Annotated in this window: 121 protein-coding genes, 2 tRNA genes and 1 pseudogene (1 of these 124 only partly in view); 65 read left to right on the top strand and 59 right to left on the bottom strand. The window is 64.8% G+C overall.

What is annotated here, in order from left to right; genetic code table 11:
* Positions 1-797, top strand: the 3' portion of a protein-coding gene (locus tag DRB17_RS06010; RefSeq protein ID WP_114581289.1) for an MHYT domain-containing protein. 772 nt of this gene lie to the left of the window's left edge; the window shows 797 of its 1,569 coding nt (coding positions 773-1,569); its start codon lies off the left edge, out of view; it ends in the stop codon at positions 795-797.
* Here DRB17_RS06010 and DRB17_RS06005 read toward each other — a convergent pair.
* Together DRB17_RS06005 and DRB17_RS06000 are read right to left on the bottom strand one after the other, a co-directional pair.
* Complete coding sequence (locus tag DRB17_RS06005) at positions 772-1,062, bottom strand: hypothetical protein (protein ID WP_114581288.1); 291 nt, start codon at positions 1,060-1,062, stop codon at positions 772-774. The two genes, DRB17_RS06010 and DRB17_RS06005, sit on opposite strands and share 26 nt — an antisense overlap.
* A gap of 126 nt (positions 1,063-1,188) precedes the next feature.
* On the bottom strand, positions 1,189-2,397 hold the full coding sequence (locus tag DRB17_RS06000; RefSeq protein WP_114581287.1) for an ABC transporter substrate-binding protein: 1,209 nt from the start codon (positions 2,395-2,397) through the stop codon (positions 1,189-1,191).
* A gap of 151 nt (positions 2,398-2,548) precedes the next feature.
* Here DRB17_RS06000 and DRB17_RS05995 point away from each other — a divergent pair, with 151 nt between their 5' ends.
* The 3 genes from DRB17_RS05995 (at position 2,549) to DRB17_RS05985 (ending at position 6,980) form a co-directional block, all read left to right on the top strand.
* Entirely contained in the window at positions 2,549-3,880 is a 1,332-nt protein-coding gene (locus DRB17_RS05995) for an FAD-dependent oxidoreductase (RefSeq protein WP_114581286.1), read from the top strand.
* Between the two features lie 191 nt (positions 3,881-4,071).
* Positions 4,072-5,937, top strand: coding sequence for a 2-oxoacid:acceptor oxidoreductase subunit alpha (locus tag DRB17_RS05990; RefSeq protein ID WP_114581285.1), 1,866 nt, complete (start codon positions 4,072-4,074; stop codon positions 5,935-5,937).
* Positions 5,938-5,939: 2 nt separating this feature from the next.
* Positions 5,940-6,980, top strand: a complete 1,041-nt coding sequence (locus DRB17_RS05985) for a 2-oxoacid:ferredoxin oxidoreductase subunit beta (protein WP_114581284.1) — start codon at positions 5,940-5,942, stop codon at positions 6,978-6,980.
* Positions 6,981-7,079: 99 nt separating this feature from the next.
* On the opposite strand, the gene DRB17_RS05980 is transcribed toward DRB17_RS05985, so the two are convergent.
* From DRB17_RS05980 to serB, 4 genes are all read right to left on the bottom strand, one after another.
* Positions 7,080-7,499, bottom strand: a complete 420-nt coding sequence (locus DRB17_RS05980) for a cupin domain-containing protein (RefSeq protein WP_114581283.1) — start codon at positions 7,497-7,499, stop codon at positions 7,080-7,082.
* A 113-nt stretch (positions 7,500-7,612) separates the two neighbouring features.
* Positions 7,613-8,197, bottom strand: a complete 585-nt coding sequence (locus DRB17_RS05975) for a carboxymuconolactone decarboxylase family protein (RefSeq protein ID WP_114581282.1) — start codon at positions 8,195-8,197, stop codon at positions 7,613-7,615.
* Between the two features lie 75 nt (positions 8,198-8,272).
* On the bottom strand, positions 8,273-8,644 hold the full coding sequence (locus tag DRB17_RS05970) for a helix-turn-helix domain-containing protein (protein ID WP_114581281.1): 372 nt from the start codon (positions 8,642-8,644) through the stop codon (positions 8,273-8,275).
* A gap of 85 nt (positions 8,645-8,729) precedes the next feature.
* Complete coding sequence (gene serB, locus DRB17_RS05965) at positions 8,730-9,641, bottom strand: phosphoserine phosphatase SerB (protein ID WP_241503752.1); 912 nt, start codon at positions 9,639-9,641, stop codon at positions 8,730-8,732.
* A 53-nt stretch (positions 9,642-9,694) separates the two neighbouring features.
* Here serB and miaA point away from each other — a divergent pair, with 53 nt between their 5' ends.
* From miaA to rho, 5 genes are all read left to right on the top strand, one after another.
* A complete protein-coding gene (gene miaA / locus DRB17_RS05960) occupies positions 9,695-10,672 on the top strand; it encodes a tRNA (adenosine(37)-N6)-dimethylallyltransferase MiaA (RefSeq protein WP_114581280.1) in 978 nt (325 codons plus the stop codon).
* Positions 10,673-10,849: 177 nt separating this feature from the next.
* Positions 10,850-12,613 carry an acetolactate synthase 3 large subunit gene (locus DRB17_RS05955; RefSeq protein WP_114581279.1) on the top strand — a complete coding sequence of 588 codons (1,764 nt, stop codon included), beginning with the start codon at positions 10,850-10,852 and terminating at the stop codon, positions 12,611-12,613.
* 147 nt (positions 12,614-12,760) lie between these two features.
* The gene (ilvN, locus tag DRB17_RS05950; RefSeq protein WP_114581278.1) at positions 12,761-13,294 is read left to right on the top strand and encodes an acetolactate synthase small subunit; all 534 of its coding nucleotides are present in this window, start codon (positions 12,761-12,763) and stop codon (positions 13,292-13,294) included.
* Positions 13,295-13,372: 78 nt separating this feature from the next.
* A complete protein-coding gene (ilvC, locus tag DRB17_RS05945) occupies positions 13,373-14,392 on the top strand; it encodes a ketol-acid reductoisomerase (protein WP_114581277.1) in 1,020 nt (339 codons plus the stop codon).
* A 357-nt stretch (positions 14,393-14,749) separates the two neighbouring features.
* The gene (rho, locus tag DRB17_RS05940) at positions 14,750-16,000 is read left to right on the top strand and encodes a transcription termination factor Rho (protein ID WP_114581276.1); all 1,251 of its coding nucleotides are present in this window, start codon (positions 14,750-14,752) and stop codon (positions 15,998-16,000) included.
* A gap of 33 nt (positions 16,001-16,033) precedes the next feature.
* Here the strand turns inward: rho and DRB17_RS05935 are convergent, their stop codons facing one another.
* Positions 16,034-16,402: an Hsp20/alpha crystallin family protein gene (locus DRB17_RS05935; RefSeq protein WP_114581275.1), complete on the bottom strand. Its 369-nt coding sequence runs from the start codon at positions 16,400-16,402 to the stop codon at positions 16,034-16,036.
* 430 nt (positions 16,403-16,832) lie between these two features.
* Between DRB17_RS05935 and DRB17_RS05930 the strand changes: the two genes are divergently transcribed.
* The gene (locus DRB17_RS05930) at positions 16,833-17,057 is read left to right on the top strand and encodes a hypothetical protein (protein WP_114581274.1); all 225 of its coding nucleotides are present in this window, start codon (positions 16,833-16,835) and stop codon (positions 17,055-17,057) included.
* Between the two features lie 34 nt (positions 17,058-17,091).
* Here the strand turns inward: DRB17_RS05930 and DRB17_RS05925 are convergent, their stop codons facing one another.
* The 3 genes from DRB17_RS05925 to DRB17_RS05915 form a co-directional block, all read right to left on the bottom strand.
* Positions 17,092-18,210 carry a CapA family protein gene (locus DRB17_RS05925; protein ID WP_114581273.1) on the bottom strand — a complete coding sequence of 373 codons (1,119 nt, stop codon included), beginning with the start codon at positions 18,208-18,210 and terminating at the stop codon, positions 17,092-17,094.
* Between the two features lie 672 nt (positions 18,211-18,882).
* The gene (locus DRB17_RS05920) at positions 18,883-19,692 is read right to left on the bottom strand and encodes a universal stress protein (protein ID WP_114581272.1); all 810 of its coding nucleotides are present in this window, start codon (positions 19,690-19,692) and stop codon (positions 18,883-18,885) included.
* A 16-nt stretch (positions 19,693-19,708) separates the two neighbouring features.
* Positions 19,709-22,150 carry a Lon protease family protein gene (locus tag DRB17_RS05915; protein ID WP_114581271.1) on the bottom strand — a complete coding sequence of 814 codons (2,442 nt, stop codon included), beginning with the start codon at positions 22,148-22,150 and terminating at the stop codon, positions 19,709-19,711.
* A 107-nt stretch (positions 22,151-22,257) separates the two neighbouring features.
* Between DRB17_RS05915 and DRB17_RS05910 the strand changes: the two genes are divergently transcribed.
* Positions 22,258-23,346 carry a TRM11 family SAM-dependent methyltransferase gene (locus tag DRB17_RS05910; protein ID WP_114581270.1) on the top strand — a complete coding sequence of 363 codons (1,089 nt, stop codon included), beginning with the start codon at positions 22,258-22,260 and terminating at the stop codon, positions 23,344-23,346.
* Positions 23,347-23,355: 9 nt separating this feature from the next.
* Here the strand turns inward: DRB17_RS05910 and DRB17_RS05905 are convergent, their stop codons facing one another.
* The 13 genes from DRB17_RS05905 to DRB17_RS05845 form a co-directional block, all read right to left on the bottom strand.
* Positions 23,356-24,315 carry a type II secretion system F family protein gene (locus tag DRB17_RS05905; protein WP_114581269.1) on the bottom strand — a complete coding sequence of 320 codons (960 nt, stop codon included), beginning with the start codon at positions 24,313-24,315 and terminating at the stop codon, positions 23,356-23,358.
* Complete coding sequence (locus DRB17_RS05900; RefSeq protein ID WP_114581268.1) at positions 24,312-25,298, bottom strand: type II secretion system F family protein; 987 nt, start codon at positions 25,296-25,298, stop codon at positions 24,312-24,314. Before DRB17_RS05900 ends, DRB17_RS05905 begins: the two co-directional genes overlap by 4 nt.
* Entirely contained in the window at positions 25,289-27,025 is a 1,737-nt protein-coding gene (locus DRB17_RS05895; protein WP_338322689.1) for a TadA family conjugal transfer-associated ATPase, read from the bottom strand. Before DRB17_RS05895 ends, DRB17_RS05900 begins: the two co-directional genes overlap by 10 nt.
* A gap of 12 nt (positions 27,026-27,037) precedes the next feature.
* Complete coding sequence (locus DRB17_RS05890) at positions 27,038-28,273, bottom strand: CpaE/TadZ family protein (RefSeq protein WP_114581267.1); 1,236 nt, start codon at positions 28,271-28,273, stop codon at positions 27,038-27,040.
* A gap of 6 nt (positions 28,274-28,279) precedes the next feature.
* Positions 28,280-28,960, bottom strand: coding sequence for a CpaD family pilus assembly lipoprotein (locus DRB17_RS05885; RefSeq protein ID WP_114581266.1), 681 nt, complete (start codon positions 28,958-28,960; stop codon positions 28,280-28,282).
* A 15-nt stretch (positions 28,961-28,975) separates the two neighbouring features.
* Entirely contained in the window at positions 28,976-30,349 is a 1,374-nt protein-coding gene (locus tag DRB17_RS05880; RefSeq protein ID WP_114581265.1) for a type II and III secretion system protein family protein, read from the bottom strand.
* Between the two features lie 9 nt (positions 30,350-30,358).
* Positions 30,359-31,201, bottom strand: a complete 843-nt coding sequence (cpaB, locus tag DRB17_RS05875; protein WP_114581264.1) for a Flp pilus assembly protein CpaB — start codon at positions 31,199-31,201, stop codon at positions 30,359-30,361.
* Positions 31,202-31,225: 24 nt separating this feature from the next.
* Complete coding sequence (locus tag DRB17_RS05870; protein WP_114581263.1) at positions 31,226-31,705, bottom strand: A24 family peptidase; 480 nt, start codon at positions 31,703-31,705, stop codon at positions 31,226-31,228.
* A 125-nt stretch (positions 31,706-31,830) separates the two neighbouring features.
* Entirely contained in the window at positions 31,831-32,019 is a 189-nt protein-coding gene (locus tag DRB17_RS05865) for a Flp family type IVb pilin (RefSeq protein ID WP_114581262.1), read from the bottom strand.
* 383 nt (positions 32,020-32,402) lie between these two features.
* A complete protein-coding gene (locus tag DRB17_RS05860; protein ID WP_114581261.1) occupies positions 32,403-32,834 on the bottom strand; it encodes a GAF domain-containing protein in 432 nt (143 codons plus the stop codon).
* Positions 32,831-34,216 (bottom strand): alkaline phosphatase family protein, encoded by a 1,386-nt coding sequence (locus DRB17_RS05855; RefSeq protein ID WP_114581260.1) that lies wholly within the window; start codon positions 34,214-34,216, stop codon positions 32,831-32,833. The genes DRB17_RS05860 and DRB17_RS05855 overlap by 4 nt, the downstream gene beginning before the upstream one ends.
* Before the next feature lie 10 nt (positions 34,217-34,226).
* The gene (locus DRB17_RS05850) at positions 34,227-34,682 is read right to left on the bottom strand and encodes a c-type cytochrome (protein WP_114581259.1); all 456 of its coding nucleotides are present in this window, start codon (positions 34,680-34,682) and stop codon (positions 34,227-34,229) included.
* A gap of 163 nt (positions 34,683-34,845) precedes the next feature.
* Positions 34,846-36,258, bottom strand: a complete 1,413-nt coding sequence (locus DRB17_RS05845) for a PQQ-dependent sugar dehydrogenase (protein ID WP_114581471.1) — start codon at positions 36,256-36,258, stop codon at positions 34,846-34,848.
* Positions 36,259-36,467: 209 nt separating this feature from the next.
* Here DRB17_RS05845 and DRB17_RS05840 point away from each other — a divergent pair, with 209 nt between their 5' ends.
* From DRB17_RS05840 to DRB17_RS05830, 3 genes are all read left to right on the top strand, one after another.
* On the top strand, positions 36,468-37,115 hold the full coding sequence (locus DRB17_RS05840; RefSeq protein ID WP_114581258.1) for a tetratricopeptide repeat protein: 648 nt from the start codon (positions 36,468-36,470) through the stop codon (positions 37,113-37,115).
* Between the two features lie 222 nt (positions 37,116-37,337).
* Positions 37,338-38,552 (top strand): hypothetical protein, encoded by a 1,215-nt coding sequence (locus tag DRB17_RS05835; RefSeq protein WP_114581257.1) that lies wholly within the window; start codon positions 37,338-37,340, stop codon positions 38,550-38,552.
* Positions 38,553-38,570: 18 nt separating this feature from the next.
* Positions 38,571-40,481, top strand: coding sequence for a hypothetical protein (locus DRB17_RS05830; RefSeq protein WP_114581256.1), 1,911 nt, complete (start codon positions 38,571-38,573; stop codon positions 40,479-40,481).
* Here DRB17_RS05830 and DRB17_RS05825 read toward each other — a convergent pair.
* Complete coding sequence (locus DRB17_RS05825; RefSeq protein ID WP_161958720.1) at positions 40,478-41,158, bottom strand: TVP38/TMEM64 family protein; 681 nt, start codon at positions 41,156-41,158, stop codon at positions 40,478-40,480. The genes DRB17_RS05830 and DRB17_RS05825 overlap by 4 nt on opposite strands.
* A 143-nt stretch (positions 41,159-41,301) precedes the next feature.
* Here DRB17_RS05825 and DRB17_RS05820 point away from each other — a divergent pair, with 143 nt between their 5' ends.
* A complete protein-coding gene (locus DRB17_RS05820; RefSeq protein ID WP_114581254.1) occupies positions 41,302-41,997 on the top strand; it encodes a DUF6134 family protein in 696 nt (231 codons plus the stop codon).
* An 8-nt stretch (positions 41,998-42,005) separates the two neighbouring features.
* Complete coding sequence (locus DRB17_RS05815) at positions 42,006-43,361, top strand: MFS transporter (protein ID WP_114581253.1); 1,356 nt, start codon at positions 42,006-42,008, stop codon at positions 43,359-43,361.
* 42 nt (positions 43,362-43,403) lie between these two features.
* Here DRB17_RS05815 and DRB17_RS05810 read toward each other — a convergent pair whose 3' ends face one another.
* Both DRB17_RS05810 and DRB17_RS05805 read right to left on the bottom strand, forming a co-directional pair.
* Positions 43,404-44,126: a Crp/Fnr family transcriptional regulator gene (locus DRB17_RS05810; RefSeq protein WP_161958719.1), complete on the bottom strand. Its 723-nt coding sequence runs from the start codon at positions 44,124-44,126 to the stop codon at positions 43,404-43,406.
* A 204-nt stretch (positions 44,127-44,330) separates the two neighbouring features.
* On the bottom strand, positions 44,331-44,687 hold the full coding sequence (locus DRB17_RS05805; RefSeq protein ID WP_147274826.1) for a hypothetical protein: 357 nt from the start codon (positions 44,685-44,687) through the stop codon (positions 44,331-44,333).
* A gap of 296 nt (positions 44,688-44,983) precedes the next feature.
* Here DRB17_RS05805 and DRB17_RS05800 point away from each other — a divergent pair, with 296 nt between their 5' ends.
* Entirely contained in the window at positions 44,984-45,700 is a 717-nt protein-coding gene (locus DRB17_RS05800; RefSeq protein WP_161958718.1) for a Crp/Fnr family transcriptional regulator, read from the top strand.
* A 72-nt stretch (positions 45,701-45,772) separates the two neighbouring features.
* Here DRB17_RS05800 and DRB17_RS05795 read toward each other — a convergent pair whose 3' ends face one another.
* From DRB17_RS05795 to DRB17_RS05755, 10 genes are all read right to left on the bottom strand, one after another.
* Positions 45,773-46,267, bottom strand: coding sequence for an RNA polymerase sigma factor (locus DRB17_RS05795; protein ID WP_114581249.1), 495 nt, complete (start codon positions 46,265-46,267; stop codon positions 45,773-45,775).
* 73 nt (positions 46,268-46,340) lie between these two features.
* Positions 46,341-46,541: a hypothetical protein gene (locus DRB17_RS19875; RefSeq protein WP_147274825.1), complete on the bottom strand. Its 201-nt coding sequence runs from the start codon at positions 46,539-46,541 to the stop codon at positions 46,341-46,343.
* Positions 46,542-46,845: 304 nt separating this feature from the next.
* On the bottom strand, positions 46,846-47,799 hold the full coding sequence (locus DRB17_RS05790; protein ID WP_206607797.1) for a TatD family hydrolase: 954 nt from the start codon (positions 47,797-47,799) through the stop codon (positions 46,846-46,848).
* A gap of 55 nt (positions 47,800-47,854) precedes the next feature.
* The gene (locus tag DRB17_RS05785) at positions 47,855-48,724 is read right to left on the bottom strand and encodes an EboA domain-containing protein (RefSeq protein WP_114581248.1); all 870 of its coding nucleotides are present in this window, start codon (positions 48,722-48,724) and stop codon (positions 47,855-47,857) included.
* A gap of 28 nt (positions 48,725-48,752) precedes the next feature.
* Entirely contained in the window at positions 48,753-49,634 is an 882-nt protein-coding gene (locus tag DRB17_RS05780) for a UbiA family prenyltransferase (protein WP_206607796.1), read from the bottom strand.
* Positions 49,607-50,803 (bottom strand): metabolite traffic protein EboE, encoded by a 1,197-nt coding sequence (gene eboE / locus DRB17_RS05775; RefSeq protein WP_114581246.1) that lies wholly within the window; start codon positions 50,801-50,803, stop codon positions 49,607-49,609. Before eboE ends, DRB17_RS05780 begins: the two co-directional genes overlap by 28 nt.
* Positions 50,794-52,008: a 3-dehydroquinate synthase gene (locus DRB17_RS05770; protein WP_114581245.1), complete on the bottom strand. Its 1,215-nt coding sequence runs from the start codon at positions 52,006-52,008 to the stop codon at positions 50,794-50,796. The genes eboE and DRB17_RS05770 overlap by 10 nt, the downstream gene beginning before the upstream one ends.
* A gap of 243 nt (positions 52,009-52,251) precedes the next feature.
* Positions 52,252-53,628, bottom strand: a complete 1,377-nt coding sequence (locus DRB17_RS05765; RefSeq protein ID WP_114581244.1) for an OmpP1/FadL family transporter — start codon at positions 53,626-53,628, stop codon at positions 52,252-52,254.
* A 212-nt stretch (positions 53,629-53,840) separates the two neighbouring features.
* Positions 53,841-54,428 (bottom strand): hypothetical protein, encoded by a 588-nt coding sequence (locus DRB17_RS05760; protein WP_147274824.1) that lies wholly within the window; start codon positions 54,426-54,428, stop codon positions 53,841-53,843.
* A gap of 612 nt (positions 54,429-55,040) precedes the next feature.
* Positions 55,041-55,313 (bottom strand): hypothetical protein, encoded by a 273-nt coding sequence (locus tag DRB17_RS05755; protein ID WP_114581242.1) that lies wholly within the window; start codon positions 55,311-55,313, stop codon positions 55,041-55,043.
* 313 nt (positions 55,314-55,626) lie between these two features.
* Here DRB17_RS05755 and DRB17_RS05750 point away from each other — a divergent pair, with 313 nt between their 5' ends.
* The 9 genes from DRB17_RS05750 (at position 55,627) to DRB17_RS05710 (ending at position 63,608) form a co-directional block, all read left to right on the top strand.
* Complete coding sequence (locus DRB17_RS05750) at positions 55,627-56,352, top strand: Crp/Fnr family transcriptional regulator (RefSeq protein WP_161958717.1); 726 nt, start codon at positions 55,627-55,629, stop codon at positions 56,350-56,352.
* Between the two features lie 229 nt (positions 56,353-56,581).
* Complete coding sequence (locus DRB17_RS05745) at positions 56,582-57,457, top strand: hypothetical protein (RefSeq protein WP_147274823.1); 876 nt, start codon at positions 56,582-56,584, stop codon at positions 57,455-57,457.
* 41 nt (positions 57,458-57,498) lie between these two features.
* Positions 57,499-58,401: a hypothetical protein gene (locus DRB17_RS05740; RefSeq protein WP_114581239.1), complete on the top strand. Its 903-nt coding sequence runs from the start codon at positions 57,499-57,501 to the stop codon at positions 58,399-58,401.
* A 52-nt stretch (positions 58,402-58,453) separates the two neighbouring features.
* The gene (locus DRB17_RS05735) at positions 58,454-59,314 is read left to right on the top strand and encodes a hypothetical protein (RefSeq protein ID WP_114581238.1); all 861 of its coding nucleotides are present in this window, start codon (positions 58,454-58,456) and stop codon (positions 59,312-59,314) included.
* A 41-nt stretch (positions 59,315-59,355) separates the two neighbouring features.
* Positions 59,356-60,261 (top strand): hypothetical protein, encoded by a 906-nt coding sequence (locus DRB17_RS05730; RefSeq protein ID WP_114581237.1) that lies wholly within the window; start codon positions 59,356-59,358, stop codon positions 60,259-60,261.
* Positions 60,262-60,435: 174 nt separating this feature from the next.
* A complete protein-coding gene (locus DRB17_RS05725; RefSeq protein ID WP_114581236.1) occupies positions 60,436-61,233 on the top strand; it encodes a hypothetical protein in 798 nt (265 codons plus the stop codon).
* Positions 61,234-61,264: 31 nt separating this feature from the next.
* Positions 61,265-61,966 (top strand): C39 family peptidase, encoded by a 702-nt coding sequence (locus DRB17_RS05720; protein ID WP_161958716.1) that lies wholly within the window; start codon positions 61,265-61,267, stop codon positions 61,964-61,966.
* A 47-nt stretch (positions 61,967-62,013) separates the two neighbouring features.
* Positions 62,014-62,436, top strand: a complete 423-nt coding sequence (locus DRB17_RS05715; protein WP_114581234.1) for a hypothetical protein — start codon at positions 62,014-62,016, stop codon at positions 62,434-62,436.
* 152 nt (positions 62,437-62,588) lie between these two features.
* The gene (locus tag DRB17_RS05710; protein ID WP_114581233.1) at positions 62,589-63,608 is read left to right on the top strand and encodes an ABC transporter substrate-binding protein; all 1,020 of its coding nucleotides are present in this window, start codon (positions 62,589-62,591) and stop codon (positions 63,606-63,608) included.
* A gap of 114 nt (positions 63,609-63,722) precedes the next feature.
* Here DRB17_RS05710 and DRB17_RS05705 read toward each other — a convergent pair whose 3' ends face one another.
* Positions 63,723-64,970, bottom strand: coding sequence for a transporter family protein (locus DRB17_RS05705; RefSeq protein ID WP_114581232.1), 1,248 nt, complete (start codon positions 64,968-64,970; stop codon positions 63,723-63,725).
* 487 nt (positions 64,971-65,457) lie between these two features.
* On the opposite strand from DRB17_RS05705, the gene DRB17_RS05700 reads away from it, so the two are divergent.
* Entirely contained in the window at positions 65,458-65,955 is a 498-nt protein-coding gene (locus DRB17_RS05700; RefSeq protein WP_241503751.1) for a fasciclin domain-containing protein, read from the top strand.
* A gap of 87 nt (positions 65,956-66,042) precedes the next feature.
* Here DRB17_RS05700 and DRB17_RS05695 read toward each other — a convergent pair whose 3' ends face one another.
* Positions 66,043-66,432: an accessory factor UbiK family protein gene (locus DRB17_RS05695; RefSeq protein WP_114581230.1), complete on the bottom strand. Its 390-nt coding sequence runs from the start codon at positions 66,430-66,432 to the stop codon at positions 66,043-66,045.
* 243 nt (positions 66,433-66,675) lie between these two features.
* Between DRB17_RS05695 and rfaD the strand changes: the two genes are divergently transcribed.
* The 12 genes from rfaD (at position 66,676) to DRB17_RS05635 (ending at position 78,828) form a co-directional block, all read left to right on the top strand.
* Positions 66,676-67,659, top strand: coding sequence for an ADP-glyceromanno-heptose 6-epimerase (gene rfaD / locus DRB17_RS05690; RefSeq protein ID WP_114581229.1), 984 nt, complete (start codon positions 66,676-66,678; stop codon positions 67,657-67,659).
* Between the two features lie 19 nt (positions 67,660-67,678).
* Complete coding sequence (lgt, locus tag DRB17_RS05685) at positions 67,679-68,488, top strand: prolipoprotein diacylglyceryl transferase (RefSeq protein ID WP_114581228.1); 810 nt, start codon at positions 67,679-67,681, stop codon at positions 68,486-68,488.
* Positions 68,485-69,585: a class I SAM-dependent methyltransferase gene (locus DRB17_RS05680; protein WP_114581227.1), complete on the top strand. Its 1,101-nt coding sequence runs from the start codon at positions 68,485-68,487 to the stop codon at positions 69,583-69,585. The genes lgt and DRB17_RS05680 overlap by 4 nt, the downstream gene beginning before the upstream one ends.
* Before the next feature lie 32 nt (positions 69,586-69,617).
* On the top strand, positions 69,618-70,406 hold the full coding sequence (gene pgeF / locus DRB17_RS05675; RefSeq protein ID WP_338322688.1) for a peptidoglycan editing factor PgeF: 789 nt from the start codon (positions 69,618-69,620) through the stop codon (positions 70,404-70,406).
* Positions 70,407-70,409: 3 nt separating this feature from the next.
* Entirely contained in the window at positions 70,410-71,564 is a 1,155-nt protein-coding gene (locus DRB17_RS05670) for a M24 family metallopeptidase (protein ID WP_114581225.1), read from the top strand.
* A gap of 119 nt (positions 71,565-71,683) precedes the next feature.
* Complete coding sequence (locus DRB17_RS05665) at positions 71,684-72,532, top strand: hypothetical protein (protein ID WP_114581224.1); 849 nt, start codon at positions 71,684-71,686, stop codon at positions 72,530-72,532.
* Positions 72,533-72,675: 143 nt separating this feature from the next.
* Positions 72,676-73,617 (top strand): ribose-phosphate pyrophosphokinase, encoded by a 942-nt coding sequence (locus DRB17_RS05660; RefSeq protein ID WP_114581223.1) that lies wholly within the window; start codon positions 72,676-72,678, stop codon positions 73,615-73,617.
* Positions 73,618-73,724: 107 nt separating this feature from the next.
* Positions 73,725-74,444, top strand: a complete 720-nt coding sequence (locus tag DRB17_RS05655; protein ID WP_114581222.1) for a 50S ribosomal protein L25/general stress protein Ctc — start codon at positions 73,725-73,727, stop codon at positions 74,442-74,444.
* A gap of 51 nt (positions 74,445-74,495) precedes the next feature.
* Positions 74,496-75,080 (top strand): aminoacyl-tRNA hydrolase, encoded by a 585-nt coding sequence (pth, locus tag DRB17_RS05650; protein ID WP_114581221.1) that lies wholly within the window; start codon positions 74,496-74,498, stop codon positions 75,078-75,080.
* Between the two features lie 19 nt (positions 75,081-75,099).
* On the top strand, positions 75,100-76,197 hold the full coding sequence (gene ychF / locus DRB17_RS05645) for a redox-regulated ATPase YchF (RefSeq protein WP_114581220.1): 1,098 nt from the start codon (positions 75,100-75,102) through the stop codon (positions 76,195-76,197).
* A 58-nt stretch (positions 76,198-76,255) separates the two neighbouring features.
* Positions 76,256-76,933 (top strand): dienelactone hydrolase family protein, encoded by a 678-nt coding sequence (locus tag DRB17_RS05640; protein WP_114581219.1) that lies wholly within the window; start codon positions 76,256-76,258, stop codon positions 76,931-76,933.
* Positions 76,934-77,031: 98 nt separating this feature from the next.
* On the top strand, positions 77,032-78,828 hold the full coding sequence (locus DRB17_RS05635) for an acyl-CoA dehydrogenase (protein WP_114581218.1): 1,797 nt from the start codon (positions 77,032-77,034) through the stop codon (positions 78,826-78,828).
* 109 nt (positions 78,829-78,937) lie between these two features.
* Here DRB17_RS05635 and DRB17_RS05630 read toward each other — a convergent pair whose 3' ends face one another.
* From DRB17_RS05630 to DRB17_RS05620, 3 genes are all read right to left on the bottom strand, one after another.
* Entirely contained in the window at positions 78,938-79,465 is a 528-nt protein-coding gene (locus tag DRB17_RS05630) for an Hsp20/alpha crystallin family protein (protein WP_114581217.1), read from the bottom strand.
* Positions 79,466-79,684: 219 nt separating this feature from the next.
* Entirely contained in the window at positions 79,685-80,287 is a 603-nt protein-coding gene (locus DRB17_RS05625) for an SCO family protein (protein WP_114581216.1), read from the bottom strand.
* 136 nt (positions 80,288-80,423) lie between these two features.
* Entirely contained in the window at positions 80,424-81,044 is a 621-nt protein-coding gene (locus DRB17_RS05620; protein WP_161958715.1) for a LysE family translocator, read from the bottom strand.
* Between the two features lie 149 nt (positions 81,045-81,193).
* Between DRB17_RS05620 and DRB17_RS05615 the strand changes: the two genes are divergently transcribed.
* On the top strand, positions 81,194-81,565 hold the full coding sequence (locus DRB17_RS05615) for a hypothetical protein (protein WP_114581214.1): 372 nt from the start codon (positions 81,194-81,196) through the stop codon (positions 81,563-81,565).
* Positions 81,566-81,719: 154 nt separating this feature from the next.
* Here DRB17_RS05615 and DRB17_RS05610 read toward each other — a convergent pair whose 3' ends face one another.
* On the bottom strand, positions 81,720-82,061 hold the full coding sequence (locus DRB17_RS05610) for a DUF5335 family protein (protein WP_114581213.1): 342 nt from the start codon (positions 82,059-82,061) through the stop codon (positions 81,720-81,722).
* A gap of 169 nt (positions 82,062-82,230) precedes the next feature.
* Here DRB17_RS05610 and DRB17_RS05600 point away from each other — a divergent pair, with 169 nt between their 5' ends.
* The 22 genes from DRB17_RS05600 (at position 82,231) to DRB17_RS19865 (ending at position 97,383) form a co-directional block, all read left to right on the top strand.
* Positions 82,231-82,728: a PAS domain-containing protein gene (locus tag DRB17_RS05600; RefSeq protein ID WP_114581212.1), complete on the top strand. Its 498-nt coding sequence runs from the start codon at positions 82,231-82,233 to the stop codon at positions 82,726-82,728.
* Positions 82,729-82,856: 128 nt separating this feature from the next.
* Positions 82,857-83,378, top strand: a complete 522-nt coding sequence (locus tag DRB17_RS05595) for a CIA30 family protein (RefSeq protein WP_114581211.1) — start codon at positions 82,857-82,859, stop codon at positions 83,376-83,378.
* A 698-nt stretch (positions 83,379-84,076) separates the two neighbouring features.
* The gene (locus tag DRB17_RS05585) at positions 84,077-85,318 is read left to right on the top strand and encodes a tyrosine-type recombinase/integrase (RefSeq protein ID WP_161958713.1); all 1,242 of its coding nucleotides are present in this window, start codon (positions 84,077-84,079) and stop codon (positions 85,316-85,318) included.
* On the top strand, positions 85,318-85,749 hold the full coding sequence (locus tag DRB17_RS05580; RefSeq protein ID WP_114581208.1) for a hypothetical protein: 432 nt from the start codon (positions 85,318-85,320) through the stop codon (positions 85,747-85,749). Before DRB17_RS05585 ends, DRB17_RS05580 begins: the two co-directional genes overlap by 1 nt.
* A gap of 92 nt (positions 85,750-85,841) precedes the next feature.
* Complete coding sequence (locus tag DRB17_RS05575) at positions 85,842-86,039, top strand: helix-turn-helix transcriptional regulator (RefSeq protein ID WP_161958712.1); 198 nt, start codon at positions 85,842-85,844, stop codon at positions 86,037-86,039.
* 3 nt (positions 86,040-86,042) lie between these two features.
* Positions 86,043-86,351, top strand: coding sequence for a hypothetical protein (locus tag DRB17_RS05570; RefSeq protein WP_114581206.1), 309 nt, complete (start codon positions 86,043-86,045; stop codon positions 86,349-86,351).
* Positions 86,351-87,241 (top strand): DUF7146 domain-containing protein, encoded by an 891-nt coding sequence (locus tag DRB17_RS05565; RefSeq protein WP_114581205.1) that lies wholly within the window; start codon positions 86,351-86,353, stop codon positions 87,239-87,241. The genes DRB17_RS05570 and DRB17_RS05565 overlap by 1 nt, the downstream gene beginning before the upstream one ends.
* A complete protein-coding gene (locus tag DRB17_RS05560) occupies positions 87,238-88,251 on the top strand; it encodes an AAA family ATPase (protein ID WP_114581204.1) in 1,014 nt (337 codons plus the stop codon). Before DRB17_RS05565 ends, DRB17_RS05560 begins: the two co-directional genes overlap by 4 nt.
* Positions 88,252-88,778: 527 nt before the next feature.
* Entirely contained in the window at positions 88,779-89,492 is a 714-nt protein-coding gene (locus DRB17_RS05555) for a hypothetical protein (RefSeq protein ID WP_147274822.1), read from the top strand.
* 9 nt (positions 89,493-89,501) lie between these two features.
* A complete protein-coding gene (locus DRB17_RS19870; RefSeq protein WP_147274821.1) occupies positions 89,502-89,855 on the top strand; it encodes a hypothetical protein in 354 nt (117 codons plus the stop codon).
* Positions 89,852-90,328, top strand: a complete 477-nt coding sequence (locus DRB17_RS05545) for a hypothetical protein (protein WP_147274820.1) — start codon at positions 89,852-89,854, stop codon at positions 90,326-90,328. The genes DRB17_RS19870 and DRB17_RS05545 overlap by 4 nt, the downstream gene beginning before the upstream one ends.
* Entirely contained in the window at positions 90,303-92,159 is a 1,857-nt protein-coding gene (locus DRB17_RS05540) for a tape measure protein (RefSeq protein WP_114581200.1), read from the top strand. Before DRB17_RS05545 ends, DRB17_RS05540 begins: the two co-directional genes overlap by 26 nt.
* A complete protein-coding gene (locus DRB17_RS05535) occupies positions 92,160-92,927 on the top strand; it encodes a hypothetical protein (protein ID WP_114581199.1) in 768 nt (255 codons plus the stop codon). It abuts the gene before it with no gap.
* A 1-nt stretch (position 92,928) separates the two neighbouring features.
* On the top strand, positions 92,929-93,522 hold the full coding sequence (locus DRB17_RS05530) for a hypothetical protein (RefSeq protein WP_114581198.1): 594 nt from the start codon (positions 92,929-92,931) through the stop codon (positions 93,520-93,522).
* Positions 93,509-94,255 (top strand): terminase large subunit domain-containing protein, encoded by a 747-nt coding sequence (locus DRB17_RS05525; RefSeq protein ID WP_114581197.1) that lies wholly within the window; start codon positions 93,509-93,511, stop codon positions 94,253-94,255. The genes DRB17_RS05530 and DRB17_RS05525 overlap by 14 nt, the downstream gene beginning before the upstream one ends.
* Complete coding sequence (locus DRB17_RS05520; RefSeq protein ID WP_206607795.1) at positions 94,243-94,953, top strand: hypothetical protein; 711 nt, start codon at positions 94,243-94,245, stop codon at positions 94,951-94,953. The genes DRB17_RS05525 and DRB17_RS05520 overlap by 13 nt, the downstream gene beginning before the upstream one ends.
* A complete protein-coding gene (locus tag DRB17_RS20160) occupies positions 94,953-95,129 on the top strand; it encodes a hypothetical protein (RefSeq protein ID WP_153242360.1) in 177 nt (58 codons plus the stop codon). Before DRB17_RS05520 ends, DRB17_RS20160 begins: the two co-directional genes overlap by 1 nt.
* A gap of 161 nt (positions 95,130-95,290) precedes the next feature.
* The gene (locus DRB17_RS05515; protein ID WP_114581196.1) at positions 95,291-95,569 is read left to right on the top strand and encodes a hypothetical protein; all 279 of its coding nucleotides are present in this window, start codon (positions 95,291-95,293) and stop codon (positions 95,567-95,569) included.
* A gap of 94 nt (positions 95,570-95,663) precedes the next feature.
* Positions 95,664-96,857: a LamG-like jellyroll fold domain-containing protein gene (locus DRB17_RS05510; protein WP_114581195.1), complete on the top strand. Its 1,194-nt coding sequence runs from the start codon at positions 95,664-95,666 to the stop codon at positions 96,855-96,857.
* Positions 96,854-97,024, top strand: a complete 171-nt coding sequence (locus tag DRB17_RS20155) for a hypothetical protein (RefSeq protein WP_153242359.1) — start codon at positions 96,854-96,856, stop codon at positions 97,022-97,024. The genes DRB17_RS05510 and DRB17_RS20155 overlap by 4 nt, the downstream gene beginning before the upstream one ends.
* Entirely contained in the window at positions 97,014-97,223 is a 210-nt protein-coding gene (locus tag DRB17_RS05505) for a hypothetical protein (protein ID WP_114581194.1), read from the top strand. Before DRB17_RS20155 ends, DRB17_RS05505 begins: the two co-directional genes overlap by 11 nt.
* Positions 97,192-97,383 carry a hypothetical protein gene (locus DRB17_RS19865; RefSeq protein WP_147274819.1) on the top strand — a complete coding sequence of 64 codons (192 nt, stop codon included), beginning with the start codon at positions 97,192-97,194 and terminating at the stop codon, positions 97,381-97,383. The genes DRB17_RS05505 and DRB17_RS19865 overlap by 32 nt, the downstream gene beginning before the upstream one ends.
* A 287-nt stretch (positions 97,384-97,670) precedes the next feature.
* Here the strand turns inward: DRB17_RS19865 and DRB17_RS05500 are convergent, their stop codons facing one another.
* The 16 genes from DRB17_RS05500 to DRB17_RS05425 form a co-directional block, all read right to left on the bottom strand.
* Positions 97,671-97,925: a hypothetical protein gene (locus DRB17_RS05500; protein WP_114581193.1), complete on the bottom strand. Its 255-nt coding sequence runs from the start codon at positions 97,923-97,925 to the stop codon at positions 97,671-97,673.
* Between the two features lie 2 nt (positions 97,926-97,927).
* Positions 97,928-98,212 (bottom strand): hypothetical protein, encoded by a 285-nt coding sequence (locus DRB17_RS05495; RefSeq protein ID WP_114581192.1) that lies wholly within the window; start codon positions 98,210-98,212, stop codon positions 97,928-97,930.
* Positions 98,213-98,214: 2 nt separating this feature from the next.
* Complete coding sequence (locus DRB17_RS05490) at positions 98,215-98,865, bottom strand: hypothetical protein (protein WP_114581191.1); 651 nt, start codon at positions 98,863-98,865, stop codon at positions 98,215-98,217.
* Between the two features lie 331 nt (positions 98,866-99,196).
* Positions 99,197-99,272, bottom strand: a tRNA-Phe gene (locus tag DRB17_RS05485).
* A gap of 148 nt (positions 99,273-99,420) precedes the next feature.
* Positions 99,421-99,642 carry a DNA gyrase inhibitor YacG gene (locus tag DRB17_RS05480; RefSeq protein WP_114581190.1) on the bottom strand — a complete coding sequence of 74 codons (222 nt, stop codon included), beginning with the start codon at positions 99,640-99,642 and terminating at the stop codon, positions 99,421-99,423.
* 7 nt (positions 99,643-99,649) lie between these two features.
* Positions 99,650-100,807, bottom strand: coding sequence for a ribonuclease E/G (locus tag DRB17_RS05475; RefSeq protein WP_114581189.1), 1,158 nt, complete (start codon positions 100,805-100,807; stop codon positions 99,650-99,652).
* Complete coding sequence (locus DRB17_RS05470; RefSeq protein WP_114581188.1) at positions 100,804-101,409, bottom strand: Maf family protein; 606 nt, start codon at positions 101,407-101,409, stop codon at positions 100,804-100,806. The genes DRB17_RS05475 and DRB17_RS05470 overlap by 4 nt, the downstream gene beginning before the upstream one ends.
* Positions 101,410-101,422: 13 nt before the next feature.
* Positions 101,423-101,641 carry a translation initiation factor IF-1 gene (infA, locus tag DRB17_RS05465; RefSeq protein WP_114581187.1) on the bottom strand — a complete coding sequence of 73 codons (219 nt, stop codon included), beginning with the start codon at positions 101,639-101,641 and terminating at the stop codon, positions 101,423-101,425.
* A gap of 144 nt (positions 101,642-101,785) precedes the next feature.
* Positions 101,786-102,229: an arsenate reductase ArsC gene (locus tag DRB17_RS05460; protein ID WP_114581186.1), complete on the bottom strand. Its 444-nt coding sequence runs from the start codon at positions 102,227-102,229 to the stop codon at positions 101,786-101,788.
* A 14-nt stretch (positions 102,230-102,243) separates the two neighbouring features.
* Complete coding sequence (locus tag DRB17_RS05455) at positions 102,244-102,744, bottom strand: UPF0262 family protein (protein WP_114581185.1); 501 nt, start codon at positions 102,742-102,744, stop codon at positions 102,244-102,246.
* A 25-nt stretch (positions 102,745-102,769) separates the two neighbouring features.
* Positions 102,770-104,074 carry a histidinol dehydrogenase gene (gene hisD / locus DRB17_RS05450; RefSeq protein WP_114581184.1) on the bottom strand — a complete coding sequence of 435 codons (1,305 nt, stop codon included), beginning with the start codon at positions 104,072-104,074 and terminating at the stop codon, positions 102,770-102,772.
* The gene (hisG, locus tag DRB17_RS05445; RefSeq protein WP_114581183.1) at positions 104,064-104,726 is read right to left on the bottom strand and encodes an ATP phosphoribosyltransferase; all 663 of its coding nucleotides are present in this window, start codon (positions 104,724-104,726) and stop codon (positions 104,064-104,066) included. Before hisG ends, hisD begins: the two co-directional genes overlap by 11 nt.
* Entirely contained in the window at positions 104,723-105,286 is a 564-nt protein-coding gene (locus DRB17_RS05440) for a DUF2948 family protein (protein WP_114581182.1), read from the bottom strand. Before DRB17_RS05440 ends, hisG begins: the two co-directional genes overlap by 4 nt.
* An 8-nt stretch (positions 105,287-105,294) precedes the next feature.
* Entirely contained in the window at positions 105,295-106,581 is a 1,287-nt protein-coding gene (gene murA / locus DRB17_RS05435) for a UDP-N-acetylglucosamine 1-carboxyvinyltransferase (protein ID WP_114581181.1), read from the bottom strand.
* A gap of 85 nt (positions 106,582-106,666) precedes the next feature.
* Positions 106,667-107,221: a dCTP deaminase gene (gene dcd / locus DRB17_RS05430; RefSeq protein WP_114581180.1), complete on the bottom strand. Its 555-nt coding sequence runs from the start codon at positions 107,219-107,221 to the stop codon at positions 106,667-106,669.
* A 207-nt stretch (positions 107,222-107,428) separates the two neighbouring features.
* Entirely contained in the window at positions 107,429-107,629 is a 201-nt protein-coding gene (locus DRB17_RS05425; protein WP_114581179.1) for a hypothetical protein, read from the bottom strand.
* Positions 107,630-107,828: 199 nt separating this feature from the next.
* On the opposite strand from DRB17_RS05425, the gene DRB17_RS05420 reads away from it, so the two are divergent.
* Positions 107,829-107,903 (top strand) — tRNA-Thr (locus DRB17_RS05420).
* Between the two features lie 244 nt (positions 107,904-108,147).
* Entirely contained in the window at positions 108,148-108,759 is a 612-nt protein-coding gene (locus DRB17_RS19860) for a hypothetical protein (protein WP_147274818.1), read from the top strand.
* Positions 108,760-108,975: 216 nt separating this feature from the next.
* Here DRB17_RS19860 and DRB17_RS05415 read toward each other — a convergent pair whose 3' ends face one another.
* The gene (locus tag DRB17_RS05415; protein ID WP_114581178.1) at positions 108,976-109,872 is read right to left on the bottom strand and encodes a homocysteine S-methyltransferase family protein; all 897 of its coding nucleotides are present in this window, start codon (positions 109,870-109,872) and stop codon (positions 108,976-108,978) included.
* Between the two features lie 219 nt (positions 109,873-110,091).
* Between DRB17_RS05415 and DRB17_RS05410 the strand changes: the two are divergent.
* Positions 110,092-110,199: pseudogene (locus DRB17_RS05410) on the top strand (transposase); the annotation flags it as partial.

Here is a 110,199-nt window from a genome sequence, read left to right as displayed (position 1 = left end):
ACGCGGAGTCCGCCAACCGCACCAAGGACTTCTTCATGGCGGCAACGAGCCACGAGCTGCGCACGCCGCTGAACGCGATCATCGGCTTTTCCGAGCTGATCAAGGACCGCCGGCTCGGCGACGACCTGGACCGCTACGTCGCCTACGCCAACGACATCCATACCAGCGGCCAGCACCTGCTGGCGCTTATCGAGGACGTGCTGGACATTACTCGGCTGGAAACCGGCGGCCTGCGACTGAGCGAAGCCGTGTTCGATCTTGGCGAGCTGGCGCACGCCTGCCGGGAGGAGGTCGTTGAGAAAGCGGAAGCAGCCGGCGTCACGGTCGGGATCGAATTGCCATCGCAGCCCGTGCAGGTCGACGCCGACAGGCGTCGCCTGCGTCAGATACTCTTGAACCTGCTGGATAACGCCGTGAAGTTCACGCCGCGCGGCGGCCGCGCAACAGTGACTATCAAGGTAGGCAAGGATTCAGGCGTCACGCTCAGCGTCAGCGATACCGGCCCCGGAATTCCGCAAGAAGAGCGCACCCGCATCTTCCACGCTTTTGTCCAGGGCGACCCGCGGTTGGAGCGACGCCACGAGGGATTGGGGCTCGGGCTGCCGCTGGCGCGTGCCTTCGCCGAACTGCACGACGGTCACCTCGAAGTGGAGAGCACGCCGGGCGAAGGCAGCATCTTCTCGCTGTGGCTGCCGCCGAAACGCCTGCACACGCCGAGGAACCTCCGAACAGCCGCGGAGGATCCCGGCGCGGCGGAGGAGAGCGGTCCGCTTAGCTCTCTTCGCGCGTCAGCTTGAAGACGGCGTCCGTCGCCTGCGGCTCGTGCGCCTGCAGCGCGGTACGGTTCTCGTCCGTCCAGCTTGCCACCTGCACCGCGGTCGCGTGCGTCTGCTGATCGTCGTCCGCGGCCGTTTCGAGGACATAGAGGCCACGGTCGTCGACGTAGAAGGTGTGCTCGCCGAAGTTTTGCTTGAGCTGTGCCATCGCCGGATTGTCCTCCGGGATCGGTTGCAAGCCAGTATGCTCCTCGACAGCCTTCACCTGTTCGTCGTTCAGCTTCATAAGACGCTCCGGTCGTTCAACGTGATTTGAACCGCCGTATCGACGATACGCGGTTAGAGGCCACATGAACATGAATGGCCGGTAACGCAACCGTGCAGGGCAGAAAAAATTACCAATCCGGGTGAATCACCCTTCCGGCCGCCAGGACTCCACCTCATCCTCCGGCGGCAGGTATTCGGCGCCGTCGCGGTAGGACCAGTTTTCGATAGCACCGTGGCCGTCGCGGAACGTCGTCTCGCCGACGAAAGTCCCCATCGTCGATTGCTGGTCGGCCGCGCGGAAACGGATCTCGCCGAAAGGCGTGGCCAGCTCCATCCCTCGAAGCGCCGCGGCCACGGCGTCGGTCTCGGTGCTGCCCGCCGCCTCCATCGCCTTCGCCAGGGCATGGAGCGAGGTGTAGCCGACGACCGAGCCCATGCGCGGATGCTCATCGAAGCGCGCCGTGTAGGCCTCGCGGAACGCTGCATGTTCCGGCGTATCCAATGTGTCCCAGGGATAGCCGGTAACGATCCAGCCGTCCGGGACCTCGTCGCCAAGGGGGTTCATCCATTCCGGCTCGCCCGTAAGCACCGAGACCACGTCCCGTCCCTCGAACAGGCCGCGAAGCTGCCCCTCGCGCACGAACTTCACGAGATCGGTGCCGAATGTCACGTTGAAGATCGCCTCCGGTTCGGCCGCGTCCAGCGCCTGGGAAACCGCGCCGGCGTCGATCTTGAACAACGGTGGCCATTGCTCGGCAACGAAAGTGACATCGGGCCGCCGCGCCTTGAGCAGCTTCTTGAAAGCCTCCACCGCGGACTGGCCGTACTCATAGTTCGGCGCCACGATGGCCCAACGTGTGGCGTCCAGTTTCGCCGCCCGCTCCGCCAGCATTGCCGCCTGAACGTAGGTGCCCGGGCGCAGACGGAAGGTGTAGCGGTTGCCCTTCGACCAGGCGAGCGCGTCGGTCAGCGGCTCGGAGGCAAGGAACAGCGTCTCGCGCTGGGCGGCATAATCCGAGACGGCGAGGCCGACATGGCTCAGCAGCGTGCCCATCAGCATCGAGACGCCTTCCCGACGCACAAGCTCGTTCGCGACGGTGATGGCATCGCCCGGATTGCCGCCGTCGTCGCGGCTGATGACCTCAAGCTTGCGGCCCAGCACGCCACCATCCGCGTTGATCTCGTCCAGCGCCAGCTTCCAGCCCTGTCGATAGGGCACGGTGAAGGCCGGCAGCGAGGTGTAGCTGTTCAGGTCGCCGATCCGGATCGGCTCTTCCGCCAGCGTGTTCCGGGGCATGGCCACGGCGGCGATACCCAGGGCGGCCAGGGCGAGGAAAGTTCTGCGGGCGATCATTGCACTCCTCCGACACGAACTCGAACTTGCGCGGGATTCGCGCCCGCATCCTGCCGGCACGACCGTTCGGCGCGCCAAGAGGGCCACCGTAGCGCCGTGGCGTCAAGCCGCTTGCCACACACCATGGGAACGCTACACTCTGTTCCCAGTCATGACCCTGTCCGTCGCCATCGTCGGATCCGGCCCCGCCGGATTCTACGCCGCCGAATCCCTCCTCAAGTCCGGCCTGGACGTCCGCATCGACCTTATCGAGCGTCTGCCCACGCCATTCGGCCTGGTGCGCAGTGGCGTCGCACCGGATCACCAGCACACGAAGCGCGTGGAGCGTGCTTACGCACGCACGGCCGAGCATGCGGACGTACGCTTCTACGGGCATGTGGAGCTTGGCGGCGATCTGACGCTCAATGAGCTGTGCGGACTGTATGACGCCGTCGTCCTGGCGACGGGCGCGCCGTTGGACCGGCGCCTGGGCATTCCCGGCGAGGACAAGGCGAATGTCTTCGGCTCCGGCGCATTCGTCGGCTGGTACAACGGCCACCCGGACTATGGCGACCTCGCCCCGGATCTGGACGTGAAGGCGGCGGCGGTCGTCGGCAACGGCAATGTCGCGCTGGATATCGCCCGCGTCCTGGTGAAAACGCGCGAGGAGATGCAGCACGGCGACATGCCCGTCCACGCCGCCCGCGCCATCGAGGCTTCACCGTTGACCGATGTCCATGTTCTCGGCCGCCGGGGTCCTGCGCACGCGAAGTTCTCCAACGCCGAGCTGTCGGAGATGGGTAAGCTGACTGATGCCCTGCCGATCCTGGAGCCGCCGCACCTTCCCGACCACGCTCCGGCCGGACTGGACGAACGGACGCGGCGCGTGGTGGAGAAAAACCTTGTGACCTTCGCCGGATTCCTCGATCGAGCCCCCGCTGGAGAGGGCCACCGCGTACATTTCCACTTCTGGGCGAAGCCGGTCGAGGTGTTGGGTGCGGCGCGTGTCGAAGGAGTGCGGTTGGCCGAAACCACGCTCGATGAAAACGGTCAGCTTGTCGAAACGGGACGCCAGCACGACATAGCATGTGGGTTGCTGGTGACCGCCATCGGCTATGCCGCGCCGCCGCTCGCCGAACTTCCATTCGACAAGCGTGGTGGGCATTTCCGGCACGAAGACGGGCGTATCGACCAGGGCCTTTACTGTGTCGGCTGGTGCCGGCGCGGCCCGACGGGCACCATCGGCACCAACAAGGCCGATGGCGATGCCGTGGCGCGGCACATCGTCGCGGAAGTTGAGGAAACGGGAAAACCCGGCGGTGCCGGGCTGGAGCGGCTGTTGCGAGAGCGGGGTTTGCGGTGGGTCAATGCGCAAGACTGGCATCGGATCGATGAAGCCGAACGCGAAGCCGCGCCCGAGGGCGCACCGCGCCGCAAGTTCGTTCGGGTGAAGGACATGCTTGCCGTGCTCGACCGCTCCGGCGGTGCGGCAAGCAAGGGTTGATATGATATACGCACACGCAAATTTTCTGCCCGGCAGAGCGCAGTTTAGCTCAATGATTTGGAAATAACTATAGCTTAGTGTGAATTTAAAAAATTCACATTGCCATTTGCTGGTTTCGGATGCTAGAGGTGGGCCTCCTCCCGGCGAGGACGCCCCTGCTGAATGACGAGTGACGAAAGGACGTATCCGTGATGGAGGGATCAGCCGCCCTCAGGACCGCTCACAAGCGGATCGAGCTGGAGCACGCTGTGGTGCGCTTCGCCGGGGACTCCGGCGACGGCATGCAGCTCACCGGCAGCCAGTTCACCCTGGCGACCGCGCTGGCCGGCAACGACCTGTCGACCTTCCCCGACTTCCCGGCCGAGATCCGCGCGCCGGCGGGCACGACCTATGGCGTGTCGGCTTTCCAGATCCATTTCGGCGCGCGCGAGATCAAGACGTCGGGCGACGAGTTGGACGTGTTGGTTGCGATGAACCCGGCGGCCTTGAAGGTGAACCTGGACGAGGTGAAGCCCGGCGGCCTGATTCTGGTCGACGTGGGTGCCTTCGGCGACAAGAACGTGCAGAAGGCCGGCTACGAGGCCAGCCCCCTTGCCGACGACAGCCTCAAGGCTTACCGCGTGGTCGAGATCGACATGTCGCGTCACACGCAGGAAGCGGTGAAGCCCTTCGGCCTGTCGAAGAAAGAGGCGCTGCGCTGCAAGAACATGTGGGCGCTGGGCTTGGTCTACTGGATGTTCGGCCGCGACCGCAGCGCGACCGAGGCCTGGCTCAAGGGGAAGTTCGCCGGGCGCGAGGAGATCGCAGACGCGAATATCGCGGCCTTGCGCGCCGGCGAAGCCTTCGGCGAGACGGCGGAGATGCCGACGGGCGTTCACACCTATGCCGTACCTCCAGCGCATATCGACGCCGGCCTTTACCGCAACGTCACCGGGACCGAGGCGATGGCCTGGGGATTGCTGGCGGGCATGCGGCTGGCCGGGCTGGAGATGACCTTCTGCTCCTACCCGATCACGCCGGCTTCCCAGCTTCTGCATGCCCTGGCCGGATTGAAGCAGTTCGAGGTGACGACCTTCCAGGCGGAGGACGAGATTGCGGCCTGCGCGGCGGCCATTGGCGCATCCTATGCCGGAAAGGTGGGCGTAACGTCCAGTTCCGGACCGGGCGTGGCCCTGAAGACGGAAGCGATCGGCCTCGCCATCGCGACCGAGCTGCCGCTTATCGTGGTGAACTCGCAGCGTGCCGGCCCCTCGACCGGGATGCCGACCAAGACCGAGCAGTCCGACCTGTACCAGGCGGTCTACGGCCGCAATGGCGACAGCCCGCTGATCGTCCTCGCCGCGCGCTCGCCCGGCGACTGCTTCGAGGTCGGGATCGAGGCGGTGCGCCTGGCGACACGCTACATGACGCCGGTGATCGTGCTGACCGACGGCTACATCGTGAACGCATCGCAGCCGTGGCGGATTCCGGACTTCAACGACTACGAGCCCTTCCCCGCCAAATTTGCCACCGATCCCGAGGGCTTCCACCCCTATACGCGCGATGCGGAGACGCTGGCGCGGCCCTGGGCGATCCCCGGTACGCCAGGGCTAGAGCACCGGATCGGCGGGCTGGAGAAGCAGGATGTCACCGGCAACGTCAGCTATGACCCGGCCAACCACCAGAAGATGACCGACCTGCGCGCCGAGAAGGTGCGGCATGCCGCCGACGATATTCCCGAGCAGACGGTCGAGCAGGGCGAAACCAGCGGCCGGCTGGCCGTCGTGGGTTGGGGCTCCACCTACGGTCCGATCAGCCGGGCGGTGCATAACCTGCGCGCGCAAGGCCACGGCGTCAGCCACATCCACCTGCGGCACATCTGGCCCCTGCCCCGCAACCTGGGTGAGCTGCTGGGCGGCTTCGACAAGGTTATCGTGCCGGAGATGAACAACGGACAGCTTGTGACCCTGCTGCGCGCCGAACTGATGATCCCCGCGCACCGGGTCGACAAGGTGACCGGCAAGCCGTTCAAGATCAGTGAAATCGAAGCCGCCATGCGGGCGGAGCTGGAGGACTGACGATGACCGTCGTCGACACACCGGAAAAGTTGCAGGCGAAGGACTACGCCTCGGACCAGGAAGTTCGCTGGTGCCCGGGCTGCGGCGATTACGCCATTCTCAAGGCGGTTCAGCGCACGCTCGCCGATCTGCAGGCTCCGCGCGAGAAGACGGTGTTCGTCTCCGGCATCGGCTGTGCCGCGCGGTTCCCCTACTACGTCTCGACCTACGGCTTTCACACCATCCACGGCCGCGCGCCGGCGCTGGCGACAGGGGTGAAACTGGCGAACCCCGAGCTGGACGTCTGGGTGGTGACGGGCGACGGCGACGCGCTGTCGATTGGCGGCAATCACCTGCTGCACGTCCTGCGCCGCAACGTCAACTTGCAGATCCTGCTGTTCAACAACGAGATCTATGGGCTGACGAAGGGGCAGTACTCGCCGACCTCGCATGCCGGCACCCGTTCTCCCTCGACACCGACCGGTTCGGTCGAGGCGCCGGTCAATGCCTGCGCCTTCGCGCTGGGCTCGGGCGCGCGCTTCGTCGCGCGCTCGGTGGACACCCTGCAGAAGCAGCTTCCGGATGTGCTGAAACGCGCGCAGGCGTACGAAGGGGCGTCCTTCGTAGAAATCCTGCAGAACTGCATCGTCTACAACGACGGCGTTTTCGGCCACTTCACCGACAAGGCGACCCAGGCCGACGCGCAAGTGCATGTCGTACACGGCGAGCCGCTGATCTTCGGCAAGAACCGGGACAAGGGCCTGCGGCTCAATCCCAAGACCATCGAGCTTGAGGTCGTGACCGTCGGCGAGGGCGGTGTCGGCGAGGACGAGGTCCTGGTCCACGACGAGACTAACCTGCGTCTCGCACAGATGCTGGCGGCGATGGAGCCGCCGCACCTGCCCGTCGCGATGGGCGTGATCTACAACGACCCCGCCCCGTCCTACGAAACGCTGGTGCACCAGCAGCGCCGCGAGGTCCGAGAGAAAAACGGCCTGAAAGACGGCCAACTGCCGGACATCAACGAGCTGCTGCGCGGCGGATATACCTGGACGGTCGAGTAGTCGCACGGCCAACTCATACCGTCCGCCTCACCTGCCAAAAGCGGCGTTCGAGGCGGACGGCATACGTCCTGACAAACGAACTCTTTTCCATGGCCCGGGCTAATCGGCCTTTACCATCAGCGGCTCCCCTTTCTTGCCAACCTGGAAGACAATGAGTTCGACTTCCTCGTCGGCACTCATGTTTTCCGCATGCATGGTTTGGCCGGGGATTTCATAGAACGCCTCTCCAGCCTTGACCGTCTTCTCACCGCTTTCCAGGAAGACAGTGAGTTCACCCTTCTCCACATACACGAAAAGGTCGCCGGTGTGGTAGTGACGCCCGCCCTTGTGGTCAGCCGGAAGCGTGAACTTGATGACCCTGGCCTCAAGATCAGCGCCACTGGCTAGGTCGGTCCGGCTTTCAAGCACGGTCTTCTCCGCTTCTGGAGCGGTGTACTCTTCCATTTCTTCCGCTGCCTGGGCGAATTGAGCCAGCCCGAAAGCAGCAGTAAATGCCACTATCGTCAGCGTGCACTTCATGGATTTCTCTCTGGATCTCCGGCCCTTATGCCGGTCTAAAAATTAGACCGGAGTCTTCGGAGCAAATCAACGGAATTCAGCAGCCAAGCTTAGTTCCATCCAAGGGGGCCCGATCACGGCAAGACGCGTGTGCCGTCCTCGATATCGTCCTGCAGCGACGGAATGCGGCAAAAGCCCTGCGGCGGGACGTCGAGGGCGCTATTGAACTTGCTCGACATATTCTGGAAAGCAATCAGCCCGGTCAGTTCGACCAGCGAGTCATCGTCGAAGTGGCTCTTGACCTCGGCCATCAGCGCGTCGGTGACCCTCTCGTCGGTGCGCGTTACCGCTTCGGCATAGGCGAGGGCAGCACGCTCCCGGTCGTCGAACAGCGTGCTGTCGCGCCAGTCGGGTAGCGCCTCGATCTTCTCCCAACTTGCGCCGCGCTTGTGCAGGGTCGCGGCGTTGACGTCGACGCAGAATGGACAGTGGTTGATCTGTGAAACGCGTACGGTGATCAAGGAACGCAGCGGGGGCGGCAGTGGGCTCTTGCGGCGCTCCAGCACGCCGAACAGCAGTGCCACCGCCGCAAAAAGTCTCGGCACCCTGCCCCACAGCAATCCAGGCTCAAGGACCTGACCGTACTTCCGCCGCTGGTTCCAGAAGAACGGCCTGAGAAACCAGGGGTATGCACTGAGCGGCTTCGGCAAGACGCGCACGGGCTGTACCTCCCGGCTTTTGAGATGGGCGCGACCCGGCCGGGATCAACACATGCCGTGGCTTGAGAGCCGCCCTCAGCTGTGCGTGCTTTTGTCCTTTTCCAGCAAGTCGATGCGGTGCTGGATGGATTCCAGCATGTTCGACAGGTTTTGCGCCAGATCGCGGGCCTGGCCCAACTGCTCGCGCAAGGCGGCCGTGTCGTTCGTCGGCTGCGGGTTGGGGCCGCAACCGGCATCACCCTCCAACAGCCAGCTAACGTTCGTGCCCAGAACACCGGCCAGCATCTGCAGCTTGTTGGCGCGGGGTTCGCTACTTCCGATCTCCCATGCGGCGAGCGTGTCGCGCTGCACCCCCAGACGGCGCGCCAGCGCGGACGTCGAGAGTCCGACCTGCTCGCGACGCATCTTTATCCGTTGACCCAGTTGCTTGGGCGAGGCCTGGTACATGGCGTCGCTGATTCCTTCTATTCGAACGGTGTTTTCTCTGCTTCGCCCATTTACCAAAGCCGGGGCGCCCGCGCGAGAGAAAGCTTTATTGGATGAAATCTTCGCCGCGATAGCCCTGCAGGTAAAGCAGGGCCGTCAAATCGCCGTGGTCGACGCGCACATGCGCCTCGGCACGCACGGAAGGCTTGGCGCGGAACGCCACGCCCAGCCCGGCGGCGAGGAGCATCGGCAGGTCGTTGGCGCCGTCGCCCACGGCGCAGACGCCTGCCGTATCAACCCCGCCGGCGGCCGCGACATCGTGGAGCGTTGCCAGCTTCGCCTCCTTGCCCAGGATCGGCTCGCCGACATTCCCCGTCAGCCGCCCATCCTCGATCAGGAGGCGGTTGGCGACCACGCGATCGAAACCGCAGCGCTGGCCCACTGGCTCTGCAATGGCGGTGAAGCCGCCGGAGACAAGGGCAGTCGTCGCGCCATACGCCTTCATCGTGCGCACCAGCGTGCGCGCGCCTTCGTTCAGCGCCACCTGCTCCAAGGTCGCCGCGACGGCGGATTCCGGCAGGCCGGCCAGCATGCGCACACGCTCCCGCAGTGCATCGGCGAAGTCGAGCTCGCCATTCATCGCCCGGGCCGTGATCTCGGCGATCACGTCCTTCAGGCCAACGGCCTCGGCCATGTCGTCGAGGGTTTCCGAGGTGACGATGGTGGAATCCATGTCGGCCACCAGCGCGCCCTTCCGCCTGCCGCTTGCCGGTTGCGCGGCGAGGTCGTAAGGAGCATCGGCCAGCGCCTCGCGCACCACCGTTTCCGCAACGGCGGGGTCGACACCTGTGAAGGGGACATCCCCGGCAACCCCCTGATCGAGCCAGACAGGCGCGCCCGGCTTCCCACCGGCCCGAAGCAGCGCATCGCATGCTGCCTCCAGCGCGCTCCGGTCGAGGTTCCTTGCACGGGGATTGGCGATAAGCGTAAGGATTTGGTCGATCTTGGGGTCGGCCATGACGGCCCTGGTCTTAGTGGCCGACGGCCAGCGGGGCAAGAGCATTCGTGTCTATGAGTGAACATGACGCAGCCGGACAACGTCCGCCGGTCTTGGCGATCACCGGCCCCACCGCCTGTGGCAAGTCCGGCCTGGCCGTCGCGATCGCCGAGGAATTCGCTGGCACCGTCATCAACGCCGACTCAATGCAAATCTACCGGGAACTGCCGATTCTGACGGCGCGTCCCACACCCGCCGACGAAGCCCGTGTCCCACACCGACTCTATGGCGTACTCTCGGCGGCCGAGGCGTGCTCGGCAGAACGCTGGCGCGCCATGGCGATCGCGGAAATCGACGCGGCATTGGCGGCCGCCCGCCTCCCCATCCTGGTGGGTGGTACCGGTCTCTACCTGCGCGCGCTGCTTCGCGGCATGGCGCCGGTCCCGGACATTCCGCCCGAGGTGCGCGAGAGCGTGCGCCGGCGTCAGGCCAGCCTGACCGCGCCGGCGCTGCACGCCGAACTGGCCGCAAAGGACGCGCGAATGGCCGCCCGGCTACGCCCCGCCGACAGCCAGCGGATCGCCCGCGCGCTGGAGGTCATGGAGGCAACGGGGCGTTCGCTCGCCGACTATCAGTCGCAGGCGGATGCGGGCGCCGGCGCCTACGATGCCCTTGTAATCGCCACGCTGCCGCCACGCCGGCCCCTCTACGAGAAAATCGACCGGCGGCTGGCCGAGATGGTGGCGACGGGCGCATTGGACGAGGTGCGGCACCTGATGGATATGCATCTTGACCCCAGCCTGCCGGCGATGAAGGCCGTCGGCGTGCCGGACCTGATGGCGCACCTGCGCGGCGAAACGTCGCTGGACCAGGCGCTCGCCGCCGCCCAGCAGGCGACGCGACGCTACGCCAAACGTCAGATGACCTGGCTGCGGCATCAGACGCCGAAGGACGCCGATAAGGTGATTTTCCATCACGCGCAACTTTCGGAAAGGCTAACGCCTATAATCTTTAATGAAATTCGCCAGTTTATGTTGACGGCGCAACCTTGACCCAATAGGTTATGCCGCCGAACCGCTGGAAAGAAGGCGGAAAACCTGGATTTTTCGGAAGTGCGGTCGACCCGGCCCAAGGGTCGGGCGTACACTTTCGTCAAAAGTGTGAATGGGGCGGCAGCGCTGGAGGACGGCAACCGGAAGAGCGCAACCGCGGAAGCGAAGGATAGAGTTATGTCGACCGAGCAATTGTCCGGTGCGGAGATCGTCATCAAGGCCCTGGTGGACCAAGGTGTCGACACGGTTTTCGGGTATCCGGGCGGCGCGGTCCTTCCGATCTACGACGCGCTCTTTCAGCAGAACTCGCTCCGCCACATCCTGGTGCGCCACGAACAGGCTGCGGTCCACGCGGCGGAGGGCTATGCCCGCTCCACCGGCAAGGTCGGGGTGACGCTCGTGACCTCGGGTCCCGGTGCCACCAACGCCGTCACCGGCCTGACCGATGCGCTGATGGACTCGATCCCGGTGGTTTGCCTGACCGGACAGGTGCCCACGCACCTGATCGGGAACGACGCGTTCCAGGAGGCGGACACCACCGGCATCACCCGGCCTTGCACCAAGCACAACTACCTGGTGAAGTCGGTCGAGGACCTGCCCCGGATCATGCACGAGGCGTTCTATGTCGCGCGCTCCGGCCGGCCGGGGCCGGTCGTGGTCGACCTGCCCAAGGACGTGTTGCAGGCCCTCGGCGCCTACCTGCCGAAGGAAGAAGTGCAGCACCGCAGCTACAACCCGCAGACCAAGGGCGAGCGCCCGCAGATCGAGGCGGCGGTCGAGGCACTGGCCCGCGCGCGCAAGCCGATCATCTATGCCGGCGGCGGCGTCATCAATTCCGGCCCCCGCGCGGCGGAGTTGCTGGCCCACCTGACCCACGCGACGGGCGTGCCGATAACCAACACGCTGATGGGTCTGGGCGCGTTCCCGGGCGACGACCCGCACTTCCTGGGCATGCTGGGCATGCACGGGACGTACGAGGCGAACATGGCGATGCACGGCTGCGACGTCATGATTGCCGTCGGCGCGCGCTTCGACGACCGGGTGACGGGCAGACTCTCGGCATTCTCGCCCAACTCGACGAAGATCCAGATCGACATCGACCCCAGTTCGATCAACAAGAACGTGGTGGTCGACATCCCGATCGTCGGCGACGTGGCCGAGGTGCTGGAAGAGATCATCGCCGTCTGGAACGAGCGTATGCACAAGTTGGACGCGGACGCGCTGGCGGAGTGGTGGAAGCAGATCGACCAGTGGCGCGCCCGCGACTGCCTGCGCTTCGAGCAGACCGGCGACGTGATCAAGCCACAGCACGCGATCAAGCGCCTGTACGAGCTCACCAAGGAATACGAAGACCTCTACATCACCACCGAGGTCGGGCAGCACCAGATGTGGGCCGCGCAGTTCTTCAAGTTCAACCGCCCCAATCGCTGGATGACCTCCGGCGGGCTCGGCACCATGGGCTATGGCCTGCCCGCCGCCATGGGCGTGCAGGTGGCGCATCCGGGTGCGCTGGTGATCGACGTGGCCGGCGAGGCGTCGATTCTGATGAACATGCAGGAGATGTCGACGCTCGCGCAGTACCGGCTGCCGGTGAAGGTATTCATCGTCAACAACCAGTGGATGGGCATGGTCCGGCAGTGGCAGGAACTGCTGCATGGCGAACGCTATTCCGAAAGCTACACCGACAGCCTGCCCGACTTCGTCAAGTTGGCGGAGGCTTACGGTGCCGTCGGCATCCGCGCGACCAAGCCGGGCGAGCTGGACGACAAGATCCGGGAGATGCTGGCGACGCCGAAGCCGGTGATCTTCGACTGCTGCGTCGACCAGGTCGAGAACTGCTTCCCGATGATTCCCTCGGGCGCGGCACACAACGAGATGCTGCTCGGCCCCGGCGACCGGACGGAGAAGCCTGTCTCCGAGGAGGGCATGGTCCTGGTCTGAGGCCGGCGGATCATGCCGGGCGGCGCCGCGTTTGCGCGAAAGCGCTTTTTTGCGTTGACGCGGCCGTCCCGGCCCCTTTTCTCTCCCTTTCAACACTGGCCGGCCGCACCCCGCATGCCGGCCTGGCCATGACAGCGGGCATCGACTATGGCGAACTCACCGGAAGAACTGCGCGCCCAGACGCATACCGAGAAACGCACCATCGCCGTCCTGGTGGATAACGAACCGGGCGTCCTGGCGCGCGTCATCGGCCTGTTTTCCGGGCGCGGCTATAACATCGAAAGCCTGACCGTGACCGAGGTCGATCCGGAGAACCGGCTGTCGCGGATCACCGTGGTCACAAGCGGCACGCCGATGATCCTGGAGCAGATCAAGGCGCAGCTCGGCCGCCTTGTGCCGGTGCACAAGGTCTCCGACCTCACCCGGATCGGCCCGTACGTCGAGCGAGAGCTGGCGCTGGTGAAGGTCTTCGGCGCCGGGGAGAAGCGTGTCGAATCGCTGCGCATCGCCGATATCTTCAAGGCCAAGGTGGTCGATGCCAGCCACGAGCACTTCGTCTTCGAGATGACCGGCAAGACCGACAAGCTCGACGCCTTCATCCAGCTCATGCGCCCGCTAGGCCTCGTGGATGTCTCCCGCACCGGCGTGGTGGCAATACAGCGCGGGGCGAAGGGGCTCTAGAACTGGAGCGGAAAAGCCGCCGCGGCTGCCAGCGGCCGACGGCGCAGGGACAAACAAAGCCAATAGGGGAACCACCTGATGCGAGTCTATTACGATCGCGACGCCGACGTGAACCTGATCAAGGGCAAGAAGGTCGCCGTCGTCGGCTATGGCAGCCAGGGCCATGCCCATGCCAACAATCTGAAGGAAAGCGGCGCCGACCAGGTGCGTGTCGCCCTGCGGCCCGGCTCCAAGACGGCCGAGAAGGTGAAGAACGCCGGCCTGGAGGTCGCCACCCCCGACGACGCCGCCAAGTGGGCCGACGTGGTCATGGTGCTGACCCCGGATGAGTTGCAGGCCGACCTGTACCGCGACCATCTGGCGCCGAACATGCGCGAGAACGCCGCGCTGGCCTTCGCACACGGCTTCAACATCCACTTCAAGCTGATCGAGCCGCGCCCGGACCTGGACGTCTTCATGGTGGCGCCGAAGGGCCCCGGCCATCTGGTGCGTAGCGAGTACAGCCGCGGCGCGGGCGTGCCCTCGCTGCTGGCCATTGAGCAGAACGCCAGCGGCAACGCGCACGAGATCGGCCTCAGCTATGCCTGTGCCATCGGCTCCGGCCGGGCGGGCGTCATCGAGACGACCTTCCGCGAGGAGTGCGAGACCGACCTCTTCGGTGAGCAGGCGGTGCTTTGCGGCGGCCTGTCGGCGCTGGTCGCCGCCGGCTACGAGACGCTGGTCGAGGCCGGCTACGCGCCCGAGATGGCCTACTTCGAGTGCCTGCACGAGGTGAAGCTGATCGTCGACCTGATGTACGAGGGCGGCCTTCAGAACGTGCGCTACTCGATCTCCAACACGGCCGAATACGGCGACTACCAGAGCGGCAAGCGCATCGTCTCCCCGCAAGTGAAGGCGGAGATGAAGAAGGTGCTGGAGGAGATCCAGTCCGGCGAATTCGCCCGCAACTGGGTGCTGGAGTGCCAGGCCGGGCAGCCGAACTTCAAGGCCGAGCGCCGCCGCTGGGCCGAGCACGACATCGAGCAGGTCGGCGAGAAGCTGCGCGGCATGATGCCGTGGCTGGCCGAGGGCAAGCTGGTCGACAAGACGAAGAACTAAGGCTTTGGCGAGCCCCCTTCCCGCCCGGCGGCGAAGGGGGCTCCCGCCGGCCGCGGCAAACGCGCGTTCGGCCTCCGATTCGCGGGCCGTTCAACGCCCGGCACGAACCTGTAGCCGGGTGGGCTTCCTTCCCGCGGTTCCCCCGCTTTGCCGCGCTAGACGCGTTTTCTTGTCTCGGCCACTCTTCACGCCGAATTTGCACAAGCGCATATAAAGGCTTGCGTTTTCCGGCAACGACCGGCAAAACTTAAGCAGTCGGCAACTCATCCTGACTCCAATCCAAGAACACGACATTCCCGGCCCCCGACGCCGGCCGTCCGTTTTGTTTCCCACGGCAATCTGCGACAGCGACAGTCCATGAACCTGCAAGACCTGAAGGCCAAATCGCCGGCAGACCTCCTCGCGTATGCGGAAGAGCTGGATATCGAGAACGCAAGCGCCCTGCGCAAGCAGGAGATGATGTTCGCGATCCTGGAAAAGCTCGCGCAACAGGACATCTCGATCTACGGCTCCGGCGTGCTCGAGATCATGCAGGACGGCTTCGGCTTCCTGCGCTCGCCGGAGAGTAACTACCTTCCGGGCCCCGACGACATCTATGTCAGCCCCTCGCAGATTCGCCGCTTCGGCCTGAGGACCGGCGACACCGTCGAAGGGGAGATCAGGTCGCCGAACAAGGGCGAGCGGTATTTCGCGCTGCTGAAAGTCAACGCCGTCAACTTCGACCAGCCGGAGCAGCTTCGCCATCGCATCAACTTCGACAACCTGACGCCGCTTTACCCGCAGGAGAAGCTGCACCTGGAGATGTCCGGCCAGAAGGACGTCACCAACCGGGTGATCGACCTGGTGGCCCCACTGGGCAAGGGACAGCGCGCGCTGATCGTGTCGCCGCCGCGCGCCGGCAAGACCATGATCCTACAGAACCTGGCGCGCGCTATCGAGACCAACCACCCGGAATGCTACCTGATCGTCCTGCTGATCGACGAGCGGCCGGAGGAGGTCACCGACATGGCCCGCTCGGTGAAGGGCGAGGTTGTCTCCTCCACCTTCGACGAGCCGGCGCAGCGTCACGTGCAGGTGACCGAGATGGTGCTGCAAAAGGCGCGCCGGCTTGTCGAGGCGAAGAAGGATGTCGTCATCCTGCTGGACTCGATCACGCGCCTGGGCCGGGCCTACAACACCGTCGTCCCGTCTTCCGGCAAGGTGCTTACCGGTGGCGTGGACGCGAACGCCCTGCAGCGGCCCAAGCGTTTCTTCGGCGCCGCGCGTAACATCGAGGAAGGCGGCTCCCTCACCATTATCGGCACCGCGCTGGTCGACACCGGCAGCCGAATGGACGAGGTCATATTCGAGGAGTTCAAGGGCACCGGCAACTCCGAGATCGTCCTCGACCGCAAGCTCGCTGACAAGCGCACATTCCCGGCAATCAACGTCGGCCCGTCCGGCACCCGCCGCGAGGAACTGCTGATCAGCGACAACCGGCTGAACAAGATGGTTGTGCTGCGCCGTATCCTGCAGCCGATGGGCTCGATGGACGCGATGGAGTTCCTGCTGGATAAGCTGCGGAAAACGAAGAACAACGACGAGTTCTTCGAGATGATGAACCAGTAACCCTAACCGGACTGGATCGGAAACGGCGGCGATTCAGGCTCCGCGCACCGGGATTCGAACCACCTTGGCCTTGCCGCTTCCCGTTTTGGGCAGGCGAACCCGTAGTTCACCTTCCACGAACACCGCATCAATACCGTTTTCATCGATCTGCTGGGCGAACGTCAGGGCCCGCTGGAATGTGCCCCACGCCCGTTCCCGATGGTAGACGTCGTCGGGCTCGTCCGGATGTGGTTTCTTTTCCCCCGATATGATCAGTGTGTTGCCAGAGAAGTCGATCGCCAGATCCTCGGCGCGCACCCCCGGCAACTCGGCGGTCACGTGATAGCAGCCGCCGTCCTCCGCGATATCGACCTTGGGGCGGAATTCGCCAAAGGTGTACTGGCGCGGCGTCGGCCCCCTCATCTTCCTCCCCTCCCCCTCGATGCTCGCGAGCCGGTGGTCCGGTCGGGCGCCCCGTAAAAAGGCCCCCGCGAACCTGATGAGGTCATCGCGGGGGCCGGGTATGGCGGTCACCGGGTGTCGCAGCGTCGTGATCCGCCGGCTCCGCACACTTGGGGGCGCAAGGGGGGACTGCGGAGCCAAAACTATTTAAACGCACAGTCCCCCCCGACGCTAGAGCAAGAATGGCTTACCCCTTCCGGGTAAGTCCTCCTCCAGTCTTTAGGGGCGGGATCGGATAACTTATTGTCGATTGTATAACATTCCGTGCTTATTTCGGATACTACAATCAATTCATTGTTGTGAAACATGCGAGAACCCGTAGAGTACCTATTACGCACAGTTGGCGGAACGAAAACAACGCGAATATAGGCGTGCTGAGGGGGAATACGAAATGGCATACGCGGAGCGGGCATACGCTTTCGACACCCTGGACCTTGAACAGGCGCCACAAAGCGATTGCGAGGCGCTGAATCGACTTGCCAGCGACCAGCGCGAGACGGTTGCCCAGCACTGTCCGGCCTGCGGCGGCGAAGGAGGCCGTTGTCTGGTGGAGATGATGGAAGAACTTGTGGTGGCCGAATCCGTACCCGACAAGGGTACCGACCGGCTTATGTGATCCCAGCCCCCTCCTGCCTGGAGCTGTGCGGCTGTCACGACCACCGCAGCGATAAGCGGTGGCCGTCCCCTTCGTCCACACCAACGCCAAACCGCGCGCATTCCCGACGAAGCGTTTCCCGAAGCCATTCGAAATCCGTTTCGTCCGGGTACCCGAGTCGAAACCGGCGCATCCTGAGCGGAGTCAGCTTGCACGTCGCAAGCCCCCCGCCGTCACGACGCATGACCGGGAAGTACATGCATGTCAGGTCGTCGCGGAATGTCGCCCCGATGCCCTCGATGCCCTCGTAGTCGTTCAGGAAATCGCCGCAGCCATAGAAGATCGGGCGGTTACGATACACCTCGATGCCCTTGACGTGATGGGAGGAGTGGCCGTGAACCACGTCCGTGCCGACTTCGTCTATGAGGGCATGGGCGAAGCCTCGCTGCGCGTCCGGAATATCGAAGTCGAAGTTGCCACCCCAGTGCAGCGAGACGACGACAAAATCTTCCGGCCGCCTGGAAGCACGCACGTCCGCCCTGACCCGGCCAAGAGCGGCATCGTCCAGGGCCGGCAGGAAGTTCATGCCCGGCCGATCCGCCCGGGCCGCCCACCAGCCCGGAACCCCGCTGCTCGGCAGGGCATAGGCGAACGTCAGCACACGGCCACCTCCTGCAAGGGGGATCTCCGCCGGCTTCGACGCCTGGCCGCTGTCCATGCCGGCCCCCGCCGCCCTCAGTCCGGCCCCCCGCAGCGTGCTCAAGGTTTCCTCAAGCCCGCAGCGCCCCCAATCCAGCACGTGATTATTCGCCAGCACGCAGCAGTCCAGCCGCGCGGCCGTCAGCACGCCGACATTCGCCGGGTTCATGCGATAGTTGATACCCTTGTCGTCCCAGTCCTCGCAGCGGGTTACAGCGGTTTCCAGGTTGACGATCCTGGCATCGGGGTCGACACGGACCAGTTCATCCAGCGCCATACCCCAGACGTAGGCGAAGCCGACCGGGCGCTCGATAGGCCCGCAATGCGCTTCCGCGAGGCGCAGATAATCGAGGGCGGAATGGACGTACGGCTCGTGCAGATCGGGCCGGGCCGGATGCGGCAGAATCTGGTCGATTCCCCGCCCCGTCATAATGTCGCCGCACAGGAACAGCGTGATCGTATCGCGATGAGCCATCCAAGGCCCTCCGTCCAGGGTTGGGGGCAAGAGTGCCCCTTCACCGCTTAAACGCACGCCACGCCACTTGGGTCTGTCGGGCGGCGGTTTGGGCGGCGCAGACATCCTCAAGCACTCGTGATATTTTCCGCCGGCCGCCTCACGCGCCGGCTAGTGTGACGTGAAAATAATTGATTGGATTGCATCTTGACTTGCACCGTGCGGCGCCCGGTGCTAGGGGTATTACAACGTTAGATCGCAGCCAGGTTGAGGTGGTCTAGCAAAATGTAACTTCCGGCCTTCGGGCCAAATATCCTTGTGGGGAGGATATTTGATGTTTTGCCTTAGCCATCCGCTGGCAGCCGGTGTGTTGTCGAGTCGCTGTCTGTATGGTTTTTCCCGGTCCGGGAGTTCTATGACGTTCTAAACAGCCGGAATTGCGCGGCTTGCAAGAGAGTCCGGCCGTTATTGCGCCGGCTATTGTTGCAGGACGTGCGATCAGCCCGGTGCCGCACCCGACATTCACGAAACCCACCCGCAGGCCCCCAAGGGCGCGACCCACAATCCTTCCTTGAGTTGCCTGCCACAAAGGTGAAAATTTCGTGTATCAAGGTGCGGCACCGGTGTCTGGCTGCCGCAATGGCGGAAAGCCGACCCCGCTACAATCGGACAGCGATTTTAACCTACTACGCATCAACTGCGAATGACAAGGACTGGTCCTTCCAGCACGTCCAACAGGGCGTCAAGGTCCGTCCCGCCTTCGCCGCCGCCCGCGGGCACCACGGACAGTCCAGGCGAGCGACCGCTCAGAGCCAGGTTCAGCGCGTGTCGATCGTTCGGATTGACGACCTGCATCGCCGCGTTGAGCTTCCGCTCCTGAAGCCACGCCATGGCCTGTTTCTTGAGACGGTCGGCCGTTTCCGTGTCGTCCGCCAGAACGGCGACCGCCAACGGCCGCGCGAACACCGCCGAAAGCTCCCGCGCCGCCTCAAGCACGTCCTCACCACCGGCATAGAACGCCGTCACCCGAACCGGCAGCTCCGCGTCCGGGCCCAAGACCAGGACGGGCACATGGCACTCGGCCACCGCCCGGCGCGCAGTGCGCCCCAGACGCGCCGGTCCACCGCGATTGCTGCGGCCCAGCACGACAAGCTCGGCGCCACCGGCGGCGGCGATGACATGCTCGCCAGGCCCGCCGCGCTCGGTCCGGAAGCTCCAGGGAAGCTCCCAGCGCACCGCGAGCCTTTCCAACTCCTGCTGCAATTCGCTGGCGCGGCTGCGCAAGGCACGCTCCATCGCATGGGGTTCGAGCGCCTGCCAGCCGCCGCCGCTGGGCGAGAACACCTTGGTGAACGGCAGATTGGCAGCGTTCAGGAACTCGGTTTCCTCGACGTAAAGGCCGATAAGTTCCGCCTTTCGCCCTGCGGCCAGCCGCGCCGCCACATCCAGCAAGCGCGCGCCCAGCTCTCGGCTGTCGATCGCAACCAGGATACGTCGTGCCATTTCAGGCGCCCTCCATTCAATCCTGGCCCTGCTGGCCCCGCCCGCCGGTTATCGGCAGGCCGAAATCGCGGCGCTTGTCGGCCAGCGCATCGAGCCGCGCCTGCACCCGGCCGTTAACCGTATCGGTCGGAAACCGGCCTTCGCTGTCCGCCTCGCCCGCCGGTTCGCCGGTGAACAGCTCCAACGCTTCGTCCACGCTGGCGACGGCGTAGATATGGAACTTCCCCTGTGCGACCGCATCCAGAACGCGCTTGTGCAGCATCAGGTGCTTGACGTTGGATTGAGGCACCACGACGCCCTGACGCCCGGTCAACCCGCGCGCCTCGCAGGTATCGAAAAAGCCCTCGATCTTCTCGTTGACACCGCCAATCGGCTGCACGCGTCCGTGCTGGTTGACCGAGCCGGTCACGGCCAGATCCTGGCGCAGCGGCTGCCCGCCGACGGCCGAGAGCAGCGTGAGAAGCTCCGCGAGCGAGGCGCTGTCGCCCTCAACCCCGGAATATGACTGCTCGAACACCAGGCTGGCCGACAGCGACAGCGGCCGCTCCCGCGCGAAACGTTCCGAGAGGAAGCCGCTGAGGATCAGCACGCCTTTCGAGTGGATCGGCCCGCCAAGCTCGACCTCGCGCTCGATATCGACGACGTTGCCCCGGCCCAGCCCGGCGCGCGCCGTCACCCGCGTCGGCCGACCGAACGAGAAGCCGCCCAGGATGAGCACGGTCAGCGCGTTGATCTGCCCCACGGCGGTCGCGTCGGTGTCGATCAGTATGGTACCGCGAGTAATCTCCTCCTGCATACGCTCGCGCACCCGGCCTAGGCGGCGCTCCCTGGCGGCGATGGCGGCCTCGACCTCACCCGCCCCGATTGGATTGCTGCCGTTGACACGAGCCTGGTAGTCGGCTTCGCGCAAGAGGTCGGCGATACCCTCCACGTGCATCGACAGCTTGGCGCGGTCACCCGCCAGCCGTGCGGCGTGCGCCAGCACCCGGGCCACACCGTCGGCCGAGAACGGGGCAAGCTCGTTCTTGCGCACCAGCGTCGCGATCATGCGCGCATAGAGCGCGCGGCTCTCTTCCGTCAGATCGGTGTGCTCGTCGAAGTCGGCCGCGACCTTGAACAGGTCCTGGAATTCGGGATCCAATTCGCTGAGCAGGTAGTAGAGCCTGCGCTCGCCCACGACCACGACCTTGAGGTCGAGGGGAATCGGCTCGGGCTCCAGCGATACCGTGGCGAACAGGCCCAGCGCCTGATACGGCGATTCGATGCGGATCTCCCGCGCCCGCAACGCGCGCTTCAGGCCTTCCCAGGCCATCGGCTTGGTCAGCAGCTTCAGCGCGTCCACCACCAGGTAGCCGCCGTTCGCGCGATGCAGCGCGCCTGGCCGAATCAGGTGGAAGTCCGTGGTCAACGCGCCCATCTCCGAGCGGTGCTCGATGCGGCCGATCAGCCGCTCGAAAGCCGGGTCGTCCTCGTAGACGACGGGCGCCTGCTCGAGTGCCGAATTATCGACCAGCAGGTTCACCTGATAACGCCGCATAAGCTGCTCGGCCTGCTGACCGATGACGGCCGCCGGCCCCATCTGCGGCCCGCCCTGCTGTTGCTGCTGCGCGGCGGCGAGAATGGTGCCGACGTTGTCGATGATGTCGCTTCGAACCCGCTCAAGATGGGACTGCACGCTTTCCAGGGGGTCGTACTTGCGCTTCAGTGCCTCAATCAGATGGCCCACCGCGTAAGACGCCGTGTGCTCGTTCAGCTCGCGCACCTTTTCGCGCGTTTGCTTCACCCAGTCCGGCGTGTGGCGTAGCGCCTCCTGCAGGCGCTCCTGCAGCCGCTCGATCTCTTCGCGGATGCGGTTCTGCTCGTCCTCGGGAAGCTCGTGGAAGTCCTCGCCGGACATCACCTGGTTATTGCGCGCCGGCGCGAAGGCGAAGCCCATCGGCGTGCGCTGCAAGGCAATGCCTCTTTCGCTGGCTTCCTCCTCCACCTCCGAGATGGCTTGCTCGTGCTTCTCCTTCAGCTCCTGCTCGATCATCTGGCGGCGCGTGCGGTACTCGTCGGTCTCGAAGGCGGCGCGCAACGCATCGGAGAGTTCATGGACAAGCTGCTCGGTATCCTCTTTGAACGCGCTTCCACGGCCCGCCGGCAGCTTGATGACGTAAGGTTTGTAGGGTTCGTCGAAGTTATTGACGTAGCAGAGGTCCGGAGGCACGTCGTGCTTTGCAGCCTCGGCCTCCAGATGATGGCGGACGATGCTGTGCTTGTGCAGGCCCTCCGGCCCCAGGGCGTAGATGTTGTAACCCGCGCGCGGCATGCCGATGCCGAAGTGGAGCGCCTCGATGGCGCGGTCCTGGCCAATCATGCCGGTCAGGTCGTCCAGTTCATCCGTGGTGGTAAAGCCCATCTCGCCGGGCTCGCAGCGCCAGTGCAGATCCTTGGGCTTCAGCGGCTCCCCGCCCATGCTTGGTCTCCTTTATCGTTCCTCGCACACCTTCATTAAGACGACGCGGCAGCTATTCGCGTTGCCCCGGCTTGCCAGGCGCCCGGAAATCTGCCACAGCCCCCGGCATGTCCAAACCCCGCGCCAAGGCAAAGGCCGCCACCGCCCGCAAGACCGCCCCGACCCGTCAAGCCCGCAAGGCAACGGCCGTCCAGGGCGAATCCTGGGTGCTGCGCTGCGCCCCCGGCCTGGCCCGCGTGCTGCAGGCGGAACTGCGCTTCGACAAGCTATTACGCCACGGCGACAGGGCCGATGCATTGTGGCAACGCAATCATGACCTGCTGTTTCTGCCGCGTCTGCAGCGGGCGCCTAAGCCGGATGATCTGCGCATCGCGGAAGAGGTCCATCGCTGCCTGATCTATGGCCGGTACAAGATCTCGGACAGCCAGATCGACCGTCTGGCGCAGCAGCTTCGCAACGAGGGCATACGCCGGCGTATCGTGGTGACAGCCGAGGGACGCCACTTCAATCGCCATGACCTTGGCCGCTGGCTCGGCAAGGAACTCACCCGCCGGGGCGTGCGCCTTGACGAGGCCGCGGAGAAGCCGCTCTTCGTCTTCTGCATAGAGCAGGTGTACTACGTCTGCCGGCCGGCGCGGCTTGCCGCCGAAGCCAGCGGCCGCGCCGAGCGGAAGGAAGAGCGCGAGGGCAGCCTGCCGCCCACGATCGCCGCCGCCATGGCCTTCCTGGCGAGACCGGACCCAGGCGACGTCATCCTCGACCCCGTCTGCGGCAGCGGCACGTTGCTGGCCGAGACGGCGGCCTATGCACCCCACGCCACCTTCCACGGCGTCGACATGGATCCGAAGGCGGTGAAGACGGCCAGGCGGAACCTTGCGCAGATCGACCAGGCACATATCGCCCAAGGTGATGGGCGGACCTGCGAGCTGCCGGACGACGACATCAGCCTCGTACTGGCCAACTTGCCGTTCGGCAAGCAGTTCGGCGACCCGGTCGAAAACCGCGCGCTCTATCGAGACCTGCTGTCCGAGATGCGGCGACTGGCCAAGCCCGACGGCTTTCGCGCGGTGCTCCTGGCCGGTGACGCCGAAATGCTGGCAGATGCCGCCAAGGCCGCCGGCTTCAGGGAGGAGCGCCGCGTTCCCGTTCGTGTCAGGGGTGAGCCAGCGACGATCTTCGTCCTGTTGGCCAGTTGATCCGACCGGCTAGAACCCGCTCATGGCGTCGCCGACATCGAGGATGGCCGAGCCTATGAGAACGATGAAAAGCGCCGGCAGGATGAACATGATCAGCGGCACGGTCATGATCGCCGGCAGCCGAGCGGCCTTCTCTTCGGCCCGTAGCATACGCTCGCTGCGCATCTCGGCGGAGAGCACACGCAGCGCCTGGGCCAGTGGCGTACCGAACTTCTCGGTCTGGAACAGTGTGTTGACCAGGGCCTGAATGGCCTTGAGGTCCACACGCTTGGCAAGATTCTCCAGGGCCTGCCGGCGGTCCGGCATGAACCGCAGCTCCAGGATCGTGAGGCCCAATTCGTCGGCAAGCTGGCGGCTGGCGGGCGCGATCTCGCGCGCCACGCGGCTCAGCGCGGCATCCAGGCTGAGCCCCGCCTCCGCGCAAATGACCAGAAGGTCCAAAGCGTCGGGCAGCGCCTTGCGCATGCTGTTGTTGCGCTTTTGTGTCTGGTTCCTGACAACCAGCTCGGGCAGGTAACTCCCGATCAGGCCGGCCGCGATGACGATGCCAAGACGCATTATCATCGGCAGTCCGTAATCTTTCACGCCAAAGAGAAACGCCAGCGCAACGAGAGCCAGTAGAAGCGGTAGCGAAAGCTTGGCGAACAGATAGAGCGTCACCGCATCGCGCGAGCGCCAGCCCGCGCGGGCCATCTTCTCGGCCAACGCCTGCCCCTGCCGGTCCTTGACGACATTGAACTTCTGTACGACGCGCCTGATCAGCGCCATCACGTCGTCGTTGGAGCCCGCGCCGCCACGACGCGGCCGCCCCTGCTGGCTGCGCGCGGCGACCGAGCGGATACGCGCCAGACGCTCCTGCCGTCCCGCGGCACCGACCGTGGCGGCAAATACGACACCGAAAATGCTGAAGCCGACTGCGAACGAGATCAGCGCAATGGGGCTCTGCGCGAATGCGATCAACTCGGTCATATCTCGAACCGCACCATTTTGAACATGACGAAGGCGCCGAACATCTCACTGGCAAGCGCACCGCCCAGCATCCAGTGGCCGCGCGGATCCTCGAACAGCCGTCCGATGTATTCGGCGTTCAGAAGGAACATCAGGCCCAGCATGATGAATGGCAGGGCGCCGACGATATAGGCACTGGCCCGCGCCTCCGAGGACAGGGCCTTCACCTTGAGCCGCATCTGCTGACGCTGGCGCAGCAGGCTTGAGAGGTTGCGCAGGGTTTCCGTCAGATTACCGCCGCTTTCCCGCTGCACGCCGACGCTGATAGCCAGGAAGTTGAACTCCGGAATGTCGAGGCGCTCGGCAACGCTCCATAGGGCTTCCTCGATCGCGCGGCCGAAGCGGATATTATCGGCAATATTGCGGAACTCCTGCCCGACCGGTCCCTCGAAGTCCTGACCGACGTTGTCGATCATCTCAGTGACCGGCAAACCCGATTTCAGACCGCGCACCATGACATCGATCGCGTCCGGCAATTCCAGAAGGAAGCGGTTCACGCGCCGGGCCGCCAGAATGCCGATGGTGATCCTGGGCAGCAGCCAGCCGATGAACAGACCGCCCGCCACCACCAGCCAGATCGGCCCCTTCAGCACGATGAAGAGCGCCAGGGCGGCAACCGCCGCAACGGCGGCGGAAAGTGTGAGATAGCGCGATATCGAGATGTCGTATCCGGTCCGGCTGAGCTTGGCGCTGAGCGATCGATGGCCTGGGATGGCCTTGCGCAGCAACTGTACAAACAGCCCGCCGCCGTCCTCATCGCGCCGCAGGCTCGCCTGCGCCTTGTTCATGGCACCCGCGGGCGCTTTGTGTCCGGCCGCCCGTTCCAGGCGTCGCTTGCGCTGGCGGTCGCCGCCGAACAGGACCATCAGCAGGCCGGTCAGGCCGAAGACCACAAGCACGCCCATGAAGACGGCGACCATCGCCAGTTCGGGTGTTACCGGCATCCCATTGCCTCCAGGAGCTGATCGCCGAGGCCGAAGTACTCGGCCCTCGGCGAGAAGTTCGGGCGCAGGCCGGTCGAATGGAACGTACCGATCAGCTTGCCGTCGCTGCCCTCCCCTTCAAATTCGAAGTGGAACAGATCCTGCGTTGTGATGACATCGCCTTCCATGCCGATCACCTCGCTGACCTTGCCGACGCGGCGCATACCATCGCGCATCCGGCTGATCTGCACGATGAGATTGATGGCATCCGAGATCTGCGTTCGCACGGCCGCCGGCGGCAGCTTGAAGCCCGACATCGCCACCATGTTCTCCAGGCGGGTCAGCGCCTCGCGCGGGGAGTTGGCGTGCAGCGTACACATCGAGCCGTCGTGGCCGGTGTTCATGGCCTGCAGCATGTCCAGCGCCTCGGCGCCGCGCACCTCGCCCAGGATGATCCGGTCGGGGCGCATGCGCAGCGCGTTCTTGACGAGATCGCGCATGGTGATCTCACCCAGGCCTTCCAGGCTGGGCGGACGGGTCTCCAGGCGCACCACGTGCGGCTGCTGGAGTTGCAGCTCGGCGGCGTCCTCGATGGTCACGATGCGCTCGCCATGATCGATCAATCGCGACATGGCGTTCAGCAAAGTCGTCTTACCGGAACCGGTGCCGCCCGAGATCAGGATGTTAAGGCGGCAGCGCGAGGCGATCTTGAGGACGGAGGCGACGGCTTCGGAGATGTTGTTCTGCCGCGCCATCACGTCGAGCGTGATCTTCTTCTTCGCGAACTTGCGGATGGAGATCGAGGTGCCGTCGATCGCCAGCGGCGGTGCGATGATGTTGACGCGACTGCCGTCCTCCAGGCGCGCGTCGACGAGCGGCGTGGATTCGTCGATACGCCGGCCGACGCGGGTCACGATCCGCGTGGCGATGTTCATGACATGCGCATTGTCGCGGAACTCGACGTCGGTCAGGTCCAGCTTGCCCGCGCGCTCGACATACACCTGCTTGGGGCCGTTCACCATGATGTCGGTGACGCTCTCGTCCGCCAGCAGCGGCTCCAGCGGGCCGAGACCCAGCATGTCGTTGACCAGCAGCCGCACGAGCTGCTTGTGCTCGGAGCGGTTCAGCTGGATACGCTGCTCCACCAGGACCTCGGCGACGATCTCGCCGATCTGGCGCTCCAGCTCGTCCGGCTCCAGGCTGGCGGCCACGGAGACGTCGATACGCTCCATGATGATCGGCTGCACCGTGGTCTTGGCGGTAACGATGCGGTTCCGCCGGCCGCGACCGCCATCGGCCTCGCCCGCAACCGGCTGGTTCTCGCCGTCGTCCGGCGCCGATCCGTCCGACGGCGCCTGCACCCCATTCGCACCGCCCGTGCCGTTCGTCGCTCCCTGCTGCGGCGGGGCCGTGGCTCTCCGCGCCTCCATCGCAAGTTGGTTGAGCACGGACGTGACGAGATTGCGCTGGGACAGCATGTCCAGCGCCCGGCCCTCGGCAACGAGCACCTCGTCCAGGCATCCACCCACGGTCTGCGCCAGCGCGCGCCTGGACATCCGGGCGATATCCTCGATGGCGATACGCTCGCGCACCTTGGCCACGACGCGCTCATCGAGCGTATCGCCAGTGCCGGAGGGGATCGGCGCCTCCTGGTCGCCCGACGCTGCCTCGGCGGGCGCATCCACGGCACCGTCAGGCGCCTGGGAGGCGTCCTCCAGCGGTTCCTGAGCGTGGTACCCGTCGTCCACCGGCAAACTCCGTTAAGCCTTCTTCTTCGCCTTGCGGGAGAAGCTGAACAGGCTCTTCCTGCGCCGCCTTGGCTCGCCGACGAGGTCGACGGTCAGCGCGCGCATGTCTTTCAGCAACTTGCCGTTCTTCACGCTTTCGCCCAGCGGCTTGCCCTGCATCGCGGCCTTGGCCATGGAATCGGAATCCAGGGTGATCTGGCGGCCCATGTCGCCTTCCAGTTCGCGCGCGAACTCGGACGCCTCGATCTGGCCCTTGAGGGCCTTGCCGACCCGGTTGGTGACGACGTGCGTGCGAACCTTCCCGCCCTGCGCCTTCAGGAAGCGCAGCAGCCGGTTGCTGTCTCGCAGGCCGGCAAGCGTCAGGTCGCTGACCACGACGACATCCGTCACCTGTTCCAGCACATCGGGATGGCTTGCCAACAGGCTTCGCGGCACGTCGAGGATCAGAAGGTCGGAGCGCTCCCGCAAACTCTCCAGCAGCTTGGGAACGGCCTGCCCCACGACGTGCGGCGCGTCGTCCACCGGCTCTTCGCTGGCCAGCACGCTGAGCCGCTCGCCGATGCTGGTCATCGCGCGCGAGAGAAACAGCTCGTCGACCCGGTCCGGATCCTCCAAAGCCTCACGCAGGCCCGGGCCTGCCTCGACATCGAAGCTGAGCGCGAGCGTGCCGAACTGTAGATCCAGATCGATCAACCCGACGCGGCGTTCGCGTTCCTCGGCGATCATCCACGCGATGTTGGCGGCCAGGGTGGTCGCGCCGACCCCGCCGCGCGCACCGACAAAGGCGATGCAGCGCCCGCGCCTGGCCGGCGTCGGCGCCTGTCCGGTCGCGCCCGCCTGCTCGATCCGCTTGACCGCCTCGTCCAGTGCCTCCGCCGTCACGGGCTTGACCAGGTAGTCGGCCGCGCCGGCTTCCAGCATCTGGCGGAACAGGCCGACGTCGTTCTGCGTGCCGACCGCCAGTACCCGCGCCTCGCCCGCCAGTTCGGACAGGCCGTCAAGGGCCTGCGCGGGCTCGGAGGCGTCGGAGACATCGATCAGCATGATCTCCGGCGCGGCCACGACGCCGAGCTGGCGCAGTGCCGCGGCCATGCCGCCATGCTGCACCTCGCCCTTGGGCCAGCCGCGGCGCCCGGCAAGAGCGACGGCGGCTGAATGGGTTTCATCGTCGCAGACGAAGGCGGCGAATGCCTCGCGCGGCTCTTCGTCCAGCTCCGAATACAGTGTCTGATCCTCTGCGACGCTCATGGCCGATCACTCCTCGTGACCCCAGGGTTTACGCTCCTCGAATTCGATTTCGCCCTCTTTTCCGAACCAGATCTCGTCCGGCTCCACGCCACTGCGATACCTTTCGACGGTCCACGCATGACGCTCGGCATCCGCCGGTGCCAGGTCGCGGCCGCGAAGAAGGTCGCGGGGGTTTGCGACCATCAGACCCAGATTGCGGGTCGTCGCGCAGCCGAAATTGCTTGTCGGCAGGTTGTAGTAATCGCCGATCCGCGTTCGGGAGTGGTCCGGGCAGTCCGGGGGGATCGCATGATAGCTCGCCACGCGGACCAGCACATCGCCGCCCGTCTCCGGCCGGGGATCGAGAAGTGGATCCTCCGGACGCGGGCGGAAGCCCATGCCACGCAGCAGGCGCAGGATGACCCGGCGACGCTGCTGTGCCAGGGGACCGTCAGTCGCGGTGACCACCACGGTGGCATCCCGGTCGGCGCCTGTTTCCTGCAGGAAGCGGCGTAGGGCCTCGCGCTCGCCCGCAGTCGGTTCGCTGGAATTGCCGGCGAAATCGACCAGGTGGCGATACAGCATCCGTTCGACCTGCACGCGGTTCTTTTGCGGCGCCACCTCGGTCGGCGGCGGTTTGTCGAGGCCGCAGCCGGCGACCGCGATGGCGATGGCCGCACTGAGAATCCCGGTGGGAATGCGTTTCATGGCGACGGCTCTCCTCTATTCCAGCATGAACCCGACGGGACCCGCGAGCTTACGCCCGCCCAGCTTCTCCTCGGCCGCCAGGCGCTTGGCCGAGCTCTCGCCGTACATCCGGCCGAACAGGATCCGCTCCATGTCGTTCGGCGGCGTCAGGCCGTCCGTCGGCAACGCCATTTCCTTCGAGGACGTCGGCTCGACGATGTAAGGGGTGACAATGATTGCCAGTTCCGTCTCGCCCTGCTGGAAGGAATCCGAGCGGAACAGCGCACCCAGGACAGGGAGGTCTCCCAGGCCGGGCAGCCTGTCGATGTCGTGGCTGCTCGTCTTCTGCAGAAGGCCGGCGATGGCAAAGCTTTGGCCGCTTGCCAGTTCCACAGTCGTCGAGACCCGGCGGGTGTTGAGCGCCGGGATACGGATGCCGCTGGTGCCCAGCGCAACGCCGTCGGTGAAATTGAGCTCACTGACCTCAGGCGCGACAGCAAGGCTGATCCGGCCATCGCCCAGGATGACCGGCGTAATCGCCAGACGTACGCCGAATTCTTTGAATTCGACCGTGATCCCGTCGTCGTCCTGGTCCACGGGGATTGGAAACTCGCCACCGGCGAGGAACGCCGCTTGCTCACCCGACATGGCGGTCAGGTTCGGCTCGGCCAGGATCGAGACCAAGCCCTCTTGCGAAAGCACGTCCAGGATCGTCTCGGTCGAGAAGTCGCCGTTATTGATATCGAACAGCGTTGCATACGAACCAATTTGCCCGGTCAGGCTGCCACCGGCGAAAGACAGGATATCGCCTCCGCCAAGGTCCGCCGTAAGATTCTGCCAGCGCACACCGAAATCCTTGCTGAGGGTGCGCGAGACCTCGGCGACGCGGACGCGGATATTGACCTGGGTCGGCCCCGTCACCTGCAGCCGGTTGATGATGTTGCCTTCTTCGGCAAACTGCAGCGCGATGCGGCGTGCGTTCTCCGCGGCCTCGGCCGAGGGAACGGTCCCGCGCAGCACGAGCGCGCCGTTCACCGCTTCCACCTCGATGGGCTGCGCCGGATCGATGGAACTGAGCGCGTCGCGCAGACCAGTCAGGTTATGGCGCACACGCACACGCTCGCTGACTACGACGTTGTCATTGCCGTCGACAGCGAACAACGTGGTCTCGCCCACCTTCTTGCCGAACACATAGACAAGCTTGGGCGATTTCACCTGGACGTCCGCAACTTCCGGATCGGCCACGAATACACTGGCAAGATTGCGCTGCAGGCGAACCAGAACGCCCTTGTTCCGCTCCAGCTCGACGGTCTGATCGCCGGTGCCGACGACATCCAGCGCCCGCGCCGCGGGAGCCGCGACGAGAACCGCCAGGACCGTCAGGCAGATGAGGCTGATTCGGCGCATCATCCATGTCTCCTAGAAGCTGAGCTCTTCGGTCTCGCCGCCGCGCACCACCTTCACCTTCGGACCGGTGGCCCGGCGGCGCGGCGTGCCGACGACGGCGCTGATCTCGCTGTCGACCGTGAAAGTCAGGCCCTTCGTGTCGGGCTCGCCGTCGCGCGCCACGGGGCGAAGGACGAGCGAGAGGTTGCCAAGTTGCTTGGCGAGCGACACCTTCTCGGCCTGCTTGGGCGTCACCTCGACCGTGGCGGTCTTGGCCACGATCCGCTTACCGTCCTGATCGTCGGTGCGCTGGTCGAGTGCGAGAACGCGGATGTCGTGCAGCACCGTTTCGCTGGCCTGACGCTTCGATCCGGTGGTGCTTTGCTCTTTGTCGACGGTGTGCGTCAGGACGATGTCGACGCGGTCGCCGGGAAACACCAGCCCCGAAATCCCGGACGTCGCGTTCACCGGGACGGAGATCGCCCGCTTGCCGGGCGTTAGCATCGCCGCCAGGAAACCGCGGTCGCCTGGACGGACGATGCGCATCTCGGTCAAGGGCTCGCCACGCGCGAGGGATTGCCGGACCACGGCACCCTCGACCTTATGGTCGGGGTTCGCCTGCTTGACGATGTAGGTGTCGGTGACACCCTCCTCAGGCCACGGCTGCCAGCGCAAGTGGCTCTTGTTCAGGATGGTTCCGGCCGCGAGGTCGCTGGCGGCAACCAGGACCTTGGTGCTCAGTTCCCTTGGCTCCGGCTCGGGCGTTGGCTTCGCCATGGCCTCCCGCTCGGAGCGCAGGTAGGTCTGCGTCATGTACGCCGCGCCGCCGGCAACCACCAGCGAAAGCACGATCAGTACGAGGAAACGTAGGCGCATTTCATAACCTCCCGCCCGCTGCGATCACCCGGCTAACAGGCGATGTGCGACCCACAGGCCGCCGGCGGCGAAAGCAACCCCGTAAGGGACGCTGTCCGCCTCGCCGCCGGTCTGCAGGCCAGGTACTGTCAGTGCGACATAGGGGCGAACGATGTACACCAGCGCCAGCGCCCCACCGGCCAGCGCCGAGATCAGAAGGAATGACAGGCCGTAAGCCGATCCCGCCCACAACATGCTGGCCGTGGCGAGTTTGACGTCGCCGCCGCCGACCCAGCCCCGGGCGAAAAGCACCGTCCCGACGGCCAGCACGGCAAAAGCCAGCGTGGGAACCTCCCACCAAGCCCCCGGCATGCCGCCGGTGAGCCAACCCAATGGTGCAAGCAACGCAATGGCGCCGGTGACGTAGTTCGGTATGCGCCGCGCCCACACATCCTGCCCCGCCGCCCAGACAAGAGCGACTGCGAACAGGATGATTGGAAGTGCAAGCTGCGGGTCGACGCTCATGCCTTCGTTCCTTCGAAGGGCCCGACGCGGGCGGGGCACGGTTGGCGGTGTAACCACCGGCCAACCGCACCCGCCCCCGCGCTAGGCACTTAGGCCACCGCAGGTACGGTGGCTTGAGGATGCCCTTAGATATTCCCGGCCTCAGTACTGAGTTTGGTACCAACGCCCGAGAAGATGCTGCTCAGGCCGCCTTCAAGGGTCGACAGAGCGCCGATGATGGCCACAGCGATCAACGCGGCAATCAGGCCGTACTCGATGGCCGTCGCACCGCTCTCGTCGCGATAAAGGTTCTGGATAACGTTCGTGAACTTCATGATTGCTCTCCTCATTCCACGGGGGTGGATGCGAGAAGTTCAACCTGTTCATGTAAATAAAAAGTTAAACGCGCAAATTCTTTTTCCCATAAACAAAATAAAAAATGTCTGGCAACTCCAATCTTTGACAATGAAACATTTGCTAAAATATCACCAAACTAGGCACACCCGATGTGGCGAGATTCACGTACCGGAGGCTTCCCGCTCAGTGAGCCCGCCAGATATGTCATTCATGTCAGTATGTTAAGCTTGTATTTCCTAACATAACAATGGATTGCCAGCTTCGGCGAACGCAGCGCCCCCTGCATACCTCTTTTGGATTAAGGGCTGAATTCATAAAGTATTGAATGCAATTTATTTTAAATTTTAGATTTAATTATTTGTTATCCATGATTTTCAGACAGCGCCACGAACTCGCGCCCCGCCGCCAGCAGCCGGTCCACCTCGTCCTGGGTGAAAGTGCGCTCGTAGACGTTCCCGATTCCCAGCGCGCCCACCACGCGCTCGCCATCGAAGACCGGGACCACGATCGCCCCCTTGAGGCCCGTCAGGCGCGCGCCCGGGCGGACATCGCCGCTGTCGTCGGTTTGGATGTTGCAGGCATCCACCGGCGCGGCACGCTCGACGGCGAGGCCGGCCATTCCCTTGCCGACGGGGATGATGCGGATGGTTTCAAGCACCGATGCGGGCATCTCGGGTGCATAGGCCGTCAGATGCAGCATGCCGTCGCTACCCAGAACATGCAGCGTGCCGCCGTCGGCGCCGAATTCCGCGACGATCGATTTCAGCCGGCCGGTGGCGTCGTCCTCGCTCATCCTTCGTCTCCATCGAAAATGTGGCGCAGGATCAGATCCTTGACGCCGGTGGCGGCGACATGTCCCTCGGGAACCAGGTCGGGCCGGGAGGACAGGAAGAGCGGCCCTGCCTGCGGGTCGTCCGTAATGCGGCCGTGCGAGCCCTTTACCAGCGTGGCGTCCAGCGGGATCACGTCCATCAGGGTGCGCAAGCCCAGCTTCTTCTTCAGCAGGCGCCAGCCGACGCTCAGCTTCGCGGACGGCAGCTTCGGATCGAAGAACAACTCCACCGGATCGAACCCGGGCTTGCGGTGGATGTCCACCGTCGGCGCAAAGTCCGGACAGCGGTTGTCATCCAGCCAGTAGTAGTAAGTGAACCACGCGTCCTGCCGCGCCAGCGCCACGAGATTGCCCGAGCGTGCATGGTCGAGCCCGTGATCGCGCTTCCCGGCCTCGTCCAGCACGTGCTCCACGCCGTCCAGCGACTGCAACAGGTCGCGCACCGCCGGCACGTCGCCGGCATGCTTCACGTAGACATGCGCGATCTGGTGGTCCGCGACGGCAAAGGCTCGTGAGGCGCCGGGGTCGAGAAGCTCGCGCCCCAATTCCTCGCGGACTCGGATGAAGCCGGCCTCGCGCAGTGCGCGGTTGATGTGCACCGGCTTGTCGACCGGCGTGATGCCGTATTCCGAGAGGACGACGACCTGCATGTCCTCGCGCTCGGCCCGCTCCAGAAGCGGCGCGACGGCGTCGTCGACTTCCTTCAGGTCCCTGGCGAGGTCCGGGTGGTCGGGCCCAAGTCGTTGCAGGTTATAGTCCAGATGCGGAATGTAGACGAGCGACAGCGTGGGCGAGTAATTGTCGAGTACATCCAGTGCGCAATTGACGATCCACTCGCTCGCCGCGATGTCGGTCGCCGGCCCCCAGAAGCGGAACAGCGGGAACAGGCCGAACTTGCGGGTCAGCGCGTCGCGCAACTCCGGCGGTTCGGCATAGCAGTCAGGAATCTTTCGGCCGTCGGCCGGGTACATCGGCCGCGGCGTCACGCCGATGTCCGCACCCGAGTACATGTTGTACCACCAGAACAGGTTGGCGCAGGTGAAAGACGGGTCGCGCCGGCGCGCCGCGTCCCAAAGCTTCTCACCCTGGACCAGATGGTTCGACTGCCGCCAGAACCAGATCTGTGCAAGGTCGTGAAAGTACCAGCCGTTGGCGACGATGCCGTGACCGCCGGGCGCCTCTCCGGTCAGGAAGGTGGACTGCACGGTCGTGGTCACCGCCGGCGTCACGGTGTCCAGCGGCCGCAGCGCCCCCTTGCGCGCCAAGGCGGACAGGTTGGGCGTGTTCTCCCCAAGCAGGGACGGCGTCAGGCCGACGATGTCGATGACGATGGTGCGGCGCATGGACAGCCGCTCACTCGACGCCGGCCTGCGCGCGGAGTTCCTCGATATAGGCCAGCACCTTCAGGATCTCGTCCTGGCCGAGCCGCCCATTGAAGGCTTGCATCGCGCCGGCCCCGCCCGCGTAGACGATCGCGAACCGCCCGCGCATGCTGGCCGTCGACTCGTACCGCCAATCCTTGTCCAGGAAGCTGGGGCCGATGCGGCCTGACCCGTCGGGCATATGGCAGGCCTGGCAGTACTGGCTGTAGACTTTCTTGCCCTCCTTGAGCGCCTCGGCATCGTCGACGAAGGGGTTCTCGCCCGTGCGGTGAAAGGCCTTCACCGCGTCGCTGAGCCCTTCGCCGGACGTCGGGATATCCAGCGGCGATCCGTCGAGGACGTGGCGGTAGGTGTAATCGCCGGCATTGGCGGCGGTCGTTATGCTGCCGGCAAGCACGGCGGCGGCAAGCGCATGCGCGAGCTTCATCGCGGTTGCGACTCCATGTTCTTTTCGGGGTGCCACATTGGCGTTGGCGGACGGCAGGTGGCAAGGGCTCTGCGCGCCCAGGCCGTCGATTCCAGAGCGGGTTGCGGGAAAGCCGGCCGGCCGCAGGCGGCGCAAGAGCACAGCCCGGCCGGCCGGTCCTCTCCTACTGCTTCGTGCGGGCGACCTCGGCGCCTTCCGGCACCTCGTCGCGCGGCATGACGCGCCAGAGCGTGCCTGGCGGGTTCGCCTCCGGGCCCTGGTCGGCGAGGTAGAAGTTGTTGGCGGTCACGGCCATCACATAGCCGTCCTCGTCCAGGCCGCCGGCGGTGAACTGCAGACCGGTCTGCAGCAGTTCCTGGAACTGCCACGTCTCGTTGTCGCCGTCCCAGCCGAGGCCCCACAGACGGCCGGAGCACCAGTCGCCGACGAGATAGGCACCGTCCATCCCGCCATAACGCGCAACACCCAGGCCCTGCGCGGAGCAGCCCCAGTTTTCGTCAAGCTGGTCGGCGCCGGGGTACGGGGTCTGGTGCGGATACTGCGCGACCGGCAGCACGCCGACCGTCGGACACTCGGTATCGGGTCCGGTCAGCGGATGGCACTGACCGGCGCCCATGTCCGGCCAGCCATAGTACTCCCCGCCCTTGCTGTCGGCGGGCTGCCAGATGATCTCTTCCCAGTGGTTCTGGCCGACATCGGCGATGAACAGGTCGCCGGTCTCGGGGTCGAAGGCAAACTCATAGGGATTACGCACGCCATAGGCCCAGATCGCCGGGTCCGCCTTGGTGCGGATCTCGGCGAACTGCTCCTCGGTGATGCCGAAGAGATTCATCAGCCGCTCGTCCGAAGCGTGGGCGAAAGGGTTGCTCTCCGGGATGGCGTAGGCGCCATTCTCGGTATCGACATCGATGCGAAGCATCTTCGCCAGCTTCGTCGACAGGTCCTTGCCGGCCTGCAGCGGGTCGCCTTCCCAGCCGCCGTCGCCACTGCCGATATAGAGGTAGCCGTCGGGACCGAACTCGATCTGGCCGCCGTTGTGGTTATACCACGGCTGTTCGATACGCATGATGACCTTGGAGGTCTCGTTCGCACGTTCTGCGCTCACGACGTCCGGACTGTCCGGGTCGACGGTGAAGCGGACGATCATGCCGTCGCCGTTGAATGGCAGCGAGGCATAGTGGACGAAGAAGTGGCCGTTCTCCTCGAAGTTGGGGTGGAAGGCCACGGCATAGAGCCCCTGCTCCACGAACCCGGTCTGAACGATGCTGCCCAGCGGGTTCAGCTTCGTGAGGTCGAGGAAGGGGTCCTCGTTCACGCTGCCGTCCTCGTTGACGATCTTGATGCGGCCGACGCGCTCGACGACGAACAGACGCCCGCTGCCGTCGCCGGCGTTCGCCACGTTCACCGGGTCGGCAAAGCCATCGGCGACCTTGACGAGCGCGACCTTGGGGTTGCCGGGCAGCGTGCCGCCCGGTTGCGCGACTTCATCGACGGTTTGCGGCACCTGCTGCGCCGCCACGGGCAACGCAAGAAGCGTCGCCACCGCGAAAGCGGCGATCGGTCGTCCTAGTCTCATGATCATGACCTCCCCATTCAGGCTGCCTTTGCAAAAGGCGTTGCCGTGGTTCTTCGCGAGTCTTTCCCACCGCTTGCCCCACGGCGGACGCCGCCTATTTCAACACTCAACGCCCCTATGAGGAAGGGCCCATTTGGCGAGCGTTGACCTCAATCGTGCGAAAGTTTGTTATACATATAGCGTTTATTTGTCTGTCGGCGGTTTCGACCATGGGTAGTCTTACAGCCGCCGCTGGCGGTGGTGCCGCGTATGCGGCCGTACCCGAGAGCGAAACGCCTGACCGCCTGTGCGGGTTCCAGGATTGCGGAACGCTGTGCCGATGCCGCTTCGACCAGTGGTACGCGGACATTCGCCTTCGCTATGGCTATGGCATGACGGCGGACCCTGAAGCCGCGCTATATTGGTACAGGAAGGCGGCCGAAGCCGGCGACCGGCGGGCCGCCTTCAACCTGGGACTGATGCTCCGCGACGGCACGGCTGGCAAGCCGCAGCCGGAAACATCCCTCACCCTGCTACGCCAGGCCGCGGAGGCCGGCATTCCTGAAGCCGATCTGGCTCTGGGCAACGGCTATCGCCTTGGTCTTTTCGGAGCGGTCGACACCTCGGTCGCGCTGGCCCACTACCGGGCGGCGGCGGAAGCCGGTCTCGTTCCCGCCCAGCATGCGCTCGCGAACATGCTGGCCGATGGACTTGGCATCCGGCGCGACCTGGAAAGCGCTTATACCTGGTGGCGGATCGCCGCATGGAAGGGTGCCACGCTTTCCGCCGATGCGCTCAGCCGTGTGGACTGGTTGATCGCCCCAAAGGTTCGCCGACGGGCCATCCTGCGCGCCGAAGCTTGGCTGGCGCGCCACTGAGATCTACCTGAACCTTCCTGCCCGGGTGGCAAGAAAAGGTTCTACACGTCTTTCGCATACAATTTTTGATTGATATGAAAGCGTTTGATATAGCGTTTGGCTAGATTTTCGTTTACAGAATCTAGTGATAGTAATCCGCTGCTCGCCTGATTTTCTAGCATGAAGAGAGGGTTTTTTCATCCGCCATCGGCGATGAAGCCCTGTAAAGGGAGATTGTTCGACATGGCGCGAATACGCTTTGCCGGAATCGCCACCGGCCTTGCAGTCGCAGGTGTGCTGGGCATCCACGCTGCCGGCCCGGCGGCGGCGCAGAACCTGCCGAAACTCGATCACCTCAAGTACATCACACAGGACGCCAAGGCCTCCAAGGCCAAGGCGCTGAAGCGGCCCATCGAATACGCCTGGGACGTGTTCTTCCTGGCCAATTGGCCGGCGCTGCCGGGCGCCAAAGGCCGCGGCAAGCCGGACCCTTCGAAGAAGATCGGCGATACCGGCGGCCCCATGCTTTGGCAGTCCTGGAAGGGCGACGACGAGACCTACCCCCCAAACGGGGTCATTCCTGGCCCCTGGGCAACGCCTTACCCGGTCCCGCCCGGCGGCGCCGCCAAACTGCCGCCCGCCGACACCGGCGATCTCTGGACGCCGCTGACGGGCAATGTCCAGGCCGACGGCTTCGACCTCAAGGGCCCGGATGGGCAGCCAATCCGCTATCATATCCGCCTGAACAGGCCCGCGTTCGAGTATGTCCGCAGGAACAAGCTTTATTCGATCGACGGTCAGATCTCGTTTGCCAAGGCCAACGGCGCATTGGATTTCCGCTGGGATGCCATCGAGGCAAAGGCGGCGTGGCGCGAACTGGATCCCGTCAAGGACAAGGACGAGATCCCGAAGTACTTCACCAGCCACGCCTTTTACCCGCAGCGTGACGACGACGGGAACATCACTGGCTGGAAGAAGGTGCTGGTCGGCCTGACCGGCCTGCACTTTGCCACGAAGGCGATCGACAACTGGGTCTGGATCACCTTCGAGCAGGTGGACAACGAGGAATGGACCGGCGTCCACCGGGTCAATCCGATCCCCGACAAGGTCAAGCAGTACAATGCCAAGGTACAAAGGCTGCTTGCCGGCACGCCGTGGGAGAACTACGAGCTTGTCGGCGTGCAGACCGATTTCGGCACCGAGGACGATCCCACGATCCTGGCCAACACGCAGATCGAATCGCATTTCCAGTCGCGCTCGTCGTGCATGTCCTGTCACGGCATGGCAAACGTGAAGCAGAGCGAGCCCACACCGGAGAACCCGGTGCGCGCAAGCTATGTGGACCCCAATCACGGCTCACCACCGTATTACGTCGGCCCGATCCCCGACCTGCCCGAGGGCTACAGCCACACGGACTTCGTGTTCTCGCTCTACCGGGCGCAGTACGAGAAAAACTGAGGAAACAGGGGAAGCGAGATGAGCGTACTTCAACTGCCTCGGGCGAACTTCCACGGCACAACGACGTGGGATCCGAATACGGCCAACAACTCCAACAAGATTTATAACGAGGACAAGGCGCTGCCGATAAAGCCGCCGGGGGTGGCATGGGACGGCTTCGTCGACTGGCTGACCGATACCGTCGACGTCCGTGGCGGCGGCAAGACGGTTCGCGGTGGATGGAACGTCTATGGCGACCATAACGTCATATTCGACCAGTTGACCTTCGTCAGCGCCGAGGCCGCCGACGGCCCCGCCACGAACGACCCGCTGATCGGCAAGCCGATCACCATCGTCAGCGAGGGTTTCACGGACAGGAAGCCGGGTGGGCGTCTGGTCGACGTCGACCCCTATGGCTCCACCTCCTCGCAGCTTTTCTTCGACCGGATCGTGATCGGCGACGACGATGTCGGCGTCACCGGCCACCGGGTAACCCGCATGTACTCGCGCTGGATCGGAAGCCGGAACCTTGACGAGAACGGCGAACTGATGATCGCCGGCCCGGTCGGGGTAATCTGGCAGTGCGGTCTGGACAAGGACCGCCTGGAGTGGTCGGCCAACGCCGATTCCTCCCCCACGCTGAAAGCGCTGCGCCAGGCCATCGAGGCGGATCCCGGCAGCCAGGGCATCGTCCTCACCTTCGCCACCTACCGCACGCTCTATTACCAGACCGCGTCCTACAAGGGTCAGCGACTGGACGATGCGGTGAAGTTGTCGGCCGCCTACAAGGATGGCTTCACCGGCGGCAACCCGGCGGTGAGCGTCACCACCGGCAGCCTGGGGCTCTGGGGCGCGGACGAGCTGTCGACCGGTCCGACCGACCGTTTCCTCGTTCCGGCGCAACGAGGCTCGCGCGAGGCCGCGCTAAAGGCCGTCGGGCCCGCCAACGCGCGGCTGGACGAAAGCGCGGGGACCGTCACCCTCGACATGGTGGCGACGGTGCCGGAAACCGACGCGGAGCTGACCAAGGCGGACCTGGGCGATCTGAGCCTGCAGGTTATCCCGGCGGGCGGCGGCGCCCCTGTGACGATCGGAACGCCGCTTGCCTATAGCGGCTACGAGCGCGACGCCTATCAGCGCTCTGGCGGGACCGTGACCTTCGACCTTGGCGGTGCCGATCCGGAAACGGTGGAGGCCGGAACGCTTCAGGTGGTTTCCGCCAAGTACAACGTGGCTATCCTATCCGAGCAGGTGCTGCTGGCCGACACCGACCAGCGAGGCTGCTACGTCGACCAGGACGAGGAGCGCGAGATCACCGTTCGGGTCTACGACCGCGGCGCCCCGGTCGCCGACGGGAAGGCCAAGGTCCTGATCTCCCAGTTCGACAGCAACTGGAGCCGGATGACCATGAGCGCGGTCACGCCCGACGGCAAACCGCTCAACAAGGTCGTCCTCGACGTCGAGAACGGTGCGGTCAGCTTCAAGGTGAAGGTGACACAGCCCGGCATCGTCTATCTCGTCTACACGGCCTTCCCGGCCGACCAGACGGCGCCGGTCGTACGTCCCGACCCGCAGATCCAGGGCTACACCGCGTTGCGCGGAATGCCCTTCGACAACCAGCTCGAACAGAACACCGGCGACGATGAGCTGAGCTGGAAGTTCCTGTACGAGAACGTGCTTCGGACCTGGGACAAGGTCTATCCGATCATGTCGGAGGTCCGCAGCCTGCACACCAAGAGCGTCTTCGCCGACATGGCGGAGCAGGTGCGCTTCGCGGTCGATCCCCAGCAGTTCGAAACGGGCTGGTACATGCCGATCACCCGCGATCTCTCGGCAGGCAAGCGCAAGCTGATCCTACGCTATCTGAACCTGCTGCCGAACCGGGTTCCGCCTGACGACGACAGCGATACGCAGCCATTCGAAATGCCCGCGGAACGGGCGGAAGTCTAACCCGCTCCGCCTGCCGGACCGCCGGCCGCGCCGCGCGCGTGGCCGGCGGCTTTCTGTATCAGCCACGCCAGCGCCGGCAACGCCATGGCGCCGGCCATCGCAAGGCCCATGCTTCCCGCCTCCACCCCGAACGCGCCGATCTGCGCGTAGACAAGCGCGACGCCCAGGTTGGACAGCGCCATCACGGCCAGGAACGCACCGAACCGCATCGCACCCGCACCCGCCAGGATCACCGACGCCTCCGCCATCACCGGTACGGCGCGCAAAAACGCCAGCGCCCAGAGCCCGTGGCGCGCCACCAGCCGGTCCAGCCCCGCAAGATCGCGTCCGCCTACGCTTGCCCGCACCAGGGGGCGCCCCAGCCTGCGCCCGGCGGCATAGCCGATCAGCGTTCCACCGGTGAGGCCGAGCCAGACCAGCAACGTCCCACCCACGCTTCCGAAGGTCGCGCCCAACGCCACGCCGACCAGGCTGGACGGCACCGGCGCCAGGATGTCGGCCACCAGAAGCCCGACGAAAGCCAAGGCCACGGCCGCCGCTGCGTATCCGCCGTCCCGCAGGGCCGCAACCCACGACAGCATCGTCTCTTCGAATACCAAAAACGGCACCACGATGATCGCCAGCAGCGCGGCGAACAAGGCCGCCTCGCGAATGCGGCGAAGCCGGTTTGAGTTCATTCGGACCTTACCCTTCGGCGCGTTCATCCATGGCGCAGAGTCTGCGACGCCCGTCCCATGTCGGCAAGACCGCAGCCTCGGCAGTGATCCGGATGGTCCGTTCCTGCGAACAACGATAGCCACATTGGAACGGGAACAATGCCGTGCGGATCGTCACGCTTCTTGCTGCCTTGCTGGTCATGTCCGCGCCGAGCGTGATGCAGGCGGCGGAGACCACCGGACGCATGGTCTTCGATGTGTATCGTGGCGATTCCAGGATCGGCACGCATCGCTTCGATTTCCGGCGCACCGGCAATGAGGGCATCGAGGTCGACATCGCCATCGACCTCAAGGTCGGCTTTGGACCCATCACCCTCTACCGCTACCGCCACCGCAACGAGACGGTCTGGCTGGACGGACGTCTGCAGCGGATGGACGCACGAACCTATGACGACGGCGACAAATACTTCGTCGAGGCGCGCGCGGTCGACGAAGGTTTGCAGGTTATCTCCTCCGATGTCGGTACATATACCGCCCAGGCCGACACGCTGCCGAGTACGTACTGGATGCGCGAGACCGTCGCGCAAACCCGGCTTGTCAATACGCAGAACGGTAAAATGGCGCGCATCGAAGTCGTCGAGGAGGCGACCGACAACCTGGCAACGCCCATCAGTGTGCCGCCCTCCCGCCAATACCGGCTGACAGGGGATGTGAGCCTCTCCCTCTGGTACGACAGCGGCGAGCGGCTGGCCAAGCTCAGCTTCGAGAAGGGGGGCGAGCAAGTGACATACAAGCTGGTGGAGCGGTCCGGCTTCGTACCCTCTTCCGTCCACCTGCCAGATGAACGCGTTCAGGGCTGATCGCTAACATGGCATTGACCAGGGCTTCGCCGCCGGCGACAGGCGCCTCTGCGAGCAATAGACGGGCGCTCACGAACCTGCAGGTGCTGCTCTACGGCCTGCCCGGATTACCGATCGCGGCGCTCATGCTGCCGCTTTATGTCAGTCTTCCGACATACTATGCCCAGGACCTCGGCATCGGCTTCACGGCCGTGGGCGCCATGTTGTTCCTCGCGCGCATATGGGACGTGGTGAGCGATCCGCTGATCGGCACCCTGTCCGACCGTACCAGCGCACGGATGGGGCGGCGGAAGCCGTGGATGCTCGCGGGCGTACCAATCCTACTGGCGGGGGCCTGGCTGACGTTCGACCCGCCGGTGCAGCCCGACGCGCTCCATCTTCTGCTGTTCACGATGCTGCTTTACCTCGGCGGCACGATGATCCTGCTGCCCTACACGGCCTGGGCGGCGGAATTGTCGCCGCACTATCACGAGCGCAGCCGCATCGCCGCCGCGCGCGAGGTCGCGATCGTGATCGGCACGCTGGCCGCAATCGGCGTGCCCGCGGCGTTCGGCTGGGACCGGGCGACCGCCCTGCAGGCGACAGCGGTGGCGTTGAGCGTGCTGGTGCCGCTGACCGTGCTTGGCGCGGTCCGAACGCTTCCGGACAAGCAAACGCGACACCGGCCCAGCCAAGCCTGGCGCGGTGCCCTTTCGATCCTGTGGCGGAACCGGCCGTTCCGGCTGCTCATCGCAGCCTACTTCCTGAACGGCATCGCCTACGGCCTGCCGGCAACCCTGTTCCTTTTGTACGTGGAACACGTTATCTCCCGGCCGGAAGCCGCATGGCCGCTACTGGCGCTCTACTTCGTGTGCGCGATCGCCGCCGTGCCGCTATGGCTTCGGCTTAGCCGCAGGATTGGGAAACACCGCGCCTGGATGGCGGCCATGGGCCTGGCTGCCGCCGGCTTCTGGCCGGCAATGCTGCTTGGCGCGGGCGATGTCTGGTGGTTCGCGCTCGTCTGCGTGTTGACCGGCTTGCCGCTGGGCGGTGAGCTGGTGCTGCCGCCATCCATGCAGGCGGACGTGATCGATCTCGACACCCTGTACTCGGGCAGTCGCCGCGCCGGACTCTTCTTTGCGCTGTGGGGCGTGGCGACCAAGGTGCCGCTGGCCCTGGCCGTCGGGATCGCCTTCCCCATTCTGGACCTTTCGGGCTTCGCCGGCGGAACGCCGGCAGAAGACACGAGCGGCCTCCTCACCCTGGCCGCCCTCTACAGCCTGTTGCCGGTTGCCATCAAACTGCTGGCGATCTGGCTGGCACGCGGCTACGACCTGGACGAAACCCGGCACGGGGACGTGCTGAACCGGCTTGGCACCTCCTGAATCCGGGCTGCTCCCCGGGCGGACCAGGCGGACCGGCCGGACCTACACCGCCGGCAGCAGTTCCAGGACCGGGTTCGGCGGCGGCAGGCCGGCAAGCTCGCTCAAGGTTGAAAGGTCGCAAAGCTCGATCTCGCTGCCGCGTATGGCGATGAGACGTTCCCGACGGAATTGCGTCAACGTCCGGCTCACCGTCTCCATCGTCAGCCCCAGGTGATCACCGATCAGCGTCCGGCTGAGCGGGAGCCACAGCACTGTTGCAGGCTCGCCACGCCGCACGGCGGCGGCCGACATGCGCATGAGAAAGTGGGCGACGCGCTCCCGGGCGGACATGCTGGCCAGCATTAGCATCTGGTCGCGCGCGGTACTCAAATTTTCGTGAGCGCGCTTGAGGACCTGCCGTCCCAGGCCCGGATCCGCCTCGACGAGTGCCAGCAGCCCGTCATGCGGATACATGCAGACGGTCGCGTCGGCCGCGGCCTCGGCGCTGTAGGAATGCACGTCCGGGCAGTCCTCGCCCATCGCATCGCCGGGGAACAGGAACCCCGTCACAAGGCGACGGCCATCCGTCATCACCTTGTAGGCCATGACGACGCCGCTTGCGATGACGTAGGCATAGCGGGCGGTATCGCCTTCGCAGAAAAGGGTATCTCCACGGCGCAGGGCGCTGTGGGTGGGCTGGACGCCTCGGCAGCCAACCCGGGGCTTCAGGAAGTCCTGGCAAAGACTTCCATTACGCACGCGGCAACGGGCGCACGCTTGCGGCATCGTCGCCAGTCCTGCAGCTCCACGCTCACGCATAGAAGTACCAGACTGTCTTTGGTGCGGCGGGAATTTTCCGACACTGCCGCACGGGGTAAATCACACTCGCGAAACAAGTATGCCAACCCGGCATCACTCATTCAACGTAACGAATGTTACGGCGCCAAGCGTGTTACGATACTGGGGTATGGCTGCGAGCAGTGGGTGACATCACTGTCGCAACTTCATACCGGCCGAACTCGCCCACATAACGGCATCCTCGACCGGCAATGCCTCCGGCTGATCGGCGCTAGGCCAGGTTTCGTCCGCCAGGAATGTGATCGTGAGGGAATCGCAGTCCAGATCCTCGGCAAGCGCCTCGGCATGGGACGTCAGCCGCTGGGCGGCGGCGCGCTCTCCGGTCAACGGCGTGACGCAAAGATCGCCCACTTCCAGGAAAAGCTCCTCATCCTCCTCAGCACTCACCGCGCGATAGGTGAAGAGGCCATAAATGTAATCGTTCGGCCCTGCCAGGACACAGGCGCCCTGCCGGGGCGCACGCCCCGGATCGGTGGGAAGCAGAGCCATAATGTGCTTACGCCAAAATTCGACCGGAATGTCCGGCCTGATGTTGTAAACTAGCGTGTATGCGCGCGTCACGTCCTCCGCGCGCAGCGGACGCACATCATATGTTTCGAACACGAGCTTTACCCCAATGCCAGGATAGTAATTTTACAGTCATGAAACACGCAGGCAAGCAGAAATGCAAAAATCTAGATATATGTTAGCCTAGGTTAAATTCAGGGGGGTTGAATGCCTCAGCGCACAATAACATTATATACCAAATAGGTCGCCCGTATGAGCAACATTCATCAATCAATGGCGTGCGGGAGGTACTGATTCTGGCCCATAACGCCGCCTTCCTTGAAGATCGGATCAAGGCGCTGCCGTGGAGTGCCGCGCTGACACCGGCGGCCGCGCAGGCCCACCTGGACATCGGAGAGGTCAGATCGGTCGATCGCGGTGAGCCGGTGCTTCGCGAGGGTGCGTCGGCCGATTTCGTCTACAGCATCGCGGATGGCGCCTTGACCGTTGAGAAAGGCCGCAGCGCCGGCGATACACAGATCGTCGGCTTCCTTTTCCAGGGCGATATGTTCGGCGTCGTGCACGACGAGCGTTACAGCTACAGCGTGCGGGCCACTGTGCCTTGCGAGTTGCTTGCCCTGCCCCGCCCGGCGTTCGAACGGATTTGCGAGCGTTATCCCTCCGTGCAGCGCGCCATGCTGCAAATGGCCTCGAACGAACTGGCCGGCGCCCAGGATCATCTGGTCATACTGGGCCGTAAGAGCGCGATCGAGCGCGTCTCCAGCTTCCTGCTGATGTTGAGCGAGCGGAACAGCCGCCTGGGCTATCCGGCCGAAACGCCGATCTGGCTGCCGATGCGCCGGGCCGACATCGCGAATTATCTGGGACTGACCCTGGAAACCTTCAGCCGCGTCTTTACCGACCTCAAACGGCGCGGTGTCATCCAGGCGCAAAGCATGCGCCATGTCCGGGTGCGCGACGTGGACGGACTTCGCGAGCTTGCCGAAAAGTGCTGAAACGAAAAGGCGCCGACGGTGTTGCGAGGACCGTCGGCGCCGCAACCAGTGAGACTATAAGGAAGCTGCGTTTCAGTGCAGGGCCGTTCGTCCGTGCGGCAGGCGCTGACGCGCCCGGGAAAGACGGGACTTCACCGTCCCGGCGGGAACGCCCAGGCGGTTCGCCGCCTCCTCCGTCGACAGGCCGGCGACCCCCATCATACCGAGAATTTCCTGATCGTGCGGGGCCAGCGCCTCGATGTCGCGCGCCAACTCGGCCAGCGCCACCGACCACTCCTGGTTGGGAGCGGCAGCCGTACCGCGGACATGGCCCACGGCTTCCAGGGCCGCCGTGCGGCGGGCCCGGCTACGCTCATCATCGATATGCAGATTGCGCAGGATCGTGGTGAGCCACGCGCGCAGGTTGCTGCCGGGCCGGTATCGGTCGATACGCGTCAACGCGCGCAACAGACATTCCTGGACCAGGTCGTCCGCCCGGTCCCGGTCACCGACAAGGCGGCGAGCGTAGTTGCGCAGCCGCCGCATTTCCTCGCACAGCGCGTCCGTCGTCTCGGATTGTCCCGACATGCCTAACCGCCCTCGGTTCGTGACAAGATGCAGTCATGATCAGAGGATCGCACCAAGGGCGATATGAACTATATCAAGCTTTGACTAACTCTTCGGGAGTAACCCTCATTCCTTTACTGCGCCGCTGCGAAAGTGCATTGCGCGCTTGAAAGACCGCCGATCGAATGTCTCCAGTCGACAAGCCGTCGCGACGAGCAACCAAGCCGACAATGGGATCAGAGAGAATGTCCTCGAGCGGCGGCTCAACGCCGGCATCACGCCAGTCGAACTGCATCACAGCGTCTCTCCCCAGGGCGCTCGTGCATCCTTCGGATCGCACGAGCCGCCCGTCCTTTCACTTGGCCGGAACCTTACGCCCAGCCGCTTGCCAAGACCTTGATCTGGGGCAATAAAATACTGGATTGCACGGTTTTGTTGTGCCGGCACGGTGACAGTTTTAAGAAACCACAAAGACATGCCACCCGCGAGCGTTCACCGGCTACCGACCGTCGCGTTTTCCGAATGGCGCGCACCAGCATTGCCGAGTCGTCGGCTGCTGAAATGGGCGAGGCTATCGGTGAAGCGGAACCCCGGTTACCCTAGTTCTCCACACCCAATTCATCGGGCGACAGCCGTTCAAGGTCGGCATGGCGCTCCGGTCCGCTGCCGTCGCTGTCGACGCGCGGGGCCTGGCCGCGCAGGACGGAGTTGCCCTCATAGAGGGTGCGCTGGTCGATCTCCGGCGGATTTGTCCAGTCCGCCTCGGCGATCTGTCCGCTTTGTCCGTAGGCGTCCAGTGCGTTTCCATAACACAGGCGATGGACGTCCGCCTCGGGGATGCCGCGCTTCAGCATCAGGTGGGCGGTCTTCGGCACCGACAGCGGGTCGGAGACGCCCCAGTCCGCGCTGGAATCCACCATCATCCGATCAGAGCCATAGTGGCGCGCGATCTCGACCATGCGTTCGCTGCCCATCTTGGTCTTCGGGTAGATGGTAAAGGCTGCCCAATACCCGCGATCCAGGACCTCCTGCACCGTCTCTTCATTGTTGTGGTCGATGACCACCTTCGACGGGTCCAGGCCGTGCTCCTCGCAGACATCCATGGTGCGCGAGGTACCGCGCTTCTTGTCGCGGTGCGGCGTGTGGATCTGCACCAGCATGTCGAGTTCCTTCGCCAGTTCGAGCTGCTTGCGCAGGTAGCGATCCTCCAGCTCGGTCTGCTCGTCGTAACCGATCTCGCCGATAGCGACGACGCCCTCCTTGACGGCGAAGCGGGGCAGGATCTCCATCACGCCTTCCGCCAGCGCCTCGTTGTTGGCCTCCTTCGAATTGAGGCCGACGGTGCAATAGTGCCGGATGCCGAACTGCCCGGCGCGAAACCGCTCCCAGCCGACGATGGTCGAAAGGTAGTCGATATAGGTCCCGACATGCGTCCGCGGCTGGCCGACCCAGAACGCCGGCTCGATCACGGCGACCACGCCGGCGGCGGCCATCGCCTCGTAGTCGTTTGTCGTGCGCGCCAGCATGTGGATATGCGGGTCGATGAACATCATGGAATCGCGTCCTCCCTGGGCTTCCGGCGTCTACCTGCGTCAACGCCTGTTCGCGTCAGCCCGTTTCCTTCGAAAGAGTCTCCCAGGAAAGCCGGCCGCTTTCAATTGCCCCCGCCAGTTCCGGAGCCCTGGCCAGCACTTTGCGCGCGTCCGCGCCGCCATTGGCCGCAAGCGCCAGGGCCGCGCCGCGAGCGCCCCCCGCCGCGTCCATCTCCAGTGCCTTCGCAAGGTCGTCCAGCGCCTCGCCCTCGGCATAAGGAGCCACACAGCGCCACAACTCCGGACTGACCGGCCGCCCCGCCGACCAGCGCTCGTGCGCGAAATCGCGAAGCATGCGCGCCAAGTTTCGGTTGGCGCGCTCCTCCAGCCCCTGAATCGGGTAGAGCGTGCTGCCGATGAACAGCGCCTTCAGCACCATGTGGTTCCAGGCAAGCTCGGCGAACTGCTCGCGCGGGAAGGGATTACGGTGGGCCACCGCTTCGAACAGCGCCCGCATGTTGGAGCGCGCGCCCTCGGCCGCCCGCGTGACCAGGCTGTCGGGGCGCGGGTAAAGAGGCAGGCCACGGTAGATAGCCACCAGTTCGCCGACATCGGCGGTGGCGCAAAGGGTATCCAGCAGGTCCGGGAAACGCTCGGGCTCAACCTCCGCAGCGCCCAGCAGCAACAGCACGCGAGCGGCCTGATCCACGCTCCATCCACGCGGATCCCAGCCGGGCCGCGCCGCCGCGGCAGCCTCCAGCTCCTCGGAGCCGAGTGCCAGATCCGCCTTCCCCAGCTTGCGCGGGACCAGGCCGAGAGCGACATAGAGCGCCTTGTCATCGCCCGGCTGCGCGACCTTGGCCAGCGTCGCGCCCAGCCATTCCCGGCCCTGATCCGTCAACTGGCGGGTCAGCCAGCTTTGCAGCAGGTCGTACGGGCTTGCCATCGGCGGTACCTCCCCATGTTTTCCGCGATCAGGTGCCGGGGACATAACGCTGCAACACCAGCGTCAGCCCGAACGCCGCAACGGCCAGCGCCGCCGCCGCAAGATCGCCGAGGATAGCCAGGACCGTGGCGTCGAACAGGCTGATGCCGGCGATCAGCGAAACGACGGCCCGGCCCACTTGCGGCGCCGGCCGGACCAGGAATCCGACCGCGCGCACCGTCCACGCGACGAACGCCAGCGCCACCAGCCCCGCTGCGGCCGGCGCCGACGGCAGGTACGCGGCCGCGACGACGAACGGGGCGACGAGGAACGCCAGCGGCCACAGCCCGTCGATCCGAGCCAGATGCTCCTGCTTCGCCGCATAGGTCAGACCGATGACATAGCACAGCAGCAGGGCGCCGGCGCCGACGACCTGGGTCGATACGGCGCCGACCGCCACCACGGCCGCCGCAACGTAGACCAGCAAGCGGTTAAGCCCCATCAGTACCGGGCTGATCGGGTTGTCCTTGTGCCAGACATCGTACACCACGATCGCCGCGGCAAGAGCGAGCCCCGCCGCGGCCGACTCTGGCGCCTCCATCCCGATGGCGGCCAGGATGCCAACGCCGAGCGCCAGCCCGCCGAAGCCGACGGCGAAAACCGTGCCGCGCGATACCTGCCCCATCGGGATTGGGCGTTCCGCCCGCTCCCGTGCGTCACGAGGGGCATCGAAGGCGTCGTTGAGATACATGCCGCCGACATAGAACAGTGACATCGCCACGAGCAGCGCCAGTGTGGAGGCCTGGTAAAGCGGGGCGCCCGCCAGCGCCAGTGCGGCCAGCACATTGCTCCACACGGTCGGCAGGTTCGAGACCCGGCCAAGCCGCAGCGCCACACCCGGCGTCATGCCGACAGCCGCTCCCCCACCCATGACAGTTCACGCGCGATGGCCGCGTCGACCGGCAGGCCGCGATGGCGTTCCGGCAGCACGTCCCAGGTATAGGTCTCCACCTCCAGGTGCGGCACCTCAGGGTGGTCCCGCAGATACGCCAGCGCGTCGGCAAGATCCGCCTGCGTACTGGCGAAGCCATCCAGTTCGGCCGCGAACACCGGTACATGGAAATGAATGCGCCACTCCTCCGCCGGAGCGCTGCCGTCGGCGTAGGCATCGAGCGCCTGCGGCAGGTCCAGGAAGCGGGCCAGCCCGCCCCCTGCCCGCACGACCGTCTGGTGCAGATAGACCCCGTCGTCGAAGTCCCGCAACCGCGTCACGGCCGCATCGTCCGGCTCCGGAACGCGCAGCGCCGCGCTGAGTTGCGCCTTCGGGACGCGGATACCCGCCGACGCCAGCGCGGCAAGAGCATCCGGTGTGTCCTCGTACGCCACTGCCGCGTGGCAGACGTCGAAGCAGACACCCAGATGCCGGCGCAACACCTCCTCCGCGTCCGCCTCGTCCAGCCCCGTCAAATCCGCCAGCCGCCGCCGCGCAGAAGCGGCGAACAGCCGGTCCTCGAAGAACGCGATGGCTTCCGGCGTGGTTTGCAGGAAGCACTCCGGCTCGGGCTCAAGGGCCAGCGAGACCGTTCGCGCGGTCCGCTCCCGCAGGCGCCATAACGTCGCGGCGTGGCGCAACAGGTGTTCGACGATGGCACCGATGTCCGCCTCATCGGCCGCGTTTGGCTTGAAGGCGCCGGGAACGGTACTCACGCTCCCTTCCCGTCCCTCCGGCAGCAGGGCTGCAAGCTGCCGCGCCAAGCGGTCGGAATAGTCCAGTCGCTCGGCGCGGCGCCAATCCGGCTCGTAAACGCCCTCCTTCACCCTGACGCCGTGAAAGGTGCCGAAGGGAAAGCCGTTGACGGTGAAGACGTAGAGGTCCTGCTCCGCCAGGATCGCGCGCAACTCCTCGAAGGCCGCCGGATCGTCCAGATCGTGCGCCGCGCGGGCGGACAGGCGCAGGCCGACGCCGAACGGTCCCTCATGTCCCAGGCGGCGCTTCACCGCCGGAACGTGGCTCGCAAGCGCATCGCGTACCTCGGGCCAGGTCTCGCCGGGGTGGATATTCGTGCAGTAGCCGAGATGCCGGTCGCCGCCTAGCTGCATTGCCGCCGGTTCCGCTGTGCCAGCCAGTCGATCGCCGCGCGCACCCGTTGGGCGTCCATGGTATGCACCTCCTGCCCCCGGCCGATTCCGGCCAGCAGTGTCACGGTCAGTTCCCCGCCCAGGTGCTCCCGGAACTCCTGCAGGCCGCGCAGGACGGCCGGTTCGCCATCCGCCGCCCGCGCGGTCAGCGTGTCATCCCACAGCTTGAAGCCAAGGCGTTCCAGCACGCGGCACACCCGCTCGTCTTCGCCCTCCGCCAGCATGCCGGCGAGGACCGAGTAGCGGGTGTCGAGGGCAATGCCGATGGCCACCGCCTCTCCGTGCCGCAGGGCATAGCCGCTCAATCCCTCCAGCTTGTGGGCGGACCAGTGGCCATAATCGAGCGGGCGGGCGCTGCCGGTTTCGAAGGGATCGCCGCCTTGGGCGATCTGGCGCATGTGCAGCTCGGCGCAGCGGCGGATCATTTCCGCCACCGCCGGCCGGCGGAACGCCGCCAGATCCTCGGCGTGGCGTTCCAGCCAAACGAAGAAGCCGGCGTCGCGGATCAGCGCCACCTTGACCGCCTCGGCCATGCCCGAGACCCGGTCGCGCGGCTCCAGGCTGTCCAGAAAGCGCGCGTCGTTGATGACCGCGAACGGCGGGGCGAAGACCCCCACCATGTTTTTCACGCCGAACGCGTTGATCCCCGTTTTCACACCGATACCGGAATCGTTCTGCGCCAGTACCGTCGTCGGCATGCGCAGCAGTCGCACGCCGCGATGCGCCGTGGCGGCGGCATAGCCCACCGCGTCCAGCATGGCGCCGCCACCGATCGCCAGCACGAAGGCGTGCCGGTCAATGCCAAGATCCTTCAGCCGGCCCAGCACCCGCTCCGCCACGGCCGGATCGTTCTTCGCCGGCTCGCCACCGGGGACCGTCTCCGCCGGTGCGACCAGATCCAGGTGCTTGCCGTGCGTATTGCAATAGTCCTGAAGCAGCCGCGGAAGGTCCGGCATCGCCTCGGCCACGCCCGAATCGACGAAGGCGGCGATGCGGTGCCGCGCATCGGGCTCCAGGCGGCGCACGGCGTTGAGGAGGACGGGGTTGGCAGGGTCCAGCGCATTCTCGGTGAAGTGGACGTCATACCCAAACTCGACAGTGAACCGCTGCCGGTACACTGTCTGGATTTCACCTTCCACCGGCGCGCTGCCTGCCTGGTCCGCCATCGCCTGCGTGTCGCCTCCCCGCCTAAATATTCGTTTCCGCGCCCCGCGATTCCAAGGGGTAGCGGCATTCTCACGGGCACTCTAAGGAGGGCGCGCGGCGCTGGCAATCAAGCCTTTGACGCATCGAAACCTCGAGCGGCGCGAGCTGGGCTGGCGGCACACGTCGTATGGCGGCAACAAAAAAAGCGGCGCCTCCCCCTAACCGGGCAGAGGCGCCGCCGTGAGACAACAGGATGGGACAGTCTAAAAGCTGACCGTGGCCTGAAGACTGACGATGTCGATGGATGCGTCGTAGCTGCCGCTCAGGTTGCCGCGGAAGGTGTTGCCTGTATCGGTCGCGCTCAAATCCACGTCCGCTTCATCGACGAAGATGTGCGTGTAACCGGCATCGAGTGCCACGCCCGCCATCGGCAACCAGTGCGCGCCGATCGCAAGCCACTGCCGATCGTTGCCCGGAATGCGCGGCGTGCGCGTGCTGTCCGGAATCGGCGACTCGTCGTAAGCGGCACCGGCGCGGAACGCCCACTGGCTGTTCGGCCGGTAGGTGACGCCAATCGCGCCGAAAACGGCGTTGTTCCAGTTCTCTTCGGTGACGCTGTCGCCCTCCGCCGGATTCTCGAAACGGATACGCAGTTCGTCGAAGGATTCCCACATGGTCCACTGGACCTCGCCCATCACGGCCCACTTCGGGGTCAACTCGTGATAGAAGCCGGCGCTTATGGATTCCGGCGTTGTCAGACTGGCCTTCACGTCGGAGTCGACGAAGCGCCCAGTGAGGCCACGCAGCGTGGCGGCGACACCCGAATTGTCGGCATCGAAATCGATGTCGCCGTCAAGCTCGTGGGAGACCTCGCTACGATAGGCGAGACCGAAGCGCGTCGACTCGAAGGGCTCCAGCATGATGCCCAGGTTGAAGCCATAACCCCAGTCGTCACCCTCGAGTTTGGCCTTGCCATCCTGCTGTGTGGGGGTTGGTGCGACAGGGAACGCCCCGGCCAGGAGTGGATTGGCTCCAACCGCCGCAGCACCGATTGACCCGAAATCGACGGCCTGCGACAGGCTGGCCTCGGCATACTGCGCCTGGAACCCCGCGCCGACGGAGAAGCCGTCGGTCAGGCGATAGGCGATGTTCGGGTTGATGTTGATCGTCTTCAGTTCCGAGTTCAGCCCATGATACCGCCCAACCCAACCGTCGGCGTAATCGGTTTCCAGGCCGAACGGCGCGTTGACGCCCAGGCCAAGCTTCAAGCGCTCGTTTACCGAGAACATGGCGTAGAACGCCGGAACCGGCGCGTCCTTGCCGATGTCATCGCCGCCGTCGCCGCCGGTGATCGGCAGACCTGCAATCGTCGAGCCCTGCATGTCCTGCGGCTCGGACTTGGGTGCGATATAGCTGATCGCCGCGGTCGCCTGATTGCCGGAGTGCCGGGTCAGACCGGCGGGATTGAAGAACATGTAACTGATATCGCCGGCTTCGGCCGTCGCACCGGCGAATGCATTGCCGAGCGCGCTGCTCGATTGCTCCTTAAGCGCAAAACCCGCTCCCAGAGCCGGTGCGCTTATAAGCGCTACACTGGCCAGACCGCAGGATGCCGCGGCCCAAGTCGCCACCTTATTCATATCGTCGCCCCCTCACCCAGAGCGCGGCCACGATGGCCACGCCGGTGTTTTTCCTCTCAATACTCTGCGTATACCCCAATGGTAGGAACCAACCCCGATGCAGCTGGCCCCTCAAGTACGCGTAATAATGGCAGATTGCGCACCGTGTCACCATCGATTTTCACGAAAGTGTCAACGCGGCAATAATCCGGCTTGGAAGACCAACCGTCGGTTTACCCTTTCGAACCAATGGCAAGCGGAGCGCCATGGCAGTCCTGGAAGGTGGCCGCCACCGCATAGCCGGCCAGACGCTCGATGTCGCGGCCCAGGCTGTCGAGCCACATCGTCGGTGCCTGATCCTGAAAGGCTTCGAGTTGTTCGTCGCCGTCCTCCTGCGCCCCCCGGCTGCCCATCGCCCGGCGCAGGATCGCGTATTTCACGAGAACACCCGACAGCGAACGGGCCTTCGCGGCGAAAATGCGGTTTGCCAGTCGGCCGGCACAATCAAGTGCTAAGTTCGCCCTGGCCTGGATTTCGAAGTAGCCAAGGCGGTCAAGTTCCTCGTCCTCGCGCGCCGTCCGGTCAAGAAACTCGGCTACAAGCGCATGGGGCGACCGGTCGTCCGTCGTTTCGAAAACATCCGCGAGCAGCCATTCGCCCGCATCCAGATCGCCACGGACCTTGGCGCGAAGCTCGGCCATTTGACACTGCAACTGGCCGCGCAATGCGTTGCATTTCTCAAATTCCGCGTAAACCGTATGCAAATATGCATCACTGTCGACCAGGGCTTCGGATGCTTCCACACAAGATTCCTCAGTCATCCCCTGAATTCCCAAGCACTTCCCACTTTCAGCCGGCGCGCCTTGTAGCCGATCGGGCTTTTCATTTCAATGTATACCGGGGATGCATTTAGGGCATGATTGCAAAACATCACGCGTGGATTTGGTTTCCATCACAAGATATTATGATACTATAAGTATAATTATGCACCTCTTCACCTTGCCTGTCCCCACGTCTGTTCCGGCACGCCAACAACTCGTATACGTCTGTGTGCTACTGGTCGTCACCAGCTTCGTATCTACAACCAACAATACTTGAACCCGACGTCCTGAAAACCCCCGTGCGAAAAACGTATATAAACAGATATTTGCAATTGTATCGAGAGAGGTATAACGATGATACTATTGCATGTGAACACTACTTTATTCCACTTGTTCAGCCTCGCAACGATGGCATCATACTGCGCTGGTGAAGGACAGGCAGCCGGAGCCCGTGCCAACAGATGGCTTGGCGGACGATCCGGAACGGGACGGGGATCCCAAGCGTAGGGAATGCCGGTTCGATGCCCCTTCGTGGCCACGTAGGTCGACGCAAGAGAGGCGGCTGCGAACCAACCGCGTAGATATCTGGCGGCCGAAGCGATTGAGGAGGCGCTATGTCAGCGGTCCGAAACGGCCCCATGCGCGATGGTAGAACTCGACTGCGCTGGCCCGATCGGCAAAGTCGAAGACAGCCTGCGTCGCCTCGCAAGTGTTGACTGTGACACAGTGCTTGGAACCACCACGATGATCGATCTTGATCTCGTCGATTTTCGCTTCGCCGACGAAACGCGCGAGTTCGCGAAGGGCGTCGGCCGCGTTTTCGAACGGCGCCCCGTCCGTCGGACAGGGCGTGTCTTGCGCCCGAGCGGCGACATTTCCAGGCATGCCCTACCTCAAATTTTGCAGCAACCGCGGGCTGGGCGCATTCGTTCGCTTATGCAGATGCGCCACAGCTAAATTAAGCGAATACGATTGCAAAATCAATAAATACGCCAAATAGAATGCGGAATTTCGATTCGGACGATTTTTAGTCCGCGACTTTAAAATATTTTATTGAAGCATCGTTTGACGCGACTTGTAACCAATCGGATCCGGGGGCGCCCAGAATGATGGGGTCGGGATGAGAGGCAAGGACGCACTTGCGGACAGCACAGCACCCGGACATGACGCGAGTCCGGCGATTCCCAGTGGGCGAGTAGTGGCACAGCACAAGCCGGTCGTCCCGATGGGCTGCTCGGACTGTCCGGTCCGGCACACCACGGTGTGCCGACCGCACGCCGACCGGAACCTGGCCGCGGTGCAGCGCCTCAAGATGGAAGACCGCATCGTTCGCGCGCGCTACAAGGTCATCGACGAGGGCGTATCGTCGGATTATGTCTATAACGTCCTTGATGGCTGGCTTGCCGTCGTTGCCACGGCGCCGTCCGGCCACCGCCAGATCCTCGACATCCTGATGCCGGGCGCATTCGCCGGCTTCGACATGCCACGGCCGGATTCCCCGCAGTACGGGCTGGAGACGCTGACCAACGCGTCGCTCTGCGTTTTCTCAAAGCACGATTTCCGCGACGCGGTCCGGCAGGACATGCTGCTTCTGGACTCGCTCGCCGCCACCCTGGCCCATCAGCGCGACCGCTTGCTGATACGAGTGGACTTGATGGGCCGGGGCGGAGCACGCCAGCGCGTCGCCTTCCTGCTGCTCGACCTGTTCGACCAGGCGCTGACCTACAGCCCGGCCTACGTCGACGGTACGAACCTCTATCTGCCGCTGACGCAGAACGACCTCGCCGATGCCTGCGGCCTGACGAACGTCCGCCTGAACCACGTCCTCCGGGCGCTGCAGCGGGACGGCATCATCGACTACCACGGCAAGATGTTCGAGTTCACCGACCGCCGCGAACTGGAACACGTGGCCGGCGTCCGCTGAGCGGAACCCACGTGAAACGGCGGGTATCCACCCTTCAAAGGCGCAGCGGCAGGACAAACGGAAACGCTTCTGTTACCGGCAAGCAACAAAACAAAGAAAACGCTGCAATATTATGGAATTCCACGCGGCTCTCTAAAGCCTTTTAAGGCACCCGGGCCATGCCGAGGCGCAAGATAATCTCGCCCGTCGACTGCGGGCAGAGGCACCTCGAAACAGGGGGTAATAGTCCATGAGGAAAGCACTCTTGGCGGGTACGGCTGTTCTGGGCGTGCTCGGTTATGCCGGGGCGGTCCAGGCGGACGTCTTCGTGAACGCGACGATCGACAAGGTGAAGACCGTCAACGTCAACGAGACGATCAACGTCGACAAGTTCGTCAACATCGACGCCTTCGTCGACAACAACGCCCTGAAGGCCGCGGAATCGCTGGCCCTGGTCAATCAGCGCAACGAGGACAACGAGGCCTGCACGAACTGCGCCGAGAAGCAGGACATCATCAACGATTCCTTCAATACCAACTCCGGCCTCGTCACCTGGAACCAGGCCGCCGGCAACATGAACAACCAGGCCAACGCCATCTCCGCCTCCGTGGACAACTTCGTGCCCGGCGACGGCGATGACGGCGGAGATCCGGAATCCGAGCCTACTGGTTTTGCCGAAGCGCAGGCCAGCGCGGAGCAGATCAACGGCGACCGCGACGGAGAGGGCGGCGCCAACACCGTCGACAGCGTCAACATCCTGTTCCGTGACGCCCGCCTGATCGCGTCCGGCAACGGCAACTCGGGCGTGCTGTTCCTGAACCAGAGCGCCGGCAACATGAACAACCAGGTCAACGAGCTTTCGCTCGCGGTCGCCTTCGCGGACGAGGGCGTGGCCCTTTCCGAGGCCGACCTGGGCCAGTGGACCACCGGCAACTTCGTCGGCGAGTCCGACGGCAGCGTGCCGGGCGGCGATCCCGCCGGCGACGGCATCAACAAGGCCGCCACGATCAACGGGTCGCTTAATGGCAACGCCGGCGTCATCGGCGTCAACCAGTCCGTCGGCAATCTGGCGAACCAGGGCAACGTGTTCTCGCTCGCCGGCGTGCAGCCGGTCAACGGCGGCTAAGGCAGCAGATACGGGATCACACGAGCAGGGAACGTAAAGCCATGAAAACCCTCAAACTGGCAACTCTGACGAGCGCGCTCGCGCTTGGCGTGGGCCTCGCCGCGGCGCCGGCCAGCGCCGATGTCTTCGTCACCGGAAACATCCTCAAGGAGAAGTTCGTCACGGTCGAAATCAACGTGACCAAGGACAAGAACGTTGTCATCGACTCCGACTTCGCCCGCAATCTGGTCTCCGCGGCCGAAGCCTTCTCCATCAACAACCAGGTGAACGAGCGCAACGAAATCGGCCGTAGCACCAATGCGCCGGTGCAGGACAACTTCTTCAACTTCATGCTCAACCTGAGCGCCACGATGGATGGCTCGGTCAGCGACAACCAGGGCGTGCTGGGCCTGAACCAGGATGCCGGCAACGTCAACAACCAGGCCAACGTGGTGTCGACCGCCATCATCCAGCAGGATGTCGAAGCGGCCGATGCCGCGCCCTCCTTCGCCCACTCCGAGGCGTCCACCGAGCAGCGCAACACCGAGAACCAGGAAGAGCACCTGAGCGAATTGCGGCGGATCGACCCGGACGGAGACCTCACACCGGGCAACCTGGTGCGTGACAAGACGGCCGCGATCCGGAACTCGGTGAACAACAACTCCGGCATCATCGGCATCAACCAGGCCACCGGCAACGGCCTCAACCAGTCCAACAACATCGCCGTCTCGGTGGGCATCGGCTCGGTGCTGGCCCTCTCCGAGGCCGACCTCGGCCAGGAGAACTCCAACAACACCCTGGAGGACGTCAACACGGTCAAGCTCGACGTCATCCGCGGCTCCGTGAACGGCAACCAGGGCGTGATCGCCGGCAACCAGTCCGTCGGCTCGTTCAACAACCAGGCCAACGCCGTCTCGTTCTCGGCTCTCCGCTCGAGCGCGACCGTCGGCGTGCCCGGGACTTAAGCCCGGGCAACGGCCTGGAACTTAGGCTCCCTCAGATACGGAGTTCGGAACCATGAAGAAGACACTTCTAGTCGGAACGGCAATGCTTGGTCTCCTCGGCTATGCCGGGGCGGTCCAGGCGGACGTCTTCGTGAACGCGACGATCGACAAGGTGAAGACCGTCAACGTCAACGAGACGATCAACGTCGACAAGTTCGTCAACATCGACGCCTTCGTCGACAACAACGCCCTGAAGGCCGCGGAATCGCTGGCCCTGGTCAATCAGCGCAACGAGAACAACGAGGCCTGCACGAACTGCGCCGAGAAACAGGACATCATCAACGATTCCTTCAATACCAACTCCGGCCTCGTCACCTGGAACCAGGCGGCCGGCAACATGAACAACCAGGCCAACGCCGTCTCCGCGTCCGTGGACAACTTCGTCCCCGGCGACGGCGACCAGGTCGACCCCGAGGAGACCGGCTTCGCCGAAGCGCAAGCCAGCGCGGAGCAGATCAACGGCGACCGTGATGACGGCGCCAATACGGTCGACAGCGTCAACATCCTGTTCCGTGACGCCCGCCTGATCGCGTCCGGCAACGGCAACACGGGCGTGCTGTTCCTGAACCAGAGCGCCGGCAACATGAACAACCAGGTCAACGAGCTCTCGCTCGCCGTCGCCTTCGCGGACGAGGGCGTGGCCCTTTCCGAGGCCGACCTGGGCCAGTGGACCACCGGCAACTTCGTCGGCGAGTCCGACGGCACCGGGCCGGACGGCGGACCCGCGGGCGACGGCATCAACAAGGCCGCCACCATCAACGGCTCGCTCAACGGCAACGCCGGCGTCATCGGCGTCAACCAGTCCGTCGGCAACCTGGCCAACCAGGGCAACGTGTTCTCGCTCGCCGGCGTGCAGCCGGCCAACGGCGGCTAAGGCAGCAGATGCGGGATCACACGAGCAGGGAACGTAAAGCCATGAAAACCCTCAAACTGGCAACTCTGACGAGCGCGCTCGCGCTTGGCGTGGGCCTCGCCGCCGCGCCGGCCAGCGCCGATGTCTTCGTCTTCGCCGATATCGCGAAGGACAAGAACGTCACGGTCGATATCAACGTGACCAAGGACAAGAACGTTGTCATCGACTCCGACTTCGCCCGCAATCTGGTCTCCGCGGCCGAAGCCTTCTCCATCAACAACCAGGTGAACGAGCGCAACGAAATCGGCCGTAGCACCAATGCGCCTCAAGGCCAGGACGGCTTTTTCAACTTCATGCTCAACCTGAGCGCCACGATGGATGGCTCGGTCAGCGACAACCAGGGCGTGTTGGGCCTGAACCAGGATGCCGGCAACGTCAACAACCAGGCCAACGTGGTGTCGACCGCCATCATTCAGCAGGATGTCGAAGCGGCCGACGCCGCGCCCTCGTTCGCCCATTCCGAGGCGTCTACCGAGCAGCGCAACACCGAGAACCAGGAAGAGCACCTGAGCGAATTGCGGCGGATCGACCCGGAGGGAGACCTCACGCCGGACAACCTGGTGCGTGACAAGACGGCCGCGATCCGGGACTCGGTGAACAACAACTCCGGCATCATCGGCATCAACCAGGCCACCGGCAACGGCCTCAACCAGTCCAACAACATCGCCGTCTCGGTGGGCATCGGCTCGGTGCTGGCTCTCTCCGAGGCCGACCTCGGCCAGGAGAACTCCAACAACACCCTGGAGGACGTCAACACGGTCAAGCTCGACGTCATCCGCGGCTCCGTGAATGGCAACCAGGGCGTGATCGCCGGCAACCAGTCCGTCGGCTCGTTCAACAACCAGGCCAACGCCGTCTCGTTCTCGGCTCTCCGCTCGAGCGCGACCGTCGGCGTGCCCGGAACGTGATCGCGGGTTGACGACTGGTGTCACGGCGGAAGGCCGTTGCCTCGCCCAGTTCACGCGAGTGCTTGCGGCCTTCCGCCCCTCTCTCCTTTCACGAGCCCGGTCCGCGGCGGCAATCGGTGCGGAGGCGGGCTGGCTCGGGCCTGATGAAGGGCCCAGGCTCAGGAGGTTCGCGCGATGCTCCGAAGCTTGCTGCTTGCCACGGTGCCCATGCTTGCAATGCCCTGCAGCATCGCCCTGGCCCAGGACGCAACTGATGCAAGCGAGCCGACGACGGAGGAACTGGCCGCATATGGCGAGGCGCTGGCGTGGGACGCGATCTGGGATGTCCACGACGCCGCCGCCATGGAACAGGCCCTTGAAGACGCCGGTGCCGTGCTCTCAAGCAACGCGCTTGCCGAGCAGGTGCTGAGCGGCAATCAGGCCGCCGACGCAACGCCCGAACGCCGCGCCACGATCAGCGACAGCTTCAATGACAACACCGGCGTTATTGGGGTCAACCAGAACGCGGGCCTGCTCAACAACCAGGGAAACGTGGTCGCGGTCGCCTTTGCCGGTGCCGATGTCGGCGCGCTGCGGATCAATGACGCGGACGTCGTCCAGCGCCTTGACGCGAATTCGCTGACTACCTCGATCGACCGGCTCAGCGTCGGCATCAACAACAGTTTCAATAACATTGTCGGTATCCTTGGTGTGAATCAGGTTGCCGGCAATCTGAACAATCAAGCGAACGTGGTCGCACTGACATTCGGCGCCGACGCCGGCCCGGCGGCAACGCTGCTCAGCGAGGCCGTGCTCGCGCAGGTCGGCGACGAAGGCGACAACGAGCTCGTCGAGAACAAACCCACTGAAAACAGTATCCAGACCAACAACTCCTTCAACAACTTCACGGGCGTCGCGCAAGTGAACCGCGTCGTCGGCAACTTCAATCAGGTCGCCAATGTGCTTGGTGTCTCTGTCTCGCCAAGCCGCTGAAGAACGAGAAACGAAACGGGGGAAGCAAAAGATGCGCACGGCCTTCGGGATCAATCGAATGGCAGCGAGCGTTCTGGCGGTGTCGCTCTTTCTCGCGCCAGCCGCCGCCACCGCGCAACAGCCTGTCGCCCTCCCCTCCGGTGGACTGGTCAATGCGCCGGTCAAGACATACACCGACCTGCGTTTCGATCAGGTCATCCGCCAGGCTTACGACCTGAGCTGTGGCGCCGCCGCGGTGGCCACGCTTCTAAAGCACGGATGGGATGTGCCGACCGACGAAAAACAGGTCATCGATACCATCGTCGCTCAGGCAGATCAGGAACAGCAGAAGAAGATCGCGAAGTCCGGCTTTTCGATGCTTGAGCTCAAGGAGTACGGCGAATCGCGTGGATTTGCCGTCGGCGGCTTCCGCATCGATGAAGTGGAAAAACTGCAAAAACTCAAGGTCCCCGCGATCACCCTGACCAACATCCGGGGCTACAACCATTTCGTCGTCATAAAGGGAGTGCGCAACGGTCGCGTATTCGTTGCCGATCCTGCCTTCGGCAACCGGGTCCGCTCGCTCGAGGACTTCGACGAGGAATGGAATGGCGTTGTCCTGGTTTTCGTCCGCCGGGACCTCAGCGCCAGTGGCTTCAAGCTGGAGGCCGGCGCGGCGCCGCCGACGCGCGAGCTGGTCGTCCTCCTCAACCCAGTGCTGAGCAACATTCGCCCGCTACCGGGAGAATTCTGACGTGGCAAACGGCCGCTTCGCGCGGCCGAGAACTCGGAGAATGAGCCATGTTTCGTAAGACCGCCGTCGTTACGCTTGTGACTGCCGCCGTTGCACCGGGCGCTGCGCTCGCCGGCATGAACGACGCCGACCTGCAGGCCGCGTTCGGCACGAATGAGGCCGCGTGGGTCCATCCCGTCAAGGACAGCGAGCTTGGCGGACTGCGGGGCGGTGCCGGCGTCCTGTTCTCGGGCTTCTTCGACAGCACGGTGGACCAGGCATCGTCCGCAAGCCTGCCCGATGGCTTCACCGTCAGCGAACTGGGACCCAGTCAGGTCCAGGTAAGCTCCGGCTTCGGGAACTTCGCTAACTTCAATGGGGTATTGCAGCTTGCCAACGTGCGGGGCGACTTCAACACGGTGAGGAACGTTCTGAACGTCAACATCACGATCAACCCACCGCAGAGCAACCTGCTGGGCTTTAACAATTGAGCCTGCCTGACCGGGAATACCACTTCGGTGGATAGACGCATTGGCTAATGCCATCGGACATCTCGGCGAACCGGCCAAGCTTCGTCAGAGTCGGAGCGGGCGGCATCGCCGGAAGGCGTGAAACCGATGTCAGCGTAAGAGGAACGTGAAAGATGTTCGTCCATCTTGGCAGACGCTTGGCCTTGTCATTACTCATGGTGATCGTCGTCTCGTTCGGGTCCGTGGCGACGGCTCAGGACAACGACAGCTTCCGCCTTGTGCGTCTATCGTACTCAACGGGCTGGGATGCCCTTCCCGTCGTCGTGGCCGTGGAAAGAGGTTTCTTCACCCGCCAGCGGCTGATCGTCAGCGGCGTGGCGGCGAACTCGGCCGGCGCTGTCGCGCAGTCATTGCAGGCCAATTCGACGGATATCGCGGTCCTGCCGCAACGGGCGTTCATTTCACTCGCCGCCGCCGGTACGAACGCAAAGGCAATTGCGGTGAACTCCTGGGGCACGCAGATGCAGCTCGTCGCGCCCCCGAATTCCGGCATCTCCACGATCAAGGACCTGAAAGGCAGGACCGTCGCGGTTGGCGAAGGCTCGGCGGCCTTGCCGTTCCTGATGCGCATACTGAACCTTGAAGGTCTGTCGCCAGACAGCGTCCGAATCCTACAGATGCCCGCCGACCAACTTGCAACGGCGCTGCCCGACGGGCGCGCCGATGCCGTCTTTGACATGGGCCATATCACCGGACCTATCATTGGCGCGGGCCAAGCCAAGGCGGTGCTGAATCCCCAGGACGTCCAAAAAAACCTGGGCGCCGTGGGGGCGATGCCGGTACTTGCCAGCGGCCGATTCATCAAGAACGAGCCCGAGGTCGCGCAGCGGGTCGTAAATGCCTGGCTGGCCGCGCAACGCTACATTCATGAGAACCCCAAGGATTCCGCGCAGCTGTTGCGTATATTCCTTCACCGTCATGGCGTCACCGTACCCGAGCAGCTCGTCGCCAACTGGATCGGGCTGCAACGTTACGACAAGCTCCACGAATGGACCGACAACGCCATCAAGGATGCCGAATACAACGCATGGGGCCTGAAACAAGCCGGAGCGATCAAGGAGATCCCAAAGCTTGGCGGCTTCGTCGATAATCGGTTCGTCAAGCAGGCGATGAAACAGATCGCCACGAACTGACGGCCGACAGGGCATTCAGATAACGACAGCCCGCAGGACATTGAATCCTGCGGGCTGTTCTTATGCCTCGGTCCGACGGCGCCGATTCCGCGGCCTTCGCCGCCTACGGCGCGATCAGTCGAAGACCTGAAGCGAGATTGGTACGCTCACCGTGAAGTTGAAGTCAGGCGAGTCCTCGGTCAGGCCGGCGCCCGCGGAGGCGACAAGCGACATCCGCTCTGAAAGCCCGATCGAGCTTCCGAGAACCAATCGCGCGTCGTTGGAATCCGAACCGGGCGTTTCCCGTCCTTCCTGCTCCGTCTTGAAGGTGATCTGGTTCACGAAGGAAAGGTTCAGCGATACCAGTTCGCTCAACGCGATATTTGTGCCGACGAACCACTCGAAAGTATCGCCCGGGTCAATCTCGCCGAACTCGCTGAATTCCTTTGTCAGGTTGAAGGTGTAGCCCACACCGGAGAAAGCAACCGCCGGGTCCAACCGCCAAACGAAGGTCGCCGACGGCCCGACACCGTAGAATCCCGAGCCTGTCGGCGGCTCGGTGAGGCGCTGGCTGTCAGGCCCCACCTGCACGCGCTCGATTTCGAACGGATCCTTACCTGTCGGGAACCGCGCTTCCGCCCGTAAGATGGTCGCGGGAATCCAATCCCGCTGGCTCAGTACCTGATACGAGAGGTTCGCCTCGATATCGCCCAGGTCGTAGTTATCAATCTCGCGTGTCCGCTCGTCGTTCGTGCCGACACCCAGAATTTCCTGGTCGCTGCGATATACATAGGGAACCCGAACCTCCGCCTGCAGCCGATTGGTAATGCCATAGCGGGTTGTCAACGCGGCGGTAAGGATATCGCGCTCGAGATCGTCGACCCGGATACTACCGATAATGATCGCGTCGAAGATCGTGAAGCCGTTGATCGCCACACGGTCGCGGGAGGAGTGCTCGTACTCGAAGCTGGGCTCGATCTGCAGGGTGCCCTGGGGAAGCAGGACGCCGCCGCGTTCGACCAGAAGCTGTTCGGTCGGGCGCTCGGCCTCCGGCCGGGCCTCGGCGCCGGTCAGCGGCTGTTCGCCTTCCTCGCGCGGCTGGGCCGGCGCGACAGGCCCTTCGCCTTCCGCACCGCCGGGGGCGACCGGAGCGACAGGCTCCTCGTCCTGGACGAAGCGCAGGCCAGAGCCCTCCTCGCCCGGATCGGGCGGCGTGAAAACCGCTGTGCGCGGCCCGTCGCCGTCGGCAAGTGCCTCGCGGAGCCGCTCGATCTCCCGCTGCTGCTCGGCAAGGCGGCGATCCTGCTCCGACAGGCGGCGATCCTGCCGGTCGAGGCGTTCCAGGATAAGATCGTAATCAGGCCGCGCCTCGGCGCTTTGCACGTCCTGGCCAAAAGCAGATGAACTCGACAACAGGACACAGAGAACGGCGCCCGTCGCCGCCGTTCGCCCAATGCTTACCTGTCGGCGCGACGTTTCAGCGAATGTTCGGAACAACGCACCCCCCCCTGTCTGCGTACCGCCCGTGTGCCGCGGGCAAAGTTCATCCCTGCCCATCCCGTTTCTACTGACGAACTGACACAAGTTCAAGGAATATCCAATGACGCATCGGACGCCGGCAGATAGAACGAAAGTCTAGTTCGGTCGATATTGGACACACTATCGGCGGCTTTGACCAGTGACCTTTTTCAGCACTTCTCGTGGTCCGTTGATTTTCAAACATAATCGATCGATTGAGTAATAACATATGTTGTGAACACCAGGGCCATCGGTCAGCGACGGCAGTATCGACGGCCGGCATCGAACATCCAAGGCGCCGGTCGATGCGTACATCGGACATCGGGCACGACGTCAAACGAGGTTTATGGAAATGCGACTTCGTCGAATTACATCCGCCCTTGCCGTCATCGCCATCATGGCTGTAAGCGCCACGGCTTTCGCCGGTGCGATGAAAAAGGACATTGTCGATACGGCCGCCGGGGATGAGCGCTTCAAGACTCTGGTGACGGCCGTCACCGCGGCCGATCTGGCCGGGACGCTGAAGAGCGAGGGCCCCTTCACCGTGTTCGCTCCGACGAACGATGCCTTCGCGAAGCTTCCCGCCGGTACGCTGGACGATCTGTTGAAGCCGGAGAACAAGTCGAAGCTTCAGGCGATCCTCAAGTACCACGTGGTGCCCGGCAAGATCATGTCCTCGGACATCGCCGGCAAGAAGGCCACCGTCGACACGGCCGAGGGCAGCAAGCTCTCCGTCGACGCCACGGGAGGCAGCGTGATGGTGGATCAGGCCACCGTCATCCTGGCCGACATCGAAACCAGTAACGGCGTCATCCACGTCATCGACTCAGTCGTTCTGCCGACGTCATAGCCAACTGGAAGCACGGCGGCCCCGCGGTCGTATCGCGGGGCCGCCGGGCGCTTCATGAAGATCGCCGGGCTGATGTGCCCCCGCCTCTCACGTCCCGGCTTGGTCGGATCCGGATTTACCGCCCTTGCCGGAAGCGGCGGGACCTTTCGTCCCGGCCGAGGTACTTTTCGTCTTGCTCGTCCGGCTCGCGGCCTTTGCGCGGGGCTTGGGCGCACTGCCGCGCTTCTCCAGTTCCGCCAGCCGGGCCTCCATCTTCTCAACCTTCTCCGCGAGTTCTTCCTGCTCCTCGCGCGCCCGCTGGGCCATCGCCTGAACGACCTCGTATTCCTCCCGCGTGACGAGGTCCATCTGCGACATGATCCGCTCGAACTGCTCGCGCAGGCGGCCCTCGACCTCGCTTCGCATGCCGCTGGCAACCCCGAGCGCGCCGCTGGCGACGCGCGCAAGATCGTCGAACAGGCGATTCTGGCTTTGCATGGCGGCATTCCTCCAAAAAAACGGCTTGCGCCGGGCCTGCGGCCGGCCCGGGCGCGAAACAAAAGTACCGAACAAAGTATGGGCGCCGCATGGCTCGCCATCAAGGCGGCTCTCCGATACCTTCGGCAGTTTCGCGCCGCCACGCTTGATGGTGCCGTACCGCGGCTTCTATAAGGGGCGGACCGGCAGCTTGCCGACGCCTGGAAACGCAGGCCCAACACCCACGGAACCGGACGTCAGACTATGTACCTCGTGACCGGCGGTGCCGGCTTCATCGGCTCCAACATCGTGGCCGCGCTGGAACGACGCGGTGCGCGCGTTATCGTCTGCGATCGGCTTGGCGAGAACGAGAAGTGGCAGAACCTGGCCAAGCGCGAGCTTGAGGACATCCTCCCGCCGGAGAGCCTGGGCGAGGCGCTGGAAGGGTACGGCGACAGCCTGCAGGCGGTGGTCCACATGGGCGCGATCTCGGCAACCACGGAGCGCGACGGCGACCGCCTGTTGGCCAACAACTACCACCCCTCCCGCGCGCTCTGGGACTGGTGCGCCGAGGTGCGGGTGCCGCTGATCTACGCCTCCTCGGCGGCGACCTACGGCGACGGCGCCAAGGGCTTCGAGGACGGCTACGACCCGGACCACCTGGCCACCCTGCGCCCGCTGAACGGCTATGGCTGGAGCAAGCAGATCTTCGACCGCTGGGTTGCGCGAAGAGTAAGCGAGGGAGAGGCCGCGCCGCCGCACTGGGTCGGGCTGAAGTTCTTCAACGTCTACGGCCCGAACGAGTACCACAAGGGCGGGCAGGCCAGCGTCGCCTGGCACCTGTTCCAGCAAATCCGGCGTGGCGAGGCCGCGAAGCTGTTCAAGTCGCACCACCCCGACTATGCCGACGGTGAGCAGTTGCGCGACTTCGTCCACGTCGACGATTGCGTCGACGTCGTGCTGGCGTGCCTGGACGGCGAGGTCGGCAGCGGCCTGTTCAACGTCGGCACCGGCCGGGCGCGTACCTTCCTGGACCTCGCGAAGGCCGTCTTCGCGGCGATGGACGAAAAGGAGCGGATCGAATTCATTCCCACGCCGGAGGCGATTCGCGACAAGTACCAATACTTCACGCAGGCCAGCCTCGGCCGTTTGCGCGGCGCCGGCTATATGCGCCCCTTCACCGAGCTGGAGGACGGCGTGCGGCGCTATGTGCAGGACTTCCTGCTGCGCGACGACCCCTACGTATGAGCGCCGGTGCGTCCCGATCATGTTCCTGACCCTTCCCTACCCGCAGATCGACCCGATCGCGATCGAGCTTGGCCCGCTGGCCATCCGCTGGTACGCGCTGGCCTATATCGCCGGGCTGCTCCTGGGCTGGCGGTACTGCCGGGCGCTGAGCACGAAGTCGCCCTCGAAGGCGCTGACGATGGAGGCGTTCGACGACTTCCTGCTGTGGGCGACGCTGGGCGTGGTGCTGGGCGGACGCCTGGGCTATGTCCTGTTCTACCAGCCGGGCTACTACCTCTCGAACCCACTCAGCATCGCGTTCCTGTGGCACGGCGGCATGGCCTTCCACGGCGGGCTTCTCGGCATGATCGGGGCGATGTACCTGTTCGCCCGCAAGCGGGGGATCGGCTTCTTCGCGCTGACCGACATCGTCGCCTGCGCCACGCCGATAGGCCTGTTCTTCGGCCGCGTCTCGAACTTCATCAATGGCGAGCTTTACGGCCGCCCGGCCGAGGATGTGCCCTGGGCGATGGTGTTTCCCGCCGGCGGGCCGGTCGCGCGCCATCCCAGCCAGATCTACGAGGCGCTGCTGGAGGGCGCGGTCCTGTTCGCCGTCCTCTTCGTCCTGCAACGGCGCGGCTGCCTGCACAAGCCCGGCACGGCCTCCGGCGTATTCCTGCTGGGCTATGGCCTGGCCCGCTTCATCGTCGAGTTCTTCCGCGAGCCGGATGCCTTCCTCGGATTCCTCGTCTTCGGCACGACGATGGGGCAGATCCTGTCGCTGCCGATGATGGCGGTGGGCGTGGGAATTCTCGTCTGGACCCGCCGCCGCACGGCCGAACGGGCATGACGAGCACTGGCCCTCTGGACCGCTTGAAGCGGCGGATTGCGCTCTCCGGCCCGATCACCGTCGCGGAGTACATGGCCGAGGTCCTGACGCACCCGTCCCAGGGTTACTACAGCACGCGCGACCCCTTCGGCGCGGCCGGCGACTTCGTGACAGCCCCGGAAATCAGCCAGATGTTCGGGGAGTTGATCGGCCTGTGGTGCGCCGAGGCGTGGCAGCGCCTGGGCATGCCGGACCCGGTTGTCCTGGCTGAATTGGGACCCGGACGCGGCACCCTGATGAGCGACGCCCTACGCGCGGCCGGTATGCTGCCAGGCTTCCGTGACGCGCTGCGGCTGCATCTCGTTGAGTTGAGCCCCGCCCTCCGTGCCCGCCAAAGGGACACGCTGCGGGACGTAGACGTCATTTGGCACGCCGAGGTGGCGGAGCTTCCCGAAACCCCCGTCCTCGCCATCGCCAACGAGTTTTTCGACGCGCTTCCGATACGGCAGTTCGAGAAGACGCCCCGCGGCTGGTGCGAGCGCATGGTGGGCTACGACCCCGATGCCGACCGCCTCGCCTTCGCGCTTGCCGCGCCAGGTCCGCAGGCCGAAGCTTACGTGCCCGAGGCCCTGCGCGGAGCCGAGACTGGCGCCGTGGTGGAGATCTCGCCTGCCGCGATCTCCGTCATGCACGAGCTGGCGCGCCGGGTCGCGACACATGGCGGTGCTGTGCTTGCGGTGGACTACGGCCGGGCGGCGCCGGCGGCCGAGCCGACGCTCCAGGCCGTGCAACGGCACCGCCGCGCCGACGTGCTGGACACGCCGGGCGAGGCGGACCTGACGGCCCACGTCGATTTCCCTACGCTGGTGCGGGCCGCCCGTGAGGCAGGTGCGGAGGTGCACGGCCCGGTCGGTCAGGGAGACTTCCTGCTTGGCCTGGGTCTGCGTCAGCGCGCGGACATCCTGAAGGCGAATGCGAGTCCACGCCAGCGGAACGACATCGATGAGGCCGTGAAGCGGCTGACGGCACCGCAGCAGATGGGTAGGCTGTTCAAGGCCCTGGCCGTCGTCCCGCCCGGATTCGGCGTCCCGGCGGGTTTTCCGCAAGAGGACGCTTAACAAGTCCACTTTTTAGCGGCTACAAGACAATCATGAGCGAATGCGCGCCACCGATGCTGACCATCGGCAGCTTCAATCACCTCAGCGGTGTCCGCCACGCCTTTTTCAGCCGGCGTGGCGGAGTGAGCCAGGGTATCTACGAGTCGCTGAACTGCGGCCCCGGCTCGAAGGATTCGCGCGCCAGCGTGCTGGAGAACCGCCGGCGAGCGATGGCGGCGATGGACCTGCCGGATGGCGAGCTTGTCACCGCCTACCAGATTCATTCGGCCGAGGCGACGGTGGTGGACCGCGCCTGGGCACCCGGCGAAGGGCCAAGGCTGGACGCGATGGCCACGTCCACACCCGGACTGGCGCTGGGCGTGCTGACGGCCGACTGCGCGCCGGTGCTGTTCGCGGACCAGGGCGCGGGCGTGGTGGGCGCCGCGCATGCCGGCTGGCGCGGCGCGTTCGGCGGTGTTCTGCTGTCCTGTATCGAAGCGATGGAGAGCCTGGGCGCGCAACGCCAGCGGATCGTCGCCGGCATCGGCCCCTGCATCGGCAAGACCTCCTACGAGGTGGGTCCTGAGTTCCCCGAACCGTTCCTGGAGCAGGCCCGCGACAACGGCGATTTCTTCACCCCGGCGGCGCGGGCAGGCCATTTCATGTTCGACCTCAAGGGCTATGTCGCACGCCGCCTTGCCGCCCTCGGCCTCAAGGACGTGCAGGCGCTGCCCTGCGACACCTGCCTGGAAGAGGACCGTTTCTTCAGTTACCGCCGCGGCAGCAAACGGGGGGAGTCGGATTACGGCCGCCTACTGTCCGCCATCTACATCGAGCCCTGATCCATGAGTCTGCATTTCACACGTGACGAGTTCGCCGCGCGCCAAGGCCGCGCCTGTGCCGCCATCGCCGAGGCCGGGCTGGACGGCCTGCTGTGCTTCCGCCAGGAGAGCATGTACTGGCTGACCGGCTACGACGGCTTCGGTTATGTCTTCTTTCAATGCCTCTACATCGGCGCGGACGGCCGGATGATGCTGCTGGCGCGCTCGCCGGACCTGCGGCAGGCGCAGTTGACCTCGACGGTGGAGGATATCCGTGTCTGGGAGGACCGCGAGGGCGGCGATCCTGCGGAGGAGTTGCGCGAGATTCTGCGCGGTTTCGGGCTGGCGGGGAAGCGCCTTGGCGTCGAGTACGAGGCCTATGGCCTGACCGCACGCAACGGCAAGCGCCTGGACGCCGCGCTCGATGGTTTCTGCCGGCTGGAGGACGCCTCGCTCCTGATCAGCCGGCTGCGCGTGGTGAAGAGCCCGGCGGAAATAGCCTATGTTCGCAAGGCGGGGGAACTGGGCGACGCCGCGTTCCACGCGGCCGCCGCGAAGATCGAACCCGGTGCCTTCGAGGGGACGATCCTTTCCGCGATGCAGGGCGCCGTGTTCGAGGGCGGCGGCGACTATTCCGGCAACGAGTTCATCATCGGCTCGGACGACCACGCCCTGCTGTGCCGCTATCAGACCGGCCGGCAAAACCTCGGCGGGAACGATCAGTTGACGCTGGAGTGGGCGGGCGTCTACCGGCGCTATCATGCGGCGCTGATGCGCACCGTTCGCGTCGGCGAGCCGCCGGACCGCCAACGGGAGATGGCGAAGGTGGCGCAGGACGCGGTGATGGCCGTCGAGGAGGCACTGAAGCCCGGCGACACCTTCGGCGAGGCTTTCGCCGCCCATGCCCGGACGCTGGACGCCGCCGGCTACCAGGCGCATCGGCTCAACGCCTGCGGTTACTCGCTGGGCACGACCTTCGCGCCAAACTGGATGGACTGGCCGATGCTCTACCGCGACAACCCGGTGGAGGTACGCCCCGGCATGGTGATCTTCGTGCATATCATCATCATGGACAGCGACCGGCGCTTGGCGATGTGCCCTGGCCGCACCAGCTTGATCGGGGAAAACGGTGCCGAGCCGCTATCGAAGCTGGCGCTGGAGTTCCCCGTGTTCGCGTGACCTCGCAAGGAATGATCGGCGATGCCGCACATCGTTCTGTTCTGCGTCTTCCTCGTCGTCGGGACGCTGGCCACCTGCGTGCTGGTGGTCTAGCCCGGTCCCTCGCCTGCGCCCTGACGGTGGCGCTGCTGCTTCTGTTGGCCGGTTGCGGGCAGCTCCCGCAACCCTTCAAACCGGCCACGAAGGGCGACAACCCTCTTCTTCTACTGCCGGACCGCTACGGGATTGCCGTCGCGGAGCCCTCCGGCGATGTGCCGGGTGAGCCGATGGCCCTGGCCGAGGCGATGGCAAAGGCGCTGCGCGACCAGAACGTCACCGCCAGCGTCGCCAGCGCAAACCTGAAGGCGCGCTGGCTGCTGGCAGACGTCGATGCCAAGCGGTTCAATGAAACCGTCGACGAGCTTCGCGTTACCTGGGAACTCTACGATCCCGGCGGCGAACTGGCCGGCCGGCACGAGCAGCGCGCGCGTGTGCACCAGGCAGCATGGACCGCCGGCGACCCTGAGGTGCTGGGCCGACTGGCAAGGGCGGTGGCCCCGTCCATCGCCGCAATGGTCCAAGGCGGGGAGCCGCGGCAAAGCGCCCTGCCCGGCTATCCGCACGGCACACGGATCGTTGTCGCGCCCGTCGTCGGCCAGCCCGGCACGGCGGCCCGTGCCTTGGCGCGGGCGATGGCCCAGCGGCTGCGCGAGCGCGGCCTTCCCGTCGCCGACCACGCGCAGGAGGGGGACATCGTCATCGAGGGACGGCTGGCTCTCGGAGCCGCCAATGGCATGACGCGGCCGGTGGAGATCGTCTGGGTCCTGCGCCGCCACGGCGACGACGCCGAGATGGGTGACCTGCGCCAGGCCAACAGGGTGCCGCAGGCCCGGATCGACGAAGGCTGGAACCCCCTTGCCGACGCCATCGCGGCCGCGGCACTGCCGGGCGTCCTCGATGTTCTGACGGCGAAGTCCGGCGGTTCGTGAAGAACCCGTGTCATGGAGGCGTCACAGGCGTTTACAGAGCGGTGGGGCGTTGATACATTCCGCGCGCTTTCCGGCCGTGGCGGACGCCGTCGCGGCCGTTGCCCGTCGCAGATCCGGAAAAACAGCGCCCGCCTGGATTAAGCATGAAAATCCTCACCGGGAACAGCAATCGGCCGCTGGCCGAGGCCATCTCGGCCTACCTCAACCTGCCGCTGACCAAGGCAAGCGTCCGACGCTTCTCCGATATGGAGGTCTTCGTCGAAGTGCATGAGAACATGCGCGGCGAGGACGTCTTCGTCATTCAGTCCACCTGCTACCCGGCCAATGACAATGTCATGGAACTGCTGGTGACGCTGGACGCCCTGAAGCGGGCATCGGCGCGGCGGGTGACGGCGGTGATCCCCTACTACGGCTATGCGCGCCAGGACCGGAAGTCCGGGCCGCGCACACCGATCTCGGCGAAGCTGCTGGCCAACATCATCACCAGCGCCGGCGCCGACCGCGTATTGACGATCGACCTGCATGCCGGGCAGATCCAGGGTTTCTTCGATATCCCGACGGACAACCTGTATGCGGCGCCGGTCTTCACCCAAGACATCGAAGAGCGCTACAACGGCGAGAGCCTGGTGATCGTCTCGCCGGACGTCGGCGGCGTTGTCCGCGCCCGCGCCATCGCCAAGCGGCTCGACGCCGATCTGGCCATCATCGACAAGCGGCGCGAGCGTGCCGGCGTCTCCGAGGTGATGCACATCATCGGCGAGGTGAAGGATCGAAGCTGTATCCTGGTGGACGACATCGTCGATTCCGCCGGGACGCTGTGCAACGCCGCCCGCGCGCTGAAGGAGAAGGGCGCGCAGTCGGTGGCCGCATATGTGACGCACGGCGTACTGTCCGGCGGCGCGGTGGCGCGCGTATCGTCGTCGCCGCTGGAGGAGCTGGTCATCACCGACAGCATCCCCGCGACCGAGGCCGTGCGCGTGGCGCAGAACATCCGGCAGCTTTCGATCGCGCCGCTGCTTGGCGAGGCGATGGCCCGGATCAGCGACGAGCGGTCGGTCTCCAGCCTGTTCGACCCGCCGAGCTAGGCCGGAGCGCAACGCGTTTCGCCGCAGCACCCCTGGAGGCTGCGGCCCCACCGGGCGTCCGTGTTGCGCGGACGCCCCTTGACGTACCTGGAAGGAGAGAACGAACGATGAGCGAAAGCCATGTCCTCGAAGCGCAGCAGCGGGAGCGGGCCGGCAAGGGGGCAGCCCGCCGCGCGCGGCGCAACGGGCGTATCCCCGGCGTGATCTATGGCGCTGGCAAGGATCCCGTGCTGGTGACTTTCGATCCCGGCACCCTTGACCGCGAGATCTATCAGAAGCCCGGTTTCTTCACCCGTCTCTACGACATCCGGGTCGAGGGCGTGCGCGGCAAGCAGCTTGCCATCTGCCGCGACCTGCAGCTCGATCCCGTCACCGACCGGCCGCGCCACCTGGACTTCCTGCGCGTCTCGGCGAAGACGGAGGTGACGATCGAGGTTCCGGTCCACTTCACCGGCGAGGAAGAGTCGCCCGGCTTGAAGCGCGGCGGCGTGCTGAACGTCGTACGCCACACGGTCGAAATGCTGTGCCGTGCCGACAACATGCCCGCCTACATCGAGGTGCCGCTTGCCGGACTCGAAATCAACGACTCCGCCCACATCAGCAGCGTCAAGCTGCCCGAGGGCGCGCGTCCGACCATCGAGGACCGCGACTTCACCATCGCCACCATCGCCGCGCCGAGCGCGGTGAAGGCCGAGGCGGCGGAGGAGCAGGCCGAGGTCGAGGCCGAGCATGTCGCCGAGGAAGCCGGCGAGGCCGAGGAAGCGCCCGCCGAGGAAGAGGCCGGCGCCGAGGGTACGGAAGAGGGTGGCAAGGAGAAGGCGGAGTAATCCTCCGCCCCTCCCCTCCATCCCGGCGGATACTGGCGAACGGGGGCTCTTGTGCTGCTGCTGGTCGGGCTCGGCAATCCGGGCGCCCGCTACGCCCGCAACCGCCACAACATCGGGTTCATGGCGCTGGACGAGATCGCCCGGCGCCAGAACCTCGGTGCGTGGCGCTCGCGGTTCCGCAGCGACGTGGCGGAAGGCCTCGTCGGCACCGAGAAGGTGCTGGCGATGAAGCCGCTCACCTACATGAACAACTCCGGCGAGGCTGTCGGTGAGGCCGCGCGCTTCTTCAAGCTTTCGCCGGAGCAGGTGATCGTCCTGCACGACGACCTGGATCTCGCGCCCGGCAAGATGCGCGTGAAGAAGGGCGGCGGCAACGCCGGCCATAACGGCCTGCGCTCCATCGACGCGCACCTCGGGAACGCGTTCTGGCGCGTGCGCCTGGGCATCGGCCACCCCGGCAATAAGAACCTGGTCCACGCCTGGGTCCTCAACGACTTCTCCAAGGAGGAGATGACCTGGGTGACGCCTCTCTGCGAAGCCGTGGGCGAGGAGATGCACCGCCTGACGGCCGGCGACCACGAGGCGTTCATGAGCCGGGTGGCCTATCGGATGCAGCCGACGAGAGACACGTCGTAACCCGACTGATCGAGGAAACATGGGCTTCAACTGCGGAATCGTCGGGCTGCCGAACGTCGGCAAGTCCACGCTGTTCAACGCGCTGACCGAGGCGGCGCAGGCCGAGGCGGCCAATTATCCCTTCTGCACCATCGAACCGAACGTGGGCCGGGTGCCGGTGCCCGACGCGCGCCTCGATCGCTTGGCCGAGGTGGCGAAGTCGGCGAAGGTGCTGCCGACGCAGCTTGAATTCGTGGACATCGCCGGACTGGTGCGCGGGGCCAGCAAGGGCGAGGGGCTGGGCAACCAGTTCCTGGCGAACATCCGGCAGGTGGACGCGATCCTGCACCTGCTGCGCTGCTTCGAGGGCGACACCACGCACGTCGAGGGCTCGGTCGACCCGATCCGCGACGCCGAGACCATCGATACCGAGCTGATGCTGGCCGACCTCGACAGCATCGAGCGCCAGCTTGACCAGATACAGAAGAAGGCCAAGCAGGGCGAGAAGGACGCGATCGAGCGCAGGAACGTGATGGAGCCGGTGGCAGAGGCGCTGCGCAACGGCAAACCGGCGCGCGCCGTCCAGCTTACGCCCGAGCAGCAGCCGGTGCTGCGTCAGCTTCACCTGATGACCAGCAAGCCGGTGCTCTACGTCTCCAACGTCGACGAGGGCGCGGTCGCCACCGGCAACAAATATTCCGAGATGGTGGCCGAGCGCGCGAAGGCCGAGGGCGCGGGGCATGTCGTGATCTCCGCGGCCATCGAGGCCGAGGTTGCGGCCCTCACCGACCCTGAGGAGAAGCAGGCGTTCCTGGAGGAGCTTGGCCTCAACGAGAGCGGTCTGGCGCGGGTGATCAAGGAGGGCTACCGCCTTCTGGACCTCATCACCTTCTTCACCGTCGGGCCGAAGGAGGCACGCGCCTGGACCGTGCGGCGCGGCGCCAACGCGCCGGAGGCGGCAGGCGTCATCCACTCCGACATGCAGCGCGGCTTCATCCGGGCGGAGACCATCTTCTGGCAGGATTTCGTCGATTGCGGCGGCGAGTCCAGCGCGAAAGAGGCCGGCAAGATGCGCGTCGAGGGGCGCGATTACACCGTCAAGGACGGCGACGTCTTCCACTTCCGCTTCAACGTGTGACACACTGCTGCGCCCAGACGAATGCAAAATTCGATAAGGGAGCAGGAGCGCAAATCACATGGGCGAGACCGTCCGCCTGCAGGCGTCGGACGGACATGGGTTCGACGCTTACGTCGCACGGCCGCAAGGTGATCCGAAAACGGGCCTCGTGGTCTGCCAGGAAGTCTTCGGCGTCAACGAGCATATCCGCGAGGTCGCGGACAGCTTCGCCGAAGCCGGCTATCTCACCATCGCACCGCATCTTTTCGACCGGATCGAGCGGGGGGTTTCGCTGGGCTACGGCCCTGACGACCTGGACTACGGCCGCTCTCTGCGCGCCCGGATCGACTGGGATGACGCCGCGCTGGACATCGAGGCCGCGGTCAAGCGATTGCGGGAAGAGCTTGGTCAGGACGCCCGCATCGGCGTGGTCGGATATTGCTGGGGCGGCTCGCTGGCGTGGCTGGCGGCCTGCCGGCTGCCGGTGCAGGCTGCGGTCGGCTACTACGGCGGCCAGATCTACGAGCTGAACGACGAAGACCCGCGGTGCCCGACGATGCTGCACTTCGGCGAGGAAGACCCGATCATCGCCTTCGATCAGGTCGAGGCGATCCGCGAGGCACACCCCGACGTCATCGATCATGTCTACCGCGCGGGCCACGGCTTTAACTGCGACCGGCGGGAGGACTACGACGAGGCCGCGGCCAACCTCGCACGCAGCCGCACCCTCGCCTTCCTTGCGCAGCATCTCGGTTGAATCGCCGCCTCGCCTGCAAGGCTCGGTCGACATGCCCGCCGCCGTTCGCTAATTAAGGACGCGGGCACCACACGGTCGATCAAGAGGGAGGCCAAGGTATGGCGGACTATCGGGCGCCGGTTGGCGACATGCGCTTCGTCCTGCGCGAGCTGGCCGACATCGGCGGGCTGGCGCAACTGCCGGGCTACGAGCACGCCGAACCGGAACTGGTCGACCAGATCCTGGACGAGGCCGGCAAGCTGGCCTCGGACGTACTATCGCCGCTGAACTGGTCCGGCGACCGCGAGGGTGTCCAACTCGACAACGGCGTCGTGCGCACGCCGAATGGTTTTGCCGAGGCCTATCGCGCCTATGTTGAGGCCGGCTGGAACGCCCTGCCCTTCGATGCGGATTACGGCGGCCAGGGGCTGCCGTGGACGGTGGCGCTCTCCCTGATGGAAATGTGGAACAGCGCCAACATGGCCTGGGCGCTGTGTCCGATGCTGACGGTCGGCGCCGTGGAGTTGCTGCAGACCCACGGCAGCGACTGGCAGCGTGACGCCTATCTGCCGAAGCTGATTTCCGGCGAGTGGACCGGCACCATGAACCTGACGGAGCCGCAGGCGGGCTCCGACGTGGGCGCGCTGAAGACACGGGCGGTGAAGGACGGCGACCACTATCGCATCACCGGACAGAAAATCTTCATCACCTGGGGCGAGCACGACGCGGCGGAGAACGTGATCCACATGGTCCTCGCCCGCACGCCCGACGCACCGGCGGGCACCAAGGGCATTTCGCTGTTCATCGTGCCGAAGTACCTGCCGAACGAGGACGGCACCCCCGGCCCGCGCAATGACCTGCGCTGCGTCTCCGTCGAGCACAAGCTGGGCATCCATGCCTCGCCCACCTGCACCATGGCCTTCGGCGACAACGAGGGCGCCATCGGCTATCTGGTCGGCGAGGAGAACGCCGGCATGAAGTGCATGTTCACGATGATGAACAATGCCCGGCTCACCGTCGGCGTGCAGGGGCTGGCGATTGCCGAGCGCGCCTATCAGGCCGCCCGCCAGCACGCCTTTGACCGCGTTCAGTCGCGGCCGCTGGACGGTAGTGCGTCGGACGCCGTGCCCATCGCCCGGCATCCCGACGTGCGGCGCATGCTGCTGACCATGCGCGCGCGGGTGGAAGCAATGCGCGCGCTGGCCTACAGCGCCGGCAACGCGCTCGACCGGGCCAAGCACGGCGCAGACGAGGACGCGCGGCGGGCAGCCCAGGCGCGCGTCGACCTGCTGACCCCGATCGTCAAGGCGTGGTGCACCGACCAGGGGGTGGAGGTCGCCTCCATCGGCATCCAGGTGCACGGCGGCATGGGCTTCATCGAGGAGACCGGCGCGGCCCAGCACTATCGCGACGCCCGCATCGCGCCGATCTACGAGGGGACCAACGGCATCCAGGCCCTGGACCTGATGGGCCGCAAGGTGCTGCGCGACGGCGGCGAAAGCGCGGGCGCCTATATCGCCGAGTTGCGGGCCACGCTGGACGATCTCGACAAGCTGAACGACCCGGACGCCAAGGCCATCGCCGATGCCCTGCGGCCCGCGCTGGACCATCTGGAGTCGGCGACGCAGGCCGTGCTCCGCAGCGCGCGGGACGACGTGAACAAGGCCGCGGCGGTGGCTACGCCATACCTGCTGCTCTTCGGTACGGTGGCCGGCGGCACGCTCCTCGGCCGGGCAGCAGTATCGGCGCACCGCTCGCTTTCGAACGGCGCGGACTACGGGCGTGACTTCCTCGAAGACAAGGTCGCCATCGCCCGCTTCTATACCGACCACATCCTGCCCCACGCCGGAGCCTACGCCGCGGAGGTCGAGCGCGGGGCGGACTCGGTGCTGCGCCTGCCGGAGGAGCGGCTGTAGCGGAGAGTCCCTGGAGGCCCAGCGGCTCAGAGCGCATCGGGGACACTCCTTCAGGGCCGCACGCAGTTCCCCCCGCCGGGAATCGATTTCTCGTGTTGGGGGCGCCGGCCTACTTCCCCTTCACCTCGATCTTCTTCGCCTTGCTGACGGCCTCGGGCTTCTTGGACAGGGTGACCTTCAGGACGCCCTTCTCGAACTCCGCCGAGATCTTGTCCTCGTCCACCGAGTCCGGCAGGCGGAAACTGCGGCGGAAGGAGCCGAAGCGCCGTTCGGAGAGGTAGTAGTTCTTCTCCTTCTTCTCCTCCTCGTGCTTCTTTTCGCCCTTGATGGTCAGGATGCCGGCCGACACCTCGACGTCGATATCCTTCTCCTCCATTCCCGGCGCTTCGGCCGCAATTTCGATTTCCTTGTCGCTTTCGCTGACATCGAATTTCACGTCCACCAGGCCGGCCGTGCCGCCGAAGATCTCCGGCTCCGCCGGCATACGTCCGAACGAGCCGAGGCTGGGCATGCGGAAGTAGTTGGAGAAGTCGTCGACCAAGCGATCCATTTGCCGGCGGAACTCCATCATGGGGTGGTCCAATCCGCCTGTCGTTGTCGGGGCACCACCCTTTTCTTCCTTCGATTTTTCCGCCATGTCTTGCCCTCCTGTGTTTGCCGTGCACTTGCAAAGCCACGTCGATACAGCCGCCAAGTTAGGACTGGCGACCAGAGCGCGCCGTGACTTGAGTCAATGTGTGGGCAGCACGCGAAACTGCCCGGCGTTCCAATGAACGTCCGGGCAGTCACATGGTTCGCTCGGCAGGAAGGAAAGACCGCGCCAGCCGTCGCGCCGGCGGCGTTCCGGTAGCTGAGACTACCCCTCTATCAGGGTGTCCATCGCATCGGCGATCTCTTTCGCCTGGACCCGATGGTCAAAGCGGTCGATGTAATCGCCGTCGGGGCCCATGACGAAGGTGTAGCCGGAGTGGGCCATGGTGTACTCGCTGTTCACACCGCCCTTGACGCGCCAATAGGTGACCTTGAAACGGCGCGCGACCTTCGCGATCTGCTCATCGTTTCCGGTCAGGCCGACCAGGCTGGGGTGAAAGTTCGTGACGTAGGTGCGCATCTGCTCGACGGTGTCGCGCTCCGGATCGACGGTGATGAAGATTGGCGTGATCTTCTCCACCTTCGCCGGCGCGCTTTCCTCCAGCAAGTTGAGCGCGCGCGTGATATGGAGCAGCGTGGTCGGGCAGACATCGGGGCAGTAGGTGTAGCCGAAGTAGATCAGCGTATACTGACCCTCGAAGTCCTCGTCGGTGACGGTCTCGCCCTCGGTATTGACTAGTTCGAATGGTCCCCCGATCCGGCTTTCCGCCTTCACCGGATCCTGCGCGGTGAAGTAAATCACGATCGCCCCGCTCAAGGCGAACGCAACCAAGGCCGTACCGAGCCACAAGCGAATCGAGCGGATCATTCAAAACTCCCTCATGCCCACGCCGGCAGGCCGCCGGCGTTCGACTCTCTCAGCTTTCCGGAATGTGCCTTTTTTGCTGCCGGCCATCAACCCGTAAGCGCAGCGGCGGAAGGTCACGCCAATCTGCAGTAGTCCTTCAACGGACCAGCACCGACCCAATCGCGAAGATGCCGAAGCCCACGAGCATGACGGCCGCCATACGGTTGGTCCAGGCAAGGCTCTGCGGTCCGAACCTCGGCTTCAACGCTGCCGTGCCGGCGCACAGGCCGAGCCACCACATCGCCGAGCCAATGAAGACGCCGATGATCAACTCGCCGGCACGGCCGACGCCGTCCTGCAGTTCCCCAAGACCGAAACCGGCAAAGATGCCGACAAACCCCATGATCGTCATCGGGTTCGACAGGGTAATCGCCAGGCCGGTGGCGAAGCCGGACAGCACCTTCACATGCACGGGCGCGTCCGCCATTTCGGGCGGTGCGCGGCGCCACGCCCGCCAGGCCAGCAGGAACAGCACCGCGCCACCCACAAGGCGCAGCAGATCGCGATGCTCCGTCAGGAAGCCGGCAACGGCGGCAAGCCCGAAGCCGGCGATGGCGCTGAATATCCCATCCGCCGTCGCCGCGCCCAGCCCGCTGGCCAACCCCACCCAAAGGCCGTCCTGCAGCGTACGCTGTACGCACAGCAGGCCGACGGGGCCGACGGGTGCGGCCACCGCGATGCCAACCGCGATTCCTTTCAGGAAGACCCAACTCTCCATGGCAGCGCTAGCCGCCCCCCTCGTTCGCGCCATGCAGGCGTTGACGTTTCACCCTTTGCGCGCCCGAACGCAAGGGTTGGTTCATCTTGCGAGCGCAACTTATTGCCCTAGGTCTCGGTAAGTGCCCATCGACAGAAGGACGAAATCGAATGCGGACGTGGTTTGCCGGAGTCGCAACAGGGCTTCTTCTGCTCCCTTCAGCGGGCTTTGCCGCACCGGATGACGCTGGCCTGGCGGCAGGACAGACAGTAGCTACGAAAACGGGCTGCGTATCCCCGGAACCCTACGCCCTCTTCGAAGAGGTTTACGGCAAAGAGGGCCGGATCGCCGCTTACAAGGCCCTCGTCGGTACGCAGGAGTGCCAGCGCCTGCCCGGCGAAATGGAGGTGAGGCTGGAAGAGGCTGTCGGCAGCTTCGATTACGGCTGGGGCAAGGGCCGAATCTGGCGCGTAAGCCCGGTGGAGCCGGGTGCCAAGGCGCCTGATACCTTCTTCATCCGCAGCCGGCTGAAGAGCGAGTAGCCGGTCGAGGCGTGCAGGCGCAACCAGCCGCCGACGCGAAACAGCGGGCGCCGCACGTCGCGACCGCCCGCTGCCATACGCCGTGTGGCGCTCCCCTGTTGGCGCTCTGAATAGCACGTCCGGGCTTGGCGTGTCGAGCGACGCCGCCCCTCGTTCACGCCGCCGGCCCGGTCAGCAGAAGCGGAGCGCGCAAACGGACGATCTCCTTCGTGCCGTCGTCTCTCTCCACCTCGATCGCTTCCAGCCCCTCATCGCCCTCCAAGACATAGACCACCTTTGGATGGAGGATGCGATGGTCGAGCCGATCCGTCGAAATATCGATGGCGTCGCCCTTCGGGTCGTAGGAGATATTCATCATGCCGATCCAGTCGGCTTCGATCTGATCGCCTACCGCGAGAGATGTAACTTCGATTTCAACCGATCTTATGCCAAGCGCTTTCGCGATCCGGTTAAAATATGTTTCGAGTTCATCTTGATCGAGTCTTCGCGTTGCCATATCCAACCTCCCGACAACATCGGCCGAAAACGTATTAACCATATTTTCGATCTCATTCCATAAGTCGGTTGAATCAAGAGGGCTTACAACATCGGAGCAATATGGGGGTTGGCATCTTTGGTATAGGCGCCTACCATTGACGAATGTTTGTTATTATTCGTTGGTAGGGATGTATACGGGAGACGCGCTTGCGGTCAGGATCGCGCACGACGAACACCGTCGCTTGTACGACTATTGGCAGACCAAGGCGCCCCCCGGCAAGCTACCGGCACGCAAGGATATCGACCCCCTCGATATCCCCGGCATGCTTCCGCGCATTGCCCTGATCGATGTCCTGCGCGAGGCGGAGGGGGTTACCTTCCGCTACCGCCTCGCCGGCACGGAGATCGTCGAGCGTGCCGGCCGAGATCCCACCGGCAGACGTTTCGACGAACTCTATCGCGGCGACTATCTTGTCAACGCCGTGAACACCTATAGCCACATTGTCGAGGCGGCGGCGCCTCATCTGTCGGAACGCACTTTCCCCCTTGTGGAGGGGAAGGAGTTCCTGCGCTACGACCGCTTGATCCTGCCGCTGGCCGCCGACGGACGGACCGTGGACATGCTGATCCTGTTGATCGCCGTGATCGAACACCGGCGAGACGACCGGCCGTCGGCCAATCGCTAAATTCTCCGGCGGGCAGTGGCCGGCGCGCTTCGCAGCGCTATTTCTATCGCATGCTCCTGTCCCGCCGCTCCTTCATCGCCACTTTGAGCCTGACCGCGCTGACGGCGTGCTCGATGCGGAGGACTGCCATGCCGATGACCTCCGCCGAGATCGACGATCTGTCGCACGAAGACCTTGTATCGTCGCTGGGCACGCGCTGGCGGCTGGTGACGGATCAAGTCATGGGCGGGGTTTCGCAGGGTACACTGACAAGAGAGCTTGTGGCCGGCCGCCCGGCCCTGCGGATGCGCGGCGACGTCAGCATCGAAAACAACGGCGGCTTCGTTCAGGCCTCGCTGGATCTGGCACCCGGCGGACAGAGGGCCGATGCAAGCGCATGGAAGGGCATCGACGTCGATGTTTATGGCAACGGCGAGGCCTACAACCTTCATCTACGCACGGCGGACCTGACATGGCCATGGCAGTCGTACCGGCAGGGCTTCCAGGCGCCACCGGAATGGCGAACCGTTCGGCTACCCTTCGCCGAGTTTCAGCCGTACAGAACCGAATCGCCACTGAATGTGTCGCGGCTGCGCAGGCTTGGAGTGGTTGCCATCGGCCGTCCCTTCGAGGCCGATATCGCAATCGGCGGCGTCAGGTTCTATGCCTGAAACAAGGCGGGCGCACAGCGAGAGAACCGCCATTCAGGCGGTGCCTTCGGGCTCCAGGGCGACCTCGTTGATCTTATCCATCATGCATTCATGCCCGGTGCCGGCGCACCGGGGGCACTGCTCAATGATAAGGTCCCGGAAGTCCGAAGAAACCGACTGCACGTCGTCGCAATTGGCGCGAGGAGCATACGCGCTGTAAGCAACTGCGGTCTGTGCGTGATAGGTCATTTTACACCCAGCGGCTGAATTGCGACAACGCTCACACCCAAGATAAGATGGCCTACACCCTTACCAACCAATTGGTCAACAAAGTCTTAATTTGCATGAGTTAAACTCAACGTGAACTGGTCGAGAAGACAACGTTTGTCGCGACTGAAATCTTTACGCTCGGCACGACAATCGTGCCACCGAAAAATCAACAATCGTCGCGGCGTAGTACCGCGCCTGAGCCGGGCGTTCAAAGCATCTTCAACTTACGAACGGAGGATGGTGCCCAGGGGCGGAATCGAACCACCGACACTGCGATTTTCAGTTACGCAATCGGCCTAAATCTGCCCTAGCCCATCGCAGCATCCCGTTTCCGAAAATTCGCTGTATGCCTTGACATTCGGCCCATACGTGTCAACATGCCTAAACATCGGGTAACACGGCTAAACGCCACATATCTGTTACCCCAGTGTTACCCCAGGGAGCATGTGATGGCCCGGATTAAGCTCACCAGCGCCGCCGTCGAGAAGCTGAAGGCCCCGGCTCAGGGACGCGCGGAATACTTCGACGCCAGCTTTCCCGGCTTCGGCATCCGCGTGACCGACAAGGGCAAAAAGTCCTGGATCGTGTTCTATCGCATCGGCCAGCGTCAGCGCCGCCTGACACTCGGCTCCTACCCTGCCCTCGGACTTGCCAAGGCGCGCGAAAAGGCGTCAAAGGCACTGGCAGCGGTCGAGGAAGGGCGCGACCCGGCGGACGAGAAGGCGGAAGCCCGGACGAAGTGCCCGGATACCGTCGAGAACATCGTCGCGGATTTCATCGAACGGCATCACAAGCGGCGTAACAAGAGCTGGAAGCCCGTCGAACAGCTTTTCGCGAACCACGTCACCCCACGATGGAAAGGCCGCGATATCCGCGCCATCGAGCGCCGCGACGTGCTGCGCCTGCTGGATGAAATGCAGGACGAAGGCTATACGACGCAGGCGAACCGCGTGTTGGCCCATGTGCGCAAGCTTTTCAACTGGTGCGTCGAGCGCGAGATCGTCCAGGTTAGCCCCGTTGCCGGGGTGAAGCTGCCGCAGCGCGAAGAACAGCGCGAGCGCGTCCTGTCGAATCAGGAGGTCCGCGATCTGTGGCAGACCTTCGACGGCGCCGGCTATCCGTTCGGGCCGATGTTCAAGGTGATGCTGCTGACGGCGCAGCGGCGCGGCGAGGTTGCCGACATGCGCTGGCGCGACGTCGATCTGGACGCAGCGTTGTGGACCATCCCCGAGACGAAAAGCGGGCGCAGCCAGGAAGTGCCCCTCTGCCGTCAGGCCGTCGACATCCTGCGGGGCCTGCCGACCTTCGGCGCCGGGGATTACGTCTGGTCAACCACCTATGGCGCACGTCCCGTCAGCGGCTACAGCAAGGCCAAGCTGCGCATGGAGAAAGAGACGAACGCCGCGCGGCGGAAGGATGGCCGCGACGCGATGGAGAATTGGCGCCTGCACGATCTGCGCCGCACGGCCGCAACTGGCATGGCGCATATGGGTATCAGCGTTGACGTGATCGGCCGCGTTCTCAATCACACGCAGACGAGCGTGACGGCGGTTTATGACCGCCACAGCTATCTCTCGGCAAAGCGCCGCGCCTTGCAGGCGTGGGCCGGCGCCCTGGACCGGGTGATTGCCGGCCAGCCGATGGACGCGGCGGAAGCCGAGAACGTGGTCAAGCTTGCGGAGGCGCGCTGATGCCGGGCGTTGACGCGTGGGACATCATTCTCGCCGATCTCCGACGGGGCGACGGTAGTTTTAGCCTGGAGGGTTTTTACAGCTTTATGCGGACGATGGAAAGCCGGGCGGCCTATGCCCAGCGGCACGGCCACGATTCCGTGACCGTCCCGGCGGATGCATTCAAGGCGTTAGTAGAGATTGCCCAGGGCGAGCGCCGGAAGCCGCGCGGCAAGCCGCCCGACCGACCTTTCAAGCGGGTGTCGCAGCAGATGGGCAACCCGCTTATCCCGGCTGCCGACGATGTCGAACGCCTCAAGCACATTTGGCGGACCCGCTACGGCAAGCACAAGAACATTCACGAGGCCGCACTTGAAAAGGCGGCAGCGCGGTGGGGCGTCGACCCGGACAAGCTGGACAATTTCTGTCGTCGCCAAAAGTCCCGCATCTAATTCTCCGATTTGCCTGCCGTATCAACCAATCTAAGCACTCCCTAGCCTTCAAGCACAACGCAGTTTTGCAAAGTGCAATGGAGGCACTGAATATGTCTACGCGCCTTATCTCGAAGCAGGAAGCAGCCGCGCGCGTCGGCTATCATCCCGTTTCGCTGATGCGACTGTGCCGCGAGGGCCGGTTTCCGCAGCCCGTAAGGTTGGCGCCGAATAAAATCGGCTTCGTCGAAAGCGAGGTCGAGGCGCACATCGCGGCACTGGCCGCCGCGCGTGACACGGAGGCGGCTTGAGCGATGGCGGCCACAAGAAACCCCGGCGCCGGGGCATCGGCGGCCGGGGCTTCGAGACTTGTCACGCAGGCGGCGGACAAGCCGAAGCATAACGCCCCTTCCCTCCCGCTGCAACGTCAGGCCGAAGCCCTGCATCAGCGCGGCCCGCGTCCCTTGGGCGAGCTGCTGGCCGAAGTGCTGGAACGCCTGGACGCTGATGAAGCGGATTGGTTGCGTCGGCGCCTTGAGCGTTACAACGCCATCCCGCCGGAAACATATCGAGCCGTCGGCGCCGATACCTTCCCACCTTTGCCGATTCGCGAGGTGTCGTGATGAACGCCCGCGCCCTGACCCTCGCCCTCGGGGGCCGTTGGCACGGCGGCTACGGTTCGGCCTGCTGTCCAGCGCATGACGACGGCAATCCGTCCCTATCCATCCGCGACGGCGACGACGGCGCACTGCTGACCTGTCATGCGGGCTGTGAGCGCGCGGACATCATTGCCGAATTGCGGCGGCGCGGGCTGTGGGAGGCGTCCGGCAAACGTCCCGAAGGCGCCGAATTGTCTACACGTGTAGACAATCCATCACGGCGGAAATTGTCATTACGTAATGACAATTCAGAGGCCGCCCGCAGGATCTGGCGCGAGGCCGAACCGGCGCCGGACACGCTAGTGCAAAGCTACTTGGAGGCGCGCGGCATCCGGCTTAACCCGCCGCCGTCGCTGCGCTTCGCCCCGGCGCTGCGATATCCGTTTTCGGGCATCGAGCTACCCGCGATGGTGGCCGCGATCCAGGGACCGGACAGAAAGCTAACGGGCGTTCATCGGACCTTTCTGCGCGTGGACGGCACGGGCAAGGCGAACGTCCAGCAACCGAAGTTGAGCCTTGGGCCGCAGGGTAAGGGCGCCATCCGCCTCGCGCGGGCTGGCGAAGTCCTGGGGCTGGCCGAAGGCATCGAAGACGCCTTGTCCGCCATGCAGATGTTCGGCATCCCGTGCTGGTGCGCCATCAGCGCCGGACGGCTGGCCAAGGTCGCGTTGCCGGACGAGGTGCGCCATGTTCACATCTTCGCGGACCACGGCGAGCCGGGCATCAAGGCGGCGCACGAAGCCGTCGAAGCCTATACTCGGCAGCGCCGCAAGGTGACGCTGCGGCTTCCGCCGGATGGTTTCGCCGATTGGAACGAAGTGCTGAAGGCCGAAGCGGCCGGGAGGGCCGCATGACCGGCAAGGTGGAGACCTTCGAGCCGAAGTGCCGCTTTCCCCTCACGGCCTTCGATGACATCAGGCTGACCAGCGAGCGCGATTATCTTTTAAAGGGCCTCTGGCCGCGCGAGGGCCTGGCCGTGGCATGGGGCGCGCCCAAGTGCGGCAAGTCGTTCTGGGCTACCGACGCGGCGATGCATGTCGCACTCGGCTGGGAATACCGTAGCCGGCGCGTCCAGCAGGCGCCCGTCGTGTACGTGGCCGGCGAAGGCCAGCACGGTTTCAAGAAGCGCATAGAGGCGTTCCGACAGCAGAATATGCAACTGGATTACGACCCGCCGCCGTTCTTCCTGCTGGGCGAACCCGTCGATCTGATCGGCGACCACCAGACGCTCATCGCGGACATCCGCGCTCAGGTGGGGGATAGGCTGCCGGGCCTCGTGGTATTGGATACCCTCAATCGCACTCTGAGGGGCAGCGAGAACGATCCCGAGGACATGGGGCGCTACGTGGCCGCCGCCGACGCCATCCGCTCGGCTTTCGCGTGCTGCGTCGTCGTGATCCATCATTGCGGCACCGACGGCAACCGCCCGCGTGGTCACACGTCCCTGACAGGCGCGGCCGACGCGCAGTTCTCCGTGACCAAAAGCCCGGCCGGGACCGTCACGGTCACGTCCGAATTCGTGAAGGATGGCCCGGAAGGCGAAACCTTGTCCTTTACGCTGCGACAGGTCGAAGTCGGGATCGACGACGACGGCGACGACATCACGTCCTGCGTGGTCGAGCCGACCGAGCCGGAAACAATCGAGCCCGCGATCAAGCGACCGACCGGCAACACCGGGACCATGCTCACCATCTTGGAGGAAGCCGGACCCGCCGGCCTGACGGTCGAAGAGTGGAACGAGCAAGCCCGGCAAGCCGGCATCGGCGCAGCACGGCAACGGCTCTATGAAATCCGCGTCACCCTCAAGCGCAAGAAGCTGGTCTATGAAAGCCAGGATGGGCGCTGGCACGTCATGTCACGCTGAAGGCGTCCACCCCGTCACGATGTAACGGTGCCTAAAGGCACACCGTTACATTACGTGACGCTACGAGGGGCCGTAACGCCGTTACGCCATCGTGACGCATTACGTGACACCGTGACGGTAGGGGGATTGGGTAAACGAACCTTTTATTTGACCGCGAACAATATCCGCGTGTTTTGTGCTATTAATTGGCCTGTTTTTGTGTTTAACGAGTACATAGGCATATCTCTGCGGCGATTAGTATTGACGAGCACAACGGCTCACACACCGCAGTTTTCCGCCACATTTCGCTTGTCTTGGTTTGACTGTAAAAAGCCATGCGCAGAGCGCACAACGCAAGTAATCTATGGCGTGCCCTGCCGAGCATGCGATTAAAGATCGCAGGGTATTGGGCGTTAAACGCGCTGTATTCTGCGATTTTATCGTTTGCCCTTGCAGAACCGGGTAACAATGGGGTAATCTACGCACCGATTTGGCGATATACGCCCGCGTCGTGAGGACGCCGGCTATCCCACAGAAGGAGCGGTGCAATGAAACCTCTATCCGAAAATCAACTCGCCATGGTCGGTGGTAGCCTTCAGGGCTATGCCGCGCGCGGGGGCGTGTTCACCACAGTCGGCGAAGTTGCTGAAGAACTCCGCACCGAGGTGGCCCGGTTCGACCGGAGTGCCACGGAGACTGCGAGCGACGATCACCTAGCGCCGGATGGTGTGCAGGCCAAAGTCGGCGAACAGGCGGAGACGCTGGGCAAGCGCCTGGATGGCCACAGCAGCGTTACCCGCGCCAAGGAAGCGATAAGCCGGCGCCGTGAAGAGATCGAGCGGGAGATCGGCGACACAATCGGCGCGCAGCCGGCGGACGAAAACGAACGTCAGATCGCTGCGGAGATTCGCGCGCAGATTGGCAAGGCGTCTCGCCCTTATGACGAAGCCCGCAAGTACCTTGGTGATGCCAAGGTGATGAATGCCATTCTGGTGGCGCCCGCCATGCTGACGGGACTTACAGAGGACCAGCAGGCCCGTTTGAAGCGCGAACTGCTACTGCGCCATCACCCTGACAAGACGGACGAGCTGGACGCCCTCGACAGCGCCACAAAGCTGCTGGAGGGCGCTGTGAGTAGTGCCAAGAAGCTGGCGCATGATCGCACCCAACAGGCCCGCGCGCACGCTCTACAGCGCCTATCCGCGCAGACACGTAACGTCCGCGCCACTGGCCAGCCCATGTCCCGACACCAGCGGCGATAGGAGAGAACCATGAGCTATCGAGTAGGCGACCGTGTTGAGTTGACTGAGGCCCGTGGTGGCACCATCGGCTACATCGTCGATGTCCATCCAGGTGACGGCTCACCAGCGCAACGCGGCACGAGGGAATCCAGCTTTACCGTGCGCCGGCATGGCGGCAGCAAGAAGGTCGTCGCCTATGACGAGATCGGGCGCCGTCTCGACGACGTGACTTTCGCGCCGGCCGCGCCGGTTATGTACGGCGATGCCTTGTGTCAGGTCGCCGCGCAGCAGGGCCGTACGGTGCGCCTTCAGACAACCGGCGGCTTCCGAAACGTCGACCTTCACGATCTGTGCCTGGAGAACGGCGAGGCCGCGCAGATATGACGCAGGACGGCAGCGATACGGCCGCACCGCCCCGTGTCGCGCCTGGCCGGGCGGCTGTGTCCTCTGCGGTCGCCCGGCCCACTATGGGTGTAGCAGACAGCGAAAGCTACGAGGCCGGCTTCATGGACGCGCTCAACGAGATGATCGCGCGTGGCAGGTGTCCTCTGTCGGATGGCTCGAATCGTAAGGCGCGCCGGCCCATTGCGATCTATCTGCGTGATCGTGTCGGGGAGCACTACGGCGGAGGCACCAGCCTGCATAGCGCGGCGCGCGCGTTCGCGTCGAGCCTCAAGCGAAAGGACGAACTGCGGATCTGGAAGACGCTGGCACAGATGAGCGCCGATGATGTCCGCAACGTTCAGAACTGGATGCAAGAAGGCAGCGCGCGGGTCACTGAGTTTTGCGAGCGCATGACCGCGCTGGCCAATGCTATCGAGGGCAAGGTAAATGGCCACACTTCGTCTCGGCATTGACGCCTCGGACGCACGGCGTGGTGCACAGCAGTTCGAGCAATCCGCCAGTAGCGCAACCCGATCCGCCGATGATCTGCGGCGCCGGGTTGGTCGGGTCGAGGGCAGTTTCGACCGCTTGAAGCGCGAGAGCTTCGAGACGGCGCGCGGCATGGATCGGCTGGAGCGCGGTTTCGTCGCGGCCGGCCGGGCGGCGCGGGGGTTCGTGGCGATTGCGATTGCCGAGACATTGCGGCGCGGTGCGTCGGCGGCGCTGTCCCTTGGTGACGAGGCGACACGCCTTGAGAACCGCCTTCGGCTGGTGACGGACACGTCGCGCGAGCTGGAGCAGCGTCAACAAGCGTTACTCGACCTGTCCGAGCGGACCCGGAGCGGTTTGGCGGAAACCACGAATCTGTACGTGCGCCTGGATCAAGCCCTTGCGGGCACCGGACAATCGACCGAGCGCATCCTGAGCGTGACCGAAAGCTTTAACACGGCGCTGTCCATCTCCGGCGCGACGCAGCAGGAAGCAGCCGCCGCGACGACGCAGTTTTCACAAGCAATTGCCGGTTCGGTTGTAAGAGCCGAAGAATTTAACTCGTTAATAGACGCATCGCCGCGCTTGATACGTGCCTTGATTAATCAACTTGAAGGCGTCGACGACGTGGGGGCGCTCCGAGGGTTGCTTGAGGACGGCGAGCTGGTCCGCGAACGTGTCCTCAACGCTCTGATTCGCGAGCTGCCGACGCTGCGCCAGGAGCTTGAACAGACCGAGGCGACCGGCGGCGATGCGATGCAGCAACTCGGCAACGAGGTGTTGACCCTGGCCGGCAATATCGACGACGCGACGGGTGCGACGCGGCTGTGGCGGGACGCGCTGCTAGGCGTCCGCGATGTGCTCGGGTCAATCAACGAAAGTTTCGAGCGCGAGGGGCCGCGCGAGGCATTGCAGGGCCGGCTTGACGAGCTGATAGAGCGGCGCGACCGCATCACGGCGCGGATGCGCGAAAGCGGCCAACCAGCTTCGGACTTCCCGGCTCAGCTTGAGGGTCTGCGGTTTCTCAATGATCAGATCGCCACGCTATCGCGGGTCCAAGAACAGTTAAGCGAGCCGCTTCTCGGCGTCGCCGTGCGGACCTCGGACGCGGCCAAGGCCATGTCACAGCTCCAGCGGGAGACAGAGGACACGACCGACGCGCAAGGCCGGGCGGCGCGGCTATATGAGCGGAACACCGGCTTGATCGATGCGCATGCTGGCGTCCTGGCCGATGCCCGCGAAGAACAGGAACGGTTCAACCGCTCGCTGACCGACCTGATGGATGAGATCAACCCGGCCGGGGCTGATATCCGCAATTATCGTGAAGATGCGGACTTGCTACGCGAGGCCCTGGCGCGAGGGGCCATCGATGCCGAGCAATTCAACCGGGCGCTGGGCTTGCTCAATCAGCGCTTTGCCGAAGATGCCAGTATCGAGGATACGACGTCTCAGCTCGACGACGTGACGGATGCCGCCGATCGGGCGGCGCGCGGCATGGGCGGCTTCGAGCAAGCGGCCGTTGGCGCGTTTCGCGAGGCCGGTCGGAGCATTCAGCGCGAGTTGGCGGACAGCCTGCTTGGCGGTTTCGAGGACGTCGGGAGTGCGATGGTCAATATCGCAAGGCGCACGGCGGCGGAGATCGCGGCTGCATTCGTCACGCAGCGCTTTGTGTTGCCGGTTGTCGGTGCACCGATAGCCAGTCTCGGCACTGCCGCGAGCGTCGGCACTTCGGCCGCCCAGCTCGGGGGCCTGGATTTCGGTCTCGGCAATATCGCCAGCGGCGTGAATGCCGTTGGCACAGAGGAGGGCTTCTAGATGACGATGTTGGCTATGGCGTTGTCGCCGCAGCGCGCGGCCGTGATGACGGACACGGCCATGTCCGACAACGCGGACGATATCGGCGAGTCTGGCGGCTATGTGTCGAAGGTGTTCCCGATTCCGCACCTTCGGGCCTGCCTGTTCGGACGCGGCTGCATGTTCATCGCCAACCACGCCGCACTCAGCTTGAATGACAAGGCGTTCGGGGATATCGCCGATGCAGCCGAGGCGATGCCGGGCATCTTGGACAGCGCGCGCGACGCCTGCATTGACGGGCTGGAGCAGAACGTCATGGGCGGCGCGATGAGTGTCGAGGCTCAGGCGTTCATGGAGAATCAGGCGGACGAGGGCTTTTTCTGCCTTGCCGGCTACTCCGATAAGCAGCGCCGTGTCGTCTGCTATTCGTACAGGGTTGAGGACGACGAATTCATACAGCACACAACGCCTTATGGAGTCGCCTTCGCACCGGCTGATCATATCGGCCATTTGCGGGATGGCGATGGCTCTCGCGACCATCTGGCCGCGATCCTGCGGGCGCAGTACCACAACGTTGTTTCCGGCAAGATTCCCGGTGCGGACCTGCACAAGACGGGGTGCGGCGGTCCCGTGGTCTACACGGAGATCACGGCCAAGGGCATCACGTCGTCGGTGCTCGATATCCTGTCCGACGTGACGGCCGAAAGCCGTCCGAGCGATACCGCCGGCCTTACACGGCAGCAGCGGCGCAAGCTGGAGCGCGAGCGCCGCAAGAAGGAACGGGTCTAAGATGGGGCGCCGTTGCCAAGTCTGCGATTCACCCGAGCGTGCCAAGGTCGAGATGGGCCTTGCGCGCAAGGTCAGCGTGCCGCAGCTCTCGCGCAAGTTCGACCTGCACAAAGATGCCCTGTACAGGCACCGGGACAGCCATATGCCGCCGCAGTTGAAGGCGTCGTTGATGGCGGCGGGGCGCCCCACGGAAATTGATCTCGACGCACTGCGCAAGTCGGAGTCCGAGGGCATCCTGCAACATCTCGTGGCGGAGCGCGGACGGCTTTATCGCGTCGCGGACGAAGCCGAGCGCCTAGGCGATCTGCGCGCCGCCGTGCAGGCGCATCGGGCCGTCAACGACAACATCCAGACGACGGCGAAGCTGCTGGGCGAGCTGGCCACCGGCAGCACCACGACGGTCAACAACCTCGTGGTGGCGCCGGAGTATGTTCATCTGCGTTCCGCCCTGATCCGCGCCTTGCATCCCTTTCCCGAAGCTCGCCGGGCCGTGGCGCAAGTCCTGAAAGAAGTGGAGGGCACGGAGCCGGAATTCACGGGGGCGCCGCGCCAGATCGAACACGAAGCGGGGGCGAACGGCCATGCTGGCTCGTGATCTCGCGCGCTCGCTCGATCCCATCGAATTCGCCGTAGACGCTGGGCTCGATCCGGACGAATGGCAACGCGACCTGTTGATCGGCGACGACAGGAAGATTCTACTGAACTGCTGCCGGCAGAGCGGCAAGAGCACCACGGCGGCAATGCTGGCCCTGCATGACGCCTTCTATTCCGCGCCGTCGCTTACCATTCTGATCTCCCCGTCGCAGCGGCAGAGCACCGAGCTATTTCGCAAGGTCGCGACGTTCTATCACCACGTTGAGGGTGCTCCCGAAGCGGAGCTTGAGAGCGCCTTGCGGCTGGAGTTGAAGAACGGCAGCCGTATCGTGTCCCTGCCGGGTTCCGAGGCGACCGTACGCGGCTACAGCGCCGCCAACACCGTGGTGATAGACGAAGCCAGCCGCGTGCCGGATGACCTGATCGCGGCCGTCCGTCCGATGCTGGCGACCACGAGAGGCCGCATGATCGGCCTGAGCACCCCCTACGGCAAGCGCGGCTGGTTCTACGAGACCTGGGAGAACGGCGCCGACTGGAAAAAGGTGCGGATCACCGCCGACGACTGCCCACGCATCACGCCGGAGTTTCTGGAGGATGAGCGGCGCGAGATGGGTGAGTGGCTTTTCCGGCAGGAATACTACTGCGAGTTCGTCGACACCGAAGAACAGTTCTTCTCAAGCGCCGTGATCGAGGCTGCGTTGAAAGACACCGGAGGCCCGCTGTGGAGCGGTTGAAGATAAACGGCGAACATCGTCAACAACCGGCACCGCCGCCGCACAAGGCCATTTATCCGCGTTGGCAATACACGCTCGGCATCGACCTGGGGCAAGCACACGATCCCACCGCCATCAGCGTGGTCGAAAAGACGACGCGGAACGTCGGCAACCCGGACAAGCCGGAGAAGAAACACACCTTCGCCGTTCGCTATCTGGAGCGTTTGCCGCTCGGCACGCCTTATCCGTCGCAATGCGAGCATGTCGCGGATCTGGCCGGGCGCCTGGAGCGCCAACATCAAGAAGATTGGCGGGTCGACAGGCCGGAAGTCGTGATCGACCAGACGGGCGTTGGCCGCGCGGTATTCGATATCTTCGCGGGCGCCGGGCTCAAGCCGCTGGGCGTTACGATCACGGCCGGCGAAGGCGAGAGCAAGGTGCAACACGATCACTACCGCGTCGCCAAGCTGTCGCTGGTCAGCCGGTTACAGGCGCTTTTGCACAGCGGCGACCTGTCTATTGAGCCGTCGTTGAAGGACACCAAGGCGCTGGTGAGCGAGTTACAGAATTTCCGCGCCCGTTTCACGACCGCAGGTAATGCCGTCTTCGCGGCGCGCGAAGGTACCCACGACGATCTTGTCCTGTCAGTCGCAATCGCCTGTTGGCACGCGGCGCGGCCGGAGAGCGTGTTCACAGTGCGGCGGACGAAGGGGTTTTGATGGCAACGGCGCCCTACCGCGACGACATTACCTGCCAGCAGGCCGAAGAACGGCATGATGCATTCGCCGCGCTGCTGCGGGCCGCGTGTGCGGCCGTGAACGAGCAAGGCCGGGGTAACAGCCTGCGAAGCCTGGAGGCCGCTGTGCGGCGTGTGACGGCGGCCTATGGCGAGTGATTCCACCATCCGGGCGCTCACTGACCTTGCGAAAGGCCGTGGTGCACTGATGACCGCCATCAAGGCCGTGGAGACCCCACAGAACGCACCGCAGGCGCCGCAAGGCTTGTCCAGGGCCGAACGGCGGCGCCTGGAGCGGGAACAGCGGAAAGGCCGTCGCCATGCATGATGATGTGAAAGACCTCGCCAAGCACCTCGAACAAATGTGGAGCGGTTGCGCCGAAGTCCGCAACGAATGGCAAAAATCGTTTCTCCAGCAATACCCCCAATACTCCTGGGAACAGTGCGACCTCGTTCTGTTCATGGCGGGGTTGTTCGGGATTGTCGAAGAAGAAGGCCGTGCGGAAGGCGTCCGCTTCCTGCGGGAAACGGCGAACGCGCTGGAGCTGGCGGACGTGATGACCACCCGGAACAAGCTGCCGGGGCCTGTGAGACAGTGAACGTGCCGCGCTTTTACGCCCAGCCGGACGCGGCGCGCAACCCCGGCGGGTGGGCAAGGGACACCCGCCGGGGCATGAACAAGGGGAGCCGGATATGGCGACCAGACGAAAGCTAATCTCAGGCGGCACAGGCTCCGGCACGGGGCTTGAGGCCACCATCGCGGGCATCGGCTCCGGCAGCCGGGCGACTCTCGCCTTCTGGGTGCGCAGGACCGGCAACGCCACGCTGGATACCATCTGGGCCTCGGACACGGGTGCCGACCAACTTTACACCTCCAGCGGCGACACGGGCGTTGATTTCATCTACCGGATCGGCGGCGACAACAGCGAGACGACCGCCGAACCGATGCAGACCAACACGTGGGTGCATGTCACTCTCCAATTTGGTGTGAACGCGGGAACCTCCTATTTCGACGCCTCCACCACGGATTCCGCCTTGTGGGTGAACGGAACCAAGGCGTTCGAGTTGAACGGCAGCGGCACCCTTGAGGTGGAGAGTTCGGGCACGCACTGGCTGCTACAGGATGACGGCGCCGATGGCGGCTTTCCTGGCGAGATGTTCGATGTCGTCTTCGTGGATGACATCTACGATCCGAGCGAATTGAACTACAGCGCGGCCGATGGCGGCTCGTGGAAAGACCTCGATGCCGGGGTGGGGTTCAGCACGTTCGGCTATCGGATCGACGGCCAAGACACGGGCACGGTCGGCGCCGACAGCAGCGGCAACAACAACGATTTCGCGCAATCGACCGGCGGCAGTGATGTCACCTTGTCCGATACCGACCTGCCGGCGGGGGCGAATCCGGCAACCGGCACAACGGTTGTCATGACGGGCGCGGGCGCAACGTCATCCGTCGCCAGCGTCAATATCGAGGTCGGGCAGTACCTGCGACCGTCGCAGGACGGCAACGCGGGCAACTGGTCGCCTTCGACCGGCTCCGACCTTTACGCGATGCTGGACGAAGCCAACCCCGATGATGGGGATTACATCGAGAGTAGCAATCTGCCGGCGAACGAGGTCACGCAAATCAAGCTCGGGGCTGCGGCCGATCCGGGCGTCAACACCGGCCACGTGATCCGCTATCGCTACGAGAAGACCGGCAGCGCGCAGATCGACCTGACGGTGCGGCTAACGCAGGGGCAGGGGGGAACCACGGTTGCGACGTGGAGCCATACCAACATCCCCACGTCGTGGACGGGTGCCGAGCAGACCCTGACCACGGGGGAAGCGGACAGCATCACCGACTATGCGGACCTGTGGCTTGAGTTCGAGGCCAACGCGCCATGAAGAACTATCGCAACGATGTCACCCCGGCACAGGCGGAGGAACGGCATCAAGCCTTCGCCATGCTCCTCCGCGCCGCCTGCCGGGCCGTCAACGAGCAAGGCCGTGGCGACAGCCTGCGAAGCCTGGAGGCCGCTGTGCGGCGTGTGACGGCGGCCTATGGCGAGTGATTCCACCATCCGGGCGCTGGCGATGCACGCGGCGCTCGTGACGGGCGGCGACCTCGGGGCCGTGGAGCGGGCGGAACGGTATGCGCGCTTGATCGCGGAGTATGCCGAGACAGGCGATTGCGCGGAACTGCGGCAGGCGACCGAGGCCACACGACAGGAGAACGCCGATGTTTGCCACATGTCAGTACATACCGGGTGACGCGCCGTTCGGCAGCGACGACTGCTGCAAATGCGGGAAGCCGGTATGGCGCGGCACGGCGTGGTGCCGGACGCACTACAAGCGGGTCTATCAGCGTCGTGAAGCCGCTCAGAAGCCGCAGGACGGGCACAACCCGGTCGAGGGCAGGGAAGCCGCCTGATGGAGCGAAAGCCGCTGTGTGGCAACGCACGGGCGGGCTGGCGACATGCGGTCGGCGGGGGCATGTCCTGTATATGCGGTTGCGGTTGCAAAAGCGGTATTGCCGCGCCCGCTGTGGTTTAAACTGGGACAAGCTGTCCCACCTGTGTCCCACCTCGCGCGCACGCGCGGGATGCGCCTTGCGAAAAACCACTGTGGGTGCCCACATCAGTTTGTCCCACCTCGCGCGCACGCGCGGGATGCGCCTCCCATGAAAAGCCCCGCCGCTACCTGCGACGGGGTTGTGTGCTACCTTGGTTGCTCTTGTTTCGTCGCGCTGTCGAACGCGGCCTCCCACTGTTCGACGGTCGCCTCCGTCTTGTCTTCGAGCATACCAGCGAGCCAGTTGAGGACTTCCATCTCCATTCTATCCGGCACATGCCTCCTCATCGTCAACTCGTCCAGCAACCACGCGATCCTGCGGATATCTCGCAGATCAGGCTCCATCTCGCTTAGGGCTTGAAAACTCTCCGACCGTGGATGGATCTGGTGCACTTCGCTCATCGTCACGCCCTCCCCGTCACGGATGCCGCTGCAAGCCCCGTGAACATGTTGCTTACGTCGCCTTCGATGACGTAATCGAGCGACTGGTTGTAGCGCCGCATGAATTCGAGAAACGGCTCGAACTTCTCATCCGTGTGCGGCTCCCCTCGCGCTTGGCCGCGCAAATAATCGAGGGCTTGCTCGGCAAGCTGGTGGTCGAACTTGAAGCCATCCGCGACATGACGGGTGGCCAAGGTGTTCACGATCACCTCAAGGCGTGCGAGGGCTGCATTCTTGTCGATAGCCATGACTACACCTCCCCGGCCGCACGCATGACGGCATCAAACACGCGGTCGACCAGACGGCCGCACACATCTGGGCACCAAGCCTCGAAGCCGTCGACCTCACGCCAGTGTTGCAGCACTTTGGCTTGAGCCGCAGCGCCGGCAGGGGAGTCTGCCGTGATGTCGGCCATTTGCCGCTCGATGTGCAGTCCTTCGGCCAACAAAGCGTCTTCGCGCGCCCGGAGGCGATGCTGGCCAGCGTCGGCCTGCCACTGGCGGCGGGCCTTCGCGCGCCCGTCGTAGATCGCCACGGCTGCTTGCCGGTCGCCCCGGTTCAGCGCGGCGTGGCTATCTTGCCGAATGCGATCCGAGTGGAGTTCTGGCGGCATCCCACCGTCGATCCGGTCGTATTCAGATTCGATCCGATCAACTTCGGCGTGGACGGCCGCGAACCGTCGCCACAGCGCCCACAGACGGGCATCGTTCGGCCCCGGCTGCCTACCGGCTGCCTTGCCGCGTTCATAGGCGTCCGCGACCAGTTCGTCGATCTTGGCCAGGACGAACTTACCCTTTTCGTTCAAGGCAGGCTTGGCAGCCTTGGCTGCGGGCACGGACGCGGCGATAGCGGCGGCCGCGCCGGAAACAAGGGCCGTGCGACGATTAACTTTCGTTATCATAAGAACCTCCCGTTGATGGGGTTGAGATATACCGACCCCGTTGGGAGGCACTGCGACTCGTGATATGTGAGTTTGCAGCCATGCCGCGCCTTCCAATCCAAGGCCGGTGTGGTTAGGGCCGTCAGGGTGCGCCAACACCCTGGCGGTCCGCTCATTGAACGCCCGCCGGGGCGCTCCTGTCAATTAAACCAATGTGAATGCCCGCCGGTACTGGAAAGTGCGGCGATTTTTCCAGGGTAACGGTGTTACCCCATTTGTTACCCCAGCGATGGATAGCAGAAAACGCGCCCTGCGGCGGCCGCTGATTTTATCGGTTTTTCAGGGGGGTAAGTGGTGCCCAGGGGCGGAATCGAACCACCGACACTGCGATTTTCAGTCGCATGCTCTACCAACTGAGCTACCTGGGCACGGGCCGTAACGACCGATGCGGGCCGCGTTGTAGTGGAAGCTGGCGCGCCTGTCCAGCCCCAACCTGCGCTTTGTTTCGATCAGTCCGGCAAGAGCCTTCCAAGCCGCCATGAACCGCGGCATGAGCGACGCCGCGAATTGCGGCCGTCAGGCTTCGTCGTCGCCGGGCCCGGCGCCCTCGGGGGCGGGCTCTTCGGTGGGCACGCGGTAGCTGCCGTTCAGCCATTTGCCCAGGTCCAGGTCCGCGCAGCGGCGGGAGCAAAACGGGCGATACTTCTCCGCTGCCGGCTTGCCGCACATGGGGCATGCCCCGCGCCCCGCCCGGCGCAGCGGCACGACCTCGGCTTCGTGCTTGGCGTCGTCGCTCATGACCAAATCATCCCAGCAGAATCTCATAGCTCTCGCGCGGCCGGGCCGGGTCCGCCCGGCAGGCGAACGGCCGGCCAAGCGTGCGTTCCGCGGCCGCGCGTGCCTCAGATGCCGCGCCCTCCAGCGCCGCCACGACCGAAGGCGCCGCCACCACCGAGACCGCCCGGCCCGGATTTGCCGCCGCCTCGCGGCAGACATCGCGCAGCAGTTCGAACGCCACCGTCATCGCCGTTTTTACATAACCACCGCCGCCGCGCCCGCAAGGTTCCGCCAGCAACTCGTGCAAGGGAATCCGCCCGCGCCGGCGACTCATTTCCACCAGCCCCGACGCGCGCATAGACCCCACATCGGCATCGGGCAGCGCCGCTTTCAGGGCGTCCGTCACTTGCTGCCGGGCAGACTTCTCCGCAAGCTCCAGGAAGTCGATGACGATCAGGCCCGAGAGCGCGCGCAATCCTATTTGCCGGGCGATCTCGGTCGCCGCCGCCATGTCGAGATCGAGTGCCATGCGCCCCGCCCCGCCCCGCGCTTCCCGCGCGCCGGCATCGACGTCGATGGCCGTCAGCGTCCTGACCGGCTCGATCCGCAGCAGGCCGCCGCCAGGCAGCGGAACCTCAGGGTCGAGAAGCGCATCCAGCTCCGCATCGAGCCCCTCGGCCGCGAAAAGCGGAACCGCCCCGGCGTACCCGGAAATGCGATCCGCCAAGCCGGGCAACCGCCTCTGCAAGCGGCCCCGCACCTCGATACCGTCCACCACGATCTCCGCCGGATCGTGCCGTTCCAGCAGCTCCGCCAGCGGATCGGCGGCGCGCAGCAGGCGCGGCGGCGCACCCTCGGCCGGGGGCGGCTCGGCAATCCGGGCCGTGACCTTGGCGCCCTTGTCCGGGGCCGGGGCGCGAACCACCTCGACGACGACGGAATCGCCCTGGTTCAGGCGCCCCTTCGCGGCGCGCTTGGGCAGCAAGGCCGGCCGCGCCAGCCCGATATCCACGAACGCCGCCTGCAAGCCGGGATCGAACGCCGTGACCCGGCCCAGATACTGGCCGCCAACCACCTCCGGCGTGTCATCACGCAGCACTAGGACGTCCAGCAGCGCGCCATCGGTGTCCAGCACCGCCGCGCGTGTCTCGCCGGGCCGCGCCTCGACCAGCGCGCGGGCGCTCATGGGTCGTATCCCAAACCTTCCAGCAGGTTTAGCGTTTCCACCACCGGAAGGCCCACGACATTGGCATAGGAGCCGTTGATCCAGGGAATGAACGCGGCGGCGCGGCCCTGGATCGCATAGCCGCCGGCCTTGTCGTGCCAGTCGCCACTGTCGAGGTAGCGCTGGATCTCGTCGGCGTGCAACCGCTTCATCTTGACCTGGGTGACGACCACGCGTTCGGCCATGCGCCCATCCGGGGCCAGAATGCAGACCCCGCCATAGACCCGGTGGCGGCCGCCGGAGAGCAGTTCCAGGCACTGCCTGGCGGTTTCCGCATCCGGTGGCTTCGGCAGGGTGCGCCGGCCGGCGGCCACGACGGTATCCGCCGCCAGGATGAAACAGCCCGGATGGCGCGGCGCGACGGCCCGTGCCTTGGCGCGCGCCAGGCGCCGTGCGTAGGATGCGGGGAGTTCCTGTTTTCGCGGAGTCTCGTCGACGTCGGCGGGATCGACTGCGTCCGGCTCGACCCCCACCTGGCGCAACAGATCGCGGCGACGCGGCGAGGCCGAGGCCAGGACAAGGCACCCCGCCCCTCTGCCGTCTTCGCGGACCGTCGTCGTCAAGCGGCGGCCCCGCTTACTTGTAACGGAATGTGATGCGGCCCTTGGTGAGATCGTAGGGCGTCATCTCGACATTCACGCGGTCGCCGGCCAAGACGCGAATACGGTTCTTGCGCATCTTGCCCGAGGTATGAGCCAGCACTTCATGCCCGTTGTCCAGCGCGACCCGGAACATGGCGTTGGGCAGAAGCTCCGTCACCGTGCCCTGGAACTCGATCAGATCTTCTTTCGACATACGCCTCTCGCGCGTCCCTCCTGATAAGCTTTGCCGCGCGCGGCCGCCGTTGCCGGGCCGCCGCGGCGCGGCGGGCGGATAATAATCGAACCCTGGAACAGGAACAAATGATGCGTTCGGCCTTCACCCAAATAGATGTCTTGCCTAGGGTGCGGGTTTCAAGTCGAGCGGGAAGCGCTCTTTCAAGCGCTTCAATATGCTGTCGCGAACCTGCCGATAGGCATCGAGGCGCATTTCGCGCGTACCCTCTATATGAGTCGGGTCCAACGTCGGCCAGAACTCGACGTCGCAGGCCATCGTCCGCGTCATCTCCACCGCCCGGTGCTGCGCCTCCGGCGAAAGCGAGACGATGAGGTCGTAAAAGGTATCCTCCAAGTCGTCGAAAGTCTTCGCCCGATGCCGCGAGAGATCAATGCCCATCTCCTCCATCACGGCGACGGCGAAGGGATCGATCTGGCCCGGATGGACGCCGACCGAATCCACATAGACCCGGTGGCCGAGCAGATGCTTCATCAGCCCCTCGGCAATCGCCGAGCGCACCGAGTTGTGGGTGCAACAGAACAGGATAGCTTCCGGAAGGTCGGGCATCGCGGCGTCTGGCTTCACGCTCGGATGTGGAGGACGCATATCAGCGTGAACAGTCGGCGCGCGGTGTCGAAGTCGATCTCCACCTTGTTCGCCAACCGGTCCTTCAACAGCTCCGAGCCTTCGTTGTGCAGGCCGCGCCGCCCCATGTCGATCGCTTCGATCCGCGACGGGCTGGCGGTCTTGATGGCTTCGAAATAGCTTTCGCAGACCGTAAAGTAGTCCTTGATGAGACGGCGGAAAGGCGACAGCGGAATGTTGACGGAGTTGAGCGGCGCGTCCTGTTCGTCGCGGATCTCCAGCACAAGCCGGTTTTCCTCCACGCGTAGATGCACGCTGAACGGCCCCTGGAAATCGCCGACCGGCTCGAAGGTGTTCTCCTCCAACAGGTCGTAGATCGCCACCGCGCGCTCGTGCTCCACATCCGGGCTGCGCCTGACCACGGTTTTCTCGTCGAGGGTGATGTTGACGATGCGGCCGCGCCCCGCGGCGCCCTGGTCGCTCGACTGCTCCGCCACCGCCGCCTACCCCGCTTGCCGCCGGCTATTCCCCGCCCCCGCCGGACAGGCGCAGGGCGACGGAAAGCGCGTGCGCGTCCAGTCCTTCCGCCTCGGCGAGGGTTACCGCCGCCGGCCCGATGGCCCGCAGGCCCTCCGGCGGGCAGTCCAGGAAGGTCGAACGCTTCATGAAGTCCAGCACCGACAGGCCCGAAGAGAACCGCGCGCTGCGCCCCGTCGGCAGGACATGGTTGGGGCCGCCCACGTAGTCGCCAATCACCTCCGGCGTAGTGCGGCCCAGGAAGATCGCGCCGGCATGAGAGATGCGAGCCATCAGCGCGTCCGGCTCGGCCACCGCCAGCTCCAGGTGCTCCGGCGCCACGCGGTCCACCAGGGCCGGCGCGTCGTCCAGGCTGGCGACGCGGATCACCGCGCCGTACTGTGCCCAGCTCCGCCCGGCGATCTCGCTGCGCGGCAGGCGCTGTAAATGGCTGTCCACGGCGCGCTGGACCGCCACGGCGAAGTCGCCGTCGTCGGTGATCAGGATCGCCTGCGCGTTGGCGTCGTGCTCGCTCTGCGCCAGCAGGTCGGCGGCGATAATGGCCGGGTCGTTCCGGCCGTCGGCCACCACCAGTACCTCCGACGGGCCGGCGATCATGTCGATGCCGACGGTGCCGAAGACCTGGCGCTTGGCGCTGGCGACATAGGCGTTGCCGGGGCCGACGATCTTGTCCACCGGCGCGATAGTCTCCGTGCCGTAGGCCAGCGCGCCCACCGCCTGCGCACCGCCGATGCGGTAAACCTCGTCGATGCCGGCGACGTCGGCGGCGGCCAGGACCAGCGGGTTCAACTTGCCATCCGGCGCCGGCACCACCATGACCACGCGCTCGACGCCGGCGACCTTGGCCGGCACCGCGTTCATCAGCACCGAGGAGGGATAGGCCGCCGTCCCACCGGGCACGTACAGCCCCGCCGCCTTGATCGGCGTCCAGCGGTGGCCCATGCGCACGCCCTGGGCGTCCCGGTAATCCAGGTCTTCCGGCTTCTGCAGGGCGTGAAACGCCTCGATCCGCTCGCGCGCGGTCTGCAGCGCGGCGACGGTGTCGGGATCGCAGCGCTCCACCGCGCCGCGCAGCTCCTCGCCGGTGACGCGCATGCCCTTGGGCGTCAGGCGGTGCCTGTCCAGCAGCTCGGTATATTCCAGGACAGCCGAATCGCCACGGTGGTAGACGTCCTTCAGGATTTCCGCCACGCGTCCGTCCACGTCCGCGCCGCTATCCCGGCGGACATTCAGGAAGTCGCGGAAGCGTTCCTCGAAGCCGTCCTCACGGGCATCCAGATCATACGGCATCGCCGGCCTCCCGGAATCGCTCGATCCAGTCGCCGACCTCGCGCGGGCGGGTTTTGAAGGCCGCCCGGTTGACGATCAGGCGAGAGGAGATATCGGCGATGTGGTCCACCTCGACAAGGTCGTTGGCGGCCAGCGTCTTGCCACTGGACACCAGGTCCACGATGCGCCGGCACAGCCCCAGCTTGGGCGCCAGCTCCATCGCGCCGTTCAGCTTGATGCACTCCGCCTGCACGCCGCGCGCGGCGAAGTGGCGGCGGGTGATGCCGGGATACTTGGTCGCCACCCGGATATGGCTCCAGCGCGAGGGGTCGTCGTCCTTCACCAGCGCCTTCGGCTCCGCCACCGCCAGCCGGCAGTGGCCGATGTCGAGGTCCACCGGCGCGTAAAGCTCGGGATAGTCGAACTCCATGATGACGTCGTTGCCGGCCACGCCCAGGTGCGCCGCGCCGAAGGCGACGAAGGTGGCGACGTCGAAGCTGCGCACCCGGATGATGTCGAGGCCCGGATGGTTGGTGGCGAAGCGAAGCTGGCGCGAGCGGCTGTCGTGGAAGGCGGCCTCCGGCTGAATATCCGCCTTCGCCAGGACCGGTTCGAGTTCGTCGAGGATGCGCCCCTTCGGCAGGGCAAGGACCAGGGTTTCGTTCGCGCTCACGGATCGCTGCTTTCGTTCTTCGTCTCGTCGGTGATGGCCACGCCGGCGTCGTCGTCCGCCCCGGAGGTGTCGTGGCTGGGCCGCCAGTGCGTCGGCCAGGGCTCGCCCAGGTCCTCCAGATGGCAGACGATGCGCCGGCCCTGCAACCTCACCGCCGCCTCGTGCGAGAATTCCAGGGTGATGCCCTCGCGGTCGGGGACGAGGGCCAGCATGTTCAGGATGCGGTCGGTGTTCGCCTTGCGGAAGCCGCGGTACTGCACGGCCTTCACGCGATCGAAGGTGATGCCGCAATGCACCCGCTCGTAAAGCGGCGCGTCCTCGAAGCGGGCGTCGCCGTCACGCTCCGGCGGCTCGGCGCGGACCTCGTCGGGCAGGTCGCCCAGCGGCGCCCGCGCCTCCCAGCGAAAGCGGTTGGCCACCATGACGAAGCGCTTCTCGCGCGGAAGCTGGGCCATGTCGCTGACAGGCACCAGCGCGTCCTGCAACACCGCCGAGAGGACCTGGAAGTCCTCCATGTCCTTCGCCCGCAGCTTGAGGCGCTCGCTACCCGGCCTTGCCATCGTCCAGCCTAGTCCCCACGGATCCGCTCGATTCCCGCGCCGCAGCCGCAGAGCTTCTCTTCCAGCCGCTCATAGCCGCGGTCCAGGTGATAAACCCGGTTGACCACGGTTTCGCCTTCCGCCGCAAGCCCCGCAATGACGAGGCTGGCGCTGGCGCGCAGGTCACTTGCCATCACCGGCGCGCCGCGCAGGGCCGACTGGCCGCGCACCACCGCCGTCCTGCCGTCGATGGCGATGCTGGCGCCCATGCGGTGCAGCTCGGGTATGTGCATGAAGCGGTTCTCGAAGATGGTCTCGCAAATCCGCGATTCGCCGCGCGCGGTCGTCATCAGCGCGGTGAACTGCGCCTGCAGGTCGGTGGGGAAGCCCGGATAGGGGTCGGTCTCCACGTCGGTGCCCGTCAGCGGCCCGTTCTTGCGGCTGACGGTGAGCCCCCGGTTGCTTTCCACCACCTTCACCCCGGCCTCGTCCAGCTTCGCCAGCGCCGCGCGCAGATGCGCCGAGCGCGCGCCCAGAAGCTCGATCTCGCCGTCGGTGATGGCCGCCGCCATCGCATAGGTGCCAGTCTCGATCCGGTCGGGAATGACGGCATAGTCGGTGCCGTGCAGCCGCCCCACCCCGCGGATCGTCAGGGTGTCGCCGCCGATACCGTGGATGTCCGCACCCATCGCCACCAGGCATTCCGCCAGATCCGACACCTCCGGCTCGCGCGCGGCGTTGACCAGGCGTGTCTCCCCCTCGGCCAGGGTTGCGGCCATCAGCAGATTCTCCGTCGCGCCGACGGAAACCGTGGGGAACACCACCTCGCCGCCCTTCAGGCCGCCGGGCGCGCTGGCCTTGATGTAGCCGTCCGCCAGGTCGATGCGCGCGCCCAGCGCCTCCAGCCCGCGCAAGTGCAGGTCCACCGGCCGCGTGCCGATGGCGCAGCCGCCGGGCAGCGACACCTCGGCATGGCCCTGGCGCGCCAGCAGCGGACCCAGCACCAGCACGCTGGCCCGCATCTTGCGCACGAGGTCGTAGGAAGCGCGCGCGTTCTCGATCCGCCCGGCGCGCAGCTCCAGCACACGTCCCGCGCCGCCGTCGCCGGTCTCGCCGTTCATATGCAGCTCGACGCCGTGGTGGCTCAACACATTGGCCAGCGTGGCGATGTCGGCAAGGTGCGGCAGGTTGCTGAGCTTGACGGTCTCGTCGGTCAGCAGCGCCGCCGTCATCAGCGGCAGGGCCGCGTTCTTCGAGCCGCTGACGGCGATCTGCCCGTGGAGAGGGCGTCCCCCGATGATGCGAATACGATCCATGCGTCCCCTTGCGTCATCGACGCCTGCGTGATCGACGCCTGCGTCATCGACGGGGCCGCGCGCGGCGCCCCGCCCCTTTATGCCGCTACAGCCGCGGCAGCGTCACGCCGCGCTGGCCCATGTACTTGCCCTTGCGGTCCGCGTAGGACACCTCGGGCTCGCCCTCGCCCTTGAGGAAGAGGAACTGGCACACCCCCTCGTTGGCGTAGACCTTGGCCGGCAGCGGCGTCGTGTTGGAGAACTCCAGCGTCACGTGCCCCTCCCACTCGGGTTCCAGGGGCGTCACGTTCACGATGATGCCGCAGCGCGCGTAGGTCGACTTACCCAGGCAAACGACCAGCACGTCGCGCGGGATGCGGAAATACTCCACCGTGCTGGCCAGCATGAAGGAGTTCGGCGGGATGATGCAGTGATCCCCCTCGCGCACCACGAAGGACTGGTCGGAGAAGTGCTTGGGGTCGACGATGGCGTTGTCGACGTTCGTGAAGATATGGAACGTCGAGCCGACCCGCGCGTCGTAGCCATAGGACGAGACGCCGTAGGAGATCACCCCCTCGCGCGTCTGCTGCTCGACGAACGGCTCGATCATCCTCTCGGAGCGGGCCTTCTCGCGAATCCAGGTGTCGGGCATCACGGACATAGTAACAACGCGCTCCGGCTCAACGTTCGAACTCGTCTCGACTCGTCCTGCAAATCCCGCAAAGTGCCTTGCGCCACGGGCAGGGTGAAGTTAGCGCCGCTTTGTAATGGAACTGGCCGGAATGCGAAAGCCCCCGCGCCCCCGCGAGTCGCTGCCGGCAAGTCGGATTCGCGAGAACTTGTTCCCGCGTGCCGGTAACGGCCCGCTTCACTGCCCGCCCGTATCGCTGTCCCCCGTGTCGGCACAGCCCGTCCCATCGGCATCCGCGCGCGATTTGCGCCCGCGCTTCTGCGCCTTGCGCTTCCTCAGGTTCTCGCGCAGCGCACGCGCCTGCCGCGCCTGCCGGTCATCGGCCGGGGCGCCGGCCTTGCGGCCGCCCTCTGCGTTATCGTCCCGCTGCGTCGCCATCACAGGCGGAAAGCTGCGACGCCCGCACGGCAGGGTCAAGGCGAAACAACGGCAACCTTGCGACATCCCGCCCGCATCCCACATAGAGCCTGCCGGACAAGAAACCGCATGGCGATCCATTGCGTTTCCTGGAAGATACGCCGGACAACGGACTTGCCATCCGCGCCCCGCAGTGGCATGTTCCGCCCGCTTTCCCGGTGCCGCAGTAGCTCAGGGGTAGAGCACACCCTTGGTAAGGGTGGGGTCGGGTGTTCAAATCACCCCTGCGGCACCAGTTAATTTTCAAAAATTCATTTTCGAGCTGGGCAAACTAGACCTCGTCATGCGCAGCAACGTTCTCGCTAGCCCCCCACACATATGAATAGACCGCTGCCACTTGGAGCCCTTATCCATTTCTGGCAGCATGTTGGATTGAGTGACTCAACGAAGGCTTGTTGTCACCTGCCTGCGTTAATTCAGAGCAAGACTTGGCTGTGGTAAAGTTTCACAGATAAGTATAGTCATTAGAAAGAAAATTAATGGAAACTATAGACATTGCTGTTTTCATTGGGGGGCCTGTTGTTGGAGCAATTGTAGGCGCTATAGGAACCCATCTCGTCACAAAATCACATAGAGAAAACAAACAAATATCGTATATATTCGATCACCCATCTGGTATACTTGAACCCAAAGAAAATATAGGAGGAAAACTTGAAATAAAATATGGAGGTGAAAATATAAAGTCAGTATATTCACATCAAATAATGCTAAAGAACACTGGGAATGTTCCTATAGATATTGATGGAGCCAAAGTATCATATTTTGGTAGCGCAAGCATATTATCCACTCGAATATCAGATGCATCAGTGCCGCTACATAAGATAGAAGTTGATTGTGAAAATTATAACTATACGTTCTCTGTCAAATCGGATTTTTTGAATCCTGGAGATTATATAAATATAAAAATATTATTAAATGGAAAACCTACGGAATTTAATCCAGATTACAGAATGCGCGGATTAAAAGTGCGCGAAATTCGCAAATCTGAGGAGAATTCCTTAAAGTTTACACTTGAAATACTTTCCGATAAACCAAATACATTTGGTTTAACCTATTTATTATACCGTGTTATAGCTAGAATGCTCAAGTAGTTGTTTGCAGTTTTATTGTGATAAGAATTTTTCCGGACATATAGTGGTGGTGCTGACAGCACCCGACCGCACAAAGTCCAGGTACTGCCAACTTGTTGGAATGTGTCATAGGAATCCGACACGACAATGCCTAAATCGCATTTACTTCCTCGCCACAAACGTTTCCCGCCATTCAATACGCTAGCGACGTCGTATCCCCTCACACCACCACTACCTTCACCCCTCCCCCTTTAGCCGCCGCCCCAACTCCGCGATATGCGCCGGCCCGACCTCGCAGCAGCCGCCGACGATGGTGGCGCCCGCCGCGACCCATTTCAGGGCGTGCTCGGCATAGGCGGCGGGGTCGAGGTCGGTGCGGGCGGTGAGGGAGTCGACGGTGCCGCCGGGTTCCAGGGCGGCGACGGAGGTGAAGCCGTTGGCGTAGGCGCCGAAGGGGACGCCGGCTTCGGCCAGGGCGGGTATCGCGGCGGTGACGGCCTCGGGGATGGAGCAGTTGACGAGGACGGCGTGCGCCCCCGCCTCCACCGCCGCCCGCGCGGCCTCGGCCAGCGATTCACCCGAGCGCAGCCGCGTGCCGTCGCCGTCGTCCACGGTGAAGGATATCCACACCGGCTTGCCGCTTTCGGCGGCGGCGACGGCCGCGGCGCGCGCCTCGCGGATGCAGGACATCGTCTCACCCAGGAACAGGTCGACGCCCCCGGTCTGCGCGGCCACAATCCTGCGATAGCTGGCAAGGCAGGTATCGTCGTCGGGCGTCACGTCGGGGCGGTAGCTCGCCACCAGCGGCGGCAGGCAGCCGGCGATTCGCACGTCGTCCCGTCCGCTCTCCTCCCGCGCGGCGTGTGCGGCGGCCAGGGCGGCGGCCTGGAGGTCGTCGAACATCTCCGGGTTGCCGTCACGGGCCAGGCGCTGCGGCGTGACGCTGTAGGTATTGACTATGATGACCTTCGCGCCCGCCTCGATGTAGTCGCGGTGCGCGGCGGTGACGAGGTGCGGCTCCTCCATCATCACCTGCGCCGACCACAGGGGCGAGGCGGGTTTCGAGCTCCGCCGCCGCAACTCCTGCCCCATGCCGCCGTCGAGCAGAATCACCTCTCGTCCCGCAACCGTCATGATCTGGTCCCCGCTGGCCGTGAACGTGTTTCGCTATGCCTGTGTGGCTGCCCAAAGGGTGTTAGGCAAGCATGGATTTCGGCGGTCGTGGGGCGCGCCCTCCCCCTTGTGTCTTTGAATTGGTGCAGGCTGTGTGGTGCGAGAGGCCCTGTCATGACAGGGCCTCTCGCGGCGGACGGGAGCCCGTAGCCCCCTGGGCCGGAATGCCGTGACTGAGCCAGGCGCCAGGGCAAGGGCGGCGCGCGCTTCGGCTACAAGGCGCATGTCGGCGTCGACCAGGGCTCCGGCCTGATCCGCGCGGTCGTCACGACGCCGGCCAACGTCAAC

It is taken from the genome of Ferruginivarius sediminum (assembly GCF_003344765.1).
In the GTDB taxonomy this organism is placed as follows: Bacteria; Pseudomonadota; Alphaproteobacteria; order Kiloniellales; family Rhodovibrionaceae; genus Ferruginivarius; species Ferruginivarius sediminum.
The sequence above is the reverse complement of the archived record's forward strand: the minus strand, read 5'-3'. Positions and strand labels throughout refer to the sequence as shown.

What these genes read in the sequence shown, in the direction of transcription:
- DRB17_RS06005 (WP_114581288.1), bottom strand. Translation starts at nt 1,062, where the DNA reads ATGAAGCTGAACGACGAACAGGTGAAGGCTGTCGAGGAGCATACTGGC.
- DRB17_RS06000 (WP_114581287.1), bottom strand. Translation starts at nt 2,397, where the DNA reads ATGATCGCCCGCAGAACTTTCCTCGCCCTGGCCGCCCTGGGTATCGCC.
- DRB17_RS05995 (WP_114581286.1), top strand. Translation starts at nt 2,549, where the DNA reads ATGACCCTGTCCGTCGCCATCGTCGGATCCGGCCCCGCCGGATTCTAC.
- DRB17_RS05990 (WP_114581285.1), top strand. Translation starts at nt 4,072, where the DNA reads ATGGAGGGATCAGCCGCCCTCAGGACCGCTCACAAGCGGATCGAGCTG.
- DRB17_RS05985 (WP_114581284.1), top strand. Translation starts at nt 5,940, where the DNA reads ATGACCGTCGTCGACACACCGGAAAAGTTGCAGGCGAAGGACTACGCC.
- DRB17_RS05980 (WP_114581283.1), bottom strand. Translation starts at nt 7,499, where the DNA reads ATGAAGTGCACGCTGACGATAGTGGCATTTACTGCTGCTTTCGGGCTG.
- DRB17_RS05970 (WP_114581281.1), bottom strand. Translation starts at nt 8,644, where the DNA reads ATGTACCAGGCCTCGCCCAAGCAACTGGGTCAACGGATAAAGATGCGT.
- serB (WP_241503752.1), bottom strand. Translation starts at nt 9,641, where the DNA reads ATGGCCGACCCCAAGATCGACCAAATCCTTACGCTTATCGCCAATCCC.
- miaA (WP_114581280.1), top strand. Translation starts at nt 9,695, where the DNA reads ATGAGTGAACATGACGCAGCCGGACAACGTCCGCCGGTCTTGGCGATC.
- DRB17_RS05955 (WP_114581279.1), top strand. Translation starts at nt 10,850, where the DNA reads ATGTCGACCGAGCAATTGTCCGGTGCGGAGATCGTCATCAAGGCCCTG.
- ilvN (WP_114581278.1), top strand. Translation starts at nt 12,761, where the DNA reads ATGGCGAACTCACCGGAAGAACTGCGCGCCCAGACGCATACCGAGAAA.
- ilvC (WP_114581277.1), top strand. Translation starts at nt 13,373, where the DNA reads ATGCGAGTCTATTACGATCGCGACGCCGACGTGAACCTGATCAAGGGC.
- rho (WP_114581276.1), top strand. Translation starts at nt 14,750, where the DNA reads ATGAACCTGCAAGACCTGAAGGCCAAATCGCCGGCAGACCTCCTCGCG.
- DRB17_RS05935 (WP_114581275.1), bottom strand. Translation starts at nt 16,402, where the DNA reads ATGAGGGGGCCGACGCCGCGCCAGTACACCTTTGGCGAATTCCGCCCC.
- DRB17_RS05930 (WP_114581274.1), top strand. Translation starts at nt 16,833, where the DNA reads ATGGCATACGCGGAGCGGGCATACGCTTTCGACACCCTGGACCTTGAA.
- DRB17_RS05925 (WP_114581273.1), bottom strand. Translation starts at nt 18,210, where the DNA reads ATGGCTCATCGCGATACGATCACGCTGTTCCTGTGCGGCGACATTATG.
- DRB17_RS05920 (WP_114581272.1), bottom strand. Translation starts at nt 19,692, where the DNA reads ATGGCACGACGTATCCTGGTTGCGATCGACAGCCGAGAGCTGGGCGCG.
- DRB17_RS05915 (WP_114581271.1), bottom strand. Translation starts at nt 22,150, where the DNA reads ATGGGCGGGGAGCCGCTGAAGCCCAAGGATCTGCACTGGCGCTGCGAG.
- DRB17_RS05910 (WP_114581270.1), top strand. Translation starts at nt 22,258, where the DNA reads ATGTCCAAACCCCGCGCCAAGGCAAAGGCCGCCACCGCCCGCAAGACC.
- DRB17_RS05905 (WP_114581269.1), bottom strand. Translation starts at nt 24,315, where the DNA reads ATGACCGAGTTGATCGCATTCGCGCAGAGCCCCATTGCGCTGATCTCG.
- DRB17_RS05900 (WP_114581268.1), bottom strand. Translation starts at nt 25,298, where the DNA reads ATGCCGGTAACACCCGAACTGGCGATGGTCGCCGTCTTCATGGGCGTG.
- DRB17_RS05890 (WP_114581267.1), bottom strand. Translation starts at nt 28,273, where the DNA reads ATGAGCGTCGCAGAGGATCAGACACTGTATTCGGAGCTGGACGAAGAG.
- DRB17_RS05885 (WP_114581266.1), bottom strand. Translation starts at nt 28,960, where the DNA reads ATGAAACGCATTCCCACCGGGATTCTCAGTGCGGCCATCGCCATCGCG.
- DRB17_RS05880 (WP_114581265.1), bottom strand. Translation starts at nt 30,349, where the DNA reads ATGATGCGCCGAATCAGCCTCATCTGCCTGACGGTCCTGGCGGTTCTC.
- cpaB (WP_114581264.1), bottom strand. Translation starts at nt 31,201, where the DNA reads ATGCGCCTACGTTTCCTCGTACTGATCGTGCTTTCGCTGGTGGTTGCC.
- DRB17_RS05870 (WP_114581263.1), bottom strand. Translation starts at nt 31,705, where the DNA reads ATGAGCGTCGACCCGCAGCTTGCACTTCCAATCATCCTGTTCGCAGTC.
- DRB17_RS05865 (WP_114581262.1), bottom strand. Translation starts at nt 32,019, where the DNA reads ATGAAGTTCACGAACGTTATCCAGAACCTTTATCGCGACGAGAGCGGT.
- DRB17_RS05860 (WP_114581261.1), bottom strand. Translation starts at nt 32,834, where the DNA reads ATGAGCGAGGACGACGCCACCGGCCGGCTGAAATCGATCGTCGCGGAA.
- DRB17_RS05855 (WP_114581260.1), bottom strand. Translation starts at nt 34,216, where the DNA reads ATGCGCCGCACCATCGTCATCGACATCGTCGGCCTGACGCCGTCCCTG.
- DRB17_RS05850 (WP_114581259.1), bottom strand. Translation starts at nt 34,682, where the DNA reads ATGAAGCTCGCGCATGCGCTTGCCGCCGCCGTGCTTGCCGGCAGCATA.
- DRB17_RS05845 (WP_114581471.1), bottom strand. Translation starts at nt 36,258, where the DNA reads ATGAGACTAGGACGACCGATCGCCGCTTTCGCGGTGGCGACGCTTCTT.
- DRB17_RS05840 (WP_114581258.1), top strand. Translation starts at nt 36,468, where the DNA reads ATGGGTAGTCTTACAGCCGCCGCTGGCGGTGGTGCCGCGTATGCGGCC.
- DRB17_RS05835 (WP_114581257.1), top strand. Translation starts at nt 37,338, where the DNA reads ATGGCGCGAATACGCTTTGCCGGAATCGCCACCGGCCTTGCAGTCGCA.
- DRB17_RS05830 (WP_114581256.1), top strand. Translation starts at nt 38,571, where the DNA reads ATGAGCGTACTTCAACTGCCTCGGGCGAACTTCCACGGCACAACGACG.
- DRB17_RS05825 (WP_161958720.1), bottom strand. Translation starts at nt 41,158, where the DNA reads ATGAACTCAAACCGGCTTCGCCGCATTCGCGAGGCGGCCTTGTTCGCC.
- DRB17_RS05815 (WP_114581253.1), top strand. Translation starts at nt 42,006, where the DNA reads ATGGCATTGACCAGGGCTTCGCCGCCGGCGACAGGCGCCTCTGCGAGC.
- DRB17_RS05810 (WP_161958719.1), bottom strand. Translation starts at nt 44,126, where the DNA reads ATGCCGCAAGCGTGCGCCCGTTGCCGCGTGCGTAATGGAAGTCTTTGC.
- DRB17_RS05805 (WP_147274826.1), bottom strand. Translation starts at nt 44,687, where the DNA reads ATGGCTCTGCTTCCCACCGATCCGGGGCGTGCGCCCCGGCAGGGCGCC.
- DRB17_RS05795 (WP_114581249.1), bottom strand. Translation starts at nt 46,267, where the DNA reads ATGTCGGGACAATCCGAGACGACGGACGCGCTGTGCGAGGAAATGCGG.
- DRB17_RS19875 (WP_147274825.1), bottom strand. Translation starts at nt 46,541, where the DNA reads ATGCAGTTCGACTGGCGTGATGCCGGCGTTGAGCCGCCGCTCGAGGAC.
- DRB17_RS05790 (WP_206607797.1), bottom strand. Translation starts at nt 47,799, where the DNA reads ATGATGTTCATCGACCCGCATATCCACATGCTGGCGCGCACGACAAAC.
- DRB17_RS05785 (WP_114581248.1), bottom strand. Translation starts at nt 48,724, where the DNA reads ATGGCAAGCCCGTACGACCTGCTGCAAAGCTGGCTGACCCGCCAGTTG.
- DRB17_RS05780 (WP_206607796.1), bottom strand. Translation starts at nt 49,634, where the DNA reads ATGGGTGGGGGAGCGGCTGTCGGCATGACGCCGGGTGTGGCGCTGCGG.
- eboE (WP_114581246.1), bottom strand. Translation starts at nt 50,803, where the DNA reads ATGCAGCTAGGCGGCGACCGGCATCTCGGCTACTGCACGAATATCCAC.
- DRB17_RS05770 (WP_114581245.1), bottom strand. Translation starts at nt 52,008, where the DNA reads ATGGCGGACCAGGCAGGCAGCGCGCCGGTGGAAGGTGAAATCCAGACA.
- DRB17_RS05765 (WP_114581244.1), bottom strand. Translation starts at nt 53,628, where the DNA reads ATGAATAAGGTGGCGACTTGGGCCGCGGCATCCTGCGGTCTGGCCAGT.
- DRB17_RS05760 (WP_147274824.1), bottom strand. Translation starts at nt 54,428, where the DNA reads ATGACTGAGGAATCTTGTGTGGAAGCATCCGAAGCCCTGGTCGACAGT.
- DRB17_RS05755 (WP_114581242.1), bottom strand. Translation starts at nt 55,313, where the DNA reads ATGCCTGGAAATGTCGCCGCTCGGGCGCAAGACACGCCCTGTCCGACG.
- DRB17_RS05745 (WP_147274823.1), top strand. Translation starts at nt 56,582, where the DNA reads ATGAGGAAAGCACTCTTGGCGGGTACGGCTGTTCTGGGCGTGCTCGGT.
- DRB17_RS05740 (WP_114581239.1), top strand. Translation starts at nt 57,499, where the DNA reads ATGAAAACCCTCAAACTGGCAACTCTGACGAGCGCGCTCGCGCTTGGC.
- DRB17_RS05735 (WP_114581238.1), top strand. Translation starts at nt 58,454, where the DNA reads ATGAAGAAGACACTTCTAGTCGGAACGGCAATGCTTGGTCTCCTCGGC.
- DRB17_RS05730 (WP_114581237.1), top strand. Translation starts at nt 59,356, where the DNA reads ATGAAAACCCTCAAACTGGCAACTCTGACGAGCGCGCTCGCGCTTGGC.
- DRB17_RS05725 (WP_114581236.1), top strand. Translation starts at nt 60,436, where the DNA reads ATGCTCCGAAGCTTGCTGCTTGCCACGGTGCCCATGCTTGCAATGCCC.
- DRB17_RS05720 (WP_161958716.1), top strand. Translation starts at nt 61,265, where the DNA reads ATGCGCACGGCCTTCGGGATCAATCGAATGGCAGCGAGCGTTCTGGCG.
- DRB17_RS05715 (WP_114581234.1), top strand. Translation starts at nt 62,014, where the DNA reads ATGTTTCGTAAGACCGCCGTCGTTACGCTTGTGACTGCCGCCGTTGCA.
- DRB17_RS05710 (WP_114581233.1), top strand. Translation starts at nt 62,589, where the DNA reads ATGTTCGTCCATCTTGGCAGACGCTTGGCCTTGTCATTACTCATGGTG.
- DRB17_RS05700 (WP_241503751.1), top strand. Translation starts at nt 65,458, where the DNA reads ATGCGACTTCGTCGAATTACATCCGCCCTTGCCGTCATCGCCATCATG.
- DRB17_RS05695 (WP_114581230.1), bottom strand. Translation starts at nt 66,432, where the DNA reads ATGCAAAGCCAGAATCGCCTGTTCGACGATCTTGCGCGCGTCGCCAGC.
- rfaD (WP_114581229.1), top strand. Translation starts at nt 66,676, where the DNA reads ATGTACCTCGTGACCGGCGGTGCCGGCTTCATCGGCTCCAACATCGTG.
- lgt (WP_114581228.1), top strand. Translation starts at nt 67,679, where the DNA reads ATGTTCCTGACCCTTCCCTACCCGCAGATCGACCCGATCGCGATCGAG.
- DRB17_RS05680 (WP_114581227.1), top strand. Translation starts at nt 68,485, where the DNA reads ATGACGAGCACTGGCCCTCTGGACCGCTTGAAGCGGCGGATTGCGCTC.
- pgeF (WP_338322688.1), top strand. Translation starts at nt 69,618, where the DNA reads ATGAGCGAATGCGCGCCACCGATGCTGACCATCGGCAGCTTCAATCAC.
- DRB17_RS05670 (WP_114581225.1), top strand. Translation starts at nt 70,410, where the DNA reads ATGAGTCTGCATTTCACACGTGACGAGTTCGCCGCGCGCCAAGGCCGC.
- DRB17_RS05660 (WP_114581223.1), top strand. Translation starts at nt 72,676, where the DNA reads ATGAAAATCCTCACCGGGAACAGCAATCGGCCGCTGGCCGAGGCCATC.
- DRB17_RS05655 (WP_114581222.1), top strand. Translation starts at nt 73,725, where the DNA reads ATGAGCGAAAGCCATGTCCTCGAAGCGCAGCAGCGGGAGCGGGCCGGC.
- ychF (WP_114581220.1), top strand. Translation starts at nt 75,100, where the DNA reads ATGGGCTTCAACTGCGGAATCGTCGGGCTGCCGAACGTCGGCAAGTCC.
- DRB17_RS05640 (WP_114581219.1), top strand. Translation starts at nt 76,256, where the DNA reads ATGGGCGAGACCGTCCGCCTGCAGGCGTCGGACGGACATGGGTTCGAC.
- DRB17_RS05635 (WP_114581218.1), top strand. Translation starts at nt 77,032, where the DNA reads ATGGCGGACTATCGGGCGCCGGTTGGCGACATGCGCTTCGTCCTGCGC.
- DRB17_RS05630 (WP_114581217.1), bottom strand. Translation starts at nt 79,465, where the DNA reads ATGGCGGAAAAATCGAAGGAAGAAAAGGGTGGTGCCCCGACAACGACA.
- DRB17_RS05625 (WP_114581216.1), bottom strand. Translation starts at nt 80,287, where the DNA reads ATGATCCGCTCGATTCGCTTGTGGCTCGGTACGGCCTTGGTTGCGTTC.
- DRB17_RS05620 (WP_161958715.1), bottom strand. Translation starts at nt 81,044, where the DNA reads ATGGAGAGTTGGGTCTTCCTGAAAGGAATCGCGGTTGGCATCGCGGTG.
- DRB17_RS05615 (WP_114581214.1), top strand. Translation starts at nt 81,194, where the DNA reads ATGCGGACGTGGTTTGCCGGAGTCGCAACAGGGCTTCTTCTGCTCCCT.
- DRB17_RS05610 (WP_114581213.1), bottom strand. Translation starts at nt 82,061, where the DNA reads ATGGCAACGCGAAGACTCGATCAAGATGAACTCGAAACATATTTTAAC.
- DRB17_RS05600 (WP_114581212.1), top strand. Translation starts at nt 82,231, where the DNA reads ATGTATACGGGAGACGCGCTTGCGGTCAGGATCGCGCACGACGAACAC.
- DRB17_RS05595 (WP_114581211.1), top strand. Translation starts at nt 82,857, where the DNA reads ATGCCGATGACCTCCGCCGAGATCGACGATCTGTCGCACGAAGACCTT.
- DRB17_RS05585 (WP_161958713.1), top strand. Translation starts at nt 84,077, where the DNA reads ATGGCCCGGATTAAGCTCACCAGCGCCGCCGTCGAGAAGCTGAAGGCC.
- DRB17_RS05580 (WP_114581208.1), top strand. Translation starts at nt 85,318, where the DNA reads ATGCCGGGCGTTGACGCGTGGGACATCATTCTCGCCGATCTCCGACGG.
- DRB17_RS05575 (WP_161958712.1), top strand. Translation starts at nt 85,842, where the DNA reads ATGTCTACGCGCCTTATCTCGAAGCAGGAAGCAGCCGCGCGCGTCGGC.
- DRB17_RS05570 (WP_114581206.1), top strand. Translation starts at nt 86,043, where the DNA reads ATGGCGGCCACAAGAAACCCCGGCGCCGGGGCATCGGCGGCCGGGGCT.
- DRB17_RS05565 (WP_114581205.1), top strand. Translation starts at nt 86,351, where the DNA reads ATGAACGCCCGCGCCCTGACCCTCGCCCTCGGGGGCCGTTGGCACGGC.
- DRB17_RS05560 (WP_114581204.1), top strand. Translation starts at nt 87,238, where the DNA reads ATGACCGGCAAGGTGGAGACCTTCGAGCCGAAGTGCCGCTTTCCCCTC.
- DRB17_RS05555 (WP_147274822.1), top strand. Translation starts at nt 88,779, where the DNA reads ATGAAACCTCTATCCGAAAATCAACTCGCCATGGTCGGTGGTAGCCTT.
- DRB17_RS19870 (WP_147274821.1), top strand. Translation starts at nt 89,502, where the DNA reads ATGAGCTATCGAGTAGGCGACCGTGTTGAGTTGACTGAGGCCCGTGGT.
- DRB17_RS05545 (WP_147274820.1), top strand. Translation starts at nt 89,852, where the DNA reads ATGACGCAGGACGGCAGCGATACGGCCGCACCGCCCCGTGTCGCGCCT.
- DRB17_RS05540 (WP_114581200.1), top strand. Translation starts at nt 90,303, where the DNA reads ATGGCCACACTTCGTCTCGGCATTGACGCCTCGGACGCACGGCGTGGT.
- DRB17_RS05535 (WP_114581199.1), top strand. Translation starts at nt 92,160, where the DNA reads ATGACGATGTTGGCTATGGCGTTGTCGCCGCAGCGCGCGGCCGTGATG.
- DRB17_RS05530 (WP_114581198.1), top strand. Translation starts at nt 92,929, where the DNA reads ATGGGGCGCCGTTGCCAAGTCTGCGATTCACCCGAGCGTGCCAAGGTC.
- DRB17_RS05525 (WP_114581197.1), top strand. Translation starts at nt 93,509, where the DNA reads ATGCTGGCTCGTGATCTCGCGCGCTCGCTCGATCCCATCGAATTCGCC.
- DRB17_RS20160 (WP_153242360.1), top strand. Translation starts at nt 94,953, where the DNA reads ATGGCAACGGCGCCCTACCGCGACGACATTACCTGCCAGCAGGCCGAA.
- DRB17_RS05515 (WP_114581196.1), top strand. Translation starts at nt 95,291, where the DNA reads ATGCATGATGATGTGAAAGACCTCGCCAAGCACCTCGAACAAATGTGG.
- DRB17_RS05510 (WP_114581195.1), top strand. Translation starts at nt 95,664, where the DNA reads ATGGCGACCAGACGAAAGCTAATCTCAGGCGGCACAGGCTCCGGCACG.
- DRB17_RS20155 (WP_153242359.1), top strand. Translation starts at nt 96,854, where the DNA reads ATGAAGAACTATCGCAACGATGTCACCCCGGCACAGGCGGAGGAACGG.
- DRB17_RS05505 (WP_114581194.1), top strand. Translation starts at nt 97,014, where the DNA reads ATGGCGAGTGATTCCACCATCCGGGCGCTGGCGATGCACGCGGCGCTC.
- DRB17_RS19865 (WP_147274819.1), top strand. Translation starts at nt 97,192, where the DNA reads ATGTTTGCCACATGTCAGTACATACCGGGTGACGCGCCGTTCGGCAGC.
- DRB17_RS05500 (WP_114581193.1), bottom strand. Translation starts at nt 97,925, where the DNA reads ATGAGCGAAGTGCACCAGATCCATCCACGGTCGGAGAGTTTTCAAGCC.
- DRB17_RS05495 (WP_114581192.1), bottom strand. Translation starts at nt 98,212, where the DNA reads ATGGCTATCGACAAGAATGCAGCCCTCGCACGCCTTGAGGTGATCGTG.
- DRB17_RS05490 (WP_114581191.1), bottom strand. Translation starts at nt 98,865, where the DNA reads ATGATAACGAAAGTTAATCGTCGCACGGCCCTTGTTTCCGGCGCGGCC.
- DRB17_RS05480 (WP_114581190.1), bottom strand. Translation starts at nt 99,642, where the DNA reads ATGAGCGACGACGCCAAGCACGAAGCCGAGGTCGTGCCGCTGCGCCGG.
- DRB17_RS05475 (WP_114581189.1), bottom strand. Translation starts at nt 100,807, where the DNA reads ATGAGCGCCCGCGCGCTGGTCGAGGCGCGGCCCGGCGAGACACGCGCG.
- infA (WP_114581187.1), bottom strand. Translation starts at nt 101,641, where the DNA reads ATGTCGAAAGAAGATCTGATCGAGTTCCAGGGCACGGTGACGGAGCTT.
- DRB17_RS05460 (WP_114581186.1), bottom strand. Translation starts at nt 102,229, where the DNA reads ATGCCCGACCTTCCGGAAGCTATCCTGTTCTGTTGCACCCACAACTCG.
- hisD (WP_114581184.1), bottom strand. Translation starts at nt 104,074, where the DNA reads ATGCCGTATGATCTGGATGCCCGTGAGGACGGCTTCGAGGAACGCTTC.
- DRB17_RS05440 (WP_114581182.1), bottom strand. Translation starts at nt 105,286, where the DNA reads ATGGCAAGGCCGGGTAGCGAGCGCCTCAAGCTGCGGGCGAAGGACATG.
- murA (WP_114581181.1), bottom strand. Translation starts at nt 106,581, where the DNA reads ATGGATCGTATTCGCATCATCGGGGGACGCCCTCTCCACGGGCAGATC.
- dcd (WP_114581180.1), bottom strand. Translation starts at nt 107,221, where the DNA reads ATGTCCGTGATGCCCGACACCTGGATTCGCGAGAAGGCCCGCTCCGAG.
- DRB17_RS05425 (WP_114581179.1), bottom strand. Translation starts at nt 107,629, where the DNA reads ATGGCGACGCAGCGGGACGATAACGCAGAGGGCGGCCGCAAGGCCGGC.
- DRB17_RS19860 (WP_147274818.1), top strand. Translation starts at nt 108,148, where the DNA reads ATGGAAACTATAGACATTGCTGTTTTCATTGGGGGGCCTGTTGTTGGA.
- DRB17_RS05415 (WP_114581178.1), bottom strand. Translation starts at nt 109,872, where the DNA reads ATGACGGTTGCGGGACGAGAGGTGATTCTGCTCGACGGCGGCATGGGG.